The organism is Actinomadura sp. 21ATH, from assembly GCF_041951345.1.
GTDB lineage: Bacteria > Actinomycetota > Actinomycetes > Streptosporangiales > Streptosporangiaceae > Spirillospora.
In genome coordinates this window covers 111558-224383 of the sequence record NZ_JBGNUR010000012.1, presented here as the reverse complement: position 1 = coordinate 224383, position 112826 = coordinate 111558, and the positions used below count along the sequence as shown (strand labels likewise).

The following is a 112826-nucleotide window of genomic DNA, read 5'->3' as shown; positions in this document are numbered from 1 at the left end:
CCGCCTCCGGCACCGGCTCCGCGATCACCACGGGCCGCGGCACGACCAGCCGCGTCTGCCGCCGCCGGCCCCGCAGCGTCACCGGCTTGCCGACGTCCCACTCCACGGCCTCGTCCCGATGGGCCAGCTCGTGCACCGTCCCCGACGCGAGCACCCGGCCCGGCGCCACCTTCGCCAGATCGCTCAGCCGCGCCGCCTCGTTCACCGGATCGCCGATCACCGTGTACTCGAACCGCTGCTCGGCCCCGATGTAGCCGGCCACCACGGGCCCCGCCGAGACGCCGATACCCGCGTCCAGCTGAGGCACCTCCGTACGCAGCCGCACGGCCAGCTCCCGCGCCGCCCCCAGCGCGCCGCCCGCCGCGTCCTCGATCTCCGTCGGCGCCCCGAAGATCGCCAGCGCCGCGTCCCCCTCGAACTTGTTGATCCAGCCCCCGTGCGCCGCCACGACATCGACGACCACGCCGAAGAACATGTTGAGCAGCTCGACGACCTCGCCCGGCGGGTGCGTCTCGGCCAGCCGCGTCGACCCCGTCAGATCGACGAACAGCACCGCCACCTCGCGCGTCTCCCCGCCGAGCTCGATGTCCCCCCGCTCGAGCGCCAGCCCCGCGACCTCCTCCCCCACGTGCCGCCCGAACAGGTCCCGCAGCCGCTCGTGCTCCCGCAGCCCGGCCACCATGTGGTTGAACCCCACCTGGAGCTGCCCCACCTCGCTGGCGTCGTACACCGGCACCCCGGTGCCCAGATCGCCGCGCTCCACCCGGGCCATCCCCAGCCGTACCGATTTGATCGGATCCGCGATGGCCTGCGTGGCGATGTACGTCACGTACATCCCCACGCTCAGGGCGGCGCCCCCGAGCCCCAGGATCGTGATCGCCAGCTGCGTCGTGTCGATGTCCGGCGCCGCCAGCGCCGCGATGGCCACGCAGATCAGCCCCAGCACCGGGATCGCCGTCCCCAGCGCCCAGGCCAGCATCACCCGCGTCGTGACCCCCGGCAGCCGGATCCGCCCCGGCTGCTCGCTGGCCAACACCAGCGCGGCCGCCGGCCGCAGCAGCCGCTCGGACAGCAGGTAGACGATCGTGCACGTGGTCATGGCCCCCAGCAGGCAGGTCAGCCCCGTCTTGACCGCCAGCCGCGCGCTGAACAGCGTCACGTCCAGCACGGCCCACCCGACCGCCCCGACGACCCACAGCGCCCCGACGAGAAGCGTCAGCCTCAACGGCCCCAGCAGCACGGCCCGCCGCTGCGCCCCGTCCGGCACCCCGCCCTCCCGCACCAGCCGCACCACGGGCCGCCACAGATACAGCCCCGCGAGCAGCGCGAACGGCCCCGCGACCAGCGGATAGCTGAAGAACGCGACCGTGTTGACGAGCCTGACCCGTTCCACATCGGCCAGCGGCGGATCCGGCACCACGAAGATCGCGAACAGCAGCACCACCAGCGCGCCGCCGAGGTTCGCGACCCCCACCACCACGAGCAGCACCCAGCGAACCCGCAGCTCCAGCATCGTCCGCGGCACCAACTGAAGACCGCGCCCCACCGCCCTGCCGGTCACATCCGCCTCCAGACGCCACGGATAAGCCTCACCGTACTATGGGCCCGCCGGCCTCCCCGTTAACGAGTTGGCGCTGCCCTCGGCCATCGCGTATGCTTCCGGACGTCGCCAAGAAACGGGCCAGCCCGGTCAAGGCCACACCTCCGGAGCCACTAGGCTCGGAACAGCAAGGTCCTGTGGAGCAGTTAGGAGTGCTCGCCACCCTGTCAAGGTGGAGGCCGCGGGTTCAAATCCCGTCAGGACCGCCAGACGTGCGGATGCGCGTCATGGGCAGGTAGCTCAGTCGGTACGAGCGTCCGCCTGAAAAGCGGAAGGTCGGCGGTTCGACCCCGCCCCTGCCCACACCTTCTGAACAGCCAAAAGGCCCGGACCGAATACGGTTCCGGGCCTTTTTGACGGCAACGTCCTCAGCCGAGCGCGTGCGAAATATGCGCGTAGATCGCCATCATGGATCACCTATGAAAGTGGGTAGGTCACACCTCTGACCGAACTTTCCTAGAAACCCACGAACCTAAGTTGTGCCGCTATGCTGGCGACATGGGAAGACATGGGCCCGCTGATCGCCGCAAGGTTTATGTGCGCATCGCCGACGAGTTGCGGCAGGACATCGCCTCAGGCCGGTACGCGGTAGGGGAGACGCTCCCGTCCATAGCCAAGCTCCGTGAGCGGTTCGGCGCGGCCGGCGCGACGATCGAGCGTGCGCTAGCCGTCCTCCGCGAGGAGGGGATCATCACGAGCAGGCAGGGCATACCCAGCGTGGTCACGGGCGCGCCCGAACATGATGAAGCCGGAGACGCCCCTCCCGAGCCTTCCGAGGAGTTCACACTCCTGTGGAACCAGCTCCAGGAGATCAGAGAGCATCTCCGGCAACAGAAAGCCAAGCTCGACGAGCTCGACGAGCGGACACGGGACCTGTGAGCCGAGCCGCGTTTGTAGCTGCCCGACTCCCCTCACGAGCTACCGCACGCGTCGTCATGCCCACACCCCCAACGCAGGCGGGTTTCTAGCCCTCTCCGGACAGCTCAGGCTCAACGACGATCGCCGTGAGGTCGTCCGCCGATATTAGCCAGAGGTTATATTGGCTCTGTGGCCTGGGATGTCATCCTCCTCGAACCGGTCGAGAGCTGGTTCCTCAAATGTGCGAGTCCGACCTGGACACCGCAGCGTTGATCGAGCAAGCCATCGACAGGCCGGCCGAGGTCGGGCCGACTCTGGGACGCCCACTCGTCGACACCCTGGAACACAGCGAACTGCGCAACCTTAAGGAACTACGGCCTGGAAGCCGTGGCCGGTCGGAGATTCGCATCGCTATGTCGAGTACCGGGCCGCGAAGGACAAGGAGGCCGGACGATGAGTACTGGACGTCGCTGGCAGGATGTCAGGGCCGAAGCGCACCGCCGCAACCCCGAACTGGCCGATCCCGAGCGCCAGGCCAGGGCACGCGCCGAACTGGACGCCTACGTCGCCGGCCACCACCTCAAGGAACTTCGCAAGGCCGTCGGAAAGACACAGGCCGAGGTCGCTCAGGTTCTCGGCGTCTCACAGTCCCGTGTCTCGCAGATCGAGAACGGCGACATCGAAGCCATGGAGCTGGAAACGCTCCGGGCCTACGCCACCGCGCTCGGCGGCCACGTCGACATCACCGTCAGCGTCGGCCCCCACTCGATCAAGGTCACCTGACGCCCTAGACACGGCGGCCCTGATGGCAGCAGCGCCCTGTCGTGGCGCGCTCTTCGGCAGCTCACGGTCGTGTGAAGGTGGCTGGGGTGCGCGGGTCAGTCGTCGAGGTCGAAGCCGGTGGCCTCGGCGGTCGTGAGCAGGGATCGCATGCGGTCTTCGTCGTTGGCGACGGCGCTCATCAGGGTCCCTAGTTCTTGGAGGGCGGGACGGTCGTCGCCGTACGCGCAGAACATGCCGCCCTCCGGGTCGTACGAGAAGCGTCCTTCGAGATCGCCCGCCTCCGTGCTCACGAGGTAGCGCGCGACGCCTTCCCAGAAGTAGCCGTTCGGCTCGTGGTCGAGTTGCTCGACGAGGTCGTCGACCCGCGTCGTCCCGGCGTTCAGTAGCAGCGAGAACGCTCCGGGCCTGGTCTCGATCAGCCGCAACGGAGTCATCGGCGGATGATGGCACTTTGGACGCGGAAGGGGCAACCCTCAGAGGCCATGCCGGCGCGGAGAGGGTGCCTGTGCCGAGGGGAACGCATGGCGGGTCTCGCGGGGCAGCTTCCAGTGCTCATCGGTGTGGTGGTGGGTGCGGCGTCGACGTATCTGGCCACCGCGGCGACCGAGAGGCTGCGCTGGAGGCGTCGGACGCAGGTGCGTTGGGACGAGCAGCGCGCCATCGCTTACACCGAGTACGGGCATGCGGTCAGCCGCTGCGTGGCTGTCGCGCGCAGGCGTGGTGTCGGCCATTTTCCGCATCCGCTGACGTTCGATGAGGGCAGGGCCGAGCTGTCGATCGCGGAAGGTGAAGGCGAGGTTCGGTGGGAGTCGATTCTGAGGCCGGTCGGCGGCGTCGGCGGTTGTTGGAGGCGGCTCGGCGGGGCCTTGGTGTGAAGGGGGCGTTGCCGGATGTTGGAGGGAAGGGCTTTGAGGGTGGTGTCAAGCGGTGGGGAAGGTGGCCTTTGCGGATAGGCCGCCGTCTGGGCGGGGGGTCGCGGTGAAGGTGCCGCCGTGGGCCAGGGCGATCGCGTGGACGATGGAGAGGCCGAGGCCGTGGTGGCCGTCGTCGCGGGCGGAACGGTCCAGGCGCTGGAACGGTCCGAGCAGCCGGGCCACCTGCTCGGGCGGGACGACCGGGCCGGTGTTGCTCACGCTGATCGTGGCTTGGCCGTCCCGCGATCCGGTGCGCACGTCGACGCTTCCGCCGGGGACGTTGTAACGGATCGCGTTGTCGAGGAGGTTGGCCACGAGGCGTTCGACCAGGGCGGGGTCGCCTTCCAGGGCGGCGGGGTCGAGTCGCCGGTTCACGCGCGGGCCGTCCTGCGGCTGGGTGGCGAGGACCTGTTCGGTGAGTGCGGCGAGGTCGACGGGGACGCGGGCGTCCAGCCCTCGTTCGCTGGTGGCGAGGGTGAGCAGGGACTCCAGCAGCCGCGCCTGCTGGTCGCTGATCCGCAGGATGCGTTCGAAGGTCGCGCGGAACGTCTCGATGGTCGGCCGGCGGTCGGTGAGCGTCTCCTCCAGCAGCGCGTGTTCGAGGGTGAGCGGGGTGCGGAGTTCGTGCGCGGCGTTGGCGACGAAGCGTTTCTGCGAGTCGAGCGCGGCCTCCAGGCGGCCGAGCAGGCCGTCCACGGTGTCGGCGAGGTCCTTGAGCTCGTCGCGGGGGCCGGCGAGGGCCAGGCGCTCGTGGACGTTCCGCGCCGAGATGCGCTGCACGGTCGCCGTCATCGTGCGCAGCGGCCGCAGCACCCGGCCCGCGATGAACCAGCCGAGCGCCAGCGAGACCACCAGCATGATCGCCAGTGCGATGCCGGCCTGGACGAGGAACCCCTGGACCAGCGCGTCCTGCCGCTCTCTCAGGGCGCGGATCGGGGCGGCCGTGTCGGGGGGCGAGCCGGGCAGCCGGTACCGGCACTCCTCCGGCTTCATGCCGACGCACGGCACCAGGACCTTAAAGATCGTGTTCCGCCGGACGAGCAGGAACGTGATCGCCAGCAGGACCGCGCCGGAGGCGGTGAACAGCGTCCCGTACAGCAGCGTGAGGCGCGTCCGGACCGTCCGGGGCCTCATATCCGGTAACCGCTCTGCGGAACGGTCTCGATCACGGGCGGGGCGCCCAGCTTGGCCCGCAGGCGGTTGATCGTCGCCTTGACCGTGGTGGTGAACGGGTCCGCCGCCTCGTCCCAGACGCGTTCCAGCAGTTCCTCCGCGGAGACGACGCGTCCTTCGGCGGCGAGGAGGTACTCCAGGACGGCCAGTTCCTTCGGGCTGAGCGCCAGGCGGAGCCCGGCGCGGGTGACGACGCGCTGCGCCGGGTCGAGCCGCAGGTCGCCGTGCTCCAGGATCGGGGGCAGCGCGGGCTGCGCCCGGCGTCCGAGGGCGCGGATCCGGGCGACCAGTTCGGCGTACGCGAAGGGTTTCGGCAGGTAGTCGTCGGCTCCGAGGCTGAGCCCTTCGACCCGGTCGGCGACCGTTCCGGAGGCGGTGAGCATCAGGACGCGGGTCCGGCGGTGCGGGCGGGCCGCCAGCGCGCGGCAGACGTCATCGCCGTGCACCACGGGGAGGTCGCGGTCCAGTACGAGCACGTCGTAGTCGGTCAGCGCGGTGCGGTCCAGCGCGGCCCGGCCGTCGAGGGCGACGTCCACGGCCATCCCCTCCCGGTTCAGGACCCGGGCCACGGACCGCGCCAGCTCGGCATGGTCTTCGGCCACCAGCACTCTCATCACCGGTCACCATGCCCGTTTCGCGGTCACAGCCGCGTCACAGCGGTCAGGACGCCGTCGCGACCGAGACGAGGACCAGGGCCAGGACCGCGGCGCACACGACGCCCGTCACCGCGAACGCGATCCGGTAGGGATGCCGCTCGGCCTGTGGCAGGAGGCCCGGGTACGACTCGGCGAACTCGCCGGGCGTCACCGGGCCGTCGAAGACGCGGCACGGCACGCCGAGCGCGTCCACCAGGCGGTCGAGGTCCTCGCGCGTGTAGCCGGCCCCGGAGATCCTGATGACCAGGTCGCGGCGCGGGCCGAGGAGGAACAGGCTCTCGCCGGCCGCCCCGCGCGGCGCGGTGATCGTCGCGCGGACCGCTTCCGCGACGTGCGCGCGCGGCCGGCGCCGCCGGACGAACAGCCACTTCACGACGATCTCGCGCGGCGACAGGATGATCCGGGCGCCGAGGAGGCCGCCGACCGCCAGGAGGATCATGAGGGCGAACGCGGCGGCGACGACGGGGGCGAACACCGTCGGGGCGTCGCCGATCAGGATCGCGGCGACGATGGCGGTGCCGGCGACCGCCAGGGCGACGAGAACGAACACCCCTTTCCGGACGTCCGGCCGCAACACGAGTTCTTCCCTCTGAACACCCCGCATGCGGACATCGCCCCCTCCTCCTGCTTTCGACCAGGATGCCGTGCCGACCGCGGTGCTCGCGCCTCGGGGGTGGCCAGGCGGGGTCAGTCGTCGGGGGCCAGGTGGGCCGGGAAGCCGCCGGTGGCGATCGGGCCCCAGCGCCGAGGGGTCACGCGGATGAGGGACTTGCCCTGCTTGACCATCGCGGCGCGGTACTCGTCCCAGTCGGGGTGCTCGCCCGCGATGTTGCGGAAGTACTCGACGAGCGGTTCGACGGCCTCGGGGACGTCCAGCACCTCGGCGGTCCCGTCGATCTGCACCCATGGGCCGTTCCACTCGTCGGACAGGACGATGACGCTGACCCGCGGGTCGCGGCGCGCGTTGCGGGTCTTGGCGCGCTCCGGGTACGTGGCGATCACCAGCCGGCCGGAGTCGTCGACCCCGCAGGTCAGCGGGGAGCCCTGCGGACCGCCGTCGGCGCGGGTGGTCAGCAGGACGGCGCGGTGCCGGGGCCGTACGAATTCGAGCAGCCCGGCCAGGTCCACTTCGGTGTTCGTCGCGATCGATGCCATGGTCACCCAGCGTAGGTCCGCGGGATCGCGGCGGCATCGGCAGGTCGCGGGCGGCGCCGCCGGACCGGCCGGCGGCGCCGCCCTGGACGGTCAGCCGTTGATCTGCGACCACAGGTCGCACTCGTGGTCTTGGGCGAAGGTGGTGATGGGCCGGATGGCGCCCGGCGCGAGGTCCTGGACCTGCGGGAACCGCTGCCAGGCCGGCGCGCCGCCGCCGTTGGGGTCTCCGGTACGGGCGAACTCGGCCCAGTACGCGAGCATCCGGGCGGACAGGGCGTTCTGCTCCGGGGTGCCCGTGACGTTCCCGAAGATGTAGCGGATCTCGGAGCCGTGCGGGGCGCCCAGCGGGAAGCTCAGCGGGAGCCCCAGGTAGTCCATGGCGTGGGGGTCGTTGAATTCGTAGCCGTACGTTCTGGTGTGCCGCGCCAGGAGTGTGCTGGACGCGTACGAGAGGCACGCGAACTGGGCGTCGGTGTAGATCGCCCCCAGTGCCTCGGCGGGTGAGCCGTGGTCGGAGAGCGGGTAGCGGGCCAGGATCCGGTCGGCGTCGGCCGGGAAGGCGCGCCGTACGGCGGCGGGGTACTCCTCGGCGGTGAGCCTGCGGCCGGCCAGGTCGTACATGGTCGCCACGGTGAGGCGGCCCTCGTCGCGGGTGCTGCCCTGGATGACCGGGATGCGCGGGAAGTCGCCGGTCCGGAACGCGTCCATGACCTGGCCGCGGAGGACGACGCCGTCCTGGATCGGGGCCCAGGCGGCGCGGCCCGCGGTCCCGGCGAGGACCTGGTCGGCGGGCTTGGCGCGCAGGCAGGCCGTGTCGGCGCAGCCCAGGGCGGTCGCGACGCGTTCACCGGTGGTCTCGGCGGTCTCGCGGGTCGCGCTCGGGAACGCGCATCCGGATTGGGCGATGGCGCGGTGGAACAGGCCCCGCGCGGTGGGCGAGATGAGGTTCTGGCAGACGCTGCCGCCGCCGGCGGACTCGCCGAAGACGGTGACGTTGCCCGGGTTGCCGCCGAACGCGGCGATGTTGTGCCGCACCCAGCGCAGCGCGGCCTGCTGGTCGAGCAGGCCGTAGTTCCCGGACGTGCGGGACTCGGCGGTGAGGCCCGGGTGCGCCAGGAAGCCGAACGCGCCCAGCCGGTAGTTCAGGCTGACGACCACGACGTCGCCGCGCTCGGCGAGGGCGCCGCCGTCGTAGAACGTCCCGGAGCCGATGGTGTAGCCGCCGCCGTGGATCCAGACCATGACGGGTCGCGGCTTCGTGGGCCGTTTGGAGGGGACGTGCACGTTCAGGTACAGGCAGTCCTCGCTGGGCGTGCCGGGACCGGCGAGGTCGCCCCATGGGGTCTTCGACCCTGTCTGCATGCAGGGGTTGCCCGGTTTGGTGCCGTCCCGGACACCTCTCCAGGGGGCGGACGGTACGGGCGCCTTCCAGCGGCGTTCGCCGGTCGGTGGCGCGGCATAGGGGATGCCTAGGAAGGCGGAGCCGTTCTCACCGGAGACGCCGCGCACCGCGCCGTCCCTGGTGTACGCGATGGGTGTCGTGTCGGCCTGGGCGGTGGCGGGGGCGGTGGAGAGCGAGAGTCCGGTCAGGAGAGCGGCCAGGGTGGCGAGTGTTCTGCGTCGGGCCATACGGGGGAGCTCCTCTCTGGTGCGTGCCAGGGGCCGCCGCGTGGGGCGGCCCCTGGTAGTGCGTCAGCTCAGGTTCTTCTGCAGGACGTCCCAGTCGGTGTTGCACAGGCCGCAGTTCGGCCCGACGAACTGGGCCTTGGCCGCGGCGTCGCCCTTGAGCTGCCACTTGATCCAGGCCGAGCCGACGCGGCCGAACTCGCCGCCGTTGGGCTGGTCGTACGTGGCGAAGTGGCCGACGTCGAGGTTGCCCATGGAGGCGGGCAGGCCGGACGGGAGGCGCCGCCAGTCGTCCATGGCGTTCTCGTACGCGATGTCGGACGGGCCGCCGATGAAGTAGCCGACGGGGGCGCGGAGCCGCGACAGCATCGGCTTGTCGGCGGCGCTCAGGAGACCGCTGTTGAAGATGCCGGTGGTGGTGACGCGGCGGTCGGTGCTGGAGACCTCGTACGCCTCGATGCCGCCGCAGGACTGGCCCATCACCGCGACCTTGGTGGTGTCGATCTTGCCGCGGTACTTACTGCCGGCGCGGTTGTTCTCGGCGATCGCCCAGTCGATGGAGTCGACGAGCATGTCCGAGTCGGTCTGGCCGAAGCCGCCCGGCCGCCCGTTCGCGATGACCAGGAAGCCGTGCGAGGCGAACTCCTTGAGGATGTTCTCGAACCAGGTGCCGTCGGCCCGGCAGGCGCCGTTGCCCCAGGCGACGATCGGCAGCCTGACGTCGGCGGGGATGGTGTTCGGCCGGTAGATCGTGTGGTTGCGGAGCCGGAGGCTGGTCTCGTAGTCGGCGGGGTACGGGCCCGAGCCGCCCGGTGCCGCGTGGGCGGGCGCGACCGGGACGTGCAGCAGCGCGCCGGCCAGCCCGAAGACGATGCTCGCCTTGGCCAGCCGCCGGATGAACCGTTTGGGGTTCACGATGCGATCTCCTCGTGTAGGGGCGGGGAAGGAGGGCTCCCGCCGGGGCGTCGGCAGGTGTGTCGCCGATCGAAGCGGAACACTTTGCGAGGCGCGCGCACGTTGAACTGTCGCAAGTCGAGAGGAGCGCATCAATGCCTCGGAGCGAGGAGTGGGTGGCGTACCAACGCGGGCACAGGGCCCGCAGGGACGCGTCACAGCCGCCCACCGGCGACACCGAAACGCGACGGCCGGAGGTCCGAACGCTCACTCATCTGCGGCTTTTCGGTGATCCGGATGGCACCGGGCGGCTCTAGACTCGGGCGGTGTGACGGAAACGCGCACCGATCCGGAGGTCCGGCTCCCGCGGACGCAGAGCGGCGCCCAGCCGCAGCACCTGCTCCTCACGCTGCTGGGGGACTACTGGTACGAGCTGCACGACCACCTCCCGTCGGCGGCGCTCGTCGCGCTGCTCGGGGAGTTCGGCATCTCGCCCGCCGCCGCGCGGGCGGCGCTCAACCGGCTGGCGCGCCGGGGCGTGCTGGAGTCGTCCAGGACGGGCCGGCGGACCGGCTACGGCCTGTCGCGCCGCCTTCCCGCCGAGGTGCGGCTCGGCCACGCGTCGCGGAACGCGATCCTGTTCGGGGACGCCGCGCCGCCGTGGGACGGGCGGTGGCGCATGGTCGTCTTCTCGATGCCCGAGGACCGCCGGAACGCCCGGCGCGCGGTCCGCGCACGGCTGCGCTGGCTCGGCTTCGCGCCGCTGTTCGACGGGGTCTGGGTGTCGCCCCACGAGCGGGAGGAGGAGGCCGGGCGGTTCCTCGCCGAGCTGGGGATCGAGAGCTACGCCGTCATGACCGCCCAGGTCCCGCCGGGCGTCCCGCAGGGCGTCACCCCGGTGGACGCGTGGGACCTGGAACGCATCCGGTCGGCGTACGACGCGTTCATCACCGGTTGGGAGCCGCTCCTCGGCCGCGTACGGGACGGGGCCGTCGGCACGGCGGAGGCCCTCCCGGCCCGCACCGGGCTGATGTACGACTGGATCAGCTTCCCCGGCGTCGACCCGAGGCTGCCCGAGGAACTCCTCCCGGCCGGCTGGCCCCGCCGCCGCGCCCACGAGGTCTTCGCCGAGCTGTACGACTCGCTCGGCCCGCTCGCCGAGACCCGCGTCCGCCAGATCATCGCCCGCCACTCCCCTGAGCTGGCCCCCCTCGTCCGCCACCACACCCACAAGGGCCCCTGACCCGCCTGGCCATCCCGCGCGGCTTGACGAGTGCGGCGCCCGCCCGGGCCGCGGCGCCCGCCCGGGCCGTCAGGCCGGTCGTCTGACCAACCCGGGCAGGCCACGCGGCTTGACGAGTGCGACGTCCACCCAGGCCGGGCTGGGCGGACGGCTTCGCTTACGGGGTCGGTTCCTGGTGGGAGTCCGGCGGCGGCGGCCGGCGGTCGGGGACGTCGCGGGACTTCCACAGGGTGTTCAGGGCGGTGGCGGTCTCGTCGTCGGCGGGCAGGAACGCCTCCAGGCGCAGTTCGGCGACGGTGACGTCCACGGCGGTGCCGAACCGGGTCAGGGTGCTCAGGAGGCGCAGCTCGCCGTACGGGGACGCCAGCCGCAGCGGGACGGCGAAGCCCAGGTGGCCGGGGCCGGGGGCGGCGCGTTCGGGCAGGAGGGGTTCGAGTTCCGCGATCAGGTCCTGGAGCCGGTCGGTCGGGTTGCGGGCGGCCTCCAGGCGGAGGGCGTCGATGACGTGCCATGCCCATTCGTCCAGGTTGCGGATGCGCGGGGCCATGTCGCGCAGGAAGAGGCGGGCGACGTTGCCGGCGGGCAGGTCGCCGATCAGGAGGTCGAACGCGGCGTTGGACGCAACCCGGTCGGCGTGCCGGTCGATGATGACGGCCGGGTACGGGTTGTGCCCTCGCAGGACGTTCTCCAGCGCGGTACGGATCGCGTGGAGTTCATCGAGACCGGTCTCCGCATAGGCGGGGGCGTATCCGGCGGCGAGCAGGAGGGAGTTCCGTTCGCGCAGGGGGATCTCCAGGGATTCGGCGAGCCTCACGACCATCGCCCGTCCCGGCACGGAGCGGCCGCTCTCGATGAAGCTGACGTGCCGCTGGGTCGTGCCGGCGCGGAGGGCCAGTTCGAGCTGGCTGACGCGGCGCCGGCCGCGCCATTCACGCAGGGCCCCCGCGAACGCTTCTGTCGTCACGCGGACAGGTCTAACGCAGCGCGCGTGCCTCCGGCGATTCCTTGGAGGGAATTGTCCGCCCCTGCCCGGCGTCGCGAGGATCCCGCTCATGCAGACCAAGGAGATCGCGGAACGGTACGTGGCGGTGTGGAACGAGCCGGACGCGGAGGCGCGCAGGAAAAAGATCGCCGAGGTGTGGGCGGAGGACGGCGTGCAGCTGCTCTACCCGCCGCAGGAGGTACGGGAGGCCGCGGAACGGCTCGGCACGGCGGCGTCCCTGGAGGCGCGCGGGCACGCGGCGCTGGAGGAACGGGTGGCGCGGTCGTACGAGGAGTTCGTCGCCCCCGGCGGGTTCGCGTTCCGGGCCGGGGACGACGCGCAGCGGCTCGGTGACGTGGTGAAGTTCAGCTGGCACATGGTGAACGGCGCGGGCGAGCCGGCCGGCGGCGGCCTGGAGGTGGTCGTCCTGGACGCGGACGGCCGCATCCGCGAGGACTACCAGTTCATCTGACGGCGCGGCACCTGGCGGCGCGTCGCTTGAACGGCGCGGCGCCTGGCGGCGCGGAGCGGGCGCCCGGCCTGGTCGAGCGCCCGCAGGCGCCCCGCTCCGAGCGCGTTCCCCACCGGCGGGCCGCTAGGGACGGGGGTCGAAGAGGCTGCCGGGCCGTTCGCGGCCGGCGGGCGGCGGCGGCGCCTGGTCGTCGGGGCGCGGGGCGGGGCGGCGGAGGTCCTCGTCGCGCGGGTTGACGGCGATGATGGCGAGCAGCAGCATCGCGACCAGGCTGATCCCGACGATCAGCGGGCCGATCAGGTCGGCGACGCGGGCGCCGTCCACGCCGGCCATGTCCGGGTCGGGGTGCACGTCGACGGCGAGCATGCCCGTGTAGTGCATGCCGCTGACCGCGATGCCCATGATCAGTGAGGCGCCCACGGTCGCCCACATCCCGCGCACCCGGACGGCGAACCAGAGCGCCGCGGTCGCGGCCGCCACCGCGATCAGCACGGACGCGGCGACGGTCAGCGGCGCGTACCCGATGTGGCCGGACATGTTCATCGCCGCCATGCCGAGGTAGTGCATGGCGGCGACGCCGAGCCCGGCGAACACGCCGCCGGCCAGCAGCGCGCTCGTCCGGAAGCCGCCGTACCCGACGAGGAACAGCCCGGCGCCGACGACCAGGACGGCGACCAGGGCGCTGAGCAGCGTGAGCGCCACGTCGTAGCGGATCTCCATGCCGGAGACCCGGAAGCCCAGCATGGCGATGAAGTGCATCACCCAGATGCCGGTGCCGCCGATGGCCAGCGCGGCGACCCCCAGCCACTGCGCCCGCGACGACCCGGACGCGGTGCGGGCCCGGGCCATGCACAGCAGGCCGAGCAGCGCGCCGACGCACGACATCGCGTAGGCGAGTACGGGCGTCAGCGCCCCGTGCGAGAAATGATCAACCTGCCCCACGTCGTTCCCCCGTGTTTTCCCAGCGTGCGCGCGCACCACGGTGAGCGATGGTGCGGGATAACACATCTGACTACAGTTGTGGCATTGGTGCACTTTTTTGCCCGGATCCGGCCAGATTCTCCCGTCCAATGGAAAGGTGGGCGCCCGGATGGACCTGCGTGACGTGGTGATCCGCCTGGGCACGGCGGCGGACGCCGTACCGGCGGCGCGGCTGGTGTCCCTGGCCGACGTCGAGCGGCGCGGGGTCTCGCCCGAGGACGCGCGGGAGCGGGAACGGGCGCCCGCGCGGCTCACGGACGCCGCCACGTTCTTCTACGTCGGCGAGGCCGGCGGGGCAGGCGGCGACCTCGTCAGCGTCGCGGCGGGGATGGCCGGGCGTGCCGACGGCGGCGCGGGCGCGCCGATCCCCGGCCTGTGCCACATCACCATGGTCGCCGTGCGTCCGGGGTACTGGGGGCGCGGGCTCGGCAAGCAGGTGCTGAGGGCGGTCGTCACGGAGGCGCGCCGGCGCGGCTACGAGCGGGCGCAGCTGTTCACGCAGGCCGCCAATCACCGGGCGCGCGCCCTCTACGAGCGGCAGGGGTTCGTGCTCACCGGCCGGTCGGGCGTCGACGCGGTCGGGGACGAACTCGTCCACTACCTCCTCTCACCAGTGCGAGAGGACCAGGGCCTGCACGCCTAGCGTCACCGCGGCCTGGGCGGCGAGCCAGCCGCGGGCCGGCGGCGCGTGCCGGGCCGCGGCCAGGACGATCCACGCGGCGTACGGGATCCAGATGCGCTCGACCTCGCCCCTGGTCACGCCCGACAGGTCGAGCGCGGCGACGCCGACCAGCGCGGCCCCTACCAGCCAGCCCGTCGGGCGGTCGCGGGAGAGCGTTCCCGGCAGGGCGTGCGCGGTCGCCGGACCTACCAGCAGCGCCAGGACGGCGATGTTGGCGAACGCGAAGTACGCGTAGGAGCGCCGCGCCGAGCCGCGGCTGACGGCGTACGTCTCGTGGGTCGCCGCGACGCCGTCGAACCACCAGAACCCGCCGAGCGTGAAGGCCAGGGGGACGACGGCGGCGCAGCACAGGAGGACGGCGAGGAATCGGCGGCCGGGCCGGGTGAGCGCGACGACCGCCAGCGGGATCGCGAAGAGCGGCAGGAGCCCGTAGCTGAGGTACGGCAGCGCGCCGAGCAGCAGCCCTGCCGCCGCGGCGGCGGGGAGGCTGCCGCGCCTGGCCGTGAGCGCCGCCGCCCACGCCCCGACGCCCAGGAACAGGGCGTCCATGGAGGTGGCGATCCAGAGCGTGAGCGGCGCCAGTACCAGGAACGGCAGCGCGCGGCGCGCGGCCTCCTCGTCCGCGACGGAACGCACGGTCAGCGCGATGGCGACCACGGAGGACGTGCCGAGGGCGATGATGAGCGCGGCGGACCAGCCCGTACCGCGCAGCCCCGTTTCCTCCAGCGCCCACAGGACGAGCGTCGGCAGCGGCGGGTGCCCCCGTACATGGGTGGTGTAGCCGTGCAGTTCCTCGGTGAACGTGCGCAGCCACCCGAGAGGGTCGGCCCGTACGGCGTCCAGCCCGGCCGGGTATTCGGTGGGCGCGTCCAGGGGCCGCGGTAGGGAGTCGAGGCCGTCGCTCAGGGCGAGCACGACCGTCCAGAGAGTCGCGGCGCCCCACGACGCCAGCAGGAGCGGGCGCCAGCGCAGCCGCCGCGCGGCGCGGGGCAGTAGCGCCACGGCGGCGGCGGCCACGCAGGCGGCCGGAAGGATCTGCCAGGTCAGCACCCGGAACCGGGCGTGCAGCGGAGGAAGCTCGTCCTCGGTGGCCAGCCCGGCGCGGCGAAGCGCATCGCCGATGAGGAACGCCGCCCCCACCAGGAGCACCCAGACGGCCACTGCGGCTCGCCCCTTGTGGCGCGACCAGACCGATCGTCCGTGCTCACTCATCGGAGGACTTGCGCGGGCGGCGCAGGAGGCGCCGCAGGCGGCGGGCGAGGAGGGGGGAGAAGGTCAGCGCCGCGGTCACCGCCAGGACCAGCACGAGGTTGCGGCCGTACGGGAGAGGGAGCAGGGACGGGTTGTCGGCGCGTCTCCCCAGGCCGAGGACGAGCGGGAGCGCCACCAGCGTCACCGTCCCGCCGATCAGGAGCGCGGCCTGGACGCGGCGCCGGTACGCGGCGGGCAGGCGAGCGGTGAGGGCGCCCGCCAGGAGGACCGGCGGGACCAGCACGGCGTCGTGGACGATCGCCGCGCCGCCCAGCCACAGGGCCCACCCGGCGGGGTCGGAGCCGGTGGACGTGAGGATCCCCCACAGGCCCAGCGCGATGAGTGCGCCGCCCGCGGTGTAGGCCGTGAGGCGGGCCTTCATGCGATCACCAGGCGGTGGACCCATTTCGTCTGCTGGACGCCGGGGCGGTTCGGGGCGATGAGGCGGCACGGGTGGCCGTGGTCGAGGTCGAGGGGCGAGCCGTTCAGCCCGAGGGCCAGCAGGGTGAGGTGGTCGTGCCAGTGGGGCGGGGCGACCCAGGACGTCCGGTAGAGGCCGCCGCGTTCCATCGACTCGACCCGTACGCGGGCGCCCTCGGGGGCGCCGGCCGCCCGGAGGATGTCGCGGAGGCGCACGCCCTCCCAGGTGGCGTTCGCGCTCCAGCCCTCCACGCAGGCGATGGGGAGGCGTTCCGAGTGGAGCGGGAAGCGAGTGTGGAGGTCTTGCAGGGAGAGGGAGAGTTCCGCCTCCCCTCCTAGGACGTGCAGGCGCCAGGACGGGGCGACCCTGGTGATGCCCGCGGCCTGGGCCGTCTTGTTCACGGGGAGGGCCTGCGGTCCTACTCCTGGACGGCGCGGGGCCAGGACGGCGAGGCGGGCCAGAGGGGAGAAGGTCTCTCCGACGGTGGTGACCGTGACCGCTCCCCCTGCGGCGGCGACGGTCAGCAGGAAACGGCGCCTGCCGACGCCGTCCTCCGGGCGGGTCATGACCGTACGGCGGACCTTGGCCCATTCGTTGGCGATGTGGATGACCAGGGCGCCGATCAGGATGTAGGCCGTCCAGTAGTGGGCCGTGGGGAAGAAGAACGGGAACGGGTACCAGTAGGCGATGTTGAACAGCCCGGTGGCGAGCTGGAACAGGGACGCGCCCACGAGCACGAGGATGAGCGCCCGTTCGATCGCGTGCCCTGCGGAACGCACCGGCGGCCATCGCAGGAGCTTGGGGTAGACCGTCCACAGCTTGGCCAGGAGCAGGGGGACGGTCGCCAGGCCGCCGATGACGTGCAGCCCCTGGGTGACGCGGTAGAAGCCGACCGGACGGGACGGCCACTGCCACCAGTCCGGGGGATGCTGCATGAAGTGGCTGATGAGGCCGGTGACGAAGGCCGTGCCGAAGGAGAGGCCCAGCGCGATGCCGAGCCAGGCCGCGACGCGCTCGTCGTGCAGGGGGCTCGTGAAGCGGCCCGTCAGGGACTCAGGGCGACGAACCACCGGTCCGCCTCCTCCCAGATCTCGGTGACGGCGGCGCCGCAGCGGGCGGCGAGGCCGGCCATGTCGTCCGCGGACACCCGCGCCCAGGGGAACCACTCCCCGACGGCCTGCCCGGTACGGAGCCGGAGGCGTTCGGCGTACGAGCGCGTCCCCGGCCCCGTCACCTCGGCCAGGACGCGGCCGCCGGGCGCGAGCAGGCCGAGGACGCGGCGCAGCAGCGCGGCCGGGTCGCCGCCGATGCCGATGTTGCCGTCGGCGAGCAGGACGGTCGTCCAGATCCCGGCGCCGGGCACCGCGTCGAACACGTCGCGGCGCAGCGCCGGGCCGCCCGCGGCGACGGTGAGCGCGACCGCGTACGGCGCGACGTCGATGCCGAGGGCAAGCCGCCCGCGCTCGGTCAGCGCGACGGTGAGCCGGCCGGGACCGGAGCCGACGTCCAGCGTGGGGCCGCCGCAGCGGTCGAGCAGGGCGGAGTCGCCGGGCCGCAGCGCCAGCCACTCCTCCACCGGCAGCGGGCGGCGGCGGCCCGCGCCGTCCTCGACCTCAACGCCGCCGCGGCCCTCCAGGGCCCGCTCGTACAGGTCCCCGATCACGGCGCGGCCCCGGCGAGGACGGCGGCGGCGAAACGGCCGTGCGGGGCGAGCGCGGCGACCTCGGCCGCGTCGGCGGCGGTGTCGACGTCGGTCAGCCGCGGCAGCGTCGCCACGCCGAGCCCGGCGGCGCGCAGCCTGGCGAGCTGGATCCGGCCGGTGTCGGGGCGCGACATCGGCACGCCGCGCAGCAGGCCCGCGTCGGGGCGGGCGAGTCCGAGCAGCCAGAACCCGCCGTCGGCCGCCGGGCCGAAGACCGCGTCCGCCGTCCGCAGCGCGTGCCCGGCCCGTTCCAGGAGGGCGGGCGTGACCTGCGGGGTGTCCATGCCGATCAGCACGATCGGGCGGCCGCCGTACGCGTCGTCGAAGGCGTGCGCGAGGCGCTCGTCGAGGCCGCCGCCGCGCTGCGGGACCAGCCGCAGGCCGGGCGGCAGCCAGGACCCCGGCCGCCCCTGAAGGGCCAGGGTCCGGGCGCCGGCCGGGGTGGCGGCGACGGTGGCGAGGGTGTCGGCGAGGGCGGCCTCGGCCAGCCGGGCGGCCTCCGCGGCCGTGTAGTGCGGCATGAGGCGGGTCTTCACCCGGCCGGGGACGGGCTCCTTGGCGATCACGAGCAGGTCGGCGTTCACGGCGCGACCTCGGCGAGGACGCGGCGCATGTCGCGGACGGCACGGACGGTCCCGCCGACCGTTCCGGTGACCTTGGAACGGCCCACCCGGGGCCGGTACGCGACGTCCAGCTCGGTGATCCGCCAGCCGGCCGCGGCGGCCTTCAGCACCATTTCGAGGGGGTAGCCGAAGCGGCGGTCGGCCAGCCCCAGCGCGAGGAGGCCGTCCCGGCGCGCCGCCCGCATGGGGCCCAGGTCGTGCAGGACGGTGCGGGCCCGCCGGTTGAGCGAGCGCGCCAGTACGGAGTTGCCGACGCGGGCGTGCAGGGGCCAGGCGCCGCGGCCGTGCGGGCGGCGCCGCCCCAGCACGAGCGACGGCCCCTCTCCCAGCGCGTCGGCCAGGCGCGGCAGCTCGCCCGGGTCCAGGGAGGCGTCCGCGTCCATCACGCACACGATGTCGGCCGTGGCCGCCAGCAGCCCCGCATGGCAGGCGGCACCGAAACCGCGTTGCGGTGCCTGCACGACGTGCGCGCCGTAAGCGGACGCGACCGCCGCCGAGTCATCAGTGGACCCGTTGTCCACGACGATCGGGCGAAATCCATCGGGCATGCGTGCCAGCACCCACGGCAGCGCCTCCTCCTCGTTGAGGCAGGGCAGGATGACGTCAACCATCGGTCCCCGCCCCCACCGACGCGGTGGCGAACCCTGCCATCCCCTCCGCGAACGGCACTTCGGCCACGAAACCGAGCTCGTCCCGCGCGCGCTTGGGGCTCGCCACGATGTGCCGTACGTCGCCCAACCGGAACCCGCCGGTCACCTGCGGCGCGGGCCCGCCGTAGACGCCCGCCAGCGCTTCGGCCATGTCCGCGATGGAACGCGGCTCGCCGCTGGCGACGTTGTACGCCCGGAACCCGCCGCCGGCGCCCGCGTCCGGCAGGCGTTCCAGCGCCAGGACGTTCGCGCGCGCCACGTCGCGCACGTGCACGAAGTCGCGCCGCTGGCGCCCGTCCTCGTAGACGAGAGGCGCCTCGCCCCGCTCCAGGCGCGACCGGAACAGCGCGGCCACCCCCGCATAGGGCGTGTCCAGCGGCATCCGCGGCCCGTACACGTTGTGGTACCGCAGCGCCGCGACCGTCCCGCCGGTCATGCGCGCCCAGGACGCGGCGAGGTGCTCCTGCGCCAGCTTCGTGTCGGCGTACACGTTCCGCGGATCGGGAGCCGTCTCCTCCTGGACGGCACCGGGCTCCAGCGGCGCGCCGCACGCGGGGCAGCCGGGCTCGTACCGGCCGGCCAGCAGGTCGCCCTCCGCACGAGGCCCGGGCCGGACGGTGCCGTGCGCGCGGCACGTGTAGGCGCCCTCCCCGTACACCACCATCGAGGACGCCAGGACGAGCCGGCCGACGCGCGCCCGCGCCATCTCGGCCAGCAGCACCGCCGTGCCCTGGACGTTCGCGCTCGCGTAGGCGGGCAGGTCGAAGACGTCCACGCCGAGCCCGACCATCGCGGCCTGGTGGCAGACCGCGTCCACGCCGCGCAGCCCGCGCGCCACGGCGGCGGCGTCCCGCACGTCCCCGATCTCGCCGGTTCCCCCGGTTCCTCCGGTTCTCCCGGTTCCCCCGTCCGGGCGCAGATCGAGGCCGCGCACCTCGTGGCCGGCGGCCGCCAGGGCCTCGGCGATGTGCGAGCCGATGAATCCGGCCGAACCTGTGAGCAGCACTCGCATGCGACCGAACGTAGGCGCCGGGACGCCGCCCGGCCGCGCCCCGAGGGGTTCCGTACGGACCTCGTAAGATTTGCCGATGCCCGCCGTTCCCGCCGTCCCCGGCCTTCCGGACGCGTCGTACGACCACGACGGCCAGCTCACCAAGCGCGAGGTGCGCGCGATCACGCTGGCCCGCCTCGCGCCCGTTCCCGGGGAGCTGCTGTGGGACGTCGGCGCGGGCGCCGGCAGCGTCGCGATCGAGTGGATGCGCGCCCATCCGGAGTGCCGCGCGGTCGCGGTCGAGGACCGTCCCGAGCGCGCCCGGCGCATCACCGCGAACGCCGCCGCCCTCGGCGTCCCCGCCCTGGCCGTCGTGACCGGCCCGGCCCCGGCGGTGCTCGCCACCCTGGAGGGCCCGCCGGACGCGGTCTTCGTCGGCGGCGGCCTCACCGCCCCCGGCATGATCGCCACCTGCTGGGACGCGCTGCGCCCCGGCGGCCGGCTCGTCGCGAACACGGTCACGGTCGAGGGCGAGCGCACCGTCCTGGAGGCGCACGGCCGCCTGGGCGGCGACCTGGCCCGGATCGCCGTGGACCGGGCCGCGCCGCTGGGCGCCCTGACCACCTGGCGCCCGCAGATCCCCGTCCTCCAGTGGACGGCGACCAAGCCCGCCTGAAGGTCGACTCGTGGCGTGTCTCGCCTCCGGCGGGGCCGCCGGAGGCGAGACACGCCACGAGTCAACCCTTCAGGCGCGGCCCACTATCGTGCCGGCTCGGTCTATCACGACCACGTCGACGTTCACGGGGGCGCCGCGTAGGACGTCCACGGCCACGGCTCGGGCTCGTTCGGCTACCAGGTCGCCCAGTGGCAGGCCGGCGGCGGCGCAGACGCGCAGCGCCTCCAGTGCCGTGTTCGCGGTGCGGACCCGCGCGGCCGTCTCGGGATCGGCCGCGGCGACCAGGTCCGCCAGCAGGGCGAAGTCGACCTGGGAGCGTTTCGAGTGCAGGTCCAGATGGCCGGCCGCCAGCTTGGCGATCTTCCCGATGCCGCCCGCGATGGTGAGCCGCGGCACCGGATGGCGCCGCACGTACTTCAGCACCGCGCCCGCGAAGTCGCCCATGTCCAGCAGCGCGTCCTCCGGGAGCCCGTGCAGCTCGGCGACGGCCTTCTCGGACGTGCTGCCGGTCGCGCCCGCGACGTGCGTGCGCCCGGCGGCGCGGGCCACGTCCACGCCGCGCCGGATGCTGTCGATCCAGGCCGAGCAGGAGTACGGGACGACGACGCCGGTGGTGCCGAGGATCGACAGGCCGCCGAGGATGCCGAGCCGCGGGTTCCAGGTGTGCCGGGCCAGCTCCGCGCCGCCGTCCACGGAGATCTCCACGATCGCGTCGGCGTCCCCGAGCACCTCGCGCATCATCCGGCGGGGCACCGGGTTGATCGCCGGTTCGCCGACGTCCAGCGGGAGGCCGGGCTTGGTGACCGTGCCGACGCCCGGCCCGGCGCGGAAGACGACGCCCGTGCCCGGGGCGCCGAACCGGACGGTCGCGCGGACGAGGGCGCCGTGCGTGACGTCCGGGTCGTCGCCGGCGTCCTTGACGATCCCGGCCGTCGCGGCGCCGTCCGACAGCTCCTCCACGGCGAGCGCGAACGCGGGCGTCTGCCCCTTCGGCAGGGTGATCTCGACCGGATCGGGGAACTCGCCGGTCAGCAGCGCGCCGTACGCCGCCTTGGTCGCGGCGGTCGCGCACGCGCCGGTCGTCCAGCCGTACCGAAGAGAGCTCACGGCCCTACCTTGCACCCACCGCGCGTCCCGGCGGTGACCGGCCTACGCTGCTGCCGTGCGCGTCCTCCTGCTCAGCGGCACCGCCGAGGGGCGGCGGCTGGCCGCGGCGCTGGCCGGGCGGCCCGGGTTCGAGGCCGTCAGCTCGCTCGCCGGCCGTGTCGCGGCCCCGGCGGACCGTCCCGGTACGACCCGGATCGGCGGCTTCGGCGGCGCGGACGGGCTCGCCGGCTGGCTGGCGGCGGAACGGATCGGCGCGGTGGTCGACGCCACGCACCCGTTCGCCGCGCGGATCACCGGGTCGGCGGTGACCGCGGCGCGGCGGGCGGGCGTGCCGCTGCTGCTGCTCAGGCGCCCCGGCTGGACGGAGGGCCCGGGGGACGACTGGCGTCGCGTCCCGTCCCTGGAGGCGGCGGCCGGCGCCCTCCCCGGCGAACGGATCTTCCTGACGATCGGGCGCCAGGACCTCGCGGCGTTCGCCCGGGACGCGCGGCGCTGGTTCCTGGTCCGCGCGGTCGACCCGCCGGGGCCGCCGCTGCCGCCGCGCGGGCGGGTGGTGCTGGGGCGCGGGCCGTTCACCGTGGAGGGCGAGACGGCGCTGATGCGCGAGCACGCGATCGACGCCCTCGTCACCAAGGACGCCGGCGGCACGGCGACCGCGGCCAAGCTCACCGCGGCGCGCGGCCTGGGGCTCCCGGTGGTGATGGTCGATCGTCCTCCCGCGCCGGCCGGCGTACCGGCCGTGGGCACGGTGGAGGCGGCGCTCTCCTGGCTCGACCGGCTCGACCGGCTCGACCGGCCCGGAACGATCCATAAATAACGCCCTATTCACAGCAATGCGGGTAAGTCCGAATGGCCTAGCGAAACCGCCGCAAAGTGTGTATGACTTACGTCACCCTCCATCCTCTCCACCCTCTCCACCGACTCACCGACTCACCGAAATGAGGACGGCCGTGAGCGGACCTCATCAGGCCGGCGGCCCCTTCGGCCGGCCCGGCCGGGGGAAGGCGGCGGTGCTCGTACCGCTCGCGGGCGCGAGCGCGCTCACCGTCCTGCTCGGGATCGGCGTGTACGCGTTCGCGTCGTCCGGCGGCACCTGCTCGGGCGACAAGGTCATCACGCTGGACGTCGCCGTGGCGCCGGCCGTCGAGCCCGCGGTGAGCGGAGCGGCCGGGCGCTTCAACGCCGACCGCAACCCGGTGAGCCTGGGCACGGGCGCCGCGACTCCCGAGGCCGGGCTCCAGCAGCGGATCGGGCGGGGCGGCGCGCGGTGCGCCAAGGCCGTGGTGCGCAAGGCCGACCCGGCCGCGATGGCGGCGCTGCTGGGCGGGCAGAGCGCCGGCCGGACCGACCGGGTGCCGGACGTGTGGATCCCCGACTCCTCGTCGTGGATCGCGATGGCGGGCCGCGGCCGGCAGCCCGTCAAGATCGAGACGACCCGCACCTCGGTGGCGCGCAGCCCGATCGTGGTGGCGCTGCCCCGAACGCTGGCCACCTCGCTCAAGGAACGCGGCATCACCGCCGCGCCGTCCTGGGACAACCTGCTCCAGGCCGCCGGCGGCACGGCGGGCGGCGCGGTGACCAAGAACCAGATGATCCCGCCCGGCACCGTACGGCTGCTGACGCCCGACCCGGCCCGCGACGCCACCGGGATGAACGCGCTGATCGTCACCAGCATCCTGCTGGCGAACGACCCCAACAAGGAGTCCATCTTCACCGGGATCGTCCGCACCGTCCGGGAGAGCGTCCAGCCGACCGTGCAGGCACAGTTCGCCCGGTTCCGCCCGCAGAAGTCGGGCAAGCGGCCGATCGCGCTGGCCTCCGAGCAGGCGGTGTGGGCGTTCAACCGCACCGGCCCGGCCGAGCCGGCGGTCGCGCTGTACCCGCAGGAGGGCTCGCTCTCCCTCGACCATCCGGTCGCCATCACCACCACCGACACGGCCCGGCGGAACGCGGCGCGGATGCTGGAGACCGCGCTCGCCGCCGAGGAGACCCGCACCGCCGTACGCGGGCTGGGTTTCCGCACGCCGGACGGGAAGGCGCCGGACTCGTTCGGCACGGCGACCGGCGTGAGCCCGCAGCGCCCGCGCGAGCTGCCCGCGCCCAGGCCCGCCGCGGTGCGGGAGGTCATGCAGGCGTGGTCGCGGCTGTCGCTCGGCATCAGGATGCTCACGCTGGTCGACATCTCCGGCACGATGGTCGAGCCGATCGCCCCCGGCACGACCCGGCTGCAGGCGACCGCGCGGACCGCGCAGGGCGGGCTCAGCATGATGGCGAACGACACCGAGCTGGGCGTGTGGGAGTTCTCCACCAAGCTGCGCGGGAACCAGGACTGGCGGGAGCTGGTCTCGGTCGGCCCGCTCGGCGAGCGGATCGGCTCCGCGACGCGCCGGCAGCTCGTCCTGTCCACGCTCGGCGCGCTGAAGCCGAAGGTCACCGGCGACACCGGGCTGTACGAGACGCTGACCGCCGCGTACCGGGAGATGACCCGGACCTACAAGCCGGAGTTCGGCAACACCGTGCTGCTCTTCACCGACGGCAAGGGCAACGACGACCCGGGCGGGCCGTCGCTGCGCGCGACGCTGGCGGAGCTGCGCGATATCGGCGACCCGCGGCGGCCGGTACAGGTGATCATGATCGGGGTCGGCCGGAACGTGGACACCCGCGAGCTGAAGCGCATCGCGGAGGTCACCCCCGGCGGGGTGTACGTCGCCGAGAGCCCCGACCAGATCGTCAAGATCTTCCTCCAGGCGCTGTCGAACCGCATCGGCGGCTGACCCTTCTCCTGGTGATCCTCCCATCGCTCGCCGTAACGGGCGATTACACCGATGTGCGGGCGCGCGGCGCGTTTCACCATTGCCGACGTCGATAACCGCGGAGGCGGTGCCGTACCCCCGACGATCCGACGGCGCGGCCTCCCATCCCGAACAGGAGTGCGTCGGCATGCAGTCCCGCAGCATCACCCCCGGCGAAGCCCCGTCCCTCAGACCGGGCTCGTACGCCCACCGCCGCCGCCGCGGCGGCCGGATCGCGGCCAAGGCGGTCCTCGCTCTCGCCTTGGCCGGCGGCACCCTGGCCGCCGTCCCCGCCACCGCGCAGGCCGCTCCCGCGGCCCCGGCGGTGCGCGCCGCCAACCCGTACGAGCGCGGCCCGGCCCCGACCGAGGCCAGCATCGAGGCGGCGCGCGGCCCGTTCGCGACCGCCCAGACGAGCGTGTCCTCGCTGAGCGTCACCGGCTTCGGCGGCGGAACGATCTACTACCCGACCAGCACCAGCGAGGGGACGTTCGGCGCGGTCGCGGTCGCGCCGGGCTTCACCGCCGACCAGTCGAGCATGGCCTGGTACGGTCCGCGGCTGGCCTCGCAGGGCTTCGTGATCTTCACGATCGACACCAACAGCCGGTACGACCAGCCCGCCAGCCGCGGCGACCAGCTGGCCGCCGCGCTCGACTACCTGACCCAGCGCAGCTCGGTGCGCAGCCGGATCGACGCGACCCGGCTCGGCGTGATGGGCCACTCGATGGGCGGCGGCGGTTCGCTGGAGGTCTCCAACGACCGGCCGAACCTCCAGGCATCGATCCCGCTCACCCCGTGGAACCTGACGAAGAGCTGGTCCCGGATCCAGGTCCCGACCATGATCATCGGCGCCCAGAACGACTCGGTCGCGTCGGTGACCTCGCACTCCGAGCCGTTCTACAACAGCATCCCGGCGAGCGCGGAGAAGGCGTACCTGGAGCTGGCCGGCGCCAGCCACTTCGCGCCCAACACCTCCAACACCACGATCGCGAAGTACAGCATCTCGTGGCTCAAGCGCTTCATCGACAACGACACCCGCTACGAGCAGTTCATCTGCCCGCCGCCCACCGGTGAGCGGGAGATCTCCGAGTACCGCAACACCTGCCCCAGCTCGTAGCCGCACGGAACGACCCGAAGGCGGCCGCGCGACGCGCGGCCGCCTTCGGCCTTTCCGGACGGTCCGGGCGAGCCGTGGATCAGCCGTCGAGGCCGGGGCCCGGAGTGGAGTCCAGCAGCCGGACGGCGCTCAGCGCCAGCACGACCTCGGCCAGGTCGTTCGGCCGGGCCAGCTGGCGGCCGGTGAGCTGCTCGACGCGGCGCAGCCGGTTGAGCACCGTGTTGTGGTGGCAGTACAGCTTCGCGGCGGCGCGGGCGGCCGAGCCGTCGCACGCCAGCCAGGTGGTGAGCGTCGACAGCAGGACGTCGCGGTACGCGGGGTCGATCTCGTACAGCGGGCCCAGCACGGTACGGCCCAGCCGGCCGGCCAGCCGGGGCTGGGAGACCACCAGCGCGCTCGGCAGCCGGCGGTCGAGCAGCGCGATCTCGGGCTCGGCGGACCAGCAGGTGCGCAGCGCCAGCTCGGCCAGCCAGCGGGCGGTGCCCAGCTCGGCGAGCGTGAAGACGACCGGGCTGACGCCGGCGTGCGCGCGCACGTGCGGGCGCAGCGTCTCTATCAGCTCGTCCAGGCTCGCGCCGCCCAGCGCCACCAGGGCGACCTGCGTGTCGGCGCGCATCCGCCAGATGAAGCGGATCGCGCCGGCCGTGGACCCCGACGCGGCGCCGGTGCCGTCGCCGAGCGGGCCGCCCGCGCCGCCGGGCCGGTCGGGCATCTCGGACTGGCCGAGGACCACGACCGCGTACCGGCCCTGCTCGGGCAGCCCGAGCACCTCGCCGGCGGTGGCCAGCAGGCCGCCGTCGACGCCGTGCCCTTCCAGCAGCGCGTCCACGACCGCCTGCACCCGCTCCTCGCTGCGGCGCAGCAGGTCGTACTCGGTGCGGTGGTACGCGGCCGCGGCCGTGCTGGACTGCTCGTCGATGGTGTACCAGGTGCGGGTGGCGTGCCGGACGAGCGTCGGCACGTGCGCGGGCTCGTCCTGGCTGACCGCCTCCACGACGGCCTCCCAGAACACCATGCCCGCCAGCCGGTACGAGCGCAGCAGCTGGTCGAGGGGCTGGCCCTGCTCGGCGCGGCGGCGGCCGAGCCGTTCCGCCCACTCCAGGTCGGTCCGGCCGCGGCCGGGGTCCAGGATGGCCTCCATGCCGTGGCCCAGCCCGACATGGCAGACCTGCCACAGGTCGTCGCGCAGGCCGGACGGGCGCTCCCAGTCCTCGCCGCGCAGGATCTCGGCCACCAGCCGGTCGGCCAGGTCGGGGAGCCGGTCGGACAGCCGCGCGACCGCCTTGCGCAGGATCGCGGCTCCGGACCGGTCCGGCGACGACGTCGTGATCGCCACACGCACCTCCTCCCCTCGGGGTGGCGCCATGGTGCCATCGGGGTGCGGCGCCTGACCAGACGCGTACCGCTCACAACGCGCGGATTGTGGTCCCTCACAATCCGCGGGGCCGCACGTTGCGTCGCCTCCCTCAATTAGAACGTCGCTCTAGACCGGCCTTCCGGCCGCGTGCTGATGTTTGGCTCCCCCGACTGCCCAGAGGGGCCAAAGGAGGCAAAAGGTGCGCGTTCAGCGACGCGGGCGCGGAAGGGCTCTCGCATGAGCCCCCCGGCACTGACCGTGACCGATCTGACGGTCGACTACGGCCCGGTGCGGGCCCTGCGCGAGGTCTCCCTCACGGTGCCCGAGGCCGGCTTCGCCGCCGTTCTCGGCAGCAACGGGGCCGGCAAGTCCACGCTGCTGCGCGCCGTCTCCGGCGTGCTCCCGTATCACGGCGGAACGGTACGGTCCGGCGCGGTCACCGCGGCCGGCACGGCCCTGCACGGCCGCCGCGCGGACCAGATCGTCCGGCAGGGCGTCGTCCAGGTCCCCGAGGGCCGCGAGGTGTTCGCCCGGATGTCGGTCGCCGACAACCTGCGCGCGGGCGCGCTCGGCGCCCGCGACCGCAGGTCCGTCGCCGCCGCCCGGGAGCGGGTGCTGCGGCTGTTCCCGGTGCTGGCCGAGCGGGAGAAGCAGCGCGCCGGGCTGCTGTCGGGCGGGGAGCAGCAGATGCTCGCGATCGGCCGCGCGCTGATGGCCGAGCCGCGCCTGCTCCTCCTGGACGAGCCGTCCCTCGGCCTCGCCCCCATCATGATCGGCCGGATCGCCGAGACGATCCGCGCGATCAACGGCGAGGGCATCGCGGTGCTCCTCATCGAGCAGAACGCGACGCTCGCGCTCCAGCTGGCCTCGTACGCCTACGTGCTGGAGGTCGGCGCCGTCGCGCTGGAGGGGCCGGCCGCCGAGCTGGCCGCGTCCGCCGAGATCAGGGACCGCTACCTGGGCGTCTCCCAGGAGGCCACCGAGGACGAGATCGCGGCGGCCGGGCCGGCGCGCACGCTCGCGAGGTGGTCCGGATGACCGACGCCGTCCGGACGGACGTCCGGTCCAACGGTCGGCGGGCCGGCGGCGAGACCGCCGAGCAGGCCGTCCCGGAGCTCACCGTCAGCGGCCTCACCGTGAAGTTCGCGGGGCTGACCGCGCTCGACTCGGTCGACTTCACCGTCGCGCCCGGCAGCCTGCACGCGCTGATCGGTCCCAACGGGGCGGGCAAGTCCACCTGCTTCAACGTGCTGTCGGGCGTGTACCGGGCCACAACGGGCAGCGTCCGGCTCGGCGGCGCCGAGCTGACCGCGCTCAGCCCGCACCGGATCGCCGCGCTCGGCGTCGCCCGCACGTTCCAGAACATCGCGCTGTCGCCGCGGCTCAGCACCGCCGACAACCTCATGCTCGGCCGGCACCGGCTCACCCGTACCGGGTTCGTGTCGGCCGGCCTGCGGCTGCCCGCCGGGCGCCGCGAGGAGCGCCGGCACCGGGAGCGGGTCCGGGAGATCGCCGAGTTCGTCGGGATCGAGGCGTACCTGGCCACCCCGGCCGGCCTCCTCCCGTACGGCGTGCAGAAGCGGGTCGAGCTGGCCCGCGCGCTGTGCCTGGAGCCCCGGCTGCTGCTCCTGGACGAGCCCGTCGCCGGGATGAACGGCGGCGAGCGGCGCCAGATGGCCGCGCTGCTCCGCCAGGTCAGGACCGGCCTCGGGCTGTCGATCCTGCTGGTCGAGCACGACATGGACATGGTCGCGCGGCTGGCCGACGAGGTCACCGTCCTCGACTTCGGCAAGCGCATCGCCACCGGCCCGCCCGCCGAGATCCAGCGCGACCCCGAGGTCATCCGCGCCTACCTCGGCACCAGCGCCGCCGACCAGCCCGCCCCGGCCGAGGCCGAGGCCGGCGACGACGAGAAGAACGAGGGGAGGGACCGGTGACCGCGTTCGCAGAGGTCCTGGTGAACGGGCTGTCCAGCGGGGCGGTCTACGCGCTCATCGCGCTGGGCTTCGTGATCATCTTCAAGGCCACCGAGGTCATCAACTTCGCGCACCCGTCGCTGCTGCTGGCCGGCGGGTACGTGATCGCGGAGCTGCACGACGACATCGGCTTCCCGGCCGCGGTGCTGGCCGGGATCGCCACCACCGCCGTGCTCGCCGCGCTGGTGGAGGTGCTCATCCTGCGCCGGCTCAAGGCGAGCGCGGCGGGCGGGCACTCCACGCTCAGCATCGTCACGATCGGCGTCGACATCATCCTCACCGTCGAGCTGACCCGGCGGATCGGCACCAAGGTGATGCCGCTCGGCGACCCGTGGGGCGACCGCGTGGTGGAGATCGGCGGCGTCACGATCGCGCAGACCCGCATCGCGGCGATCATCGTCGCGGTCGTCGCGATCACCGCGTTCCTGCTGGCGTTCAAGTACACCTCGTGGGGCGTGGCGATGCGGGCCACCGCCGAACGGCGCGAGACGGCGGCGCTGATGGGCGTGCGGCTCGGCCGGGTCTCCGCGGGCGCGTGGGCGGTGGCCGGGGCGTTCGCCGCGCTCGCCGCGCTGTTCCTGTGCGTGTTCCCGACGCCGGGGCTGGACCGTACGACGTCGTTCGCCGCGCTGAAGGCGCTGCCGGCGGCGGTCATCGGCGGGGTCGACTCGACCACCGGCGCCCTGGTCGGCGGGCTGCTGATCGGGATCACGGAGTCGGCGGTGGTCGGCTACCAGAACGACTTCTCCATCCTCGGCGGCGGTTTCGCCGAGGTCGCCCCGTACCTGCTGATGACCGTGGTGCTGCTGGCCCGGCCGGCGGGGCTGTTCGGGACGCGGGAGGCCGCCCGTGTCTGACAAGCGCCTGTTCGGTCGGATCCGCCTTCCCGCCGCCCTGCTCGGCGCCGGGCTCGCCGGGCTGATCGTCCTCCCCTTCTACGCGGGCTCGTTCTGGCTCCAGGCCGGGCTGTTCGCGATGTCCGCCGCCGTCGGCGCGATCGGCCTGAACGTGCTGACCGGCGCGGCCGGGCAGCTGTCCATCGGGCACGCGTTCTTCCTCGCGATCGGCGCGTACTCCTACGTCTGGCTGGCCGCCGAGCCGGAGACGGTGTCCGGCCACCACCTGACCGGCATGGGGCTGCCCACCGCGCTCGCCGCGCTCGTCGCGGTCGCCGTCGCCGGGATCGCCGGCGGGATCTGCGCGCCGCTGGCCGGGCGGCTCAAGGGCGCCTCGCTGGGCGTCGCCACGCTCGCGCTGGTCTTCATCGGCCAGCACGTGCTGTTCCGCGCGGAGCCGGTCACCGGCGGTGTGAACGGGCGGTCGGTGCCGCCGCTGGAGCTGTTCGGCCTCCGGTTCACCGACACGCCCGAGCAGCTGATGATCCTCGGCATCCCGTTCGGCGGGCTGGAGAAGCTCTGGTACCTGGGCCTGGCGGTGCTGGTCGCGGCCGCCTGGTTCGCCCGCGGCGTGCTGCGCTCGCGGCCCGGCCGCGCGCTCAACACCCTGCGCGACCACGAGATCGCGGCCGGTGCGCTCGGCGTGCCGGTCAGCCGCTACCGGGCGGGCGCGTTCGTGCTCTCGTCCATGTACGCGGGGCTGGCCGGGGTGCTGCTCGCCCTGGTCTTCCAGCGCACCGTGCCCGACTACTTCGGGCTCGCGCTGGCGCTGGACTACCTCGCGATGATCGTCATCGGCGGGCTGGGATCGGTCGGCGGCGCCGTGCTCGGCGCGGTGTTCGTCTCCATCCTGCCGCCGCTGCTGACCCGCTACGGCGGCAGCCTGCCGATGGTGGCCGAGCCGGGCGCCGCGTCCGGCCTGGCGCCCGCCGAGGCGGCCCGGCTGGTGTACGGCGCCGTGTTCGTCGCCGTGCTGCTGTTCCTGCCCCGCGGCCTGCTCGGCCTGTTCACCCGCTCCCACCGGGTCCGCCGTACCCGCCGTACCGCCGCCGCGCCCGGTCGCGGCGGCGCCAAGAGCCCCGCCATCGTCCAGGAACCTGAGGAGCAGAAGGCATGAACGCACCGATGTACCGGCGCCGGGCCACCGCCGTCGCCGCCGCGGCCCTGTCGCTGACCGTCGCCGCCGGCGCCGCCGGATGCAGCGGCAAGTCCGCCGGCGGCGGCGACTCCGGCGGCGTGAAGACCGGCCCCGGCGTCACCAAGGACAAGATCACCGTGGCGGCGCTGACCGACATGACCGGCCCGTACGCGGCGCTCGGCAAGGGCGTCACCCAGGCCCAGAAGCTCTACTACGACCAGCTCAACGCGGCCGGCGGCGTCTGCGGCCGCAAGGTCGAGCTGCTCGTCCGCGACCACGGCTACGACGTCCAGAAGGCGCTGGCGGCCTACAGCGAGATCGGCCCGCGCTCGGCCGCGATCCCACAGGTCATCGGTTCGCCGGTGACGATGGCGCTGAAGCAGCGGCTGGAGAACGACCACATGCTGACCATCCCGCAGGCGTGGTCGCACACCCTGCTCGGCAGCAAGTACATCCAGATGTCCGGCACCACCTACGACGTCGACATCCTCAACGGCGTCGACTACCTGACCCGCACGCAGGGGCTCAAGAAGGGCGACAAGGTCGGCCACCTGTTCCTGGAGGGCGACTACGGCCAGAGCGCGCTCGCCGGCGCCAAGTACGCGGCCGGCAAGCTCGGGCTCAGCCTGGTCGAGCAGCAGGTCAAGGCCACCGACGCCGACATGACCGCGCAGGTCGGCGCGTTCAAGAAGGCGGGCGTCAAGGCGATCCTGGTCAGCGTCAGCCCCAAGCAGGCCGCCTCGCTGGTCGGCGTGGCCGCCGCGGCGAAGCTGGACGTGCCGTTCGCGGCCAGCAACTCCGCGTTCGCGCAGCAGCTGCTGGCCACGCCGGTCGCCCCGGCGCTGCAGAAGGACTACTACGTCATCACGGCCGCGCCGCCGTTCAGCGCCGACACCCCGGCGATGAAGAAGCTCGCGGGCGAGTACCAGATGGCGTACAAGGGCCAGCCGCTCGACTCCTCGGTCTACTCCGGCTACACCACCGCCGCGATCGTCGGCGAGGCGCTCAAGAAGGCGTGCGCGAACAAGGACCTGAGCCGGGACGGCATCGTCAACGCGCACCGTTCCAGCAAGGCGTTCGAGCTGGGCTTCGGCGGCGCGCCGATGGACTTCAGCCAGTGGACGAAGCCCGCCGCCCGGGCCAGCTACGTCGTCAAGCCCGACAAGGGCTCGGTCGGCGGCACCAAGCTGGTGGAGGAGGCCAAGGAGTCCGAGCTGGTCAAGGGATACTCCGCCCCGGCCGGCGGCTGACCCGATGACCTGGCTCAACGGCCTCACGGCCCTGGTGACCGGCGCCGCCCGGGGGATCGGCGCGGCGGCCGCGCTGCGGCTGGCCGCCGACGGGGCGTCGGTCGCCGTGCTGGATCTCGACGAGGGCGGCTGCGCCGCGACGGTCGCCCTCGTCGAGAGCCGGGGCGGCCGCGCGGTCCCGGTGACGGCCGACGTCACCGACGCGGGCCAGGTCGGCAAGGCGGTGGCCGCGGTGGTGGACGAGTTCGGGACGCTGGAGATCCTCGTCAACAACGCCGGGGTCACCCGCGACAACCTGCTGCAGAAGATGACCGAGAGCGACTGGGAGGACGTCATGGCCGTGCACCTGCGCGGCATGTTCCTCACCGTGCGGGCGGTCCAGCGGCAGATGACCGAGCAGCGGTACGGCAAGATCGTCAACCTGTCCGCCGTCACCGCGCTGGGCAACCGGGGCCAGGCCAACTACGCGGCGGCGAGCGCCGGTGTGCAGGGCCTGACCCGGAGCCTGGCGATCGAGCTGGGCCCGTTCGGCATCAACGTCAACGCCGTCGCGCCGGGCTTCATCGCCACCGAGCTGACCGCGCGCTCGGCGCGGCGGCTCGGCGTCCCGCACGAGCACCTCCAGGAACGGGTGGCCGAGGAGACCCCGCTCCAGCGCGTGGGGCGTCCCGAGGACGTCGCCGCGGCCATCGCGTTCCTCGCCAGCGACCAGGCATCGTTCATCACCGGCCAGACCATCTATCTCGACGGCGGCCTCCGCCTGTGATACGGCGGGGCAACCGGCTCGACAGCGACTGTCAAAGGGGGATCGGGGGATCCGGGGGTTCGTGCGCCCGCTCGACGCGAACGGAGAGTGTGTGACGTGGTTACCGGCGCTTCGACCATGACGACGGCTCTGACCCGCCCCGTGCCCGCCCTCGGCACCGCCGGCCTCCCCGAGGCTCCCCCCGGCGGCGCCGCCCCGGCCGTCCTGTACGGCCGGGACCGCGAGCTGGCCCGGCTCGCCGAACTCCTCGACGCCGCCCGTACCGGCCGCGGCGGCGCACTGGCCGTCGTCGGCGGCCTCGGCACGGGCAAGAGCGCCCTGCTGGCGGCCGCCGCCCACCGGTCGGGCGAGGGCTTCCGCGTCCTGCGGGCGCGCGGCGTGCAGCAGGAGCGCAACGTCCCGCACGCGGGGCTGCACCGCCTGCTGCGCCCGCTCGCGAACGTGATCGACCGGCTCCCGCGCGGCCAGGCGGCGGCTCTCGCGCCCGTCACCGGCGGCGGCGGTACCAAGGTCCCGCCGCTCGTCCTGTACGCGGCGGTCTGCTCCCTCCTGTCGGAGGCCGCCGCCGAACGTCCCGTCCTGTGCTGGATCGACGACGCGCACCGGCTGGACCGGGTGTCGCTGGAGACGCTGACGTTCGCCGCACGGCGCGTCTCCGACATTCCGGTCGCGATGCTGTTCGCCACCCGGAAGGCGCATCCCGACTCCGGCGTCCGCGCCTGCCTGGCCGACCTCCCGCGGCTCCCGCTCGGCCCGCTGGACGAGGCCGACTCCGTCCGCGTCCTGGAGAGCCTCGCCCCCGGCAACGTCGACGAGGAACTCGCCACCGAGGTGGCGGAACTCGCCGGCGGCAACCCGCTGGCCCTCGCCGAGTTCGCCGCCGCGTTCACCCCCGAGCAGCTCGCCGGGAACGCCCCGCCGCCGCGCGCGCTGCCCGCCCGCAGCGTGCTGCGCGCCCACTACCGCCGCCGCTACCTGCGGCTCACGTCCGGCGCGCGGCGGCTGGTGCTGCTGGCCGCCGCCGACGACCGGCTGGACGTCGGCACGCTCGCCCGCGCCGCGTCCGAGGACGGCATCGACCCGCGCGAGCTCGAATGGGCGCGCGCCTCCGGGCTGATCCGGACCGACGGGGAGCGGCTGGAGATGCCCGGCCCGGCGGCCCGGTCCAGCGTGTACGCCGACGCGTCACCGGCCGAGCGGCGCGCCGTCCACGAGCTGCTCGCCCGCGTCCTGGACCGCGGCTGGCACGCGCCGCGCCGCTGCTGGCACCGCGCCGCGGCCGCCGACGGCCCGGACGAGGCGCTCGCCGCCGAACTGGCGGCGTCGGCGGAGTTCCTCCAGAGCGTCAGCCGGCACGGCGAGGCGGCCCGGTCGTGGCAGCGGTCCGCCGCCCTCACCGCCGACCCCGGGACCCGCGCCGACCGGTACATCGCCGCCGCCTCGGCGTCCTGGAAGGCGGGCCGGATCCGGCGCGCCCGCGCGATGCTGCGGCACGTCCGCCCGTGCACGTCCGACCCGGTGCGGCTCGGCCGCGCCGCGCTCCTCCAGGGCGAGATCGAGATGGTCGCCGGGCTGCCGGTCATGGCGCTGTGGATCCTCCAGGAGGCCGCCGGCCACCTCGCGGACGCCGACCCGCCGCAGGCCCTCATCGCGCTGCTCCACGCGGCCGCCGCCGCCGACACCACAGGCGACCGGCACTGCCACCGCGACCTCGTCCGGCGCGCGATCGCGCTCGCCGAGCGTTCCTCGCCGGCCGCGTCGCCGATCGTGGAGTTCGTCCACTGCTACTTCGCGGGGATGCGCGCGGCCGCGCTGCGCGAGCCCGAAGAGGCGTACCGGCGGCTGCGCCGCGTCCTGGAACTCGCCGGCGAGGTCCCCGACGGATCGGTCAAGTCCTGGGCCGCCACCGCCGCGATGGTGCTCGGCGACGACCGGCGCGCCCGCGACCTGGCCGCCCGCGCCGTCGCCGGAACGCGCGACCGGGAGGGCGCCGTGATGGAGCCCCGCGCGCTCGGCGTCCTCGCGCACTGCGAGGTCCTCCTCGGCCGCTACCCCGCCGCCGAGTCCACCGCCCGCGAAGGGCTCCGGCTGGCGCGCGCCGCCGGGCAGCGCAACCAGGTGATCGAGCAGCGCGCCCTGCTGGCTCTCCTCGCGGCGTTCCGCGGCGACCGGGACACCGCGCTCGGCCACCTGGACGGCCTCGCCGAAGAAGGCGGGCAGCGCGAGCTCGTCCGCGCCACCTCCCTGGAGACCTGGGCGATGGCCTGCCTCGACCTCGCCGACGACCGCCCGGCCGACGCCGCCGCACGGCTGCGCCACCCCGTCGGCGCCGCCAGCGGCCACCCCATGCTGCGGCTCCTGGCCATCCCCCACTTCGTCGAGGCCGCCGTACGCGCCGGACGCCCGGAGGACGCGCACCGCGCGTTCGCGGCCTTCGAACGCTGGGCGAGCCTGGCCCGCGGCCCCGGCCGCCCCGCGCTCGCCGAACGCTGCCGCGCCCTCCTCGCCGAGGACGACGAGGCCGCCGCCGGACACTACGAGGCCGCGCTGCGCCTGCACGAGGACGGCGACTCCGCCCTGGAGCTGGCCCGTACCGCCCTCCTGTACGGCCACCGCCTCCGCCGCGGCCGCCGCCCCCGCGACGCCCGCGCCCACCTCCGCAACGCCGCGCAGATCTTCCAGCGCTCCGGCGCCGCCACCTGGGCCGCCCGCGCCCGCGCCGAACTCCGCGCCGCCGGCGAGACCCTGGACGCCCCCGGCCGCCCCGAGGAGTCCGGCCCCCTCGCCGAACTCACCGCCCAGCAACTCCAGATCGCCCGCCTCGTCGCCGGCGGCGCCACCAACCGCGAGATCGCCGCCCAGCTCGTCATCAGCCCGAGAACGGTCGACGGCCACCTCCGCAACATCTTCGCCCGCCTCGGAATCCGCTCCCGAATCGAACTGGCGCACTTGTTCATCGCGTAACCCTTGGCGTCAGGCGCGATCAGACGCTCGCTCGCGCTCGCGTCCGCCTTCGGACGCGAGCGCCACGCTCGGGGTCCGGCCGAACTCGGCAGGACGGCTAGGGCGGCCGTTCAGGTTCCGCGGTGCGCGGCTATCGTCCCCAGCATGGGGCGGGTCGGGCTGGAGATCATTGGGCTCTGCCGGGAGCGGTTCGGGGTGGCGCCGCGGGACTTCGGGCGGCGGGACGTTCGGCGGTTGGGGGCGCCCCTGTGGTTGCGGGCGGCGCCGCGTGATCCGTTGCACGAGGTTCTGCGCAGCCAGGAGATGCTGCTCGCCTCGGGGCGGGTCGTGTGGGGGTGCGTGGTGCAGGCGGACGCGTCCCTGTTCCGGCCGGGGCGGGGGGATCGGGCCGCGCTGGTGATCTACAGTCCGGACCCGGCGTTCGACGAGATGCCGGAGGAGCTGCAGGAGGTCGCGTCGCGGCTGTTCGCGCTCAAACGGCCGCCGGAGCCCGCCGATCCGGGGCTGCGGGAGTTCGCGCGGCTGCTGAACGGGTCCGGGACGGCCGCGCGCCCGTCGCGGACGCCGGTGCCGCGGCCGCTGGTCGGGAGCCTCCCGGTCTACGCGACGACCGTGCTGGTGGGGCGGCGGCACGTGCCGGGGCGGTATCTGGCCGCCGGGACGTTCCCGCTGATCGTCCATCCGGACACCGAGAGCACGATGATCCTGCCGGGGCCGTTCTGGCCGCCCGCGCTGCTGGCCCTCTGGGAGCGCGCGGCGGCCGGGGGGTGAGGATCCTCCACCGGACGTTTCGCCCGCTCATCGGGTGCGGAGGGGCCGGTGGGCGATCGGATCTCGGATGTTTACCGTTCCACACCGCCTGGACGGCAGGCCCCGGGTACCGTGGGTTCCGCCACCGGAGCCGTGTCCCGTCGCCCCGCCACGGGAGCCCGCACCGGGGGCACCTGCTACTCACTTCCCAAAAGATCAGTTGCACGATGCGTTGCCTCATCACTCCCTGTAGATGAATGATGACGGTGCGCGCTTCCGATCTCTCAGAGTGGTGATCCTGTGACGTTGGGCAAGACAGGTGCGGACATGGACGCGCCGTCATGACGGCCGCCATGGAACGACTCGGCGATCAGCTGACGCTGACCGGCGACCGCTTGGAAGGGCGCGCGGCTCGCCGTGCCGTCCGGGAGCGCGCGGCCAAGGTCGTCGGGGACGGCGACGTCCTGGACGACATCGAGCTGATGACCTCAGAGGCCATCGCCAACGCGCTGCTGCACGGTTCGGGACCGATCAGCGTCACGGTCGTGACCGACGGCCGCCGGGTGCGGGTCGAGGTCCGCGACGGCGGTCCCGCCGCGCGGTGCGATCCGGCCCGGCGCGGCATCGACCACGGCCGCGGGCTGAGCGTGATCGACTCGCTGGCGGCGGAGTGGGCGCTGGAGCGGTCGTGCGGCGAGACCCGGCTGTGGTTCGTCGTGGACCGTCCCGGCGCGGCACCGCCGGAGCATCCGCCGCCGTGACGGGTCAGGCGGGGTCCCCCTGGCCTTCGGGGGCGAGCGAGCCGCGCACCACCTTGCCGGTGGCGTTGCGCGGCAGCTCGCGGACGAAGTGCACGTCGCGCGGCACCGCGTAGCGGGCGAGGCGGGCGCGCACGTGCTCCCGCACCGCGTCGGCGTCGAGCGCCGCTCCGGGCCGCGGCACGACGTACGCGACCAGCCGCTGCCCGAAGTCCTCGTCGGGCGCCCCGACCACCGCGACCTCGCGCACCTGCGGCAGCCGGGCCAGCACCTCCTCGACCGCGCTCGGGAACACGTTCTCGCCGCCGGAGACGATCATGTCGTCGTCCCGGCCGCGCACCGTCAGCCGGCCGTGCTCGTCCAGGGTGCCGAGGTCGCCGAGGCTCATCAGGCCGTCCCGCGTCTCCTTGGTGCCGCCGCCGGTGTAGCCGGCGAACGGCAGCTCGTTGGCGGCGAAGATCCGCCCGGTGCCGCCCGGCGGCACCGGCTCGCCGCGCTCGTCCAGGATCGCCACCCGCGTCCCGGGCGGTGGCGTGCCCGCCGTGCCGGGGCTGGCGCGCAGGTCGGCGGGGGTGGCGATGGTGACCCAGCTGGCCTCGGTGGAGCCGTACAGGTTGTAGAGGATGTCGCCGAACGCGTCCATGTACGCGGTCGCCAGCTCGCCGGGCAGCGCGGACCCGCTGACCGCCGTGATCCGCAGCGCCGAGGTGTCGTGCGCGGCCCGCGTTTCCGGCGGGAGCTCCATGATGCGCTGGAGCATCACCGGGACCGCGACCAGCGCCGTCGCGCCGGTGGCCGCGGCGGCCCGCAGCGTCGACTCGGGGTCGAATCGACGCCGCAGGACGACCGTCGCGCGCAGCGAGATCGCCGTCTGGAGCATCGCGTACCCCCAGGTGTGGAAGAGCGGCGCCTCGATCAGCATCCGCTCGTGCACCCGGTACGGGATCCGCGACAGGATCGACGCCAGCGGCGTCATGCCGGGGCGGGAGTGCCGGTGGGCGCCCTTGGGCGGGCCGGTCGTCCCCGAGCTGAGCATGATCGTACGGCCGGGCCGGGCGGGCGGGGCGATGCCGCCGGCGGGCGCCGCGCCGATCAGTTCGTCCAGGCCGCGGCCGGGGCCGTGGGCGGTGAACACCCGCACCCTGTCCGGGACGGCGTCCAGAAGGTCGGCGAACTCCGGGTCCGCGACCAGCACCTCCGCCTGCTGCTCCTCCAGTACGGCGAGCAGCTGCGCCGTGCTCATCCCGGTGTTGAGGAGGACGAGGTCGGCGCCCCGCTTGCTGCACGCGACGAGCGTCTCCAGCATGCCCCGGTGGTTGCGGCAGAGGACGGCGACGCGGGACGACGCCTCGCCGAGGGCCGCGAGCGCGGCGGCGAGCCGGTCGGTACGGGCGTCCAGCTCGGCGTAGGTCAGCTCGCCGTCGTCGTCGGCGACCGCGATCCGGCCGGGGTCGCGCAGCGCCGCCGACGTGAACGTGCCGCCGAGCAGGGTGCCCCAGCGGCGCAGCGCGTTCAGCTGCCGCGCCACGCGGTGCGGCGGGCCCGGCCGCAGCAGCCCGCTGCGCGCCATCATCGCCGCGATCCGGCCGGCCGCGCGCGCCCGCCGTCCGATGCCCGCCTTGCCGGTGCCCGCCGTGCCGTCGTGCGCTGTGCTCATGTGCCGCCCTCGCTGGAGATGAGCTCCCGGCTTCCGGCGCGCTCCGCGCGGTCCGTCCACGGCACGGCCATGGCGGATCGTCCTCGCGGGGCGGGCGGACTCTGCGGGGCTCGTTACGGGATTCGACCGTAGGCGCGGGTGTACGGCCGGTACTCCTTCGCCAGGGCCTGTATTCGGGCGCGCCGTTATCAACGTTCTGACAACTTCGCCGGAGAGAGCGCCGGGGGAGTCGGCGGCGGCGGACCCACTCAATCTCGCTCAGTCGCGGCGGGCGCGCTTATCACGTGAGGCCATAGATCAACTCGCCTCGCGTGCTGGAGACTGCACCGACGTCCCCGCGTCCGGACCCGACCGTCCATCGCAGCGAGGTGAACGCATGTCACGTCAGGCCCGCCGGCCGAGCCGCAGCGCGAGGAACGGCGGGGGGCCGCCGCGCAGGCGGTCCCTGCGCGGCGGGGCGCTCGCCGCGGTCATGGTCGCCTCGCTCGGCGCCACCGCGACCGGAACGGCGCAGGCCCGCACGTACGCGCTCAAGGCGGCCGACACCGGGGCGCGGATCACCAAGACGACGAAGCTGAGCGCGCGCCAGGTGGACGTCACCATCGACTCGCCCTCGCTCGGCAAGTCGGTCAAGACACGCATCCTGCTGCCGGCGAACTGGAGCGCGGGCGCGACCACGACGTGGCCCGTCCTGTACGCGTACCACGGCGGCCAGGACGACTACACGTCGTGGACGCGCAACACCGACATCGAGGCGTGGGCGGCCCAGTACAACGTCATCGTCGTCATGCCGGAGGCGTCGAACGGCTCGTACGCGGACTGGTTCAACTACGGCAAGGGCGGCACGCCCAAGTGGGAGACGTTCCACACCACCGAGGTCCGCCAGCTGATGGAGCGGAACTACCGCGCGGGGGCGCTGCGGGCCGCGATCGGGAACTCGTCGGGCGCGCAGGGGGCGTTCTCGTACGCCGCCCGCCACAGGGGGATGTTCAAGCACGTGGCGTCGCTGAGCGGGCTGCTGTCGATGCGCTCGCCCGGGATCCCGGCGCTGCTGATGTTCACCAACGCCGGGAACGGCCAGGACCCGTTCGCGATCTGGGGCATCCCGTGGGTCGACGACGCCAACTGGAAGTCGTACGACCCGGCCGCGCAGGCGGAGAAGCTGCGCGGCACCAAGCTGTTCTTCTCGTCGGGGACGACCGGGAAGCCCGGCCCGGGGGACCCGAACGTGGCGCCGTGGGACATCGGCCTGCTGAGCGAGATCGCCATCGGCGCCAACAACATCGAGTTCCGGAAGACCCTGGACCGGCTGGGCGTCCCGTACACCGCCAGCATCTACAAGGACGGGCGGCACAACTGGCCGGCCTGGACCCGCGAGGCGAAGTCCGTGTGGCCGGCCCTCATGGCGTCCATCAGCGCCCGGCGGCTGTGACCTCGGCGGTCTCGGCGGCCGCCCTGGCGGTCTCGGCCTTCTCGCCGTTCTCGGCGGGCAGGTCGAGGGCGTCCCGCAGGGTGACCGGCTTGAGCGCCGCCGCCGCGATGATCCCGACGACCGCGATGGCGGCCGAGATCAGGAAGATGTGCCCGGTGGCGTCGCCGTAGGCGCCGCGCACGATCTCCTGGATCGGGCCGGGCAGGGCCGCGATGTCGAGGTCGCCGCCGGCGTTCCCGCCGCCCTTGATGCCCGTCTTCGCCAGCCCGTCGGCGATGTTGCCGGCGACGTGGTTGGCCAGGACGGCGCCGAGCACCGAGACGCCGATCGTCCCGCCGAGGGAGCGGAAGAACGTGACGGCGCCGCTGGCCGCGCCGACCTCGCGCAGCGGGACGGAGTTCTGGACGACCAGGACCAGGTTCTGCATGGAGGCGCCGACCCCGACGCCGACCAGCAGCATCCCGGCCGACAGGTACCAGATCGGGGTGTCGCCGTCGACGAACCCGAGCACCGCGAAGCCCGCGGTCAGCACGAGCGTGCCGAACACGATGTACGGCTTGACCTTGGCCGTCTTGGTGGTGAGCCGCCCGATCACGGTGGACGACACCAGCACGCCGGCCATCATCGGGATGGTGAGCAGGCCGGCCTTGGTCGGGCTGTAGCCGCGGCCGATCTGGAAGTACTGGCCGAGGAACACGGCGCCGCCGAACATCGCCATGCCGACCGCGAGGCTGGCCACGATCGCCAGCGCGGTGTTGCGGCGGGCGATGATGTCCAGCGGGACGACCGGCTCGGCGACCCGTGCCTCGACCAGCACGGCCACGGCCAGGACCGCGAGCCCGCCGCCGGCCATCGCCGCGGTCTGCCAGGACAGCCAGGCGAACGACTCGCCGACGAAGGTGATCCAGAGCAGCAGCACGCTGACGCCGCCGGCGATGAGCACCGCGCCCAGGTAGTCGATCTTGACCTCGGCGCGCCTGACGTGCGCCAGGTTCAGCGTCTTCTGCAGCAGGGCGAACGCGACGACCGCGAACGGCACGCCGATGAAGAAGCACCAGCGCCAGCCGAGCCACGCGGTGTCGACGATCAGCCCGCCGAGCAGCGGGCCGCCGACGGTGGCGACCGCCATGACGGCGCCGAGGATGCCGTAGTAGCGGCCCCGGTCGCGCGGGCTGATCATGCTGGCCATCACGATCTGGACGAGGATCTGCAGCGCGCCCATGCCCAGGCCCTGGAACGCGCGGGCGGCGATCAGCTGCGGGGTGTTCTGCGCGAAGCCGGAGAGCAGCGAGGCCACCGTGAAGATCACGATGGACAGCTGGAGCAGCTTCTTCTTGTCGTACAGGTCGGCCAGCTTGCCCCAGATCGGGGTGCTCGCGGTGGAGACCAGCAGCGTCGCGGTGACGACCCAGGTGTACTGCGACTGGCTGCCCTTGAGCGCGCCGATGATCTGCGGCAGCGCGGTGGACACCACGGTCCCGCTCAGCATCGCGACGAACAGCACGAGCAGCAGGCCGCTGAGGGCCTCCAGTGTCTGCCGCTGCGTCATGGGTTCGGACTGCACGCTCAAGTAGGGCCTCCATGGGGGGTGCAAGTAGGGGAAGCGAGTAGGGGGGAGCGAGGTGACACGGGTAGAAGGCCGCGCGGGGACATATTATTCCCAGTGGGAAAGTTTGCCCACTGGGAATGATCCTCACCGATAGGTTGGCCTCATGAGCACCCCTGGCGGCCTGCGCGAACGCAAGAAGGAGGCGACGCGCACCGCGCTGCACGAGGCCGCGGTACGGCTCACCGTCGAACGCGGCCTGGACGACGTCACCGTCGAGGAGATCGCCGACGCCGCCGGCGTCTCCCGCCGCACGTTCTCCAACTACTTCGCCGGCAAGGAGGACGCCCTCCTCTACGGCGACGAGCAGCGCCTGGAGAAGCTGCTGGAGACGTTCGAGGCCGGCCCGCCCGGCGACTCCGCGTGGACCGCGCTGCGCGGCGCGCTGCACGTCCTCTACGAGGGCCAGGACGAGCCCGACCCGCAGTGGGCCGTCAAGGCCCGGCTCGCCAAGCGGCACCCGTCCGTGCTGGGCCGGCAGCTCGCCCACTTCGCCGCGTTCGAGCGCCGCCTCGCCGCCGCCGTCGCCGCCCGCGACGGCCTGCCCGAGACGAGCGTGCGGGCGCGCGCGATGGCGGCCGCGTTCCTGACCGCGCTGCGGGTCGGCTCCCTGTTGTGGACCGACCAGCAGTCGGGGCGCCCCCTGCGCGCCCTCGTCGACGAGGCCCTCGACGAGATGGCCGCCCCGTTCTCCTAGGCGTCCGCGCCTTCCACGAGCTCCACCAGGAAGTCCAGGTCACCGCGCTTCTCGGCGATCGAGCGCAGCCAGCCCAGCGCCCCGGAGAGGCCGGCCGGCCGCGCCCCGGCGTCCAGGAGCGCCCGCACGGCCGCGGCGGGCGCGGACCAGGCCGCCGCCAGCAGCGGCGTGCGTCCCAGCGCGTCCCGCGCCTCCAGGTCCACGCCCGCCGCCAGCAGCCTCGGCAGCAGCTCCTCGTGGTGGACCGAGTCCAGGCAGTGCAGCAGCGTGCGGCCGTTCCCGTCCCGCGTGTGCGGGTCGTGCCCGGCGTCGAGCATCCTGAGAACGCCCTCGGTGTCGCCGTAGGCCACCCTTCGGAACAGCTCCCGCCGCTGCTCTCTAAGGCCGCGCGGCAGGAACCCCCGGCCGTCCCACGTCTCCCGCACGGCGAAGCACCCGGCGGCCCGGCCCCCGAGCGCTTTCAGGGCGCTCTCGCGGCGCCGCTCCTCCTCGGAATGCGAGTGGACGCGCAGGCGCCCGTGCCGCATCGACACCTCGTGCCACTCCCCCCGGCACCGCACCCGCGCCACCCCGGGCGCCGCGACGCCCGCCGTCACGGTCTCGCCGTCCCAGCCCGGGAACAGGGCCGCGCTCACCAGCGGATGCAGCTCCCCGATCCCGAGCCGTCCCGCCCTGACCAGGTCCAGATCCGGAGGCCGCTGCCAGAACACGTCGGGGAGCCCACGCACGTTCTTGGGAGTACGGCCCGCCGGAACGAACTCGGCGCGCAGCCCGGCCCCCTGCCCCGGCACCTCGACGATCAGCCGCGCCAGGCCGAGCGGGCCGTAGGAGCGCCCGTACCGGAACAGCGTGTGGGCGAGCACGAACCGGCGCTCCGCCCCCTTCGCCACCAGCCGCCGCAGCTCCGCCTCGATCCGGTGCAACGCGATCGGCATCAGGCGCAGGAGCTCGATCTGCTGCTCCGCGCCGACCTCGTCCGACTCGGCGAGCCGCAGCTCGATCCCGGCCGCCTCGAACGCCGCCGCGACCTCGCCGCGCTCGTGCAGGAGCGAGATCCGCTCGGCCCGCGCCACCGGATCCGCCTCCGGCCCGGCTCCCGGCCGGGCTCGCGGCGTCCCGTCCGCCTCGAAGAACGGCGCCCGCTCCCGCCCGCCGCCGCGGACCAGCAGCTCGCCCGCCCACCGCACGTCCCAGAGATGCCGCGGCAGCATCCACTTCCGCCGCCGTCCCGCCCGGCCGAACCGCAGGCACACCTGCTCGACCGCGCCCTTCCGCGCGCTCTCCAGGTGGAGCACCGGCGACGCGGGAACCCCCGTCCCGAACGACGACACCCGCGGATTCTCCGGCCGGTCGGCGCGGTACCCGCTCAGCGCGAACGCCGGCCCGTCCTCGTTCGCGAGGTGCCAGCGCAGCAGGTCGGGCGCCAGATGCCGCAGGTCGTCCGCGAGCGCCTCCGCCACGTCCGCGCCGTACTCGTCCCGCACGCCGTCCAGGTCGAACGCGACCCCGACCCCGGCCGCCGCGCACGCCCCGCGCCAGTCCCCGGCCAGCCGCCGCGCCGTGGCCCGCTCGATCGTCCACCCCGGCACCTCGAACCGCCGGATCGTCTCCCACTCCCCCGCCACCTGCCGGGTGAACGCCCCGAACACGGAAGCCCCCGTCCGCACCGCCGTCACTTCTCGCTGAGAGGGACTCCCCGGTGCTCGGCACCGACGACGACCGCCTTGCCCGCCTCGTCATGGCCGGTGACCACGCGGCGCACGCTCATCTTCTCTCCTGACCGCTGGGGACATGCGGGAGCAAGTCTGGCATCCGAGGCGGGCCGCCGGGTCAGTGGAGCAGGGCCGCCAGGCGGTGGGCGGCCTCCACGACCAGGGCGCCCAGCTCCTCGACGTCGGGGGCCTCGAAGAGGGAGAGGCCGATGACGGTCTGGGTGCGGGCGCCGGGGACGACGGCGGAGACCCCGGTGACGGCGGCGGCGATCTCGCCGTGGGAGACGGCGTAGCCGCGGCGGCGCGCGGCGGCGATCTCCTCGCGCTCGCCCGGCACGGGCGGCGCCGCGGCCAGCATCGCCAGGCCGGCGGAGCCGCGGCCTATCGGGTCGATCTGGCCGGGCCGGAACGCGACGTGCATGCGGGCGCGGCGGGGCTCGACGACCATCAGCATCCGGGCGCGGTCCTCGTCCTCGCGGACGACGAGGTGCGCGGTCGCCTGCCGCTGGTCGGCCAGCTCCTCCAGCACGGGGCGGGCGAGGGTGCGCAGGTCCTGCTCGACGGGTTCGGCGAGGCGGACGAGCCCGGCGCCGAGCGAGATCCGCTTGAAGCGGTCGCGGCGGCAGAGTTCGTGCGCCTCCAGGGTGCGGACGACGCTCCTGCGCATCCACCGGCTTTACGGGGCGCGGAGCCATCTGATCGACGAGGGCCGCCTGTTCTTCCCGATCGGCTGCCTGGTGGTCTGCGCCGTGATGCTGCTCTTCCTGAAGGTGCCGCGGGACCGTCCCGGGCTCGCCGTCACCCAGCCCGGAAAGTAGTACAGGTATGAACGATCTCGCCGGGCGGCACTAGAGTGAGGACCATGGCCGAGGAGCGGAACGGCGCCGGAACGCCGCCGGAGCACGCGGTGGACTTCTGGTCGTTCGTCGAGCTGGCGGGCCACCGGCTGTCGGAGGAGTTCGGGTTCCCGCACCGCGAGGCCACCCGGACCCTGCTCACGCTGAACCGCGCCTCCATGATCGTCACGTACGACCTGGAGGCCGCGGTGCACCGGCCGCGCGGCCTGTCCTGGGCGGGCTTCCGGCTGCTGTTCGTGACCTGGCTGGCGGGCCCGCTGGAGTCGCGGCGGGCCGCCGCGCTGGCCGGGATGAGCCGGGCGGCGGTGTCCAACCTGGCCAAGTCGCTGGTGGCCGACGGCCTGCTCGAACGGTCGCCCGGCGAGAACGACGGCCGGTCCGTGCTGCTGTCGCTGTCCGAGCACGGCCGCGCCACGATGCTGGAGGTGTTCCGCGCGCAGAACGAGCGCGAGCACCAGTGGACCGAGGTCCTCACCGAGACCGAGCAGGAGATCCTGGTCATGCTGCTCGGCAAGCTCATCGCGCACCGCGACCAGTTCGACGTCCGCGAGCGCCGCTGACGGGCCTCCCGGCCCTTTCCCGCCCGCTTCTTTCCCTCCACGGGGTTGAACGCGGCGCATCGCGGGCGGAAGATAGTAAATGCATTTACTACTTTGAGGAGGCAGCCATGGCGTACTACCGCCGGGTCGGCGACGTCCCCCCGAAGCGCCACACCCAGCACCGGGACGAGGGCGGCACGCTCTACTTCGAGGAGCTGATGGGCGAGGAGGGCTTCTCCTCCGACTCCTCGCTCCTCTACCACCGGGGCCTGCCGTCGGCGATCGTCGACTCGGCGGTGTGGGAGATCCCGGACGCCGCCACCACCCCGAACCATCCGCTCAAGCCGCGGCACCTGAAGCTGCACGCGCTGTTCCCCAAGGAGAGCTGGGGCGAGACCGACGTGGTCACCGGCCGCCGGCTCGTCCTCGGCAACGCCGACGTGCGGCTCTCGTACGCCGTGTCCAGCGTCCCCTCGCCGCTCTACCGGAACGCGACCGGCGACGAGGTCGTGTACGTCGAGTCCGGCCAGGCCGTCGTCGAGACCGTCTTCGGGGCGCTCCAGGCGAAGCAGGGCGACTACGTCGTGCTGCCGACCTCGACCACGCACCGCTGGATCCCCGAGGGCGACGAGCCGCTGCGCGCGTACGTCATCGAGGCGACCGGGCACGTCCACCCGCCCAAGCGCTACCTGTCGCGGTTCGGGCAGTTCCTGGAGCACGCCCCGTACTGCGAGCGCGACCTGCACGGCCCCGGCGAGCCGCTCACCGCCACCGGCACCGACGTCGAGGTCCTCGTCAAGCACCGCACCTCGCGCGGGCTCGCCGGCACCCGGATGGTGTACGCCGAGCACCCGTTCGACGTGGTCGGCTGGGACGGCTGCCTGTACCCGTTCACGTTCAGCGTGCACGACTTCGAGCCGATCACCGGCCGGGTGCACCAGCCGCCGCCCGTCCACCAGGTGTTCGAGGGCCACAACTTCGTGGTCTGCAACTTCGTGCCGCGCAAGGTGGACTACCACCCGCTGTCGATCCCGGTGCCGTACTACCACTCGAACGTGGACTCCGACGAGATCATGTTCTACTGCGGCGGCGACTACGAGGCCCGCAAGGGCTCCGGCATCGGCCAGGGGTCGATCTCGGTGCATCCCGGCGGGCACTCGCACGGCCCGCAGCCCGGCGCGTACGAGCGCAGCATCGGCGTCGAGTCCTTCGACGAGCTGGCCGTCATGGTCGACACGTTCCGCCCGCTGGAGCTGGGTGAGGGAGGTGTGGCCTGCGAGGATCCCGCGTACGCGTGGACGTGGGCCGGCCGGCGGGCAGGAGGTACGGCGTGACCGTCCTGCCCCCGATCGTGCGCGGGCTCTGCGACGACGCGGCGATCTTCCCGCCCGGGAACCTGCCGCTCGCGGAGGCCGTACCGGCGCACTTCCGCCACAAGGCGTCCCCGCACGCCGGCCTGGTCGGCTCGTTCGTCGTGGCCGCCCCGGCGCTCGCGGACCTCGGCCCGCTGCTGCCGGACGGGCCGCGGCTCGACCTCGTGGTCACCGTCCCGGCGGGTCCCGCGCACCTGGCCGGGGCGCTGGCGGAGGCGGCCGCCCTGCCGGTACGGCTCGCCGGCGTCGAGGTCGCCGTGCCGGACGGGATGCCACCGGCCGAGCTGTTCGCCGTCCTCGGCAAGACGGAGACGGAGACGGAGGCCGGCGTGCCCGTGTTCGTGGAGGTGCCGCGCGACGAGCGCCGCGCGGACGTCATCGCCGCGCTCCCGGACTCGCCGTACCGGGCCAAGTTCCGCACCGGCGGCGTCAAGGCGCACCTCTACCCGGACGAGGCGGAACTGGCGGGCGCGGTCGCCGCCGTCGTCGAGGCGGGCGTCCCGTTCAAGGCCACCGCCGGGCTGCACCACGCGGTCCGCAACACCGACCCGGAGACCGGCTTCGAGCAGCACGGGTTCCTCAACCTGCTGCTCGCCGTCGACGCCGCGCTCGGCGGCGCGTCGCGCGCCGACCTCGCGGCGCTCCTCGCCCGCCGCGACGGCACCGGCCTGGCCGCCGCCGTCGCCGGCCTGGACGAGGCGCGCGCCGCGGCCGTCCGCGCCCGCTTCCTGTCGTTCGGCACGTGCAGCGTCACCGACCCCCTGACCGACCTCGAGAACCTCGGCCTCGCGGCCGGGGAGGGAGACGACCCCGCATGACCTCGATCCGCATCCCCGAAGGCTCCCCGTTCGGGCTCGCCAACCTGCCGTACGGCGTCTTCTCCACCGCCGGCACGGCCCCGCGCGTCGGCGTCCGCGCCGGCGACTCCGTCGTGGACCTGGCGGCCGCGCTCGGCGACGAGGTCTTCGCGCGGCCCGCGCTCAACGCCTTCATGGCGCAGGGGTACGACCGGTGGGTCGAGGTGCGCCGCCGCGTCACCGAACTCGTGTCCGGGGACGTGCCGGACGAGGCGGTCCACCCGGCCGGCGCGGTGACGATGCACCTGCCGTTCGAGGTCGCCGACTACGTGGACTTCTACGCCTCCGAGCACCACGCGTCCAACCTGGGGCGGCTGTTCCGGCCGGACTCGGAGCCGCTGATGCCGAACTGGAAGCACCTGCCGGTCGGCTACCACGGCCGCGCCGGGACGGTCGTGCTCTCCGGCACGGAGATCGCCCGCCCGTACGGGCAGCGCAAGGCCCCCGCCGACGCGGCGCCGTCGTACGGGCCGTCCCGGCGGCTGGACATCGAGGCCGAGCTGGGCTTCGTCGTCGGCGCCGGGTCCCCGCTCGGCACGCCGGTCGGCTGCGGCGACTTCGCGAAGCACGTCTTCGGCTGCGTGCTCGTGAACGACTGGTCGGCGCGCGACATCCAGGCGTGGGAGTACGTGCCGCTCGGCCCGTTCCTCGGGAAGAGCTTCGCCACGTCGATCTCGGCGTGGGTCGTCCCGCTGCTCGCGCTGGAGGAGGCGCGCGTCCCGACGCCGCCGCAGGACCCGGAGCCGCTGCCGTACCTCCGCGAGGAAACCCCCTGGGGGTTGGACGTGGACCTGGCCGTGGAGTGGAACGGCGAGACCGTGTCGCGTCCTCCGTACCGGACCATGTACTGGTCGCCCGCGCAGATGCTCGCGCACATGACGGTGAACGGCGCCTCGGCCCGGACCGGCGACCTGTTCGCGTCCGGCACGATCTCGGGGTCGGAGCCCGGCCAGCGGGGCGCGTTCATCGAGCTGACCTGGGGCGGGAAGGAGCCGGTCAAGGTGAACGGGCAGCAGCGCGCGTTCCTGGAGGACGGCGACGAGGTGACGATCACCGCCACCGCGCCCGGCCCGGACGGCACCCGGATCGGCTTCGGCGAGGTGCGCGGCCGGGTCGTCGGCCGAACGCGCGGGTAACCGTTCGATTCCAAATCGCAACCTCGGTCACATAGGACACACCCAGCTAAGGGGGTATTTTTTCAACATCCACAATTAATGACCTTGAATCGGTCGTGAGCGTGCTCGGGGTGGCGCTGGTGCGGAGGAACGGGATTCGGTTCGGAGCGTCGCTGCTGGCGGGTGTCCTGGCACTCACCGCGTGCAGCGACACGAGCAAGGAGGGGACCACCGCCGCCGGCGACACCAAGGTCCCCGCGGCCAAGGTGACGATCACCCCGGCCCAGGGCACCGAGAAGGCCCGCCCCGACCAGGGCGTGGTCGTGAAGGCGGCGGGCGGCTCGCTCGAGTCGGTGAACGTCCAGCTCAAGGGCAAGCCGGTGCCCGGCGACTTCAACGCCCAGAAGACCGAGTGGCGGTCCCGCTGGACGCTGCGCCCGTCCTCCTCGTACACGGTGAACGCCACCGCCAAGAACTCCGTCGGCACGACCTCGCAGGCCGCCAGCACGTTCCGGACCCTGAAGCCGGAGGCGACGATCGCCGCCTCGGTGGACTGGATCCTGGAGGGCAACAAGGGCAAGCAGTACGGCATCGGGATGCCGATCATCCTCGACTTCGACCGTGCCGTGCACAACAAGGCGCAGGTCGAGAAGGCCCTGGAGGTCAAGGCCGAGAAGCCGGTCGAGGGCGCCTGGCGGTGGATGGGCGACCAGAAGGTGATCTACCGGCCCAAGACGTACTGGCAGCCGCACCAGAAGGTCACGCTGAACGCGCGGCTGGCCGGGGTCCGCGCCGCCAAGGGCGTGTACGGCATGCGGAACCTGTCCCGCACCTTCGAGATCGGCGAGTCCCGGATCGCCAAGATCAACATGAAGAAGCACAAGATGGTGGTGACCATCGACGGGAAGAAGGCGCGGACCGTCGCGATCAGCGGCGGCAACGCGAGCACCCGCGAGTACACCACCACCAGCGGCGTCCACATGACGATGGAGAAGGGCAACCCGGTCCGGATGATCTCGCCGGGGCGCAAGAAGGGCGACCCGGGCTACTACGACGAGATGATCGGGTACGCGGTCCGGATCTCCAACAGCGGCGAGTACCTGCACCAGACGTCCGGCCAGGAGTGGTGCCTGGGCGAGCAGAACTGCAGCCACGGCTGCGTCCGCCAGCCCGCCGACGACGCGCAGTGGTTCTACCGGAACGCGCAGCCGGGCGACATCGTCGACATCAAGGGCACGACCCGCGAGGTCGAGTGGAACAACGGCTGGTCCTTCTGGCAGCTCTCCTGGGAGAAGTGGAAGAAGGGCAGCGCCCTTCAGTAGGCGACGCCTGCGGCCCCTGCCGGTATCGTCCGGCGGGGGCCTTCGCGTATCCGCAGGTCATGCCGCGCCACTCGATCCGATAGGCGACTATCGGTTTGATAGCATCGGACCGTGCCCAGCGAACCTCCCCGCCCCCTGCGCGCCGACGCCGCGCGCAACTCCGAGAAGATCCTGCGGGCGGCGCGGGAGCTCTACGCCGAGCGCGGCTCCGACGTCCCGCTGGAGGAGATCGCGCGCCGCGCCGGAGTCGGCATCGCGACCCTCTACCGGCGCTTCCCGGACAAGGCGGTCCTCGTGCGGACCGCGCTCGAGCAGGGCTTCACCCAGGAGGTCCTCCCCGTACTCGAAGAGGCCCTGGAGGACGAGGACCCGCGGCGCGGCCTGGCCCGGGTGCTGGAGAGCACGATGTCCCTGACGGCCCGCGACTACAACATGCTGGCCGCCGCCCGGGACTTCGGCTCCCTGACCGCCGACGCCGGCACCCGCTTCATCGAGGCGCTCGCCCCGCTGGTCGAGCGCGGCCAGCGGGCCGGCGTCATCCGGGACGACCTCGTCCTCGACGACGTCCGCCGGATCATGGCCATGCTGCTCAGCGTGCTCTGGACGATGGACCCCGAGGAGGGCGGCTGGCGGCGCTACGTCGTGCTCGTCCTCGACGCCCTGTCCCCCGAAGGCGCGAGCCCGCTGCCCCCGGCCGTTCCCCTGCGCAAGCGAAGGCCCGGCGGCTGACACTCGCGCCGCCGGGCCTCTCCGCGTACCGCGGGCTACCCGTCGCCGTGGGCGAGATCGATGTCGTGGCCGTCCACGCCGCCTCCGGGCACCGACAGCGTGGTCGCCTTCGGCGGGTAGCCGGTCGCGATGACCGTGTACGCCCCGGTGTCCAGATCGGAGAACGCGTAGGCGCCGTCCGGGCCGGTCGTCGTGGTCGCGACCGCGTTGCCGGCGGCGTCCACCAGCGTCACCCGCGCACCGCTCAGCACGGCGCCCGCCCCGCGGACCGTGCCCCGCACGTGCGCCCCCGGCCGGAGCTCCACCTCGATCCGGGTCACCCCGGCCGCGCCGATCTCGACGGGCGCCGCGTGCGGCCGGTGCCGGGGCGAGTTGACCGCGACGGTCATCGTCCCGGGCACCAGGCCGGTGACGGCGAACTCGCCCAGCGCGTCGGTCCGCGCGGTGGCCAGCACGTCGCCGCGCACGTCCGTCACGATGACCACGGCACCGGGCACCGGCGCGCCGCCGTCCGCCGAACGCACCGCGCCGGTGAGGCCGCTGGTGCCGCTGAGCAGCACGTCGTACGCGACCGGCGCGCCGTTGACCACGATCGAGCTGGCCTGCGGCTGGTGGCCGTCCGCCGAGGCGATCAGCACGTACGATCCTGCGCCCGGCGCGTGCAGGCCGTACGAACCGTCGGCGTGCGCGACCGCGCGGCCCACCTGGCGGCCTTCGAGCGAGATCAGCGTCACCGCGGCCCCGGCCACGGGGACGTCCTCCGCGGCGCGGACCCGGCCGGTGATCGGGATCCCGCCGGCCGCGGGGGCGTCGCCCGTCCCGCCGCCGCGCGCGGCCGCCGGCTCGGCCTCCGCCGCGTCCGCGCCGACCAGGACCCGCTCCATGACGGGCTCCTCGGCCGGGACGGCGGCGGCCTCGGCCACCGCCGCCGCGGCGGGACGCCGGTTCGGGATGAGGGCCGCGATCAGGAAGGCCAGCACGGCCGCGCCCGACCCGGCCGCCATGACGACCTTGAAGCCGTCCTCGGAGGGCACCGTCACCCCGCCAAGGCCGATGGTCATCTCCGCCAGGATGACGCCGATGACGGCGCTGGCGGTCGAGGTCCCCAGGGACCGCATCAGGGTGTTGAGGCTGTTGGCCGCGGCCGACTCGGACGGCGGCACCGCACCCATGATCAGCGCGGGCATCGCCCCGTAGGTGAAGCCGATCCCGGCCCCGATCACGCAGGAGACCAGCACGAAGTGCCAGACCTCCGACATCAGCACGATGTTCAGGCCGTACCCCGCGGCCACGATCAGGGACCCGACCATCAGGGTCACCTTCGGCCCGGCGGCCTTGGACACCGCGGCCGAGAGCGGCGCCAGCGCCATCATCACCAGCCCGGACGGCGCCATCACCAGCCCGGCGGCCAGCAGCGACCGGCCCAGGCCGTACCCGGTCGCCTCGGGCATCTGCAGCACCTGCGGGATGACCAGCGACTGCGCGAACATCCCGAACCCGATCGCGATGGACGCGAGGTTGGTGACCAGCACCTGGCGGCGCGCGGTGGTGCGCAGGTCCACCAGCGGCTCCTTGACGCGCAACTCGAAGGCGCCCCACGCGAGCAGGACCACGGCGGCCGCCGCGAACAGGCCGAGGGGCGTGCCGCTCGTCCAGCCCCAGTCGCCGCCCTTGGAGATCGCCAGCAGCAGGCAGATCAGCCCGGCCGACAGCCCTATGGCCCCCACCAGGTCGAACCGGCCGCCGGACCGCACCTTGGACTCCGGGACGAACGCCAGCACGAGCAGCAGCGCGACGACGCCGATGCCCGCCGAGACCCAGAACAGCGCGTGCCAGTCGTAGTTGTCCGCGATGAGCGCGGCGGCGGGCAGGCCGAGGGCGCCGCCGACGCCGAGCGAGGCGCTCATCAGCGCGATGGCGGAGGCGAGCCGTTCGGCCGGCAGCTCGTCGCGCATGATGCTGATGCCCAGCGGGATCACGCCGGCCGACAGCCCTTGCAGCGCCCGTCCGACGATCATCGGCACCAGCGTGTCGCTGAACCCGGCGACGACCGAGCCGATCACCATCATCAGCACGCTGATCAGCAGCATCCTGCGCTTGCCGTACATGTCGCCCAGCCGGCCGCTCACCGGGGTCGCGACCGCGGCCGCGAGCAGCGTGGCGGTGACCGCCCAGGCGGCGTCCGCCGCGGAGGCCCCGAGCAGCTTCGGCAGCTCGGGGACGATCGGGATCACCAGCGTCTGCATCAGCGAGACGCCGATCCCGCCGAACGCGAGGATCGCCACGACGGCGTTCACCCGTACCGGCGGGGACACCCCCGTCTCGGCGGACCGGGGCATTGCGTGGGACATAGGACGAGCCTCCATGAGGGCGTGTCGTTGCGTGCGGAAGGCCGCTGAGGCCGCCGGGGGCTCGGCGTCCCCCCGGCGGCATACAAGTGATATCCATCTATCACTTATTCCTCACGGAGGTTACCACGACCGATAGTTTCCTATCGCTTCACGCTCGGTGGAGTGACCAACGGCACAGCGTCAGCCGTCCTGCTCGGCTCCATGCGGCGCAGAGTGCGTTCGAGCATGGCCCGGACCGCGGCGCCGTCCGGGCCACCGGCCTCGACGGCCTCCGCCGCGGCGTCACGTCCCCGGTCGCGACCACGCCTTGTCGACTCGTGGCGTGTCCCTCTCCCAGGTGGGCCGTGGAAGGCGGACACGCCACGAGTCAACGCACTAGGCCGCGTTGGGGGCCGTGAGCGCCGCGTGGTAGTGGCGGATCCGCCAGGTCTCGTCCTGTAGGTGCAGGTTCAGCGACAGGCGCACGTGCGAGATGCCGGTGGGGCCGCCGAACGTGACGTCCGCGAAGGCCGCGACCGAGCCGCCGGGCGAACGTTCGGCGCGCAGCACCCGCGCGTCGGCCGTCGTCCCCTCAGGGACGCGCTCGTAGTAGCCGCGGATCTCGTCCGGGCCGGCCAGCGGGGCGGGTCCGAGCCCCTGGAAGAGCGCGTTGGCGGTGAACATCGCGGCGAGGTCGGCGGCGCGGTGCTCGTTGAACGCCTTCGTCCAGGCCGCCAGGAGTTCGGTGACGACGTCGTGGGCGCTCTGGTCGGTGTGCAGGACCTCCCGTTCGGGACGCTCGTGCAGCCGCCAGTAGCGCTCGGCGATGTCGTCGGGGTCGAACGCCGTGCCGGGCGCGACGACGCCGTCCACGGTGACGGTCGCGGCGTGCACGCCCGAGGGCCCGTACCGCTGGTCGAGCAGCGTCACCAGCGCCCGGACGGCGGCCTTGCCGAGGGACAGGGTCGCGTACGACGCCTTCGCCACGGGCATCCCGCCCGTGACGATGAACGTGCCGCCGCCCTGCGCGGCCATCCGCGGCATCAGGTGGGTGGCCGCCGCGGCGGCTCCCGCCACGTTGACCGCGTAGGTGCCGAGAAGCTCCTGGACGGGCAGTTCGTCCAGCGTGTCGGCGCGGACGACGGCCGAGTTGTATACGGCGACGTCCGGGACCCCCATCTCCGCGATCACGCGGTCGAGGGCGCCGCGCAGCGCCTCCTCGTCAGAGCTGTCGGCCCTCGCGGTGTACACCGGCACCCCGCCGATCGTGGCCGCGACGGACTTCAGCGTCGCGTCGGTACGCGCGACGAGCGCGACGGGGAAGCCCGCGCGGGCGAACCTGCGGGCGACCGCCTGGCCGATCCCCGGCCCGGCCCCGATGATCAATGCTCCGGACATGTCCGATCCTTCCACCGGTCAGTGACAATGGGACGGTAAGGCGTCACATCCATGTGAAGGTCAAGCCCAGGAGGGCCGGTGCGGATCGGGGACCTCGCCGCTGCGACCGGAGTCAGCCGGCGGCTGCTGCGCTACTACGAGGAGCAGGGCCTGCTGCGGCCGCGGCGCCTGCCCAACGGCTACCGCGAGTACTCGGCGGTCGACGTCGCCGCGGTCCGGCACATCCGGCGGCTGCTCGCCGCCGGGCTTCCCACCGCGGTCATCGTCCGGTTCCTGCACTGCGTGCGCGACGAGATGCCGCTCGCGTCCTGCCCCGAGATGGTCACCAACCTGCGCCGGGAGCGGGAGCGGATCGCCGAGGAGATCGGCCGCCTGGAGACGTCCCGGCACCTCCTGGACGCGATGCTGGACGACGCCGGCTGATGCGCCCCGAGCCCCGCCAGGCGTCGGCGGGCGATCCTCCCCCGCGTTCACTGCGCGCATCGGCCGGGCCGGCGGGCGGGAGACCATGATGCCGTCGCGAGACACAGCCGCCTCCTCGTGATCTGGCTCACGGGCTGTCACACGGGGCTCCAAGGCGGTGTCTTGATGCCGAGGCCGAGACGGAGGAGGCATCATGAGCGAGAACATCGAGGTGGTCGTGGTCGGCGGCGGGTACGCCGGAGTCATGGCGGCCAACCGGCTGACGCAGCGCGCCGACCTGAACGTGACGCTGATCAACTCGCGTCCGGACTTCGTCGAGCGGATCCGCCTGCACCAGCTGGTGGGCGGCTCCGACGACGCGGTGGTCGGCTACCGCGAGGTGCTGGCCGAGGGCGTACGGCTCCTGGTCGGCACCGTGACGCGGATCGACGCGGCCGGGCGCGGCCTCGAACTGGAGGACGGCGGCACCCTCGGCTACGACTACCTCGTCTACGCGGTGGGCAGCGGCAGCACGGATCCCGGAGTGCCCGGGGCGGCCGAGTTCGCGTACCCGATCGCGAGCCTGGAGGAGGCGCAGCGGCTGCGGACCATGCTGGACGGCACCCCCGCGAAGGCACCGGTGACGGTCGTCGGCGCCGGCCCGCTCGGCATCGAGACGGCCGCCGAGCTGGCGGAGGCGGGCCGTACCGTGACGCTCGCCTGTGGCGGCCTCCTCGGCCCGTACCTGCACCCGCGGGGGCGGCGCTCGGTGGCCAAGGTGCTGGCCAGGCTCGGGGTGACCGTGCTGGACGGCCCCGGCTCGGCGGCGGTGGAGGTGACGCGCGGTGCCGTACGGCTGGAGGACGGCCGCGAGCTGCCCAGCGAGGTGACGATCTGGACCACCGGCTTCGGCGTGCCGGACCTGGCCGCGCGCAGCGGGCTGCGCACCGACGCCGTCGGCCGCCTGCTCACCGACGGGACGCTGACCAGCGTGGACGACGAGCGCATCGTCGCGACCGGGGACGCGGCCGCCCCGGCGGGCCTGCCGTTGCGGATGAGCTGCCAGGCCGCGCTCCCGCTGGGCTCGCACGCCGCCGACACGGTGCTCGGCCGGATCGCGGGCGAGCGCCCGGCGGAGTTCGACAGGGGGATCGCCGCCATGTGCGTCAGCCTGGGCCGCCGGGCGGCCGTCTTCCAGGTCGCCCACCGGAACGACACGGCGACGGCGCTGCACGTGGGCGGCCGGCTCGGCGCGAAGCTCAAGGAGGCGGCGTGCAAGAGTCCCATCAAGCAGCTGGCGGGTGAGGCGCGCAAGCCCGGCTCGCACAGCTGGATGGTCAAGGACGCGGAGCGCGTGCGGTTCGCGCGTTCCGGGGCGCCCGCGGCCCGCTGATCGCGAAGGAGTCAGAGCCATGAGCGACAACGCCGAGGCGGCGACCGAGACCTTCCTGGCCCACCGCAACCTGCTGTTCACCGTCGCGTACGAGATGCTCGGGTCGGCGGCCGACGCCGAGGACGTCCTCCAGGAGACGTGGCTGCGGTGGGTCAGGGTCGACACGGAGCAGGTGCGGGACGAGCGCGCCTACCTGGTCCGGATCGCCACCCGGCAGGCGCTCAACCGGCTGCGCACCATGAAGCGCCGCCGGGAGTCCTACGTCGGCCCGTGGCTGCCCGAACCGCTGCTCACCGCGCCGGACGTGGCCGACGACGTCGAGCTCGCCGAGAGCATGTCGATGGCGCTCCTGCTGGTGATGGAGACGCTGGCGCCGACCGAGCGCGCGGTCTTCGTGCTGCGCGAGGCGTTCGGCTTCGAGTACGACGAGATCGCGGCCGCGGTCGGCAAGAGCCCCGCGGCCGTCCGCCAGATCGCCCATCGCGCCCGCCGGCACGTGGAGGCGCGCCGCCCCCGCCAGGCCGTCTCGCCCGGCCAGGCGCGGGCGGCGCTGGAGTCGCTCCGGCACGCCGTCGAGACGGGGAATCCGCAGGAGCTCCTGGACGTCCTCGCGCCCGATGTCGTCCTGGTCAGCGACGGCGGCGGCGTCAAGCAGGCGGCGCGGCACCCGATCGTCGGCGCCGAGAGGATCGTCCGCTATTTCTTCGGCGGCATCGGCAGGTACGGCCCCGGCCTCACCACCGAGCCCACCGTCGTCAACGGCACTCCCGCGCTCCTCGTCCTCATGGACGGCGAGGTCGACGGCGTCATGGCGGTCAGCGTCCACGACGCCCGCATCACCGGCCTCTACTACGTCCGCAACCCGGACAAGCTGACCCACCTGGAGTCGGAGACCCCGCTCACCCGCCGCTGAGCGCCATATGACGCCACTTTGGGCAAAGTGACGCCACCTCTGCTTGACGTGACGTCACTATGGCGTCATAGTGATGGCATGGATTTGATGCCGTACGTGGAGAAGCTCCGGCGCGAGCTCGCCGTGGCCGCCGAGGCGGGCGGACCGGAGGCGCGGGCGCTGGCCGAGCGGCTCACCGGCGCCCTGGAATCGGCCGCCAGGCTGTCCCTGCTGGAGGCGCTGTCGGCCGCGGCCGACGAGATCACCAGCGAGCTCGCCCCGGGCTCGGTCGACGTGCGGCTGCGCGGCGGCGACCCGGCGTTCGTGGTGACGCCGCCGCCCGCACCGCCGGCCGAGTGGCGCGCGGACGACCGCGCGGCGGAGACCGTTCCGGAGGCCGCGCCGCCCGCCGGGCCTCCCCCCGCCGACGAGGGCGGCACCGCGCGGATGACGCTGCGGCTGCCCGAGCACCTCAAGGTGCGCGCGGAGGAGGCCGCCGGCCGCCAGGGGATCTCGGTCAACGCCTGGCTGGTCCGCGCCGTCTCCGCCGCGCTCGAACCCGGCGCCGCGAGCGCCCCCGCGGGCCCGCCGCGGCAGGTGCGGAGCGGCCGCGGCTACACCGGCTGGGTGCGCTAGCCCTTCCGGCTCCATCACGTACTCCATCGCCCGGCCCCGAGGCCGGGATGTTCCACCGGACCCATGAGGAGGGCTCCGCCATGCCCGTTTTCGACACCCCCGAGCCGATCACCGCCGACATCGACATGTTCGTCGGCCAGGTCCGCGTCCACGCGAGCCACCGCGCCGACACGGTGGTGGAGGTGCGCCCCAGCGACCCGGAGTCCGAGGCGTGCGTGCAGGACGCCGAGCGCACGGTCGTCGAGTTCTCCGCCGGCCGGCTGCTGGTCAGGGCGCCCCGGCCCAAGGGCCTCGGCCACCTGCGGTCCTGGCGCGGCTCCATCGAGGTGACCGTCGAGTTGCCGGCCGGGTCCGGCCTGGAGGCCGCGGTCTCCGCGGGCGGCATGGCGGGCTTCGTCGCCACCGGCGTGCTCGGCCGGACCGTCGTGCACAGCCCGAACGGCGACGTGCGCCTGGAGGAGGCCGGGCCGCTGGAGGCCAGGACGTCCACCGGCGAGATCACCGTGGACCGGGTGACCGGCGCCGTGGACGTGACCGGCTCCGTCGGGGCGATCCGGATCGGCGCCGTCGACGGTTCCGGCACGGTGAAGAACTCCACCGGTGAGATCTTCCTCGGCACCGCGGCCGGCGAGCTCCAGGTCAGGACCGGTGTCGGCGGGATCACCGTGGACCGCGTCCTCGGCGCCCTCACCGCCAGGTCCGCGCACGGCCGCATCCGGATCGGCGCGGCGGTGAGCGGCACCGTCCGCGTGGAGGGCGGCCACGGCAAGGTCGACGTCGGCATCGCCGAGGGCACGGCCGCCTGGCTGGACCTGCACACCAAGAACGGCGTGGTGCGCAACACCCTGGACGCCGCCGAGCCCCCCGAGGCCGGCGACACGGTGGTGGAGGTGCACGCGCACACCAACTGGGGCCACATCGACGTCCACCGCTCCTGACACCCCCGGACACCAGCGAGGAGACCCTCATGACCGACGCGATCACGGCCGACGGACTCGTCAAGAGATACGGCGAGGTGAAGGCCCTGGACGGGCTGAGCTTCTCCGTGCCGGAGGGCACGGTACTGGCCCTGCTCGGCCCGAACGGCGCGGGCAAGACCACCACGGTGCGGGTGCTGACCACCCTGCTGGCACCCGACGGCGGCCGCGCCACCGTCGCCGGCTGCGACGTCGTCCGGGACGCCCGGCGGCTGCGCTCGTACATCGGGCTGTCGGGCCAGTACGCCGCCGTCGACGAGCACCTCACCGGCGCCGAGAACCTGGAGATGGTCGGGCGGCTCTACCACCTGGGCGCCAAGCGCAGCAAGGCGCGCGCCCGCGAGCTGCTCGAACGCTTCGACCTCACCGGCGCCGCCGACCGCCCGGTGAAGGGCTACTCCGGCGGCATGCGGCGCCGGATCGACCTCGCCGGCGCGCTGGTCGCCGACCCGCCGGTGCTGTTCCTGGACGAGCCCACCACCGGCCTGGACCCCCGCGCCCGCACCGCGCTGTGGGACACCATCGCCGAACTCGTCGCGGGCGGCAGCACGCTGCTGCTCACCACCCAGTACATGGAGGAGGCCGACCGGCTCGCCGACCAGATCATGGTGGTGGACCACGGCCGCGCCATCGCCCGCGGCACCGCCGACGAGCTCAAGGACCAGGTCGGCGGCAACCGCATCGAGGTGACCGTGACCGACGCCGCCGAGCTGGAGACCGCCCGGGAGGCCCTCGCCTGGGTCGCGGTCGGCGCGATGCGGATTGCGCCGGAGTCGCTGCGGATCACCGTCCCGGTGACCGACGGCCCCGAGTCGCTCCGCCAGAGCCTCGGCCGGCTGGCCCAGGAGGGCGTCCGGGTACGGGACGCCGGACTGCGGCGGCCCACCCTCGACGACGTCTACCTCACCCTGACCGGGCGCCCGGCGCCCGGCGCCGACGAGCCGGTCCAGGAGGCCGCCCGATGAACGCGCTCACCATGCCCGCCGCCGATGGCTGGACCATCGCCAAGCGCAACGCCCTGAAGATCAGGCGGTCGCCGGACCTGCTCGGCGCCGCCGTCATGTTCCCGATCGTGTTCGTGCTGATGTTCGCCTACGTCTTCGGCAGCGTCATCGACATCCCGGGGGTGCCGTACAAGGAGTTCCTGCTTCCCGGCATCTTCGTCCAGGCCGTGCTGATCAGCGCGCAGACCACCGGCTACACGCTGACGCTGGACCTGCAGAAGGGGATCTTCGACCGGTTCCGCTCGCTGCCCATGGCGCCGTCCGGGGTGCTGATCGGCCAGACCGTCAGCGACCTGCTGATGAACGTCGCCAGCCTGGTCGTCATGGCGTCGGTCGGGGTCGCCGTCGGCTGGCGGACGCATTCGTCGCCGCAGGAGGTCGTCCTCGGGTTCGCGCTGCTGCTGCTGTTCGCGTACGCGTTCTCCTGGTTCACCGCGACCGTGGCGCTGGCCCTGCGCACGCCGGAGAGCTTCAACAACATCGCGACCATGGTGTCGTTCCCGCTGATGTTCGTCTCCAACGCCTTCCTCGACACCTCCGAGCTGCCCGCCCCGCTGCGCGTCGTCGCCGAGTGGAACCCCGTCTCGACGTTCACGCAGGCGGCGCGCGAGCTGTTCGGCAACACCAGCACCGCGATGAAGGCGTCGGACGCCTGGCCCATGCAGCACGCCGTCCCGGCGTCGCTGATCTGGATCGCCGTGATCCTGGTCGTGTTCGTCCCGCTGGCGACCCGCCTCTACAAGAAGGCCGTCAGCGCCTGACATCGGCGCTAACGCCCGAGGACCTGCTCGCGGAGGATGTCGGCATGACCGCAGTGCTGGGCCAGCTCCCGCAGCACGTGGAGGTAGACGAAGCGCAGCGGGAGCGGGCCGCGGCGGTTGCCCGGCAGCTCGTCGTCCAGCGACAGGCCCGCCGTGGCCCGGCGGGACGCCTCGCAGGCCCGCCGGTACTCCTCCTGGACGGACGCGACCGTGTCCCCCTCGCCGAGATCGAAGGACTCGTCCGGAGTGTCGGGGATGCCGATCTCGGCGCGGGACCGGCGCGTGACCGCCTCGTCGAACCAGACCTTCTCGATGAACGTCCCGTGCTTCACCAGGCCGAGGAGGGTGGTCTTGGACGGCACCAGCGAGCGCCGCGCCTGCTCCTCGGTCAGCCCGTCCAGGCAGCCGTGCAGCCGCGCCCGGTGCTCGTCGAGGAACGTCTCGAACTGCGCGCGCAAGGGCGCGTTGAAGGTGCCCGGCTCCATCGCCGACCCGCCGGCCGACGCGGGCGGCACGGCCGGCGCGGGCGCCCCGCCCTCAGCGCGGTGGTGACGGGAGGTCTCGGTCACCGGCTCACCCTAACGCGGGGCGGGCGGCCCGCCGGGGCGGGGTTCGGGGCGGGCCTTCGCCGCCGTGAGGGTCAGCTCGGCCGGGACGTGCGGGAGCACGTTGCGGAAGTAGTCGCGGGCCGCCGTGCGGGTGCCGACGTCCCGGCCCGACTCCTCGGACAGGAACCAGCGGTGCTCCAGGACCTCGTGGAAGATCTCCACCTCGTCCAGGCGGTCGCGGAGGGCGGGCGGGACGGCCCGCACGATCGGCTCGTACACCTCGGCCAGCCACCGGTTCGCCGCGACCACCTCGGGCACGGGACGGCCGGACTCGCGCTCCAGGTGGCCGCGGTAGCCGGCGATGTCGTTCAGGAGGCGGCGGGCCTGGTTCTCCTGCGCGACCAGGCCCGTGCGGCTCAGCAGGAGGCGGCGGTGGTGGCCCGGCTCGGCCACCCGGGTGCGGACGCGCAGGCGGGACTCGCCGGGGCCGCCGGCGTCCAGCAGCTCGACCTCGTCGACGTCGAAGCCGAGCTCGTTGATGCGGCGCAGCCGCTCGCCGATGCGGTAGCGCTGGTCGTCCGGGTGCAGCAGCTCCTCGCGGGTCAGCTCGTCCCACAGCGCCTCGTACCGGCGCACGGTCTCGTCGGCGATGTCGATCGGGTCGATCTCCGCGGGAAGGGTGCCGGCGGCGCGCAGGTCGAACGCCTCGCCCGCGATGCGCTCCCTGGCGAGGTTCACGTCGTAGCTCCGCTGGCCCTCCGACAGCGACGGGTGCAGCTCGGCGGTCTCGGCGTCCACCAGGTACGCGGCGAACGCCCCCGCGTCCATCCGGAACAGGACGTTCGACAGGGAGCAGTCGCCCCACATGAAGCCCGCCAGGTGGAGCCGGACGAGGAGTTCGACGAGCGCGTCCAGGAGGCGGTCGGTGGGGTGGCCGCCGCGCGGGTTGGCGAACAGGTTGCGGTAGGAGCTGGAGAACTCCAGGAAGCGGGTCACCAGGATCGCGTCGAGCGGCCCGCCCGCGGTGTCGGTCCGGTCGATCGCGATGCCGACCACCTCCACCGCGGGCACCTTCAGGTCGCGCAGGGCGCGCAGCAGGCGGTACTCCCGGCGCGCGAGCCTCCCGTCCAGCTCCTTGAGGGCGTAGACCTGGCCCTCCTCGGCGACGAACCGGACGACATGGCGGGAGAGCCCGCGCTGCCGGATCTCCACCAGCCGGTCGTCGGCCCACTCCTCCAGCGGCTCGTTCCACGGGAGGGTCAGCAGGCCGCCGGCCGCGTCCGCCGGCGGGGTGAAGACGAAGTGCATCGCTCCTAGTCGCCGCCCTTGGCCGCGGCGGCCGGCTCGTCGGTGCGCTGCGCCCGGCGCTGCGCCTCGCGGGCCTGGTCGGCGCGGCGGCCGAGCGCGGCCACCCGCTCCTCGTCCCGGGTGAGGTTGTCGCCGGTCGCCGGATCGAAGATGTGCATCTTGGCGGTGTCGATCCAGAGGTCGGCCTCGTCGCCCGCGTTGATCAGGCTGGCCGCGTCCAGGGACACCACCGCCTGGGTGCGCATCTGGTCGCTGTCCAGCTCCTTGGACAGCTCGCGGAGCTGCGCGCTCAGGTCGGCGGGCGCCTCGTACGGTACGTACGCGTACTGCTCGTTGCCCAGCCATTCGGTGACGTCCACCTTGGCCCGGACGACCTTGCCGCGCGCCCGCTTCTCGTCCGAGATCAGTTCGGCGTCCTCGAAGTCCTCGGGGCGGACGCCGACGAGCACCACGTCGCGGTCGCCGACGGCGGCGGCCTCCCGCTCGTCCATCTCGAAGCGGCCGAGCGGCGTCTCCAGGTGCCCCTCGGTGACCGTCGCCGGGAGGAAGTTCATCGACGGGGAGCCGATGAAGCCCGCGACGAACAGGTTGGTCGGCTGCTCGTACAGCTCGCGCGGGCTGCCGACCTGCTGGAGGACGCCCTTGCGCAGCACGGCGACGCGGTCGCCGAGCGTCATCGCCTCGGTCTGGTCGTGCGTGACGTAGACGGTGGTGACGCCGAGGCGGCGCTGGAGGCGGGAGATCTCGGTGCGCATCTGCCCGCGCAGCTTGGCGTCCAGGTTGGACAGCGGCTCGTCGAACAGGAAAGCGTCCGCCTGGCGGACGATCGCGCGCCCCATCGCGACCCGCTGCCGCTGCCCGCCGGACAGGTTGGCGGGCTTGCGCTCCAGGTGCTCGGTGAGCTCCAGCAGCTCGGCGGTCTCGGTCACCCGCTTGCGGACCTCCTCGTCGGACGTCTTGGCGAGGCGGAGCGGGAACGCGATGTTCTCGTACACGGTGAGGTGCGGGTAGAGCGCGTAGTTCTGGAAGACCATCGACAGGTTGCGCTCGCGCGGCGCGACCCGGTTGACGACCCTGTCGCCGATGCGCATCTCGCCGGAGGTGATGTCCTCCAGCCCCACGATCATGCGCAGCAGGGTGGACTTCCCGCAGCCGGACGGGCCGACCAGGATCATGAACTCGCCGTCCTGGACGTCCAGGCTGACGTCGTTCACGGCCGGGAACCCGTCGCCGTACTGCTTGACGATGTTCTGCATGGAAATGGCGGCCATGGAAGGGCTCCCTATTCCTATCCCTTGACGGCGCCGGACGTCAGCCCGGCAACGATGCGGCGCTGGAACAGCAGGACGATGATCACGACCGGGACCGTGACCACGACCGCGGCGGCGGACACCGCGGTGGTCGGCGCCTCGAACTGCGACTCGCCGGTGAAGAACGCCAGCGCCGCCGGCACCGGCCGGGCGCTGTCGCTGGAGGTGAGCGAGATGCCGAAGACGAAGTCGTTCCAGCAGAAGAAGAAGGTGAGGATCGCCGCGGTGAACACCCCGGGCGCCGCCAGCGGGACGATCACCTTCCGGAACGCCTGCCAGGACGTGGCGCCGTCCACCTGCGCGGCCTGCTCCATCTCCCACGGGATCTCGCGGAAGAACGCCGACAGCGTCCAGATCGCGAGCGGCAGCGCGAACGAGATGTACGGGATGATCAGCCCCGGCCAGGTGTCGTAGAGGCCGATGTCGCGCCACAGGTTGAACAGCGGGCCGACCAGCGACACCACCGGGAACATCGCGATGGCGAGCGCGAACGACAGGATGATCTTCTTGCCGGGGAACTCCAGCCGGGCGATCGCGTACGCCACCAGCGTCGCGAACACCACCCCGATGAACGTCGCGATCAGCGAGATCCCGATCGAGTTGATCAGCGCGGAGGTGAACAGGTCGATTGAGAAGACCGTCCGGTAGTTCTCGAACGTCCAGTCCTTGGGGAAGAACCCGGGCTGGTTGCCGATCTCGCCGGGCTGCTTGAACGACAGCATCACGATCCAGAAGATCGGGAAGATCGACCAGATCAGGATCACGACCGCGCCGATGATCCACAGGACCTTGGAACGCGTCGACTCCATCACCGATCACCCCGCACCTGCGACAGGTCCACCCGGAACCCCCTGATGTAGATCACCGCGATCAGCAGCACGGACAGGAACAGCAGCACGCCGACGGCGTTGCCCAGCCCGATCGAGGTCCGGGTGATGGTCTGCTGGTAGGTGAGGAACGACAGCGTCTGCGTGTCGTTCTGGCCGCGCGTCATGACGAAGACGTTGTCGAAGATCCGCCACGCGTCGAGCGTGCGGAACAGCATCGCGACCATGATGGCCGCCTTCATGTTCGGGATCGTGACCCGCCACAGCCGCTGCCAGGCGGTGGCGCCGTCCACGGTGGCCGCCTCGCCGAGGTCGCGCGGAACCTGCGCCAGGCCGGCCAGCAGCAGCAGCGACACGAACGGCGTGGTCTTCCAGATCTCGGACAGGATGATCACGAACAGCGAGGACCAGCGGCCCCCGAACCAGTCGTAGTCGCCGAGCCCGAACCACTGGTTCACGAACCCCGACGTCAGGTCGAACGCGAACAGCCAAGCGAACGCCGAGATGACGGTCACGATGCCGTACGGCATCAGGATCGCGGTGCGCAGCGTGCGCCGGGCGAACAGCGCCCGGTGCATCACCAGCGCCAGCGCGAACCCGATGACCAGCTCCACCGCGACGGTGACGGCCGTGATGAAGAACGTGGTGAGGACGTTCTGCCAGAACAGCGGGTCGCTCAGCGCGGTGACGTAGTTGGCGAACCAGACGAACTCGCGGTCCTCCGGGCTGGTGAGGCGGTAGCTGAACAGCGACAGGTACAGCGCGTTGAACAGCGGGTACGCCGTCACCAGCAGCATCACGATCACGGCCGGCGCGGCCAGCATCAGCCCGAGCCTGCGCTCGGACCTGCCGCGGTCGGAGATCTCCGGCCGCTTCTTCCCGTTCCTGGAGGCGGCCGGAGCCGTATCCACTGCGGTCATGCGGAGCCTCCGGTCACAGCAGGGCCTGGTCGCGCAGGACCTGGCGGATGAACGTGGCGGACTCGCCCGGCGTGGTCTGCGGGTTCACTGAGCCGGGCGGGTGCCAGCGGCTCTGCACCGCGCCGGACACGTCGGTGTAGTACGGGGTGATCGGCCGGGGAGCGGCCGAGTTGATCGAGTCCCGGATGAGGCCGGCCATCGGGAACTCCTTGCGGACCTCCGGATCGTCGTACACCGAGGCGCGGGCGGCCGGGTTACCGGAGTCGATCATGTACTTCTTCATGTTGTCGGCGGACGTGATGCATCTGACCGCCTCGACCGCGAACGTGTCCTTGTGCTCGCCGTAGTTGCCGATGCCGAGCTCGATGCCGCCGAACGGGGGCTTGCTCTCCTGCCCGGCGACCGCCCGGGGGTAGCGGGCCCAGTCCATGTCGCCGGGGATGCTCTTGTCGATCACGCCGTCCTTGGCGTCGCCGTTCTGCGCCCGCCAGATGTAGCCCCAGTTGACCATGAAGCCGCCGCGCGGGCCGTTGAGCAGGTTGCGCGCCGCCTCCTCGTCGTCGGTCGACATGGTGGGGCCCGCGGCCTTCGAGCCGGCGAGCTTGGCGATGATGGCGGCGGCCTGCCGGCCGGCCGGGGAGTCGATCTCGATGGCCGCGTCGTCGCCGCGCTCGGCGGCGCTGATGATCCGGCCGCCGGCCGACTCGATGAGGGCGTTGATCCACACCATGTAGCCCTCGTACCGGTTGGCCTGGACGCCGACCGTGACCCCGGCCCGCGCCGCGGCGTCGATCAGCTTGTCCCAGGTGAAATCGGCGGCCTTGGGGTCGATTCCGGCCTTCTGCGCGGCCGACTTCCGGTACCAGAGGATCTGCGTGTTGGCCCAGAACGGGGCCGCGTACAGCTTGCCCTCCCAGGTGGAGTTCTCCACCGCGGGCGGGAAAACGCCCTCGGTGAACTGCGCCTTCTCGCTTTCCTCGAACGGCCGCAGGAATCCGGCGTTGGCGGCCTCGGCCACGAACACCGGGTCCAGGCTCATGATGTCGATCCCGGAATCCTTGGCGGCCAGCCGCCGGATGAGCTGCTCGCGCTGCTGCGTCGCGTCGTTCGGCAGCACCGAGGTGGCGATCCGGTACTTCCCGCCCGCGGCCTTGGTGCAGGCTTCCGCCAGCCGCGCCTGCCCGCCGTTGTCGGGATTGATGTACCAGCTGAGAGTGGGCGGCCCGCTCTCGCCGCCGCACGCGGACAATCCCGACGCCAGGAGCGCCAGCGCGATCGTCGCGCGCGCGCCCCTGCCCGAACCCCGGCTTCCCCCATACCGGGTCCGGGTCCTCGTTCGTTCGACCATCGGACCTCCAGAAGCTCCCACCACGTGCGGGCACTTCGCCGGGCCGCATTGCGTGGCGAGACCGTCACCTACTCAAACACCCGACCCAGGAGCTGTCGAGAGTGTTGATCAAGTACCCGGGGGATGGTGATCAAAACGCAACGCACCGGCAACGTACGACACAAGGGAAACTGCCGGACATTAACCACAGAACGGTCAGGAGAATCCGGAGGAATAATGACATTTCCGGGAGAAGGCGTGGAGACCCGCGGACCCCGACCGACCCGCGCGTCCCCACGCCTTCGTCTGTGGTGGTACGCGGCTCAGTAGCCGCCGTACCCGCCGCCCCCGTCCGGCGCCGTGGTGATCTTCTCGCCGCGCGCCGACACGAGCCACCAGACGTCCTGCACGCCCTGGCCCGCGGTGTCGCCGGGCTCGCGGTCCTTCGCGAAGTAGTACATCGGCCGGCCGTCGATCGTCAGCTGGCAGGCCGGGTCGCCCGCGCGCTCGATGAAGCCGACCAGATCGCGGTCGACGCCCTCGACCTTGACCTTCTTCCAGTTCGTGAACTTCACCGGCGGCCACGCCTTCTTGCAGTCGCCGAAGCAGTTGGTCTTCCTCACCCGGTCCTTGTCGAACCGGTACATCACGCGGCCCTTGCCGTCGGTCACGATCGGCCCGTACCGCGGGTCCTGGCGGACCTTCACGACCGTCCAGCCGGCCCAACGGCCGCCCTCGTCCCCGTCCTGGCCGTTCGCCGGGGCCCGGTCCGGCACCTCGGCCTTCTTCCCGTCGGGCGCCGAGGCGTACCAGGTGCCGCCCACGCCCTGGCCCTTCGCGTCGCCGGGCTCACGGTCCTTCGCGTACCGGTACAGCGGCCAGCCGCCGAGCGTGACCTGCCACGCCCCGTCCGGGCGGCGCACCTTGCCGACCAGGTTCTGGTCCACGCCCTTCACCTCGACCTCGCCCTGCCCGGTCATCACCGGCGGCCACGCGTCGGCGCAGGCGTCCTCGCAGGTGGACGCCGGCGGACGGGCGGTGTCCTTGTCGAACCGGTAGAGCGTCCGCCCCTCGCGGTCGGTGACGACCCGCCCGAGCCGGTCCACCTCGGCGACCTCCAGCGACGCCGGCCGCACCGCCGGCGGCTCCTCCCCGGCGTCCGCGGACGGGTCGGCCGCCGGGGACTGCCGCGCGCCCGCGCCGGCGTTCTGGCCCACCGGCTCCTGCCCGCAGGCGGTCAGCGTCGTCGCGCCGGCCACCACGGCGACCACGGGTACCGCCCACCGCGGGAATTCCATGTCTGCCCTCCATGTCGATCGAGGCGGAGCAGCCGCACCGCTCTACCGGATCGAGGAGCAGTACGCGGGCGGGGCGCGGTGAGGTTCAACTCGTGTTCCCGCGGAAACCCAGAAGCGCTCGGAACCGTCCAAACTGGTACTGCCGCCGCCTCCGGGGACCTCCCCGGGACCCGCGGGCGGCACCCGGCCTACCCGTGGAGCACGACGTGACCGAGAGGCAGTTCGAGCAGGCGACCGCCGCACCGCCCATCGACCTCAGCAAGCCCGCCCCCCTCGACCTCGCCAAGCCCGCGCCGCCCGCACCCGCGGCGGCGCCCGCCGCGCCGCCCGCCGCGCCGCCCGCCGGGCGGCCGATGGCGACGCAGGTGGGGCCCGCCTGGATCGTCGTCCCCGCGCGCGTCATCGCCGTCATCTTCGTGCTCCCGTTCCGGCTCGCGTACGACCTGCTGAAAACCCTGTTCAGCGCCTTGGGGCGCGTCCCCCGATGGCTCGGCCGCGGCCTGCGCGCCGCGTACCTGGCGGTGCTGCACCCGATCCTGCGCCCCATCGGCCTGGGACTGGCCTGGCTGTGGACGCACACGGTGTACGCGCCGCTCCGCTGGCTGGTGATGACGCTCATCGTCGGCGGGCTGCGGCTGCTCGGCAGGGGCACGGGCCGCGCGGCCCGCTGGCTCTACACCGCGATCCTCGCGCCGATCGGCCGCGTCCTGGCGGCCGGCTTCGACCTCCTCGTCGCCCGTCCCGCGAAGGCGCTCTGGCGCGGCGCCCTGTGGCTGCTGAACGTCCTGGTCGTCATCCCGGCCGTCGCCGTGTGGGGCGTCCTCGCCTGGATCGGGAAGGCGATCGGCACGGGCATCGCGTTCCTGGTCGGCTACCTGGTCGTGGTCCCGGCCGTCGCCCTCTGGCGGTACGTGCTGAAGCCGCCGCTGCTGGGCCTGGCCTGGCTGGCGCGCGTCACCGGCACCGGCATCGCCGCCGGCTGGGCGATCTTCGCCGGGGCGGTGGTGTGGGCCTGGCGGATGCTCGGCCGCCTGTTCGCCGTGCTGGGCCGCGCACTGTTCGTGATCCCGGCCGTGGCCCTGTACCGCTACGTCCTGCGCCCCATCGGCCACGGCGTCGCCCGGACGTGGCGGGTGCTCGTGGTGGCCCCGTGCCGCGCGGTCAAGAACGCGGTGCTCCTCCCCGCCGGGCGCGCCGTCCGCTCCGTCTGGCGGTCCGCGGCGGCCTGGACGCGCGCGAACGTGACGGGCCCGATCGGGCAGGCCGTCCGGGACGTGCGGATGTCCGTCCGGCGCGCGTTCCGCGGCTGAGGAACGCGAGAGAGCCGCCGCGCCCGGGCGGGCACGGCGGCTCTCCGTACTATCTCTATGCCTCGGAGTCGCGCTGCGCGTTGCGCTCGCGCATCTTCCTCAGCAGTTCCTTCTTCGCGGCGGCGGCGTCGCCGGAGGGCCTGCCGCCCTCGGAACCGCCGCGGAGGGCCTTGCGCGAGAGGTTCCTGCGCTGGCCCCCGACACCGAGCATGCCGTTCCTGCTCTTGGCCATGTGTACTTCTCTCCCTGTGCGTCGAGCGTGCGTTCACACGTGTCCGGCACAGGGACCGTCCGGATCCCTGCTACCGGTGGGAGCCGGCCCGGGGGCGACGGATGCGCTGAGGGGCGGCCCGCCGGAGGACGGCGGGCTGGTAGATCAACATGGCGCCAGGCTAGGTCGCGCGGCCCCGCGACCTCAACCGGTTTCCCGGGCTGAGAGAATCGGACCCGATGTACAGACTCCTGTTCTCCACGGTCATCTCCAGGGTTCCGGCCGAGGCCGTGCACCATCTCACGCTGCGCGGGCTGCGGCTCGTCCAGGCGGTGCCGGGTGCCCCGGCGCTGCTGCGGCGGGCGCTGGCACCGCGGGATCCGGCGCTGGCCGTACGGGCGCTGGGCCTGGAGTTCCCCGGCCCGCTCGGGCTCGCCGCGGGGTTCGACAAGGACGCGGTGGCGTACGAGGCGCTGGGCGGGTTCGGCTTCGGCCACGTCGAGATCGGCACCGTGACCGGGCGGGCGCAGCCGGGCAACCCGCGCCCGCGGCTGTTCCGGCTCCCCCGAGACCGGGCGATCATCAACCGGATGGGCTTCAACAACGAGGGCTCGGCCGCCGCCGCGCGCCGCCTCCGCTCCAGGAGGCCCGGGACGATCGTCGGGGTCAACATCGGCAAGACCAAGGCCGTGCCGGAGGAGGACGCCGCCGCCGACTACGTCGCGAGCGCCGAGCGCCTCGCCCCCCACGCCGACTACCTCGTGGTGAACGTCAGCTCCCCCAACACGCCCGGCCTGCGGAACCTCCAGGCCGTCGAGCACCTGCGCCCGCTGCTCGCCGCGGTACGGGAGGCCGCCGACCGGGCGGCGCCGCGCCGCGTCCCGCTGCTCGTCAAGATCGCTCCCGATCTCGCGGACGACGATGTGGACGCCGTCGCCGACCTGGCCCTCGAACTGGGTCTGGACGGCATCATCGCGACCAACACCACGATCGCCCGCGAGGGCCTGGCGAGCGACCCGGAGCTGGTCAAGGAGACCGGCGGGCTGTCCGGCGCACCGGTCAAGGCCCGCTCGCTGGAGGTCCTGCGCCGGCTGCGGGCCCGTACCGGCGACCGGCTGGTGCTGATCTCGGTGGGCGGGGTGGAGAGCGCCGACGACGTCTGGGAGCGGATCCGGGCCGGCGCCACGCTCGTCCAGGCGTACACCGCCATGATCTACGGCGGCCCGCTCTGGGCCGCCCGGACCCAGCGCGAGCTGGCCCGCCGCCTGCGCGGCAGCGCCTTCCGCACCCTCGACGACGCCCGCGGCTGACCCGCCCGAGACGTCGACTCGTGGCGTGTTCCCTTACAGCGCGCCCGCTGGAGAGAAACACGCCACGACTCAACGCGGCGGGGGGAGCCTGAAGAAGCCGTCGGCGATCAGCTCGGGGAGGACGGCCTCCGCGTGCGCGCGGACCTCCTGCGGATCCTGGCCGATCAGCTGGGCGATGGCGTCCAGGAGGGGGTCCAGCGGGAGCTCGCCGTCGCAGACCCCGGCCAGCGCCGCCTCGATCGTGCCGACGCCGGCCGCGCGGCGCAGCCGGTTCTCCTGGCGGAGGACGATCCGCTCGGGGTCCTCGGCGCCCGGCGGGCCGATCTGCTCCTGGACGATCCCGTCCGCCGCCCGCACCGGCTTTCCACAACCTGTGGAAAACTCCTGCGCGCCCGCGAACCCGTCCAGGACCTCCTCCACATAGGCGCCGACGGGCTCCTCGACCGCGTGCCGCAACTCCTCCACCCGCATCGCGGGCGGCCGGCCCGCCGGCTTCCGCAGCGCGATCCAGCCGAAGCCGATCCCGGTCACCTCGTGCCGCTCGAAATGGTCCAGCCACGCGCCGTACCGCTCCCGGTACTCCGGCGTGCCCGCCTCCACCGAGTCCCGCAGCCACAGCTCGGCGTACTCCGCCGGATCCTGCACGTCCCGCCGGACGACCCACGCGTCGCAGCCCGACCGCTCGATCCATTCCCCGACGCGCTCCTCCCACGGAACGCCCCTGACCTGCAGCCAGTTGGCCAGGAAGCGGCAGTGGCCGCCCTCGTTCAGCAGCGCCGGCGCCTCCGTCACCAGCCGCCGGCAGAACTCGTCGCCGGGCATCCCCGACTCCCGGTAGACGTACCGCTTCCCGGGCGGAGCCACGACGAACGGCGGGTTGGAGACGATCAGGTCGAACCGGCGCCCGGCGACCGGCTCCAGGAGCGAGCCCTCCACGAGATCGACGTTCTCCACGCCCGAGAGGCCGGCGCTCAGCGCGGCCAGTTCCAGCGCGCGCGGGTTGACGTCGGTCGCCGTGACGCGCCCCGCCCGGCCCGCCAGGTGCAGCGCCTGCACTCCACAGCCCGTGCCGATGTCGAGCGCGTTGTCCACAGGGCTGTGGACGGCGAGCCGGGCCAGATTGGCGGACGCGCCGCCCGCCCCGACCACGTGATCGGGCCGGACCGTGCCGCCGCTTCCCGGCCGCACCTTCAGATCGGAGACCGCGTACCCCGCGCCCTCGACCGGCTCCACGCGCAGCCGCGCCCGGACCTCGCCGCCCGACGACTCCGCCAGCCCGGCCGTGACGAGATCGTCCAGGAACCCGCCGGCCGGCGCCGGCACGGGCACCTGCAACCAGAACAGCCGGACGAGCGCCTCCAGCGGCGACCCGCCCCCGGTCGCCCGCAGGGCCGGAACGATCTCGTCCCGGGCCAGCGCCCCGCCCGCCACCGGGCCGAGCAGCGCCCGGACACCGTCGATCGTGTACTCGGCGCGTTCCAAGGCGGCCCCGAGCCGCCGCAGGTGATCAGACACCTGCCCCATCCTGCCGGGTCAGGACCGGAAGTAGACCTCGAACCCCTGCACCAGCGACGTGGCGATGCGCTGCCGGAACCCGGCGTCCTTCATCTTCGCCGCGTCCGCCGCGTTGCGCATGTTGCCGCACTCGATGAAGACCTTCGGCACCCTGGACAGGTTGAGCCCGCCGAGATCGTTCCGCGGGTCCAGGGCGTCCTTGCCGCGGTAGTTGGAGTACGCGACGCCCGTCCCCTCGTGGTACGCGTCACGCAGCGCGCGCCCGAGGCGCTGCGAATCCGGGACCATCCCGGAGTTGTAGCCCTTGACCGCGATCGGCTGGATGATGTGGAACCCGTGCGACGACGCCGGCGCGCCATCGGCGTGCACCGACAGTGCCGCGTCCGCCTTGACCCGGTTGCCCAGCGCGGCCCGCTCCGTGATGCACGGCCCCCACCCGGTGTCGTTGCTCCGGGTCAGATGCACCTCGGCGCCCTTCGCCTTGAGCAGCTTCGCCAGCCGCTTGGACACGTCCCAGGTGAAGGCGTGCTCGTTGTAGCCGTCGTTCGTCGCGGTCCCGGTCGTGTCGCAGGCCTTGCTGCCGTTCCCGATCCGCACCTGCTTGTTGATCTTCGACGCGTTCTCGCCGTTCCCGCCGTTGTGCCCGGGGTCGATCACGATGACCTTCCCCTGGAGCGACGCGTCCCGCTTCACCGCCCCCTGCGGCGCGGTCGACTCCGAGGTCGGCGGCGGTACGCTCGCCCCCTCGGCCGGCGGCGACCCCCCGTCGCCGCCGCACGCGGTCAGGGCCCCCAGGCAGAGGGCCAGAGCCGCGGCCGAGTGGATTCGCATGGGCCGTCCCCCTGTGATGCCTCCGTTATAGACCCTGCCAGTCTGCACACCGGCCCGCGTACGTCAAACGGGAACGGCTCAACTCCGGCCCAGCAGCGCGGCCAGCGCCCGCGCCTCCTCCGCGTCCAGGCCCAGCACCACGCGCGGCCGCCCCCACGGATGATCGATCGAATGGGCCACGTAACTCGCGACCGGCTCCGGCGGCCGCTCGTCCAGCCCCCGCGCGTGGCGCCACTCCGCCCACGCCCGTTCCAGCTCGCCGGCCGCGCGCTGGGCGCACGACACCAACTCCGGATCACGCACGACTCGCCCCCCTCGGCGTAGGACTCCGCCGGAACCGTGCACCCATTAACCCGCCGCCCGCGCCCGGCGACCCGCGGAATTCGCCAGCCTTGGCCATCCCCTTACCTGCGGCCGACCTTCCCGGGCCGCCGGGCGCCCGGCTCAGTGCGCGACCGGCTGCGGCACCGGCCCGGTCGTGGACCGGACGACCAGGTGCGGAACGACCAGGTTCTGCCGCGCCACCCGGGCCGGATCGTCGATCCGCGCCGTCAGCAGCTCCGCGGCCACGCGCCCCATGTCCCGGCGCGGCTGGTCGACGCTCGTCAGCGAGATGTGCCGGATCGCCGCCAGATGCGTGTTGTCGTACCCGACGATCGAGACCTGCTCCGGCACCGGCAGCGCCAGCTCGTCGGCCGCCGACAGCGCCCCCGTGGCGACCAGGTCGTTCGGCGCGAAGATCGCCGTCGGCCGGTCCTCCGCCGACAGCAGCGCCCGCGCGGCCCGGTAGCCGCCCTCCTCGGTGAAGTCCCCCGGCTCCACCCTGATCTCCCCCGCCAGCCCGTGCCGCCGCATCGCCTTCTCGTACCCGGCCCGCCGGTAGCGTGCCGTGGTCGAGCGAGCCCCCTCGATATGGGCGATGCGCCGGTGCCCGAGCTGGACGAGATGGTCGACGGCCAGGCTCGCGCCCAGCTCGTCGTCGTCGACCACGATGTCCACCCCGACGACGTCGCGTTCCCCGACGACGACGACCGGCACGCTCGCGGCCGCGTCCTTCAGCGAGTCCGGCACCACGCTCAGCAGCACCAGGCCGTCCACCCGCATCTCCAGGAACGCCTCGACGGCCTCCGCCTCGAACAGCGGGTCCCACCGCCCGCTGCCGACCAGCATCCGCAGCCCCTGGCCGTGCAGCGTCTCCTGCAGCCCGTCGAGGAACTCGGCGAAGAACGGGTTGTGCAGGTCGGCCACGATCGCGCCGATCAGCCGCGTCCGGCCCTCGACCAGGCTCCGGGCCACCGCGTTCGGCCGGTAACCCAGTTCCCTGGCCGCCTGCAGCACCGCCTGCCGGCGCCGTTCGCTGACATGCGGGGAGCCGCGCATGACCAGCGAGACCAGGGATTTGGACACGCCCGCCCGTTCCGCGACGTTCCGGATCGTGGGCTTGGGCACGGTCAGTGACCGGGGGTCGCGCGGGGGACTACTACCTTCACGAGCTGACATGGCACTCCGTCCAGGGGGGCCTGCAGGACCTGCCGCCTCGGCGCTCCGGGCCCGCCGCACGGGCCGGGCACGCCTCCCCCCGCTCGGGGGGAGATGCCATGATGCCCCGCCTCCGCCCCGGCGCGTCGCAACAGCGAGTAACGGGCAGCCGTCAATGGCAGTTCGGGCATGTGGTGTGCTGGATCACAGCTCCGAAAGAGCACGACATATCACCCAGCGCATCCGTCCGCGCACGCGGCGGATCCACTCCAGCCCTCGGATACGCTTCCCGGGTGGGAGATCGGGCAATGAGCAAGCCGGGGAACGGGCAGCGCACCCGCCGCCGGCTCAGCGTCGACGAGCGTCGCGACGAGCTGATCGAGGCCGCGCTGCAACTCTTCAGCACCCAGCCCCCCGAGGACGTCTCCATCGACGACGTCGCCGCGGCCGCCGGCGCCTCCCGCGCCCTCGTCTACCACTACTTCGGCGGCAAGTACGAGCTCTACCTCGCCGCCCTGAGCAGCGCCGCCAAGCAGCTCTCGGACCTCCTGGAGATCCCGCCGGAGGGCAAGCCGCTGGAGCGACTCCAGTCCTCCCTCGAACGCTACTTCGACTTCGTCGAGAGCCACGCGGCCGGCTACACGGCCCTCCTCCGCGGCGGCCCCGCGGACCGTTCAGGCGAAGTGGGCGAGATCGTCGACGGCATCCGCCGCCTCCTCCTGGGCCGCATCCTGCACGCCCTGAACATCGAGACGCCCGAACCCGTCCTGCGCATCACCCTGCGCTCCTGGATGGCCTCGGTCGAGACCGCCGGCCTCGACTGGCTGGAGCACCGCGATGTCACCCGCCAGGAACTGGAACGTCTCCTGGTCGACCAGCTGATCGTCCTCCTGCACGTGGCGGGCCGCCACGACCCCACCACGGGCGCCCTCTTCGACGACCTCACCCGCCAGGAGTTCGCCGACCCAAGCCCGCCCGATCCTGACCGGCCATCCATGACCACCTCCTGAGGTGGCCTGCTGAGGTGGTGCGGACCTCAAGCGTTGCGATCGCGTCCGAAGGCAGATGCGAGGGCAAGCGAGCATCTGATCGTCGAGCGAGCCCCTGGGCGAGTCGAGACGATGCAGCGATCGCCGCAATGCCCGCCGAAGGAGGGCCTCCAAGGCCCGACGCCAAGGGCAATGCAAAAGATAGGTCCGGGACCGCGATTCTCGGATGATCGTGGTCCCGGATCCATCGTCCGGGAGAGCTCTGGACCGTGGTCCAGGGCCTCCCGGCCTCCCCCCTCTTGAAGCCCGGTGTACGGGCGGCGGGTGCCCTGCGGCGCCCGCCGGCCGGAGTGTGCTACTCCGACCGCTGCTGCGGGATTCCCGCGAGCAGCGCCCGCACCTCGGCTTCGCGGTAGCGCCGGTGTCCCCCCAGCGTGCGGATGGACGTCAGCTTTCCAGCCTTCGCCCACCGCGTGACGGTCTTGGGGTCGACGCGGAACATCGTCGCCACCTCTGCCGGCGTCAGCAGGGGCTCGGCCTCTGGCGTACGTGCTGACATGTGTGCGGCCTCTCCTCCGTGGACCGATGACAGCGATCCTGCGATTGATCTTCGCGCGGTCACTGATGTCCCCTATGGCCCGAAAGAGCCACTATGACATCACAACGTGTAACCTTGCCACCACTCAACGCGACAAGCAAGTTCCTAGGCGATAGTTGCGTGAGAACTTCCCCCACCGATCGCCCGGACCGTGCGCATCATGGCCACTGGGTCACGCTGCGTGATTCTAGCGACACGTATAGTCGTATCGCGCAGGGATTCGGGAAATTTGTTCAGTACGTCCAAGCGAACAGGCTGTCACCTGGGGCTCGGCGGGCTCAGTTCGCCGCCTGGAGAGCCCGTACCGGACGCCATCGCGTCTCCAGCCGCTGGTGCATCGCGGCCCAGAGCTCGGTCTGGCCGCGGGCCAGCGCGGCGAGCGCGACCCCGATCTCGGCGACCGACTCGTCGGCGCACAGCGACCGGTCGTCCAGGAGGTGGACGAGGCCGCCGTAGTCGAGCTCGACCAGGCCCCCCGGATGGAAGGCGGCCAGCCACCGGTCCAGCGCCGCGAGCGCGCCCGCGCCGAGCCGCGCCCCGTCACCGGGGGCGGCCTCCACGGCCGGCAGCGCGGCGGCGATCCGGCCGCGCGCCTCGCGCATGGAGGTGAGGTAGATGAGCGTGCGGGTGGCGGACGCGGTCGCCGGGCCGCCGCCCTGGCCGCCGTCGGCGGGCGGCGTCCCGAGCGTGAGGCTCCGCTCGGCCGCGGTGAACGGCACGAACCACGGCAGTGGCACGTGCCAATTGCTGGACCGGATGTGCGGGTGCAGGGTGCGCCCGGCCAGCCGCCACCGGTCGAACGCCCGCTCCGCCTCCGCCACGACCTGCGGCGGTACGTGCCAGCCGGCCAGCAGGGCCGGCGTCTCCTCGCGGAACCGCGCGAGCGCGAGCCACGACCGCAGCCGGATGTCCCACGGCGCGACGTAGATCATGTCCTGGGCGAGCCGTACGTACGCGTCACCGCTCTCCCGCTCGGGGGCGACGATTGGCGGCGCCGCCACGAGCCGCCGCCGCGCGTCCCGGTGCTCGGCCTCCAGCGCGTGCTCGCGGGCGGGGCGCCGCCGCGACTCGGCATAGGCCGTCCACAGCGTCCGGGCGGGTTCGGGGAAGGCGGTCACCGGTTCGTATACCCGTAGGTACGCGGTGTACGGAAGCACCCCCGCATGGTGACATGCCCCCCGCCGGTACGCCGCCACCGAGACCGCTGTGTTACCTCGTCACGCGGGTGACGCCCCTCACCCTTAGGCTGATCTCAAGACGGAGAGGAGGGCACCACCGTGCCTAATGTCTTCGGGTCGCCCCACAAGGGCACAGACCCCACCGCGTCCCGCTTCGGGACGCACGAGCAGGTCGTCTTCTGCCAGGACGAGGCCAGCGGCCTGCGCGCGATCATCGCGATCCACTCGACGGCGCTCGGCCCCGCGCTGGGCGGCACCCGCTTCTACCCGTACGGGTCGGAGGACGAGGCCCTGACCGACGTGCTCAACCTGTCGCGGGGGATGGCGTACAAGAACGCCCTGGCCGGGCTGGACCACGGCGGCGGCAAGGCGGTCATCATCGGGGATCCCGCGACCGCCAAGTCCGAGGAGCTGCTGCGGGCGTACGGGCGGTTCGTGCAGTCGCTGAACGGCCGCTACTACACGGCGTGCGACGTCGGAACGTACAGCGAGGACATGGACGTCGTGGCGCGCGAGTCGCGCTTCGTGACCGGCCGGACGCTGGCGCACGGCGGCGCCGGCGACTCCTCGATCCTGACGGCGTACGGCGTGTTCCAGGGCATGCGGGCCGCGGCGGAGACGCTCTGGGACGGCCCGACGCTGCGCGGCCGCCGGGTGGGCGTCGAGGGCGTCGGCAAGGTCGGCCACCGGCTCGTCGAGCACCTGCGCGAGGACGGCGCCGACGTGGTGATCTGCGACGTGAACGAGGCGGCCGTGGAACGCGTCCGCACCCGCCACCCGGACGTGGAGGTCGTCGCGGACAAGGAGGCCCTCATCCGGGCGGGCCTGGACGTGTACGCCCCGTGCGCCCTCGGCGGTTCCCTCGACGACGCCTCCGTCCCGGTCCTGACGGCGCGCATGGTGTGCGGCGCCGCCAACAACCAGCTGGCCCATCCGGGCATCGAGAAGCAGCTCGCCGACCGCGGCGTGCTCTACGCCCCCGACTACGTGGTCAACTCGGGCGGGGTGATCCAGGTCGCCGACGAGATCGAGGGCTTCGACTTCGACCGGGCGAAGTCCCGGGCGAGCGGGATCTTCGAGACCACCCGGCGGATCTTCGCGCTGGCCGCCGAGGAGGGCGTCCCGCCGGCCGTGGCGGCCGACCGGCTCGCCGAGCGGCGGATGTCCGCCATCGGCCGCTTGAAGGGCATCCTGCTCTGATCGTCCGGGGCGGGCGGGGCCCCGCGCGGTCCCGCCCGCCCCGTCCGCCTGACACGCCCGGTTCACAGTTCGATGACCGAAGTCGGGCGACTCGCGGGCACCCGATACACTGGGCTTCTCCGCAAACGAGCGTGCCGCCACGTACCGACGATGTACCGAGCCGGGCGCAAAACGGGTACGGTTGTATCCGTGACTGACGCATGGCTCATCAGGCATCGGTTCGTGTGGTACACGCGCGCGTTGATGGGCCCACGAAAGCCCTGACCATCGAGGGGGTCGAGCCAATGGGTCGCGGCCGAGCCAAGGCCAAGCAGGTAAAGGTTGCCCGACAGCTCAAGTACAACGGCGGCAACACGGACCTCGACCGCCTGAAGAGCGAGCTGGGAGTCTCCGACCCCGCCGGCGATGACTACGACGCTTACGACGAGCTCGCCGAGAAGTACGCCGACTACGCCGACGAGGACGCCGAAGACCGCAAGGACGGCACCTCCGGCCCCTGAACGTGACGCGGGCCGCACGGCCCGCCGGGCATCGCTCCGCGTTCCCCTCCCCGCCCGGGAGGTTCTCGCGGGGCGATGCCTTTTTGGCATGCGGCCGCGTGCGGCACGCGGCTACGGGTTGGCCAGCGCCTCCCGCACGCCCGGCTCCGGATCGCCCAGATGGGTCGGCGCCGGCCGCGTCGTCAGGTTGCCCATCGCCTTGAGCATGGCCAGCGGCTCCCGGACGTACCCGGCCGCCGTGGCCCCCATCTGGGACGGGCTGGCGTCCCCGACGCCCCAGGCGTCCAGCCCGGCCGCCCGGCACAGGGCGACGGCCCGCGGCAGGTGGAACTCCTGGGTGATGACGGTGAGGCGCGTCACGCCGAAGATCTTCCCGGCCCGGACGCAGGAGTCCCACGTGTCCAGCCCGGCGAAGTCGCGGACGACCCGTTCCGCGGGCACGCCCTTGGCGGCGAGGTAGTCCCGCATGACGGTCGGCTCGTCGTAGTCGACGACGCGGTTGTCCCCCGACACCAGCACGACCTTGATCTTGCCCCGCCGGTACAGCTCCACCGCCAGGTCCAGGCGCCGCGCCAGGAACAGCGACGGCTGCCCCTCCCGGATCCCGGCCCCCAGCACCAGCGCCACCGGCGTGGCGGGAACGTCCCGCACGCTCTTCCTGTACGCCGCCGTGTCCGCGTACGCCCACCCCGTGGGCAGCACGACCCCGTACGCCAGCAGCCCGACCAGCACGCTGAGCGGCCCGATCCACCGCCGCGGCATCCGCCAGGAAAGGATCACGAATGATGTGACGCCCGCAGACCGCACGGAGTTCCGAGCCCCCGAGCCGACCTGCCGAGGTGGTGCGGACCACAAGCGTTGCGATCGCGTCCGAAGGCAGATGCGAGCGCGAGCGAGCATCTGATCGCGCAGCGAGCCCCTAGGCGAGCCGGAGCGATGCGGCGATCGCCGCGAAGCCCGCCGAAGGAAGGCCGTCCACGGCCTGACGCCAAGGGCTATGCAATGAACACGGCGCCGGTGCCGGGGGTGATCTCGCCGAGGATCCAGGAGGGGACGTCGCGGGCGTTCAGGAGGCGGAGGGCGGCGTCCGCGGTGTCGGCGGAGACGATCGCGGCCATGCCGACGCCCATGTTGAACGTCCTGTCCATGTCGGCGGCCTGGACGTTCCCGGCGCGCCGCAGGATCTCGAAGATCGGCGGGACCGTCCAGGACGAGCGCCGGAGGGCGGCGTCGGCCGTGGCGGGCAGGGAGCGGGCCAGGTTGGCCGCGAGGCCGCCGCCGGTGATGTGGGCGAACGCGCGGACGGCGGCGCCCTCGATGAGGGCCAGGCAGTCCTTCGCGTAGATCCGGGTCGGGGTGAGGAGCTCCTCGCCCAGCGTGCCGGCCAGCTCGGCGGGCCGCGCCTCCAGGGTCAGGTCGGTGGTGGCGAGGATGTGCCTGACCAGGGAGTAGCCGTTGGAGTGGATGCCGGAGGACGCCATCGCGATCACGGCGTCGCCCGGCCGGACGCGCTCGGGCCCGAGCAGCGCGTCGGCCTCCACGACGCCCGTCCCGGCGCCGGCGAGGTCGAACTCGTCGGGCTCCAGGAGACCGGGGTGCTCGGCCGTCTCGCCGCCGACCAGGGCGCAGCCGGCGAGGGCGCAGGCGTCGGCGACGCCGCCGACGATGTCGGCGATCCGTTCCGGCACGACCTTGCCGCAGGCGATGTAGTCGGTCATGAACAGCGGCTCGGCGCCGCAGACCGCGAGATCGTCGATCACCATGCCGACCAGGTCGTGGCCGATGGTGTCGTACACGCCCAGCCGGCGGGCCAGGTCGACCTTGGTGCCGACGCCGTCGGTGGAGGTCGCCAGCAGGGGGCGCTTGTAGCGCAGCAGCGCGGAGACGTCGAAGAGGCCCGCGAAGCCGCTGGCGTCGTCGACCACCTCGGGGCGGCGGGACCGGGCGACCCGGGACTTCATCAGGTCGACGGCGCGCTCGCCCGCGGCGATGTCGACACCGGCGGCCTCGTAGGACGCGCTCATGCGGAGGTCTCCAGGAGGTGCTTGCCGCGGGCGCCCTCGTCCACGGGGATCGGGTAGACCCCGTCGAAGCAGGCCCGGCACAGGTCGTTCTTGGGGATGCGGGACGCGGCGATGAGCTCGTCCAGGGAGATGAAGCCGAGGGAGTCGGCGCCCAGGGAGTCGCGGATGCCCTCGACGGACAGGTTCCCGGCGATCAGCTCGGCGCGGCTGGCGAAGTCGATGCCGTAGAAGCAGGGCCAGGCGACCGGCGGGCTGGAGATCCGCACGTGCACCTCGGCGGCCCCGGCGTCGCGGAGCATGGCCACGATCGCGCGCTGGGTGTTGCCGCGGACGATCGAGTCGTCCACGACGACCAGCCGTTTGCCCTCGATCGCCTCGCGCAGCGGGTTGAGCTTGAGCCGGATGCCCAGCTGGCGGATGGTCTGGGAGGGCTGTATGAACGTGCGGCCGACGTAGGAGTTCTTAACCAGGCCCTGGCCGTACGGGATGCCGGACGCCTCGGCGTAGCCGATCGCGGCCGGGGTCCCCGACTCGGGCGTGGGGATGACCATGTCGGCCTCGACCGGATGCTCGGCGGCGAGCCGGCGGCCGACCTCGACCCGGGTGGCCTGGACGCTGCGGCCGGAGATCGTGGTGTCGGGGCGGGCCAGGTAGACGTACTCGAACAGGCAGCCCTTGGGCCGGGCCTCGGCGAACCGCTCGGAGCGCACGCCGGAGCCGTCGCACGCGATCATCTCGCCGGGCTCGATCTCCCGGACGAACCGGGCGCCGACGATGTCGAGCGCCGCCGTCTCGGACGCCACGACCCAGCCGACGTCCTCGAAGCTGCCGAGGACCAGGGGCCGGACGCCCTCGGGGTCGCGGGCGGCGTACAGGGTGCCCTCGTCCATGAAGACCAGGGAGTACGCGCCGCGGGTGACCGGGAGGATCTCGCGGGCCGCGGCCATCGGGTCGCCGCCGCCGTGGGTGGCGAGCAGCGCCGTGAGGACCTCGGTGTCGGTGGTCGCGGTCAGCACCCCCGGGTCGAGCCGGTCGGCCAGCTCGGGGGTGTTGATCAGGTTGCCGTTGTGCGCCAGCGCGAGCCCGCCCGGATCGGTGGAGCGGAACGTCGGCTGGGCGTTCTCCCAGGTCGGGGAGCCGGTCGTGGAGTAGCGGCAGTGGCCCACGGCCAGGTGGCCGCGCAGCGTGTTGAGGACGGACTCGTCGAAGACCTGGGAGACGAGGCCCATGTCCTTGAAGACGACGATCCGGGACCCGTCGCTGACGGCGATGCCGGCGGACTCCTGCCCGCGGTGCTGCAGCGCGTACAGGCCGTAGTAGGTGAGCTTGCTCACTTCGGCACGGGACGCCTCGCTGGGCGGCACCCAAACGCCGAAGACCCCGCAAGCGTCCTTGGGGGAGCGGTCCGAGGGGTCGAGGTCGTGGCTCAGAAGTCCATCACCGAGAGGCACACCCGTCAGTGTATGCACGTTAATCGTGTGCGCGAGCTGCGGGCTCGTCTTGCGGCCTATGCCTGGGCCAGGGCGTGGATGGTGGCTTCGTCCAGGGCCGAGGCATAGACCCGGAAGTCATCAAGAAGGCCGGTGAAGCCCGGCTTGCCCGGCTCGCTGCCCAGGTAGATGGGGCCGGAGAGCGGCACGACGGCGTGCTCCAGCGGGACGGCCACATCCAGCTGGCCGTCGATGTACAGGAACATGCCGTCGGTGTTGACCACGAACGCCACGTGGGCCCACTCGTCCAGCGGGAGGGAGCGGCGGCTGTCGACGTAGTCCGGGCCCTTGATCGTGAAGAGCTGGGTGCGGACGCGGGTGGCGTCCGGGTAGAGCCACATGCCGGCGCTGCGGGCGTCGTGCTCGCCGGCCGGCTTGGCGAACAGGCCGCGCCACTCGCCGTCGGGGGCGGCGGTCACGTTGACATGGAAGGCCAGCGCGAAGCCGAAGACCTGGCTCAGGACGAGCTGCGGCACCGCCGGGACGACGGCGTGCCCGCCGCCGTCGAAGGAGAGCGCCTCGCCGTCCCGGCCGGGGACGATCCGCACGGACTCGTCCAGCGTCGCGGCGGGGCCGCCCTGGACGTCCGCGACCTCGCGGCCGTCGACGGTCTCGATGTCGAAGGTCCAGTGCGCGATGAGCATGGCGCCGCCCTCTGTGCCGTGCCCCGACCCGTCAGGAGATGTCCGGAAGGACTGCTCTCCACGCTGGCAGCGTCCGGGCGCGCGGGCAAGGGGGGTCGGGCAGCAAGAGCCCCGAATCGGACGGCGCGTACAACAGGGGTCAGGACGGCGGCACCGGCAGGTGCGCGGACAGGTCCGCCCGCGGGCCGCTCGCTCTGACCCGGCCGGCCTTCATCGCCTCGTCCCAGGTCAGGCGACCGGTGGCGAGAACGATCCAGGTGTCTGCGTCCATCTCCACCACGTTCGGCGGGGTGCCCCGGGTATGGTGCGGGCCGTCGATGCACTGGACGGCCGCGTACGGAGGCACCCGGACCTCCACGGAGCGCCCGGGGGCCAGCTCGGCGAGCCGGTCCAGCAGGTGCCGGACGGCGCCCCGCAGGATGGGGCGGGCCGGCGCGGCGCCCGCGTCGTACGCGGCCAGGGCGGTCTCCAGCGCCGAGCGGCGCAGCTCGTCCGGTTCGTCGGCGCCCGCGTACGGAGGCAGGCCGAGTACGCTGCGCTGTTCGTCCAGCGCGGCACGGGTGAGAGGTGTTCGCGGCACGGCTCGACGCTACCCGGCCCGGCGCCGCCCGGTCCCGGCCGCTGGCACGGGGACCCTCGGGCCGGTGGGAGGATGACCGCGCCGGTGCACGGTCTGCACGGTATGTCGGGAATCCGGGAGACCGGCCGGGGAACGGTTCCCCGGCGGGAGAGTCACGGAGGTTGTGTAGATGGCCGAGGCGCTGCCCCTGCAGCCCGGTGATCCGCGACGGCTCGGCGAGTACGAGATCACCGGCCGGCTCGGCGTCGGCGAGCACGGCGCCGTCTTCCGCGGCCGCGACCGGTCCGGCCGGACCGTCGCGGTCAAGGTGCTGCACCTTCGGGTGAGCGGCGAGCCGGCGGCGCGGTCCCGGTTCGTCGACGCGTTCGCCGCGGCGCGGAAGGTGTCCGGGTTCTGCACGGCCGGGGTCCTGGACGCCGATGTCGAGGGCGACCGCCCGTACGTCGTCAGCGAGTGGGTCGACGGCCCCTCGCTGCTGCAGCTGGTCGCCGACGAGGGCCCGCGCGGCACGGCGGTCGTCGAGCGGCTCGCGGTCGGCACGGCGGTCGCGCTGGCCGCCGCCCACCGGGCCGGGGCGGTCCACCACGACCTGGAGCCCGGGGACGTCCTGCTCGGCCGGAACGGTCCGCAGGTGAGCGACTTCGGCCTCACCCAGGCGCTGGACGCGGTCAACGCCGCGCCGACCGGCCGGATCGGGGACGACCCCTCGTACAAGGCGCCGGAGCAGCTCAGCGGGGTCGACATCGGCCCGGCGGCGGACGTGTTCGGCTGGGCCGCGGTGCTGCTGTTCGCGGCGAACGGGCGGCCGCCGTTCGGCGAGGGCTCGCCGTCGGAGGTCATGCAGCGGATCATGTACGACGATCCGGACATCACGGCGCTGCCGTTCTACCTGCGCGGGATCGTCGCGGACGCGCTCTCCAAGGAGCCCGCCAAGCGGCCCACCGCGGCCGAGCTGCTCGGCCGGCTCCTGGACGGCGCGGGCCCGCTCGCCGACCGGATGCCGGAGTCGCTGGTCGCCGAGGGCCGCGCGCTCGCCGGTTCCTCGGCGGCCGCCGCACCCGCCGCGGCCGCCCCGGCGCCGCCGCTCCCGCCCCGGCCCGAGCCTCTGCCCGAGCCCGCCCCCGCCGCGCCGTCCGTGGCCGCGGCCGAGCCGGTGCCGGCCGCGTCGCCGCCCGCGAGCTTCGGGGCGCCCGCCTCCCCGGCGGTCCTCGGACCGCGGAACGAGTGGCCGCCGCAGGAGCCGTCCGACCTCACCCGGGTCGACACGCCGCGCGTCGAGGACACCGCGTTCGACCACGATCCGGCCACCCAGGCGATGCCGCCGCTGGCCGCCGCTCCCCTGCCGGACCCGGCGGACCGTACCGAGCCGACGCCGCACCTGATCCCGGGGATGGGCGGGCGGGGCGAGCCGGACAGGGAGGACGAGCGCTCCTCCACCGCGATCCTTTCGCTGCCCCCCGCGGGCGGCGAGAGCGGCTTCGCCGGGCTGCTGGCGCGGCTGCCGCGGCCCGGCAACCACCTGCTCGGGGTGGCGCTGTCGCTCACCATCGGGGTGCTGGTCGGCGTCGCGATCATCGGCCTGGTGCTCCTGCCGCAGATGCGCGGGGACGACGACGGCGCGCCCGCCGGGAAGGCCGACGGGATCGACGACACGCCGGTCACGGCCGTTCCCGAGGCGTTCGCCGGGACGTGGAAGGGCACGCTGGTCAACAGCGGGCGGGGCGCCTCGTTCCCGGTCGAGGTGACGTTCGAGAAGGGCACGAAGGCGGGGCGCGCGGTGTACCCGCGGAACGGCTGCACCGGAACGCTCGCGTTCGCCCGCGGGACCAACCGCCAGCTGCACATGTCGCTGACCATCGCCAAGCCCTGCACCGCCGGTGACGTGCTGGTGAGCCGGCAGCCGGACGGGTCGCTGCAGTACGCGTGGTCGGCGCCGGGCAGCGCCGAGGTGGGCTACCAGGGCAAGCTCAGCCGCGACTGAGGCGCGGCCGGGACACGCGTCCCTTAGTGACCTCAACCGGTCGGCGTAGCCGAAATGCCGGATTTAACGGCCATATCCAGCAGAGATCCAATAAAGTACCTCCGCCCGGGGTCGCCTCGACCCCGGCCGCGGGCGCCGTGCGCGGTCCCCGCGTGAGAGAAGGAGAGCTCTTGCGGACTTTCCCCCGAAGGGTGCTCATCATCGGCGCGGTCGCCTCGGCCGGTACCGCCGCCACCCTGCCCGCCTTCGCCGCAACCCCCCAGGCGCCGCCCGTCCCGGTGGTCGCGGCGCAGGGCACCCCGGCCCCCGGCCGGTACATCGTCACCGTGAAGCCGGGTTCGTCCCCGGCCGGCCCGGCCGCCCGGGTCAAGGCCGCGAAGGTGCAGCGGTACGACCGCGTCCTGAACGGCTTCGCCGCCAAGCTGGACCCGTCCCAGCTGGACCGGCTGCGCCGCGACCCCGCGGTGGCCGCGATCGAGCAGGACCAGCTCGTCCGGGCGTCGGCCACGCAGAAGAACCCGGTGTGGGGCCTGGACCGGATCGACCAGCGCAAGAAGACGCTGTCGAAGACGTACACGTACAAGTCGACCGGTACGGGCGTCAACGCGTACGTCATCGACTCCGGCCTCGCCCACACCCACCCCCAGTTCGGCGGCCGCGCCTCGATGGTGTGGGTCGGCCCCGAGTTCAACGGCGACGGCTGGGACCGCAACGGCCACGGGACGCACGTGGCCGGGACGATCGGCTCCGCGACGTACGGCGTGGCCAAGAACGTCAGGCTGCGCGGCCTGCGCGTGCTGGACGCCGACGGCTACGGGTACGTGTCGACGATCGTCGCCGCCATCGAGTGGCTGCAGAAGAACGCGGCCAAGCCCGCCGTCGCGAACCTGTCGATCGGCGGCGGCAAGTCCGCGGCGATGAACGCGGCGTTGGAGAAGCTGTCCCGGTCCGGCGTCTTCACCACGGTCGCGGCCGGCAACGAGGGCCAGGACGCCTGCAAGACGTCCCCGGCCAGCGCGGGCTGGGTCATGGCGGTCGGCGCGACGACGGTCCACGACAACCGGGCCACCTGGTCGAACTACGGCAAGTGCCTCGACATCCTGGCGCCGGGCTACGGGATCACCTCGACCTGGCCGGGCGGCGGCAAGGCCACGGTGAGCGGCACGTCGATGGCGGCGCCGCACGTCGCCGGGGTCGCGGCCCTGTACCTGGCCGGGAAGAAGACCGCCACTTTCCCGCAGGTGCAGAAATGGCTGAACGACAACTCGACAAAGGGACAAATCGGTCGACTTGGGAGCGGAACGCCCAACCGGCTCCTCTACAAGTCGGGTCTGTGAGTCGCGTCACGTAAGATGGCCCGGCTCCCAGCGGGGGGCCGGGCCCGGTGGGCGGATGAACCATTCCACTGTTCGCACCGTTTAATCTTGGCGAGGATCCGGATGGTTCCGAACAGTTCGTTATTGTTCGGTCGGTGACTCGCCCTGACCCCCGGGGCGGGCCGGCCGGACCGGCCTAATCCCGGCGCGTCCCCCCGCCCGGGAACCGGGGACCCATACGCCGGCGGGTCCGGGCTTCGCGCCCGGCCGCCGGCCGGGGTGAATTCACCGCCCGCCCCCAGCGGACGGTGATAGGGCTGCTCCCGGCCCGAACCCGTCAGCTAACCCGGTAGGCGATCGAGGAGAGGAGAGGACGTGGAGACCCCCAACTCCACCCGCCGGTGGCACGCTCGGCTGCGGCGCCCCGCCTTGGCACTCGCGGCGCTCGCCGGTGCCCTGCCGCTGACCGCGGGCACCGTGCCCGCGGCCCATGCCGACCCCGGCGACTCCGGACGCATCAGCAAGTACAACAGGCAGATCGCGCAACTGGAGAAGGCGTACGGCGGCGACCTGGCCAAGCTGAAGGACGCCCAGTACGGCGTCAAGAAGGCCCAGGAGAAGGCCAGGGACCTCCAGGCCGACCTCCAGGTCGCCCGCGGCCTGGTGGCCCAGCTCGCGGCCAACCAGTACATGAGCGGCGGCGCCGACCCCAGCGTCACCGTGCTGGCCGCCGACGACCCGTCCAACGCGCTCAGCAACATGAGCCTGGCGAGCCACGTCGCGCTGAACCAGTCCAACAAGGTCCAGCAGATCCAGAAACTGGTGAACGAGCAGGAGAAGGCCCGCAAGGAGTACGAGGCCAAGATCAAGGGCCTGCAGAAGGAGATCAGGGACCTCCTCGGCCAGAAGACCAAGATCCAGGCACTGGTCAAGAAGTACAAGCCCGAGTCCCCGAGCGTGGGCATGGGCGGCGTCACGCCCCGGATGCTCAAGGTCAAGAACACCCTGGACATCGAGTTCGGCCCGTTCCCGACCATCGGCTGCGTCCGCAGCACCGGCGACCCGCAGGACCACGGCACCGGCCACGCCTGCGACTTCATGGTGAGCACCGGCGGCTCCTCACCGTCCGCCAGCGGCCGCTCCCAGGGCGACCGCACCGCCAACTACGCGGTCGCCAACGCCAACCGGCTCGGCATCAAGTACGTCATCTGGCGCCAGCGCATCTACGACATGCGCAGCCCCGGCTGGCGCATGATGGAGAACCGCGGCGGCATCACGGCCAACCACTACGACCACGTCCACATTTCGGTCTTCTAGCCGCGGACCACGAAATCTCCTGAGAGGCCGAATCGGGGGCGCACACGCCCCCGATCTCTTTCCACCCAACATCTCAGCGCACGAACGTCCCTGAGGCGGAAGCCCCGCGTTCGTAGGCGCCGCCGATCAGTCGACCGGGGACTGCTTCGGACGCCGGTTCGGGCCAGGTTCCCAGACGGGGTACCGCTCCCCTTCGGGGGTCGTCAGAACGAAGATCGAGTTGACCTGCCCCAGTTCCGCGTTCGGACGGCAGCCGAGCTCGTGAGCGTAATCCTCCAAGCTCTCTCGGGGGCCGAGCCGCCTCCATCGTTGCAACAAGCGATCGATGATCTCCGGGTCGGTTGAGACGACCCATGGCCTCAGGTCCGCGTCCACCTTGGTCTCCCTCGTGTTCCGTTCTCTCGCGTGTCCGGCACGATCGAGAAAAGTCTCGCGGAAAATCCTGGCGGGGGTGTCGGATCGGGGGTTCCTCGTTCGTAGCGGAGGTGAGAGCGACGAACTCAGCGGGAAGGGATCTGCGACATGAGACTGACGACCGTCACGCACGTCTCCGTCGATGGTGTGATGCAGGGGCTCGGAGGGGCCGAGGAGGACCGCGGGGACGGGTTCGAGCGCGGCGGCTGGGCGCTGCCGCTGTTCGACCACGAAGGTGAGGCGTACCTCGGCCAGGTGTTCCAGCGCGCCGGCGCGTTCCTGTTCGGGCGGCGGACGTACGACATCTTCGCCGCCTCCTGGGGGACCGGCACGTGGGGGTCGAACGAGGGCGACAACCCGATCTCGACGGCGCTGAACGGGCGGCCCAAGTACGTGGCGTCGAACACCATCACCGAGCCGCGGTGGGCGGACACGACCGTCATCTCCGGTGACGTCGCCGACGCGGTCCGGAAGCTGAAGGCCGAGCCCGGGGGTGAGCTGCAGGTGCACGGCAGCGGCAGCCTGGTCCGCTCGCTGTTCGGCGCCCGGCTGGTCGACGAGATCATCCTGCTCACCTATCCCGTGGTCATCGGCCAGGGAACGCGGCTGTTCCCCGCCACCGGCCCGGACATGGCGCTCGAACCGGTCGAGTCGCGAGCGACCGCGAACGGCGTGACGATCCAGGTCTACCGGCCCGGCGGGCGCCCCCAGTACGCTCCCTAGGCTGCGCGGTGCTCGCCACAGGAGAGGGTCTCGGATGCGGTACCTGGTTTCCGTGATCGACGACAGGACCGGCTCCGCCACCCCGGCCGAGATGGACGCCATCCACGCGTACAACGACCGGCTGGTGGCGGGAGGCCACTGGGTGTTCGCCGGCGGGCTCGCGTCGCCGGGATCCGCCACCGTGATCGACAACCGGGGTGAGGAGCCGATGTTCAGCGACGGGCCCTTCCTGGAGTCGAAGGAGTTCCTGGCGGGCTTCTGGATCATCGAGGCTCCCGACCTGGACGTGGCGCTCAGGCTCGCCGCCGAGGGGTCGAAGCACTGCAACCGGAGGGTCGAGGTACGGCCGTTCCTGGGCGACTGAGCGTGGGGGACGTCCAGGAGGCGATCACCCGCGCCCACCGCGCTGAGTGGGCACGGGTGGTCGCCTCGCTGACCAAGCGCTTCGGTGACCTCGACATCGCCGAGGAGGCGGCGGCCGAGGCGTTCGCGACCGCCGTCGAGCGGTGGCCGGCCGGCGGCGTACCGCCCAATCCGGGCGCCTGGCTGACCACCACCGCCAACCGCAAGGCCATCGACCGGATCCGGCGCGAGAGCAAGCGCGGCGACAAGCAGCAGGAGGCGCGGATGGTCCACGGCGACGGCCCGCCCGAGCCTCCCGGCGCGATCGACGACGAGCGGCTCCGGATGATCTTCACCTGCTGCCATCCGGCCCTCGCGATGCGGACCCGCGTGGCGCTGACGCTGCGCATGGTCGGCGGGCTGACCGTACCGGAGATCGCCCGTGCCTTCCTGATGCAGGAGGCCGCCACGGGGCAGCGGATCACCCGCGCGAAGGCCAAGATCAAGGCGGCGCGCATCCCCTACCGTGTGCCGGCCGCGGCGGACCTCCCGGCGCGCGTCTCCGGCGTGCTCGCCGTCCTCTACCTCATCTTCAACGAGGGCTACCTGGCGACCGGCCCGGACACCGATCCCGTACTCCCCGGCCTGACCGCCGAGGCGATCCGGCTGACCCGCCTGGTCCGCACCCTCATGCCCGAGGACGGCGAGGTGGCCGGGCTGCTGGCGCTGATGCTCCTCACCGAGGCCCGCCGCGCCGCCCGGGTCTCGGCGGACGGCGAGCTGGTCCCCCTCGGCGAGCAGGACCGCGGAACCTGGGACGCGGCGCTGATCGAGGAGGGGCACCGGCTGGTGCGCGAGCGCCTGGCCTCCGGGGAGGCGCCGGGCCGCTACCAGATCCTCGCGGCGATCAACGCGGTGCACACCTCCGCCCGCGACGTGCGCGGCACCGACTGGGCGCAGGTCGTCGCCCTCTACGACCAGCTCGCCCGGCTCGACCCGTCCCCGATCGTCGCCCTCAACCGGGCCATCGCGGTCGCCGAGCTCGACGGCCCGGAGGCGGCGCTGGCGGCCGTCGACCGCCTTGAGGAGAGGCTGGCGGGGTATCACGCCTACCACGCCGCCCGCGCCGACCTCCTGCGCCGGCTGGGCCGCGTCCGGGAGTCGCGCACGGCCTACGGCAGGGCCATCGAGCTGGCGGGCAACACCGCCGAGGCCGCCTACCTGACCCGCCGCCGCGACCGGCTGGACTAGCGCCGCACTGCCCGTTCCCGAACCGGCCTGGCACGAGCGACGCGAAGCGCCCGGCCCCCGCGTGCGGGACCGGGCGCTTCGGGCGTCTTCTAGCCCGCCGCGTAGCTCGGGACGGTGCGCTCGTGCGCGTCCCGCAGCTCGACCAGCGGGATCGAGAACAGCTCCTGCGTCTCGCCGTCGGCGCCGACGGACGACACGTCGAGGGAGTCGCCGCCGATGATCCCCAGCTGCGACACCGGTACGCCGTTCGCCTCGCACAGCTGCGCGACGCGCTGCTCGGCGCCGGGACGGATCGCCACCACGGCGCGGGCGACCGACTCGCTGAACAGCGACACGAACGCGTCCCCGCGCAGGGTGATCTTCGCGCCGAGCCCGCCGCGCAGGCAGGACTCCACCAGGGCCTGGGAGAGCCCGCCGTCGGACAGGTCGTGCGCGGCCGTCAGCAGCCCCTCGCGGGCGGCGGTCACCAGGACGGACGCCAGCGCGCGCTCGGCGGCCAGGTCGACCAGCGGCGGCAGCCCGCCCAGGTGGTCGTAGACCACGTGCGCCCACTCCGAGCCGCCGAACTCCTCGCGCGTCTCACCGAGGAGCGCCAGGGTCGCGCCGTCCGAGGTGAACGACATGTTCACGTGCCGCCGGACGTCGTCGTGGACGCCCAGCACGCCGATGACCGGCGTCGGGTTGATCGGCGTGGTGCCGGTCTGGTTGTAGAAGCTGACGTTTCCGCCGGTGACCGGGACGCCGAGGTACTGGCAGGCGTCCGCCAGCCCCTCCACGGCCTGCGCGAACTGCCACATCACCCCCGGGTCCTCCGGGGACCCGAAGTTGAGGCAGTTGGTCACCGCGAGCGGGCGGGCGCCGGTGGCGGCCACGTTGCGGAACGCCTCCGACAGCGCGAGCTGGGCGCCCGAGTACGGGTCCAGGCGCGTGTAGCGGCCGTTGCCGTCCAGGGACAGCGCCAGGCCCAGGCCCGACTCGTCGTCGATCCGCACGACGCCCGCGTCCTCGGGCATCGCCATCACGGTGTTGCCCATGACGTACCGGTCGTACTGCGAGGTCACCCACGTCTTGCTCGCCAGGTTCGGCGAACCCGCCAGCCACAGGACCGTGCGGCGGATCTCGTCGGCGCTGGACGGCCGCGTCAGCCGTCCCGGCGTGTCGGCCTGCAGCCGGCCCAGGTCCGCCGGCGGCTCGTACGGCCGCTGGTACACCGGGCCCTCGTCGGCGGCCGTCGTCGGCGGGATGTCCACGATCGTCTCGCCGCGCCAGGTCATCACCAGGCGGCCGGTGTCGGTGACCGCGCCGATCGTCGTCGCCGGGATCTCCCACTTGGCGCAGATCTCCAGGAACCGGTCGACCTTGCCCGGCTCGACCACGGCCATCATGCGCTCCTGCGACTCGCTCATGAGGATCTCCTCAGGGCGCAGCGTCGCGTCGCGCAGCGGGACCGAGTCCAGCTCCACGTGCATGCCGCCGGTGCCGGCCGCGGCCAGCTCGGTCGTCGCGCAGGACACCCCGGCCGCGCCGAGGTCCTGGATGCCGACCACGAGGTCCTCGCGGAACAGCTCCAGGCAGCACTCGATCAGCAGCTTCTCCATGAACGGGTCGCCGACCTGCACGCTCGGCCGCTTGGCCTGCGACTCCTCGTCGAACGTCGCCGACGCCAGGACGGAGGCGCCGCCGATCCCGTCCGGGCCCGTACCGGCCCCGAACAGGATGACCCGGTTGCCCGGGCCCGGGGCGATCGCGCGCTTGATGTCCTCGTGCTTCATCACGCCGACGCACAGGGCGTTCACGAGGGGGTTCTGCGCGTAGCAGGCGTCGAAGACGGTCTCGCCGCCGATGTTGGGCAGGCCCAGCGAGTTGCCGTACCCGCCCACGCCCGCGACCACGCCCGGCAGCACCCGCTGGGTGTCCGGCGCGTCCGCCGGGCCGAAGCGCAGCGAGTCCATCACCGCGACCGGCCGCGCGCCCATCGACATGATGTCGCGCACGATCCCGCCGACCCCGGTCGCCGCGCCCTGGTAGGGCTCCACGTACGACGGGTGGTTGTGCGACTCCACCTTGAAGGTGACCGCCCAGCCCTGGCCCACGTCCACGACCCCGGCGTTCTCGCCCATGCCGACCAGCAGCGCGTCGGTCTGCGGCGCCTTGTCGCCGAACTGGCGCAGGTGCACCTTCGAGCTCTTGTACGAGCAGTGCTCGCTCCACATCACCGAGTAGATCGCCAGCTCGGCGGACGTGGGGCGGCGGCCGAGGATGTCGCGTACCCGGTGGTACTCCTCGTCCTTCATGCCCAGCTCGGCGTACGGCAGCGACCGGTCCGGCGTCGCCGCCGCGACCGCGACCGTGTCGGTGCCCGGCTCGGCCTCGGGCCGCGGCTCCGGCGCAACCGGCTCCGGCGCGCCCCACTGCTCGGCGGGCTCGTCGCCCGCGGTGGCGTCGGCGGGCTTGCCGAGCCGCTGCAGGATCTCCGCGGCCGTCACCGGCGCGGGCACCTCCGCGGGCACGAACGGCTCGTTCGCCGTCTCCTGGGTCGGCCCGCCCGCATCGGCCTCCCCCTCCGGCACCTCGAAGTGCTCGCCGGACACGGCGGCCTGCGGCCCGGTGTTACCGGGCACGCCGTACTGCGGCGCCGGCTCGGGCTGAACGGCCGGCTGCGGGCCCGTGTCGCCGGACACGGCCGGCTGCGGCCCGGTGTTGCCCGTCGGGGCGCCGTACTGCGGCTCCGCCTCAGGCTGGACGGCCGGCTGCGGGCCCGTGTTGCTCGGGGCTCCGTACTGCGGCGCCGGCTCGGGCTGAACGGCGGGCTGGGGGCCGGTGCTACCAGGCATGCCGTACTGCGGGCCAGCCTCGGGCTGCACGGCGGGCTGCGGCCCGGTGTTGCTCGGGGCTCCGTACTGCGGCGCCGGCTCAGGCTGAACGGCGGGCTGCGGGCCCGTGTTACCGGGAACGGCCGGCTGCGGGCCCGTGTTGCCCGGCGACCCGTACTGCGGGCCCGGCTCAGGCTGCACGGCGGGCTGCGGGCCGGTGTTGCCCGGGGCGGCGTACTGCGGGCCCGGCTCGGGCTGGACGGCGGGCTGCGGGCCCGTGTTACCGGTGCGGGCGGCCTCGCGCTCGCCTTCCTCGCGGACGGCCTCGTACGCCTGGGTGACCGAGGGGTCGACCGGCTGCAGCTCGGGGTCGTCGGCGTCGGACTTCAGCTCGACGAGCCACTCCAGGCTCGGCTCGTCGGGCGAACCGGGCGCGGGGGCGTCCGGGGTGCCGGGAGGGGTGGGCGGCTGCTCGCTCATGCGTTGACCAGTCTCTTGACGATCGAGGTGAAGAAGCCGAGCCCGTCGGTGGACGGACCGGTGAGGGACTCCACGGCGTGCTCGGGGTGGGGCATGAGACCGACCACGTTGCCGGCCTCGTTGCAGATGCCCGCGATGTCGTTGAGGGACCCGTTGGGGTTCAGGTCGAGGTAGCGGGCGACGATGCGGCCGCTCTCCTCCAGCTCCTCCAGGGTCTCCTTGTCAGCGGCGAAGCGGCCGTCCGCGTTCTTGATCGGGATGACCAGCTCCTGGCCCTCGCTGTAGTCGGCGGTCCAGGCCGTCCCGGCGTTGTCGACGCGGAGCCGCTGGTCGCGGCACACGAAGTGCAGGCCGGCGTTGGGCAGCAGGGCGCCGGGCAGCAGGTGCGACTCGCAGAGGACCTGGAACCCGTTGCAGATGCCGAGCACCGGCAGGCCCGCCTGGGCGGCGGCGACCAGCTCGGTCATCAGCGGCGCGAACCGGGCGATCGCCCCGGCGCGCAGGTAGTCCCCGTAGGAGAACCCTCCGGGGAGCACGACGGCGTCCACGCCCTGAAGGTCGTGGTCGGCGTGCCAGAGGGCGACGGGCTCGGCCCCCGCGAGCCGTACGGCTCGGGCGGCGTCACGATCGTCGAGGGAACCTGGGAAGGTGATGACCCCAACCCGGGCAGCGTCCATCTCTTCTGTTCCTCCGAAATGAGGGCGGCCGGGGCTGGGCGGCTCTCTTCGCCGAACAGCGATGCCGATCACCGGTGCGCGGTGCGTACCCCGCGCGCGGGTCCCAATCTACCCGGCGCTGTGCATGAGCCTGCCGTCGAGGCGCCTGATGAGGGCCTCGTCGCGCCAGGTCAGGCGCTTGTGGAGGTGGACGACGGTGCCGTGTTCGGGGGCGGAGTCGATGCTCAGGTCGTCCACCAGCGCCCGCATGATCCTAATACCGCGGCCTGATTCGGCCAAATCGTCCCGTTCTGTGAGCGGTGGCGCTTTACGCAGGCCGCGCCCGCCGTCCTCGATCCGCAGCCGGCAGCCGCCGTCGTCGACACTCCCGGTGACCTCGAAATCACCGGACGCGCGCGCGTGCAGGATCACATTCGTGCACGCCTCCGAAGCGGCGACGAGGATATCCCCGACGCAGTCCTCGGAAACGCCCAGTGCGCGCAGCGCGTCCCCCAGCACGCGCCGGATCACCGGGATGCTCAACGCCTCGCGCGGCAGTTCGAGCGAGAACTTCATGTCCACCGGTCACCTCGTGTCATGCCCCGCGGCCGAGGCCGCGGTCCCCCGAGCGCGCTGCGCGTCTCGACGTCGCTAAGGTTTCCCCGGCGGTATCTTGCGTAATCGTTGGACCGTCGGCTCTTTCGGTGAAATCTCGGTTGCCGGCAAGCCGCTTTACCCTGCACGGCCGGGACGGCCACCAACGGCCGCCGGGCGAATCGGACGTTCCAGAAAAGGATCCGAATCGATTGGAACGCGGCAAGATCGATGGGCTCGGCCCGCAATTGCGGCCATTCGCCTCAGAGGCGGCGCGAACCTCAGAGAACGTGCACCTCGAAGTTCTCGATCACCGGATTGGCCAGCAGCGTCTCGGCGATCTTGCGGACCCGCTCCAGGGCCTCGTCGTCGGCCGGGCCGTCCAGCTCGACCTCGAAGCGCTTCCCCTGCCGGACGGCGGCGACGCCTTCGAAGCCCATCTGCGGCAGCTTGCGGGCGATGGCCTGCCCCTGCGGGTCGAGGATCTCCGGCTTGAGCATGACGTCGACGACCACGCGAGCCACGACCGCCCCCTTAGTGATCTGCGGTTTCCTTACCGTCAGAAGCGTACGGCACCATGGCCTGAGCGAGACCACCCGTACCCCGGAGTCGTTCGATGAACATCGATGAGCTGTCACCACCGGAGCGCCGCCTGTGGGAGGCGTTCCCGCGCGGTGAGTCCGTCGACCTCTCCAGCGGCGACCCCGTCCTGAACGATCCGTCCACCGCCGACCGCTGGGGCCCGGAGCGGATGATCCGCGCCGAGGTGCTGGTCGCGCTCCTGGCCGGCGCGGTGGAGCCGGAGTCGGGGCACATCGCCGCCGTGCGGCTGACCGGGGCGCGGATCCTCGGCGCGCTCAACCTGGGGCATGCGCAGGTGGCGGTGCCGCTGGCGCTGACGGGGTGCAGCTTCGACCACGCGCCGCACTTCTACTGGGCGGGCATGAACAGCGTCCACCTGATGCGGTGCCGGCTGCCCGGCCTGATCGCGTCCGGGACGCGGGTAGACGGCCATCTCTGGCTGGAGGGCAGCCAGGTGACGGGCGGGCTGCTGCTGGACGGGGCGCACATCGCCGGCATCCTCAACATGTCGGGCGTCCAGCTGCTCAATCCGGGCGGGGACGCGCTGCTCGCCGACCGGCTCACCGTGGACGCCAACGTGTACTGCGACCAGGGCTTCCTGGCCAACGGCGAGGTGCGGCTGCCCGGCGCCCGGGTCGGCGGCCAGCTGATCTTCCGCAAGGCGCGGCTGCACAACCCGTCGGGCGCCGCGCTGTACGCGAGCCGGCTCGACGTGGCGGCGAACGTGTTCTGCGACGGCGGCTTCTCGGCGCAGGGCTCGATCCGGCTGCGCGGCGCGCGGGTCGGCGGCTACCTGTCGTTCGTCGGCGCGGAGCTGTCCAACCCCGAGGGCATCGCGCTCAACGCCGACGATCTCGCGGTGGAGACCGACGTCTACTGCTCGGACGGGTTCAACGCCGCCGGCACGGTCAGCTTCGCCGGCGCGCGGGTCACCGGCCAGCTCAGCTTCCGCGGCGCCCGCCTGAACAACGCCTCCGGCACGGCCCTGAGCCTCCAGCGCCTCCAGGCGGAGGAGCTGCTGCTGCGCCCGGCCGAGCGGATGGCGGGCGTCGCCGACCTCTCGTACGCCCGGATCAACCTGCTCCGCGACGATCGCGAGACGTGGCCGGAGCGCCTCCAGCTGGACGGCCTCCAGTACGAGACGCTCGAACCGCCGCTGGCGGCCCGCGAGCGGCTGGGCTGGATCCGCCGCGACACCGACGGCTACCAGCCGCAGCCGTACGAGCGGCTCGCGCAGACCTACCGCTCGCTCGGCCTGGACGCGGACGGCCGCTCGGTGCTGCTGGCCAAGGCCCGCGACCGGCGCAAGACGCAGGGCGTTCCCCGCAAGATCATCGGCTGGCTGCAGGACGGGCTGGTCGGCTACGGCTACCGCCCGTTCCGTGCGGCGAGCTGGCTGATGGGGCTGCTCGCGTTCGGCACGATCGTGTTCTCCCTGAAGAAGCCGGGCATCCTCAACGAGGACGACCACCCGCATTTCAACGCGTTCTTCTACACCCTCGACCTGCTGCTGCCGATCGGCGACCTGGGCCAGGAGCGCGTGTTCGCGCCGCAGGGCGTCTACCAGTGGATCGCCAATCTGATCGTCATCGCCGGCTTCATCCTCGGCCTGACGGTGGCCGCCGGGGCGACCCGTTCGCTGTCCCGCGAGTGACGGTTCCGGGAGTCCCGCGCTTCACAGCGGCCCCGGTGGGCTGAGCGGATCCGGGTTGGGTAGGGATCGGGTACCTGGGGGCTTGCGCTACCAGGTGTGATGTCTGCCACGATGGCATTAGCGGCTTTCGTCCCTTTACCAGGGGAGAGCGGAGGCCACTGAGGCCGGCCGGCGAGCGGCGATCCCGCGATCCGGCCCCGAACGAGGAGTGTCATCGATGACGATCGACTCCGTCCGCGGCGCGCCAGCCATCCCGGGGCACGCCGAACCCGAGCTGATCCAGCTGCTCACGCCCGAGGGCGAGCGGATCGAGCATCCGGACTACCCGCTGGACCTCTCCCCCGAGGAGATCCGCGGGCTCTACCGGGACCTGGTCATCGTCCGCCGGTTCGATCTGGAGGCGGTCGCCCTCACCAGGCAGGGCGAGCTCGGAATCTGGGCCTCCCTGCTGGGTCAGGAGGCCGCGCAGATCGGCTCCGGGCGGGCGCTGGGCGAGCACGACATGGTCTTCCCGACGTACCGCGAGCACGGCGTGGCGTGGTGCCGCGAGGTCGAGCCGCTGCGGCTGCTCGGGCTGTTCCGCGGCGTGAACCACGGCGGCTGGGACCCGGCCGAGCACGGCTTCCACCTCTACACGATCGTGATCGGCAGCCAGACGCTGCACGCGACGGGCTACGCGATGGGGATCCAGCGCGACGGGGTGCTCGGCACGCCGTCCGCGGGCGCGACCATCGCCTACTTCGGCGACGGGGCGACGTCGCAGGGGGACGTGAACGAGTCCTTCGTGTTCGCGTCCGTGTTCAACGCGCCGGTCGTGTTCTTCTGCCAGAACAACCAGTGGGCTATCTCCGAGCCCCTGGAGAAGCAGACGCGCATCCCCCTCTACAAGCGCGCCCAGGGGTACGGCTTCCCCGGCCTGCGCGTGGACGGCAACGACGTCTTCGCCTGCCTGGCCGTGACGCGGAAGGCCCTGGAGAACGCCCGTACGGGGCAGGGCCCCACGCTCGTCGAGGCGTACACGTACCGGATGGGCGCCCACACCACCACCGACGACCCCACGCGCTACCGCCTCAAGGCCGAGGAGGAGGCGTGGAAGCTCAAGGACCCGATCGAGCGGGTCAAGGCCCACCTCGTCCGCGGCGACATGGCCGACCCCGCGTTCTTCGAGAAGGTCGAGCAGGAGGCCAAGGAGTACGCGGCCGAGCTGCGCCGGCAGTGCCTGGCGCTGCCGGACCCGGGACCGCTGGACATCTTCGACCACGTGTACGCGGAGCCGCATCCGCTGATGACCGAGGAGCAGGAGCAGTTCGCCGCCTATCTGGCGTCCTTCGAGGGGGAGGAAGAGCGGTCATGACCGAGACGATGGCGTCCGGTACCGCGCGTACCGCGCGTACCGGGGAGACCGAGACCCTCACGCTGGCCAGGGCGCTGAACCAGGGCATGCGCAGGGCCATGGAGGACGACCCCAAGGTCCTGATCATGGGCGAGGACGTCGGCAAGCTCGGCGGCGTCTTCCGGGTGACCGACGGGCTGCAGAAGGACTTCGGCGAGGAACGGGTGATCGACACCCCGCTCGCCGAGTCGGGCATCGTCGGCACCGCGATCGGGCTGGCCCTGCGCGGCTACCGGCCGGTCGTCGAGATCCAGTTCGACGGGTTCGTGTTCCCGGCGGCCGACCAGATCATCACCCAGCTGGCGAAGATGCACCTGCGGTCGCTCGGGAAGCTCTCGCTGCCGGTCGTCGTCCGCATCCCGTGCGGCGGCGGCATCGGGGCCGTGGAGCACCACAGCGAGTCGCCGGAGAACTACTTCGTCCACACGGCGGGGCTGCGGGTGGTGGCCTGCTCCAACCCGGCCGACGCGTACACGATGATCCAGCAGTCGATCGCCTCGCCCGACCCGGTGATCTTCTTCGAGCCGAAGCGCCGCTACTGGGAAAAGGCGCCCGTCGAGCTGGACGCGCCCGGCGCCCCGCTGCACGAGGCGCGGGTGGTCCGGCCCGGCGGCGACGCGACGCTGCTGGCGTACGGGCCGGCGGTCAAGACGTGCCTGGAGGCCGCCGCGGCGGCCGAGGCCGACGAGGGCCGCTCGCTGGAGGTCATCGACCTCCGCTCACTCAACCCCCTCGACATCGGCACGGTCGTGGAGTCGGTGAACCGCACCGGGCGCTGCGTGGTCGTCCACGAGGCGCCGGTGTTCGGCGGCTACGGCGGCGAGCTGGCCGCCCGGGTGACCGAGAAGTGCTTCTACCGGCTGGAGTCGCCGGTGCTGCGCGTCGGCGGCTTCTCGACGCCGTACCCGCCGTCCCGGCTGGAGGACCACTACCTGCCCGACCTCGACCGCATCCTGGGCGCGGTCGACCGTACGTTCGCGTGGTGACCATGAAGCAGTTCAAGCTGCCCGACGTGGGCGAGGGGCTGACCGAGGCCGAGATCGTCAAGTGGCACGTGGCGCCGGGCGACGCGGTCGAGGTCAACCAGACGATCGTGGAGATCGAGACCGCCAAGGCCATCGTGGAGCTGCCGTGCCCGTACGAGGGCGTGGTGGCCGAGCTGCTGGTGTCCGAGGGCGAGACGGTGGACGTCGGCGTGCCGATCATCTCGGTGGACGACGGCACGGCACCGGCCGCCGCCTCGGACTCGGGCGCGGGCGCGGTCTCGGAACGGGCCGAGGCGCTCAAGGAGGACCTCGTCCCGGCCGCCGAGGAGCCGGGGACCGTGACGCCGGACGCGCCCAAGCGGCAGCCGGTGCTCGTCGGCTACGGCGTGAAGGAGGGGGCGACCAAGCGGCGCCCGCGCAGGCCCGCCAACGGCAGCGCGGCCGCGCCTCCCGCCGCTCCCGCCGCTCCCGCACCGGCCGCGGCGCCCGTTCCGGCGCCCCGTCCACAGCCTGTGGACAACCCGCTGCCGCTGGCCAAGCCGCCCGTACGGAAGCTGGCCAAGGACCTCGGCGTGGACCTCACGTCGATCACCGGCAGCGGCCCGCACGGCTCGATCACCCGGGACGACGTCCACGCCGCCGGCCGGTCCGCCGCCCCCGCCGCCGCTCCTGCCGTGCCGCAGGAGGACGAGGAGAGGATCCCCGTCAAGGGCGTCCGCAAGGCCACCGCCGCGGCGATGGTGAACTCCGCGTTCACCGCCCCGCACGTCACCGAGTTCCTCCAGGTGGACGTGACGGAGACGGTCGAGGCGGTACGGCGGCTGCGCGGGTTCCCCGAGTTCGCCGAGGTCAAGGTGTCGCCGCTGCTGCTGGTCGCCAAGGCGCTGATCACGGCGGCCGGCCGGCACCCGATGGTCAACGCCCGCTGGGAGGAGACCCCGTCCGGCGCCGAGATCGTGGTCGGCCGGCGGATCAACCTCGGCATCGCGGCGGCGACCGACCGGGGCCTGATCGTCCCGAACGTGAAGGACGCGCAGGACCTGTCGCTGCCCGCGCTCGCCACGGCGCTGAACGAGCTGGCGGCGACCGCGCGGGCGGGCAAGGCGAGCCCGGCCGACCTCTCCGGCGGCACGATCACGATCACCAATGTGGGCGTGTTCGGGGTGGACACCGGCACCCCGATCATCACGCCCGGCGAGTCGGCGATCCTGGCGCTCGGCCAGATCCGCGACATGCCGTGGGTGCACGAGGGCGAGCTGGCGATCCGCAAGGTCACCACGCTGGCGCTGTCGTTCGACCACCGGGTGATCGACGGTGAGCTGGGCTCCAGGGTGCTGCGCGACGTGGGCGACATGCTGGCCGACCCGCTGCGCATCCTCGCCTGGAACTGATCCGCGGGAGGGCCCCGCACGGCCCGTACGCCCCGTACGGCCGCGCGGTCACGGTACGCCGTGGCCGCGCGGCCGGCGGTGACGATGGTCACAATCGCCCGTCATGCGATCTTTCGCGGCGTTCGCGGGGTCTCAGTCAGTAAGGCACCGTAACCCGACGCCCGCAGGAGGCCGCGTGACCGCCGTCGCACCCGACCGCCCCGCCACCACCGTGACCGGCCGGGCCGAGCTCGTCCCCGTACCGGAGCCCGAGAAGAGGCCGCGGTCCGGGGCCGTCCGGCTGGCGCGCAAGATCGGCGTCACCATCGCGGGCCTCGCGCTGATCGTCGCGGGCATCGTCATGCTGGTGATCCCCGGACCCGGCGTGGTCGCGATCCTGGCCGGGATCGGGCTGCTGGGCACCGAGTTCCCCGCCGCCCGCCGGGTGAGCGAGCGGCTGAACGGGTACCTCCGCGCCGCATGGCGCAAGATCCGGCGCCGCAAGGACGCGTAGGGCACTGGGAGCGCCGGGGGCATCGGCGGCGCCGCGGGCGCCGCCCGATCGCCCGTCAGGGCTGGTTGTCGCCGTTGTAGAGGCGGTCGTTGTCGTGCCCTCCCGCGTTCCGGCTCTGCATCCGGGACATCATCAGCAGCTGGAGGGCGAACGACGCCCCGCCGACGATGATGAGGATGACCCCGATGACGTGGATGTCCACCGGATCGGTCATCGCGTCCTCCGCGATCGCGAACTTGAGGATCAGCCCGAGGGTGATCGTGAAAATGCTGACGCCGACACCCATGCGATGACCTCCGCCGGACGAACCATGGTCGTGTTCTTTAACTATCCGCCAGGGTCGTTCGCCACACGTGGCCCGAGGGACCGGTGGTTCAGGAGACCGGAACCGCGTCGATTTTTCCGAACGGCCCCGCGTCGAAGACGACGCTCGTGACGTTCCCCGGCGGGGCCGGTAGGTAGACGAAGCCGCGGGCGGGCGCGTTCACCGCCGTGCGGAACGTGCCGCGCCCGGGGTCGACGTACGTGGCGCTGTTGGCGGCGGGCGGCCCGACCCGTACGGCGCGGTAGACGTCCGTACCGCCCTTGACCCGCACGGAGAACGCGGTGAACGCGCCGCCGAGGTAGTCCTCGTGCGGGTAGACGGCGTCCGGCGGGATCGTCCCGGGACCCTGGTTCACGATGTCGAAGACCGCGACGAGGTACGCGCCGTCGCGGTAGAAGGGCTTCACGTCGATCCGCCGCTTCGCGCCCGCGAAGCTCGCGGAACGGCTGGCGACGGTGGCGCCGTCCTCGGCGCGGAACTCCGCCGGGCGGCCGGATGCGGCCGCGGGTGAGGCGGGCGCCGCCGGTGACGCCGTCCCCGTCCCGGTGGCCGGCTGCCGCACGTTGTAGGCGATCTCCACGCGCCGGTTGCGGGACCGGGCCGCGGCGTCGCCCGTCCCGCCCTCCTTGGCGATCAGCTCGGCCTCGCCGCGTCCCTGGGCGGTGTAGGTGTACGAGCCGCCGAGCCGGGCCTTCAGCTCCTTCTCGACGGTCTTGGCGCGGTCCCCGGACAGCTTGAGGTTCGCGGCGTCCGCGCCCTCGCTGTCGGTGTGGCCGCTGATCGTGATCGGCCCCCTGGCCGGGTCGGCCTTCTGCCTGAGCTCCTGCGCGGCCTGGTCGAGCAGCTCCTTGGCGCGTCCCGACGGCTTGGCCGTGCCCTTGTCGAAGAGCGCGTCGGCCCGCAGGTTGACCTTCACGTCCGTGTTGCCGGCGATCACGTCCCTGGTGGCGCCCTCGGTGACGTCGTACAGGTCGACCGGGTTCCCGGGCGTCGCCGCGGTCCCCGCGGCGGCCGCCGTGCCGGTCACGGGGACGCCGGTGAACTCCCCGGCGGTGCCGTTCACGAGCACGGTCAGCTTCTGCGCCGTCGCCGGCAGGGCCGGGAACCCGGCCGCCAGCTCCCGCGTGACGCCCGGCGCGAACTGCTCGACCGCCGGACTCGGCACGGGCGGCGTGGGCGTGGGCGTCCCGGACGGCGACGGCGACGGGGACGGGGTCCGGGACGAGCCCGCCGAGGACGTCGCCGACGGTGTGGAGGACGGGCTCGACGACGTGGAGCCGGACGATGTCGGCGCGGCGTGCGCGACCCTCTCGGCGCGCGCGGTCAGCGGCGCCCCCGGCGACCCGGGCGTGGTGGCGCCCGGCACCGCGGGCGTCGTCGGCGCCCCGGGCGCCCCTGGAGCCCCGGGCACGCCGGGCGTCGCGGGCGCCCCCGGCACCGGCGGCGCCGGGGACGTGCTCGCGGCGATCGGCCGGTAGAGCCTGCGGCCCACGGGATCGAGCAGGCTCACCGCGAACGGCACGGACTTCGCGGCGGTGTCCAGCGACGTGACGGCGTACCGCAGCACGGTCTGGGCGCCGCGCCGTTCGAGCGCCCTGATCTCGACGCGGGCGTGCAGGCCGTCCGCCCCGCCGTACCAGCCCTCCCTGGCCAGGCCGCCGGCGGCGGCGTTCGCGCCGGCGGCGCCCGCCCGGGGCGGGTCCACCTTGCGCGGTGAATCGTCCGCCGTGCATCCGGCGGCCGCCGTCAGGACGGCGAGGACGACCAGGAGTCTGCGAGCCGGCATGGGGGTCAGCGTATAGATCCGGCGCCGCCGCGGCACTAGTGCGAGCCCCGTACGAAACGGGACGCCCCCGGCACCGCACGGGCGCCGGGGGCGTTCCTGTTCCAGTCCGCGGGAAGCGGTACCGGGGGCTGTGAGGGCGACTCAGAAAGCCGACTCGGGCAGCTCCATCACGTCGAGCGTGGTGTTCTCGGCGATGGCGCGCTCGGCGGCCAGGCGGGGCAGCACGGTGGCGCAGAAGAACTGCGCCGCGGCGACCTTGCCGGTGTAGAAGTCGCGGTCGGCGGGCGAGACGTCGGCGCCGTCCAGCTTGGCCAGGGCGACCTCGGCCTGGCGGCACAGCAGCCAGGCGACGATCAGGTCGCCGAGGGCGAGCAGGAAGCGGCTGCCGTTCAGGCCGACCTTGTAGATCTCCTTCGGCGCCTCCATGGAGCCGAGCGCCCACCCGATCATCGGGTTCAGGATGCCCTGGACGTCCTCCAGGCCCTGGGAGAGGAGCGCGCGCTCGTTCTTGAGGCGGCCGTTGCCGGCCTCGCTCCCGGCGAACGCCTTGATCTCGCCGGCGAGGTGCTGGAGCGCCGCGCCGTTGTCGCGCAGGATCTTGCGGAAGAACAGGTCCTGGCCCTGGATCGCGGTGGTGCCCTCGTACAGGGTGTCGATCTTGGAGTCCCGGATGTACTGCTCGATCGGGTACTCCTGGAGGAAGCCGGAGCCGCCCAGCGTCTGCAGCGACTCGGCGCCCAGCAGCGCGTAGGCGCGCTCCGAGCCGAAGCCCTTGACGACCGGCAGCAGCAGGTCGTTCAGCTTCTCGGCCAGCTCGTCCTTGCGGCCCTCGTGCTCGGCGACCTGCACGGCGTCCTGGTACGAGGCGGTCAGCAGGACCAGCGCCCGCATGCCCTCGGCGTACGCCTTCTGGGTCATCAGGCTGCGCCGCACGTCCGGGTGGTGGGTGATGGTGACCCGGGGCGCGGTCTTGTCGGTCATCTGCGTCATGTCGGCGCCCTGGACGCGCTCCTTGGCGTACTCCAGCGCGTTCAGGTAGCCGGTGGACAGGGTGGCGATGGCCTTGGTGCCGACCATCATCCGGGCGTACTCGATCACCAGGAACATCTGCTTGATGCCCTCGTGCACGTCGCCGACCAGGTAGCCGACGGCGGGGTGCTTCTCGCCGAAGGTGAGCTCGCAGGTCGTGGAGACCTTCAGGCCCATCTTCTTCTCGACGTTGGTGACGTAGGCGCCGTTGCGCTCGCCCAGCTCACCGGTCTCCAGGTCGACCATGTACTTCGGCACGAGGAACATCGACAGGCCCTTGGTGCCGGGGCCTGCGCCCTCGGGGCGGGCGAGCACCAGGTGGAAGATGTTCTCGGACATGTCGTGCTCGGCCGAGGTGATGAAGCGCTTGACGCCCTCGATGTGCCACGTTCCGTCGGGCTGCTGGACGGCCTTGGCCCGGCCGGCGCCGACGTCGGAGCCGGCGTCCGGCTCGGTCAGCACCATCGTGGCGCCCCACTGCCGCTCCAGCGCCAGCTCGGCGAACCGCTTCTGGTCCTCGGTCCCGATCTGCCACAGGATCTGGGCGAAGCCGGGGCCCGAGGAGAACATGTAGACGGCCGGGTTGGAGCCCAGCACCTGCTCGGCCAGCGCCCAGGTCAGGCTGCGGGGGGCGCCGGTGCCGCCGAAGGCCGGGGCGAGGTCGACGCGGTACCACTCGGCGTCCATCCACGCCTGGTACGACTTCTTGAAGCTCTCCGGCATGGCGACGGTGCCGGTCGCGGGGTCGAACACCGGCGGGTTGCGGTCGGCGTCCGCGAACGACTCGGCCAGCGGGCCCTCGGCGAGGCGGTTCACCTCGGCGAGCATGTCCCGCGCGGTCTCCTCGTCAAGCTCGGCGTACGGACCGGTGCCGAGCAGCTCCTGGCGGCCGAAGACCTCGAAGAGGTTGAACTCCAGGTCCCGGAGGTTGCTCTTGTAGTGCCCCATGAACACTCCGTCTGGTTCCGGCGGCGCTCGTGGGCCCCGCATCTACTGGTCGGTAACTCGACATCATGCTACCCGCTGGTAACCACGCACAACCCACAACCGTACGGGAGATTTAAGACACGGCTTGGCTATTCGCCCTTACCTCGCCGCCCCCGGCCAACACCGGTCCATATCCGCGCCAAGGAAGAGGACAGGACGGCGCGCTGGCGGAGGCGGGGCGAGCGGATCGGGGCGGTGATCCGATAGGTGAAGGGCATGGATTCGACGGGGATGCCGAGCCTCACCGTGCTCGGCACCGGGTACCTGGGGGCGACGCACGCGACCTGCATGGCCGTGCTCGGCGCCGAGGTCATGGGCGTGGACGTGGACGAGCGCAGGATCGCAAGGCTGGCCGCGGGCGAGCTGCCGTTCTTCGAACCCGGCCTGCCCGAACTGCTGGCCAAGGCGCTGGACTCGGGACGGCTGCGGTTCACGACGTCCTACGAGGAGGCGGGCGCGTTCGGCGACGTGCACTTCGTGTGCGTCGGCACGCCGCAGCGGCCCGGCTCCGACGCCTGCGACCTCTCGTACGTGGACGCGGCCGTGCGCTCCCTCGCGCCGCACCTGGAACGGCGCGCGCTCGTGGTCGGCAAGTCGACCGTCCCGGTCGGGACGGCGGCGCGGCTGGCCCCGGTGCTGCGCGAGCTGGCACCCGCCGGCACGGACGTGGAACTGGCCTGGAACCCGGAGTTCCTGCGCGAGGGCCACGCCGTGGACGACACGACCCGGCCCGACCGGCTGGTGTTCGGCGTCGCCTCGGACTGGGCGGAGGAACGGCTGCGCGCCGCGTTCCGGCCGCTGCTGGAGCAGGGCGTCCCGGTGGTCACCACCGATCCCGCCACCGCCGAGCTGGCCAAGGTGGCGGCGAACGCGTACCTGGCCACCAAGATCTCGTTCATCAACGCGATGGCCGAGGTCTGCGAGGCCGCCGGCGCGGACGTGGCGGACCTCGCGGCCGCGCTGGCGCCGGACGCGCGGATCGGCGGCGCGTGCCTGCGGCCCGGGCTCGGCTTCGGCGGCGGCTGCCTGCCCAAGGACATCCGCGCGTTCGCGCACCGCGCCGAGGAGATCGGCGCCGGCCGGGCGGTGGCGTTCCTGCGCGAGGTCGACGCGATCAACCGGCGGCGCCGGGCCCGCACCGTCGACCTGGTCCGCGAGCTGCTGGACGGGCGGGTCTGCGGGGCGCGGATCGCGGCGTGGGGCGCGGCGTTCAAGCCCAACTCCGACGACGTGCGCGACGCGCCCGCGCTCGACGTCGCCCGCACGCTGCACGGCCTGGGCGCCCACGTGCGGGTCTTCGACCCGGCCGCGCTGGACAACGCCCGCCGCGCGTTCCCCGAGCTGCGGTACGGGCGCAGCGCGCTGGACGCGGCGCGCGACGCGGACGTGGTGGTGCTGCTCACCGAGTGGGCGGACTTCCGCGCGGTCGAGCCGGACGCGCTGGCCGGGGTGGTCGCGCACCGGCGGATCGTGGACGGCCGGCACGCGCTGGACGCGGCGCGCTGGCGGGCCGCCGGCTGGGAGTACCGCGCCCTGGGGCGGGCCTGAGCGGGGACGGGCCTGAGCAGGGACGGCCTGGGCGGGGACGGGGAATGCCCGCCCCGGAACCCCTTGTTAGTCTGGTGATGAGGGCCCGTGAAGGCCCTCCCGGACGAGGTGCGCGCCGTACCCGGCAGGCGAAGACGGTGCGCGGTCACGACACCGCACGCACGCCGCCTCTCCGGGAGGAAAGATCATGGCCTGGTTCCTCGTCGTCGCCGCCGGTCTCTTCGAGGTCGCGATGGCCCTGTGCCTCAAGCAGAGCAAGGGCTTCTCCGAGCCGCTGCCCGCGGTCGGCTTCCTCGCGTTCGCGATCATCAGTTTCGGGCTGCTCACCGTCGCGCTGAAGGACCTGGAGGTCGGCACCGCGTACGCCGTCTGGGTCGGCATCGGCGCGGTCGGCACCGCCGCGCTCGGCATGCTGTGGATGGGCGACCAGGTCACGCCGCTCAAGCTCGGCGCGCTCGCGCTGATCATCATCGGCGTCGTCGGGCTCAACCTCGCCGGCGGCGGCGCGCACTGACGGCCGCACTGACGTGGCCGTTCTCGGCCATCTCCTGGTGGATCTTCACGTGGAACGTAATCTCCCGAAACAACGTCTATGGGGCGAGGACGACGAAAGAGGCGTCCGAAACACGGGAGGAACCCTTGGTCTTCAAGAAGCTCATGCAGGCGGCCGGCGTCGGGGGCCCGCAGGTGGAGACGGTCCTGCACAGCTCGAGCGTCAAGCCCGGCGGAACCGTCACCGGTGAGGTGACGCTCATCGGAGGCAAGCACGACTCCGACATCAAGGGCGTGTACCTGGCGCTGAAGACGCGGGTCGAGGTCGAGTCCGGGGACAGCGAGCACCGGACCGACCTGGAGTACGCCAAGATGCCGATCGCGGGCTCGTTCGAGCTCGACGACGACGCGCGCTACAGCATCCCGTTCGAGATGCCGATCCCGTGGGAGGCGCCGATCACGCACTTCTACGGCCGGCCGCTGATCGGCACCACCGTCGGCGTCGCGACCGAGCTGGAGGTGGCGCGGGCGGTGGACGCGACCGACCTCGACCCGATCCAGGTCCACCCGCTGCCCGCCCAGGAGCGCCTCCTCACGGCCTTCGCCAACCTCGGCTTCCGCTACCACAGCGCCGACTGCGAGAAGGGCCGCATCTGGGGCGTGAAGCAGCAGCTGCCCTTCTACCAGGAGATCGAGTTCTACCCGCCGCCGCAGTACAGCCGCGGCATCAAGGAGCTCGAGGTCACGTTCGTGGCCGGGCCGTCCTCGATGGAGGTCGTGCTGGAGCTCGACAAGCGCGGCGGCGCGTTCACCGAGGGGCACGACTCGTTCAGCCGCTTCGTGGTCGACTACGCCACCGTCGAGCAGACCGACTGGGAGAAGCAGCTCGACGGCTTCCTGCAGCAGGCGGGCAAGCGCAAGGGCTTCTTCTAACCGCGGCCTGAGACGCGGCGGCCAAGGCCCGGGGGGACGCCCCCGGGCCTTGATCATTCATAGGGTGACCACGTAGAAAGAGGGTCCGTGGCAGAACCCCCGGGGCTGAGTGACGCGGAACGACGGCTGTGGCGGGCCTTTCCCACCGGAACGGTGGTGGCGCTGGGCGACGAGGCGCCCGCCGGGCCGGACCCGGACCGCATCGTCCGGGCGGAGGTGATCTCCCAGCTGCTGCTGGGGGCGTGCGAGCCGCGCAGCGGCTTCGTCCCCGCGGTCCGGCTCAGCGGCGCGTACGTCATCGGGCCGCTCGACCTGTCGGGCGGCACCGTCGAGTACGAGCTGCGGCTGACCCACTGCCGGCTCGCCGAGGCGCCCGACCTCTCCAACGCGCAGGCCCGCCAGCTGCGGCTGTCGAACTGCCGCATGCCGGGCTTCGACGGCGGCGGGCTGCGCGCCGACGGCTACCTCAGCCTGTCCGGCTCGGAGATCGGCGGGCCGGTACGGCTGCCGCGCGCCCAGCTCACGGGCGGCCTCCGGATGAACGGCACGAAGGTGTCCACCACCGAGCCGGCCGACTGGGCGCTGTTCGCCGGCGGGATGGTGGTCGAGGTCGGGTTCTTCGCCCGCGAGTGCGAGATCACCGGCGGGATCCGGCTGGTCGGCGCCCGGCTGAACGGCGGGCTGTGGATGGAGGACGCCGTCCTCGCCAACCCCGGCCGGCTCGCCGTCGACGCGCAGAACATGGTCGTCGAGGACGCCGCCGAGTTCAGCCGCGCCACGATCACCGGCACCGTGCGGCTGCGCAGCGCACGGATCAACGGGCTGCTGTCGTTCACCCGGTCCCGGCTCGACTCGGGCACGGCCGGCCGGATGGCGCTGCACGCCAGCCACATGCAGTGCGACGAGCTGCTGCTGTGGCCCGCCGAGAAGATCAAGGGAACGGTCGCGCTGTCGTACTCCCGGATCAACCTGATCATGGACCATCCGGACATCTGGCCGGACGAGCTGTGGCTGAACGGGCTGACGTACGAGACCCTGCGCGGCGGCCGGTTCAAGGACCGGCTGAGCTGGATCTCCCGCGACAAGGAGTTCCACACCCAGCCGTACGAGCAGCTCAGCGCCTGGTACCACGGCATCGGCCACGACGACCTGGCGCGCAAGGTGCAGCTGGCCAAGATGCGCGTGCGGCGCCGCAACGTCCACCCGGTAGGCCGCGCCTGGAACGTGCTGCTCGACTGGACGGTCGGGTACGGCTACCGGCCGTGGCTGGCGTTCGCGTGGTTCGGCGTCCTGGTCGGGATCGGGACGCTCGTCTTCTCCGCCCATCCCCCCAGGTCCATCAAGCCGGGCGACGAACGGCCGGACTTCCACGCGTTCGTGTACACGCTCGACCTGCTCATCCCGATCGACACGTTCGGGCAGCAGCAGGCGTACGACCCGCAGGGCTGGTCGCGGTGGGTCGCGTACGCGCTGGTCGCCACCGGCTGGATCCTGGCCACCGCGCTCATCGCCGGGGTCACCCGCGTGCTGCGCCCCAACTGATGGCGCGCGGCCCCTCGCGGAAGAGGAGAATGGGGCGCCATGGGCATGTATCTGATCACGGGGGCGACCGGCGGCATCGGCGCGGCGACCGCGGGCCTGCTCGCCGAGCGCGGGCACGACCTCCTCCTCGCGGGCCGTTCGGCGGAACGGCTCAACGACGTGAACCGGCGGATCACCTCGGGCGCGCACGCCGCCACCCAGCTGATCGTCCGGGACCGCAACGGGGACCCGGGGGCGGTCCGCACGAGTTCCCCTCGCGGCACCACCCGCGCCGTCACGCTCGACCTGACCGAGCCCCGCCGGCTGGAGGCGGCGCTCGCCGAGGCCGGGCTGCCGGACCGGCTGGACGGCGTGGTCCACAGCGCCGGGATGGTGGACCTCGGCGCGGTGGCCGAGCAGGACGTCGACCACTGGATCGACCAGCTCATGATCAACCTGGTGTCGGCGGCGGAGCTGACCCGCATCCTCCTCCCGGCGCTGCGCGCCGCGGGAGGGCACCTCGTCTTCGTCAACTCCACCGCGGGCCTGCGCGCCAACCCGAAGTGGTCGGCGTACGCGGCGAGCAAGTACGGCCTGCGCGCCCTCGCCGACTCCCTCCGCGCGGAGGAGCCGTCCCTGCGCGTGACGACGGTCTACCCGGGCCGTACCGCCACGGAGATGCAGCGGAAGGTGCACGCGCAGGAGGGCCGCGCGTACGACGCCGCGAAGTTCACCGACCCGGCCACGGTCGCCCGCGTGATCGTCAACGCGCTGGAGACCCCGGCGGACGCGGTCGTGGCGGACGTCACCATCCGGCCGCGCTGAGCCCGCGGGCTCAGGCTTCCACGGCGCGGCGGTCGGGCCCGCGCCGCAGCACCCAGGACCCGAGCACCCCGCCGATCAGCCCGAACAGGTGCCCCTGCCAGGAGATGGACGGGTCGCTGGGCAGCACTCCGAAGATCATGGTGCCGTACAGCAGCACCACCCCGGCCGCGATGGCCAGGTCGAGCAGCCGCCGCTCGAACAGCCCCCGGCCGAGCAGGTAGCCGAAGAAGCCGAAGATCAGGATGCTGGAGCCGAGCGTGTTCGCCGAGCTGAGGAACCACACTCCCAGCCCGCCCACCACGATGATGATGAGGCTGGCGACCAGGAACTTGGCGATCCCCCGTACGGCGGCCAGGAAGCCGAGGATCACGAACGGCACGGTGTTGCCGATCAGGTGCCCGAACCCGCCGTGCATGAACGGCGCGGTGAAGACGTCGGTCAGGTCGCTCACGTCGTGCGGCCGGATCCCGTAGTCGTCGAGGGCTCCGCCCATCACGTAGTCGGCGATCTCCAGCACCCACATCCCGGCGGTGACCACTCCGACGATGATGGCCGCCGTGACCGCCCGCGCCCCGTGCGTGGCGAGCCCTTCGGAACGATGCTGGGAACGGTTCTGCCCGGGTACCTGTGGATAGCCCATATCTCGCCCGCCGTTGGTTCGTCGATCCCGTCCCGTCATTATCCGCAACGATTGACGAGATCGC

The 112826-nt window shown here is 72.9% G+C and carries 108 protein-coding genes, 2 tRNA genes, 1 pseudogene and 2 riboswitches (1 of these 113 only partly in view); of the genes and pseudogenes, 58 read left to right on the top strand and 53 right to left on the bottom strand.

The window, feature by feature from the left end:
• A protein-coding gene (locus ACA361_RS29750) for an adenylate/guanylate cyclase domain-containing protein (protein WP_375017381.1) crosses the window boundary here: on the bottom strand, positions 1-1513 show its 5' portion. It extends 98 nt beyond the left edge of the window; 1513 of the gene's 1611 nt are visible here — the first part of the coding sequence; the start codon lies at positions 1511-1513; its stop codon lies off the left edge, out of view.
• Between the two features lie 218 nt (positions 1514-1731).
• Between ACA361_RS29750 and ACA361_RS29745 the strand changes: the two genes are divergently transcribed.
• From ACA361_RS29745 to ACA361_RS29730, 4 genes are all read left to right on the top strand, one after another.
• Positions 1732-1809, top strand: a tRNA-Asp gene (locus tag ACA361_RS29745).
• Positions 1810-1829: 20 nt separating this feature from the next.
• Positions 1830-1903, top strand: a tRNA-Phe gene (locus ACA361_RS29740).
• Positions 1904-2137: 234 nt separating this feature from the next.
• Positions 2138-2479, top strand: a complete 342-nt coding sequence (locus ACA361_RS29735) for a winged helix-turn-helix domain-containing protein (protein ID WP_375017379.1) — start codon at positions 2138-2140, stop codon at positions 2477-2479.
• A 432-nt stretch (positions 2480-2911) separates the two neighbouring features.
• On the top strand, positions 2912-3241 hold the full coding sequence (locus ACA361_RS29730; protein WP_375017377.1) for a helix-turn-helix domain-containing protein: 330 nt from the start codon (positions 2912-2914) through the stop codon (positions 3239-3241).
• 95 nt (positions 3242-3336) lie between these two features.
• On the opposite strand, the gene ACA361_RS29725 is transcribed toward ACA361_RS29730, so the two are convergent.
• Positions 3337-3675 carry an Imm51 family immunity protein gene (locus ACA361_RS29725; protein WP_375017375.1) on the bottom strand — a complete coding sequence of 113 codons (339 nt, stop codon included), beginning with the start codon at positions 3673-3675 and terminating at the stop codon, positions 3337-3339.
• Between the two features lie 87 nt (positions 3676-3762).
• Between ACA361_RS29725 and ACA361_RS29720 the strand changes: the two genes are divergently transcribed.
• Positions 3763-4116: a hypothetical protein gene (locus ACA361_RS29720; RefSeq protein ID WP_375017373.1), complete on the top strand. Its 354-nt coding sequence runs from the start codon at positions 3763-3765 to the stop codon at positions 4114-4116.
• Between the two features lie 45 nt (positions 4117-4161).
• Here the strand turns inward: ACA361_RS29720 and ACA361_RS29715 are convergent, their stop codons facing one another.
• The 6 genes from ACA361_RS29715 to ACA361_RS29690 all read right to left on the bottom strand — a co-directional run bounded on the left by ACA361_RS29715 (position 4162) and on the right by ACA361_RS29690 (position 9680).
• On the bottom strand, positions 4162-5289 hold the full coding sequence (locus tag ACA361_RS29715) for a sensor histidine kinase (protein WP_375017371.1): 1128 nt from the start codon (positions 5287-5289) through the stop codon (positions 4162-4164).
• Positions 5286-5942, bottom strand: coding sequence for a response regulator transcription factor (locus ACA361_RS29710; protein ID WP_375017369.1), 657 nt, complete (start codon positions 5940-5942; stop codon positions 5286-5288). Before ACA361_RS29710 ends, ACA361_RS29715 begins: the two co-directional genes overlap by 4 nt.
• Positions 5943-5988: 46 nt before the next feature.
• The gene (locus tag ACA361_RS29705) at positions 5989-6561 is read right to left on the bottom strand and encodes a hypothetical protein (RefSeq protein ID WP_375017367.1); all 573 of its coding nucleotides are present in this window, start codon (positions 6559-6561) and stop codon (positions 5989-5991) included.
• A gap of 110 nt (positions 6562-6671) precedes the next feature.
• Positions 6672-7139: a PPOX class F420-dependent oxidoreductase gene (locus ACA361_RS29700; RefSeq protein ID WP_375017365.1), complete on the bottom strand. Its 468-nt coding sequence runs from the start codon at positions 7137-7139 to the stop codon at positions 6672-6674.
• 90 nt (positions 7140-7229) lie between these two features.
• Positions 7230-8768 (bottom strand): carboxylesterase/lipase family protein, encoded by a 1539-nt coding sequence (locus ACA361_RS29695; protein ID WP_375017363.1) that lies wholly within the window; start codon positions 8766-8768, stop codon positions 7230-7232.
• Positions 8769-8831: 63 nt separating this feature from the next.
• Positions 8832-9680, bottom strand: coding sequence for an alpha/beta hydrolase (locus tag ACA361_RS29690; RefSeq protein ID WP_375017361.1), 849 nt, complete (start codon positions 9678-9680; stop codon positions 8832-8834).
• 307 nt (positions 9681-9987) lie between these two features.
• Between ACA361_RS29690 and ACA361_RS29685 the strand changes: the two genes are divergently transcribed.
• Entirely contained in the window at positions 9988-10902 is a 915-nt protein-coding gene (locus ACA361_RS29685) for a PaaX family transcriptional regulator C-terminal domain-containing protein (protein WP_375017360.1), read from the top strand.
• Between the two features lie 157 nt (positions 10903-11059).
• Here ACA361_RS29685 and ACA361_RS29680 read toward each other — a convergent pair whose 3' ends face one another.
• Positions 11060-11866, bottom strand: a complete 807-nt coding sequence (locus ACA361_RS29680) for a helix-turn-helix domain-containing protein (protein ID WP_375017358.1) — start codon at positions 11864-11866, stop codon at positions 11060-11062.
• An 88-nt stretch (positions 11867-11954) separates the two neighbouring features.
• On the opposite strand from ACA361_RS29680, the gene ACA361_RS29675 reads away from it, so the two are divergent.
• Positions 11955-12356 carry a hypothetical protein gene (locus ACA361_RS29675; protein WP_375017356.1) on the top strand — a complete coding sequence of 134 codons (402 nt, stop codon included), beginning with the start codon at positions 11955-11957 and terminating at the stop codon, positions 12354-12356.
• Positions 12357-12479: 123 nt separating this feature from the next.
• On the opposite strand, the gene ACA361_RS29670 is transcribed toward ACA361_RS29675, so the two are convergent.
• Positions 12480-13298, bottom strand: coding sequence for an MHYT domain-containing protein (locus ACA361_RS29670; protein ID WP_375017354.1), 819 nt, complete (start codon positions 13296-13298; stop codon positions 12480-12482).
• Between the two features lie 148 nt (positions 13299-13446).
• Here ACA361_RS29670 and ACA361_RS29665 point away from each other — a divergent pair, with 148 nt between their 5' ends.
• Positions 13447-13980, top strand: a complete 534-nt coding sequence (locus ACA361_RS29665) for a GNAT family N-acetyltransferase (RefSeq protein WP_375017352.1) — start codon at positions 13447-13449, stop codon at positions 13978-13980.
• On the opposite strand, the gene ACA361_RS29660 is transcribed toward ACA361_RS29665, so the two are convergent.
• From ACA361_RS29660 to ACA361_RS29630, 7 genes are read right to left on the bottom strand one after another with little or no spacing between them, the layout of a single operon-like run.
• Positions 13945-15180, bottom strand: coding sequence for a hypothetical protein (locus ACA361_RS29660; protein ID WP_375017350.1), 1236 nt, complete (start codon positions 15178-15180; stop codon positions 13945-13947). The genes ACA361_RS29665 and ACA361_RS29660 overlap by 36 nt on opposite strands.
• A 43-nt stretch (positions 15181-15223) precedes the next feature.
• Entirely contained in the window at positions 15224-15652 is a 429-nt protein-coding gene (locus ACA361_RS29655; RefSeq protein WP_375017348.1) for a hypothetical protein, read from the bottom strand.
• Positions 15649-16761, bottom strand: a complete 1113-nt coding sequence (locus tag ACA361_RS29650) for a molybdopterin-dependent oxidoreductase (RefSeq protein ID WP_375017346.1) — start codon at positions 16759-16761, stop codon at positions 15649-15651. Before ACA361_RS29650 ends, ACA361_RS29655 begins: the two co-directional genes overlap by 4 nt.
• Complete coding sequence (locus tag ACA361_RS29645) at positions 16737-17354, bottom strand: SAM-dependent methyltransferase (RefSeq protein WP_375017344.1); 618 nt, start codon at positions 17352-17354, stop codon at positions 16737-16739. Before ACA361_RS29645 ends, ACA361_RS29650 begins: the two co-directional genes overlap by 25 nt.
• Entirely contained in the window at positions 17351-17977 is a 627-nt protein-coding gene (locus tag ACA361_RS29640) for a TIGR04282 family arsenosugar biosynthesis glycosyltransferase (RefSeq protein WP_375017342.1), read from the bottom strand. Before ACA361_RS29640 ends, ACA361_RS29645 begins: the two co-directional genes overlap by 4 nt.
• A complete protein-coding gene (locus ACA361_RS29635; protein WP_375017340.1) occupies positions 17974-18627 on the bottom strand; it encodes a glycosyltransferase family 2 protein in 654 nt (217 codons plus the stop codon). The genes ACA361_RS29640 and ACA361_RS29635 overlap by 4 nt, the downstream gene beginning before the upstream one ends.
• Positions 18620-19678, bottom strand: a complete 1059-nt coding sequence (locus tag ACA361_RS29630; protein ID WP_375017338.1) for an NAD-dependent epimerase/dehydratase family protein — start codon at positions 19676-19678, stop codon at positions 18620-18622. Before ACA361_RS29630 ends, ACA361_RS29635 begins: the two co-directional genes overlap by 8 nt.
• Positions 19679-19754: 76 nt before the next feature.
• Between ACA361_RS29630 and cbiT the strand changes: the two genes are divergently transcribed.
• A complete protein-coding gene (gene cbiT, locus ACA361_RS29625) occupies positions 19755-20333 on the top strand; it encodes a precorrin-6Y C5,15-methyltransferase (decarboxylating) subunit CbiT (RefSeq protein WP_375017336.1) in 579 nt (192 codons plus the stop codon).
• Positions 20334-20402: 69 nt separating this feature from the next.
• Here the strand turns inward: cbiT and ACA361_RS29620 are convergent, their stop codons facing one another.
• Positions 20403-21440, bottom strand: a complete 1038-nt coding sequence (locus ACA361_RS29620; RefSeq protein ID WP_375017334.1) for a cobalt-precorrin-5B (C(1))-methyltransferase — start codon at positions 21438-21440, stop codon at positions 20403-20405.
• 55 nt (positions 21441-21495) lie between these two features.
• Here ACA361_RS29620 and ACA361_RS29615 point away from each other — a divergent pair, with 55 nt between their 5' ends.
• From ACA361_RS29615 to ACA361_RS29605, 3 genes are all read left to right on the top strand, one after another.
• A complete protein-coding gene (locus tag ACA361_RS29615; RefSeq protein ID WP_375017332.1) occupies positions 21496-22257 on the top strand; it encodes a cobalt-precorrin-6A reductase in 762 nt (253 codons plus the stop codon).
• A 133-nt stretch (positions 22258-22390) separates the two neighbouring features.
• Positions 22391-24214, top strand: a complete 1824-nt coding sequence (locus tag ACA361_RS29610; protein WP_375017330.1) for a substrate-binding domain-containing protein — start codon at positions 22391-22393, stop codon at positions 24212-24214.
• A 166-nt stretch (positions 24215-24380) separates the two neighbouring features.
• Entirely contained in the window at positions 24381-25349 is a 969-nt protein-coding gene (locus ACA361_RS29605; RefSeq protein WP_375017329.1) for an alpha/beta hydrolase, read from the top strand.
• Positions 25350-25428: 79 nt separating this feature from the next.
• On the opposite strand, the gene ACA361_RS29600 is transcribed toward ACA361_RS29605, so the two are convergent.
• Positions 25429-26685: a PucR family transcriptional regulator gene (locus ACA361_RS29600; protein ID WP_375017327.1), complete on the bottom strand. Its 1257-nt coding sequence runs from the start codon at positions 26683-26685 to the stop codon at positions 25429-25431.
• Between the two features lie 258 nt (positions 26686-26943).
• Here ACA361_RS29600 and ACA361_RS29595 point away from each other — a divergent pair, with 258 nt between their 5' ends.
• The 9 genes from ACA361_RS29595 to ACA361_RS29555 all read left to right on the top strand — a co-directional run bounded on the left by ACA361_RS29595 (position 26944) and on the right by ACA361_RS29555 (position 37207).
• Complete coding sequence (locus ACA361_RS29595) at positions 26944-27744, top strand: ABC transporter ATP-binding protein (protein WP_375017325.1); 801 nt, start codon at positions 26944-26946, stop codon at positions 27742-27744.
• Complete coding sequence (locus ACA361_RS29590) at positions 27741-28643, top strand: ABC transporter ATP-binding protein (RefSeq protein WP_375017323.1); 903 nt, start codon at positions 27741-27743, stop codon at positions 28641-28643. The genes ACA361_RS29595 and ACA361_RS29590 overlap by 4 nt, the downstream gene beginning before the upstream one ends.
• Entirely contained in the window at positions 28640-29539 is a 900-nt protein-coding gene (locus ACA361_RS29585) for a branched-chain amino acid ABC transporter permease (protein WP_375017321.1), read from the top strand. The genes ACA361_RS29590 and ACA361_RS29585 overlap by 4 nt, the downstream gene beginning before the upstream one ends.
• A complete protein-coding gene (locus ACA361_RS29580) occupies positions 29532-30695 on the top strand; it encodes a branched-chain amino acid ABC transporter permease (protein ID WP_375017319.1) in 1164 nt (387 codons plus the stop codon). The genes ACA361_RS29585 and ACA361_RS29580 overlap by 8 nt, the downstream gene beginning before the upstream one ends.
• The gene (locus ACA361_RS29575; protein WP_375017317.1) at positions 30692-31966 is read left to right on the top strand and encodes an ABC transporter substrate-binding protein; all 1275 of its coding nucleotides are present in this window, start codon (positions 30692-30694) and stop codon (positions 31964-31966) included. Before ACA361_RS29580 ends, ACA361_RS29575 begins: the two co-directional genes overlap by 4 nt.
• Positions 31967-31970: 4 nt before the next feature.
• Complete coding sequence (fabG, locus tag ACA361_RS29570; RefSeq protein WP_375017315.1) at positions 31971-32732, top strand: 3-oxoacyl-ACP reductase FabG; 762 nt, start codon at positions 31971-31973, stop codon at positions 32730-32732.
• Positions 32733-32849: 117 nt separating this feature from the next.
• Complete coding sequence (locus ACA361_RS29565) at positions 32850-35696, top strand: AAA family ATPase (protein WP_375017313.1); 2847 nt, start codon at positions 32850-32852, stop codon at positions 35694-35696.
• Positions 35697-35972: 276 nt separating this feature from the next.
• Positions 35973-36467, top strand: coding sequence for a hypothetical protein (locus ACA361_RS29560; RefSeq protein WP_375017311.1), 495 nt, complete (start codon positions 35973-35975; stop codon positions 36465-36467).
• A 320-nt stretch (positions 36468-36787) separates the two neighbouring features.
• On the top strand, positions 36788-37207 hold the full coding sequence (locus ACA361_RS29555) for an ATP-binding protein (RefSeq protein ID WP_375017309.1): 420 nt from the start codon (positions 36788-36790) through the stop codon (positions 37205-37207).
• 4 nt (positions 37208-37211) lie between these two features.
• Here ACA361_RS29555 and ACA361_RS29550 read toward each other — a convergent pair whose 3' ends face one another.
• Positions 37212-38861: an AMP-binding protein gene (locus ACA361_RS29550; protein ID WP_375017307.1), complete on the bottom strand. Its 1650-nt coding sequence runs from the start codon at positions 38859-38861 to the stop codon at positions 37212-37214.
• 376 nt (positions 38862-39237) lie between these two features.
• Here ACA361_RS29550 and ACA361_RS29545 point away from each other — a divergent pair, with 376 nt between their 5' ends.
• Positions 39238-40293 (top strand): alpha/beta hydrolase, encoded by a 1056-nt coding sequence (locus ACA361_RS29545; protein ID WP_375017305.1) that lies wholly within the window; start codon positions 39238-39240, stop codon positions 40291-40293.
• Here ACA361_RS29545 and ACA361_RS29540 read toward each other — a convergent pair.
• The gene (locus ACA361_RS29540; protein WP_375017450.1) at positions 40274-41842 is read right to left on the bottom strand and encodes an MDR family MFS transporter; all 1569 of its coding nucleotides are present in this window, start codon (positions 41840-41842) and stop codon (positions 40274-40276) included. The genes ACA361_RS29545 and ACA361_RS29540 overlap by 20 nt on opposite strands.
• 163 nt (positions 41843-42005) lie before the next feature.
• On the opposite strand from ACA361_RS29540, the gene ACA361_RS29535 reads away from it, so the two are divergent.
• Positions 42006-42596, top strand: a complete 591-nt coding sequence (locus tag ACA361_RS29535) for a TetR/AcrR family transcriptional regulator (RefSeq protein WP_375017303.1) — start codon at positions 42006-42008, stop codon at positions 42594-42596.
• On the opposite strand, the gene ACA361_RS29530 is transcribed toward ACA361_RS29535, so the two are convergent.
• Both ACA361_RS29530 and ACA361_RS29525 read right to left on the bottom strand, forming a co-directional pair.
• Positions 42593-44263 (bottom strand): ankyrin repeat domain-containing protein, encoded by a 1671-nt coding sequence (locus ACA361_RS29530; RefSeq protein WP_375017301.1) that lies wholly within the window; start codon positions 44261-44263, stop codon positions 42593-42595. The two genes, ACA361_RS29535 and ACA361_RS29530, sit on opposite strands and share 4 nt — an antisense overlap.
• A gap of 163 nt (positions 44264-44426) precedes the next feature.
• Positions 44427-44975, bottom strand: coding sequence for an IclR family transcriptional regulator (locus ACA361_RS29525; protein ID WP_375017299.1), 549 nt, complete (start codon positions 44973-44975; stop codon positions 44427-44429).
• Here ACA361_RS29525 and ACA361_RS29520 point away from each other — a divergent pair.
• From ACA361_RS29520 to ACA361_RS29490, 7 genes are all read left to right on the top strand, one after another.
• The gene (locus ACA361_RS29520) at positions 44953-45126 is read left to right on the top strand and encodes a hypothetical protein (RefSeq protein WP_375017297.1); all 174 of its coding nucleotides are present in this window, start codon (positions 44953-44955) and stop codon (positions 45124-45126) included. The genes ACA361_RS29525 and ACA361_RS29520 overlap by 23 nt on opposite strands.
• Positions 45127-45170: 44 nt before the next feature.
• Positions 45171-45725 carry a MarR family winged helix-turn-helix transcriptional regulator gene (locus ACA361_RS29515; protein WP_375017295.1) on the top strand — a complete coding sequence of 185 codons (555 nt, stop codon included), beginning with the start codon at positions 45171-45173 and terminating at the stop codon, positions 45723-45725.
• Positions 45726-45832: 107 nt separating this feature from the next.
• Entirely contained in the window at positions 45833-47038 is a 1206-nt protein-coding gene (locus ACA361_RS29510) for a homogentisate 1,2-dioxygenase (RefSeq protein ID WP_375017293.1), read from the top strand.
• The gene (locus ACA361_RS29505) at positions 47035-47895 is read left to right on the top strand and encodes a hypothetical protein (RefSeq protein WP_375017291.1); all 861 of its coding nucleotides are present in this window, start codon (positions 47035-47037) and stop codon (positions 47893-47895) included. The genes ACA361_RS29510 and ACA361_RS29505 overlap by 4 nt, the downstream gene beginning before the upstream one ends.
• Positions 47892-49070, top strand: coding sequence for a fumarylacetoacetase (fahA, locus tag ACA361_RS29500; RefSeq protein ID WP_375017289.1), 1179 nt, complete (start codon positions 47892-47894; stop codon positions 49068-49070). Before ACA361_RS29505 ends, fahA begins: the two co-directional genes overlap by 4 nt.
• Positions 49071-49165: 95 nt before the next feature.
• On the top strand, positions 49166-50371 hold the full coding sequence (locus tag ACA361_RS29495) for an Ig-like domain-containing protein (RefSeq protein WP_375017287.1): 1206 nt from the start codon (positions 49166-49168) through the stop codon (positions 50369-50371).
• Positions 50372-50482: 111 nt separating this feature from the next.
• Positions 50483-51100: a TetR/AcrR family transcriptional regulator gene (locus ACA361_RS29490; protein ID WP_375017285.1), complete on the top strand. Its 618-nt coding sequence runs from the start codon at positions 50483-50485 to the stop codon at positions 51098-51100.
• Between the two features lie 35 nt (positions 51101-51135).
• Here ACA361_RS29490 and ACA361_RS29485 read toward each other — a convergent pair whose 3' ends face one another.
• The 3 genes and pseudogenes from ACA361_RS29485 to ACA361_RS29475 form a co-directional block, all read right to left on the bottom strand.
• Positions 51136-51984 carry a collagen binding domain-containing protein gene (locus ACA361_RS29485; RefSeq protein WP_375017448.1) on the bottom strand — a complete coding sequence of 283 codons (849 nt, stop codon included), beginning with the start codon at positions 51982-51984 and terminating at the stop codon, positions 51136-51138.
• A 45-nt stretch (positions 51985-52029) separates the two neighbouring features.
• Positions 52030-53439: pseudogene (locus ACA361_RS29480) on the bottom strand (MFS transporter); the annotation flags it as partial.
• Between the two features lie 387 nt (positions 53440-53826).
• Positions 53827-54828 carry an SDR family NAD(P)-dependent oxidoreductase gene (locus tag ACA361_RS29475; protein ID WP_375017283.1) on the bottom strand — a complete coding sequence of 334 codons (1002 nt, stop codon included), beginning with the start codon at positions 54826-54828 and terminating at the stop codon, positions 53827-53829.
• A gap of 78 nt (positions 54829-54906) precedes the next feature.
• Between ACA361_RS29475 and ACA361_RS29470 the strand changes: the two genes are divergently transcribed.
• The 7 genes from ACA361_RS29470 (at position 54907) to ACA361_RS29440 (ending at position 60893) form a co-directional block, all read left to right on the top strand.
• The gene (locus ACA361_RS29470) at positions 54907-55251 is read left to right on the top strand and encodes a MerR family transcriptional regulator (RefSeq protein ID WP_375017281.1); all 345 of its coding nucleotides are present in this window, start codon (positions 54907-54909) and stop codon (positions 55249-55251) included.
• Between the two features lie 193 nt (positions 55252-55444).
• A complete protein-coding gene (locus tag ACA361_RS29465; protein ID WP_375017279.1) occupies positions 55445-56623 on the top strand; it encodes an NAD(P)/FAD-dependent oxidoreductase in 1179 nt (392 codons plus the stop codon).
• Positions 56624-56642: 19 nt separating this feature from the next.
• Positions 56643-57536 (top strand): RNA polymerase sigma-70 factor, encoded by an 894-nt coding sequence (locus ACA361_RS29460; RefSeq protein WP_375017277.1) that lies wholly within the window; start codon positions 56643-56645, stop codon positions 57534-57536.
• Between the two features lie 78 nt (positions 57537-57614).
• The gene (locus tag ACA361_RS29455) at positions 57615-58151 is read left to right on the top strand and encodes a toxin-antitoxin system HicB family antitoxin (RefSeq protein WP_375017275.1); all 537 of its coding nucleotides are present in this window, start codon (positions 57615-57617) and stop codon (positions 58149-58151) included.
• Positions 58152-58231: 80 nt separating this feature from the next.
• Positions 58232-59089: a DUF4097 domain-containing protein gene (locus tag ACA361_RS29450; RefSeq protein ID WP_375017274.1), complete on the top strand. Its 858-nt coding sequence runs from the start codon at positions 58232-58234 to the stop codon at positions 59087-59089.
• Between the two features lie 29 nt (positions 59090-59118).
• A complete protein-coding gene (locus ACA361_RS29445; RefSeq protein WP_375017272.1) occupies positions 59119-60093 on the top strand; it encodes an ATP-binding cassette domain-containing protein in 975 nt (324 codons plus the stop codon).
• Positions 60090-60893 (top strand): ABC transporter permease, encoded by an 804-nt coding sequence (locus tag ACA361_RS29440; RefSeq protein WP_375017270.1) that lies wholly within the window; start codon positions 60090-60092, stop codon positions 60891-60893. The genes ACA361_RS29445 and ACA361_RS29440 overlap by 4 nt, the downstream gene beginning before the upstream one ends.
• An 8-nt stretch (positions 60894-60901) precedes the next feature.
• On the opposite strand, the gene ACA361_RS29435 is transcribed toward ACA361_RS29440, so the two are convergent.
• The 7 genes from ACA361_RS29435 to ACA361_RS29405 all read right to left on the bottom strand — a co-directional run bounded on the left by ACA361_RS29435 (position 60902) and on the right by ACA361_RS29405 (position 68431).
• Positions 60902-61462, bottom strand: a complete 561-nt coding sequence (locus ACA361_RS29435; protein ID WP_375017268.1) for a DinB family protein — start codon at positions 61460-61462, stop codon at positions 60902-60904.
• 9 nt (positions 61463-61471) lie between these two features.
• Positions 61472-62749: a DUF4032 domain-containing protein gene (locus ACA361_RS29430; RefSeq protein ID WP_375017266.1), complete on the bottom strand. Its 1278-nt coding sequence runs from the start codon at positions 62747-62749 to the stop codon at positions 61472-61474.
• A 5-nt stretch (positions 62750-62754) separates the two neighbouring features.
• On the bottom strand, positions 62755-64020 hold the full coding sequence (locus tag ACA361_RS29425) for an ABC transporter ATP-binding protein (RefSeq protein ID WP_375017264.1): 1266 nt from the start codon (positions 64018-64020) through the stop codon (positions 62755-62757).
• Positions 64021-64037: 17 nt separating this feature from the next.
• Positions 64038-64868, bottom strand: a complete 831-nt coding sequence (locus ACA361_RS29420; RefSeq protein ID WP_375017262.1) for a carbohydrate ABC transporter permease — start codon at positions 64866-64868, stop codon at positions 64038-64040.
• Entirely contained in the window at positions 64868-65806 is a 939-nt protein-coding gene (locus ACA361_RS29415) for a carbohydrate ABC transporter permease (RefSeq protein ID WP_375017260.1), read from the bottom strand. The genes ACA361_RS29420 and ACA361_RS29415 overlap by 1 nt, the downstream gene beginning before the upstream one ends.
• Positions 65807-65819: 13 nt before the next feature.
• On the bottom strand, positions 65820-67154 hold the full coding sequence (locus ACA361_RS29410) for an extracellular solute-binding protein (protein ID WP_375017258.1): 1335 nt from the start codon (positions 67152-67154) through the stop codon (positions 65820-65822).
• Between the two features lie 302 nt (positions 67155-67456).
• Positions 67457-68431 (bottom strand): SCO0930 family lipoprotein, encoded by a 975-nt coding sequence (locus tag ACA361_RS29405; protein WP_375017256.1) that lies wholly within the window; start codon positions 68429-68431, stop codon positions 67457-67459.
• A 206-nt stretch (positions 68432-68637) separates the two neighbouring features.
• Between ACA361_RS29405 and ACA361_RS29400 the strand changes: the two genes are divergently transcribed.
• Positions 68638-69741 (top strand): hypothetical protein, encoded by a 1104-nt coding sequence (locus ACA361_RS29400; protein ID WP_375017255.1) that lies wholly within the window; start codon positions 68638-68640, stop codon positions 69739-69741.
• 55 nt (positions 69742-69796) lie between these two features.
• Here the strand turns inward: ACA361_RS29400 and ACA361_RS29395 are convergent, their stop codons facing one another.
• The gene (locus ACA361_RS29395; protein WP_375017253.1) at positions 69797-69973 is read right to left on the bottom strand and encodes a DUF6243 family protein; all 177 of its coding nucleotides are present in this window, start codon (positions 69971-69973) and stop codon (positions 69797-69799) included.
• A gap of 218 nt (positions 69974-70191) precedes the next feature.
• Between ACA361_RS29395 and ACA361_RS29390 the strand changes: the two genes are divergently transcribed.
• Complete coding sequence (locus tag ACA361_RS29390) at positions 70192-71262, top strand: quinone-dependent dihydroorotate dehydrogenase (RefSeq protein WP_375017252.1); 1071 nt, start codon at positions 70192-70194, stop codon at positions 71260-71262.
• A 69-nt stretch (positions 71263-71331) separates the two neighbouring features.
• On the opposite strand, the gene ACA361_RS29385 is transcribed toward ACA361_RS29390, so the two are convergent.
• From ACA361_RS29385 to ACA361_RS29370, 4 genes are all read right to left on the bottom strand, one after another.
• Complete coding sequence (locus ACA361_RS29385; RefSeq protein WP_375017251.1) at positions 71332-72786, bottom strand: methyltransferase; 1455 nt, start codon at positions 72784-72786, stop codon at positions 71332-71334.
• 9 nt (positions 72787-72795) lie between these two features.
• On the bottom strand, positions 72796-73608 hold the full coding sequence (locus ACA361_RS29380) for an N-acetylmuramoyl-L-alanine amidase (RefSeq protein WP_375017249.1): 813 nt from the start codon (positions 73606-73608) through the stop codon (positions 72796-72798).
• Positions 73609-73686: 78 nt separating this feature from the next.
• The gene (locus ACA361_RS29375) at positions 73687-73911 is read right to left on the bottom strand and encodes a hypothetical protein (RefSeq protein WP_375017247.1); all 225 of its coding nucleotides are present in this window, start codon (positions 73909-73911) and stop codon (positions 73687-73689) included.
• A 141-nt stretch (positions 73912-74052) separates the two neighbouring features.
• A complete protein-coding gene (locus ACA361_RS29370) occupies positions 74053-75108 on the bottom strand; it encodes a LacI family DNA-binding transcriptional regulator (protein WP_375017246.1) in 1056 nt (351 codons plus the stop codon).
• Between the two features lie 287 nt (positions 75109-75395).
• On the opposite strand from ACA361_RS29370, the gene ACA361_RS29365 reads away from it, so the two are divergent.
• Entirely contained in the window at positions 75396-76097 is a 702-nt protein-coding gene (locus tag ACA361_RS29365; RefSeq protein WP_375017244.1) for a TetR/AcrR family transcriptional regulator, read from the top strand.
• Positions 76098-76431: 334 nt separating this feature from the next.
• Here the strand turns inward: ACA361_RS29365 and bldC are convergent, their stop codons facing one another.
• Positions 76432-76635, bottom strand: a complete 204-nt coding sequence (gene bldC, locus ACA361_RS29360; protein ID WP_012850682.1) for a developmental transcriptional regulator BldC — start codon at positions 76633-76635, stop codon at positions 76432-76434.
• A gap of 317 nt (positions 76636-76952) precedes the next feature.
• Positions 76953-77831, bottom strand: coding sequence for a hypothetical protein (locus ACA361_RS29355; RefSeq protein WP_375017240.1), 879 nt, complete (start codon positions 77829-77831; stop codon positions 76953-76955).
• Positions 77832-77951: 120 nt separating this feature from the next.
• Between ACA361_RS29355 and ACA361_RS29350 the strand changes: the two genes are divergently transcribed.
• Together ACA361_RS29350 and ACA361_RS29345 are read left to right on the top strand one after the other, a co-directional pair.
• Positions 77952-79052: a Glu/Leu/Phe/Val dehydrogenase gene (locus ACA361_RS29350; protein ID WP_375017238.1), complete on the top strand. Its 1101-nt coding sequence runs from the start codon at positions 77952-77954 to the stop codon at positions 79050-79052.
• 284 nt (positions 79053-79336) lie between these two features.
• Entirely contained in the window at positions 79337-79552 is a 216-nt protein-coding gene (locus ACA361_RS29345; RefSeq protein WP_375017446.1) for a DUF3073 domain-containing protein, read from the top strand.
• Between the two features lie 111 nt (positions 79553-79663).
• On the opposite strand, the gene ACA361_RS29340 is transcribed toward ACA361_RS29345, so the two are convergent.
• From ACA361_RS29340 to ACA361_RS29320, 5 genes are all read right to left on the bottom strand, one after another.
• The gene (locus ACA361_RS29340) at positions 79664-80332 is read right to left on the bottom strand and encodes a vancomycin high temperature exclusion protein (protein ID WP_375017236.1); all 669 of its coding nucleotides are present in this window, start codon (positions 80330-80332) and stop codon (positions 79664-79666) included.
• A 215-nt stretch (positions 80333-80547) separates the two neighbouring features.
• Entirely contained in the window at positions 80548-81576 is a 1029-nt protein-coding gene (gene purM / locus ACA361_RS29335; RefSeq protein WP_375017234.1) for a phosphoribosylformylglycinamidine cyclo-ligase, read from the bottom strand.
• Positions 81573-83027 carry an amidophosphoribosyltransferase gene (gene purF / locus ACA361_RS29330; RefSeq protein WP_375017232.1) on the bottom strand — a complete coding sequence of 485 codons (1455 nt, stop codon included), beginning with the start codon at positions 83025-83027 and terminating at the stop codon, positions 81573-81575. Before purF ends, purM begins: the two co-directional genes overlap by 4 nt.
• 56 nt (positions 83028-83083) lie before the next feature.
• Complete coding sequence (locus ACA361_RS29325; protein ID WP_375017230.1) at positions 83084-83710, bottom strand: LamG domain-containing protein; 627 nt, start codon at positions 83708-83710, stop codon at positions 83084-83086.
• 139 nt (positions 83711-83849) lie between these two features.
• Positions 83850-84290, bottom strand: coding sequence for a sterol carrier family protein (locus ACA361_RS29320; RefSeq protein ID WP_375017228.1), 441 nt, complete (start codon positions 84288-84290; stop codon positions 83850-83852).
• 169 nt (positions 84291-84459) lie between these two features.
• Between ACA361_RS29320 and ACA361_RS29315 the strand changes: the two genes are divergently transcribed.
• From ACA361_RS29315 to ACA361_RS29290, 6 genes are all read left to right on the top strand, one after another.
• On the top strand, positions 84460-86271 hold the full coding sequence (locus ACA361_RS29315; protein WP_375017226.1) for a serine/threonine protein kinase: 1812 nt from the start codon (positions 84460-84462) through the stop codon (positions 86269-86271).
• 170 nt (positions 86272-86441) lie between these two features.
• Positions 86442-87608: a S8 family peptidase gene (locus ACA361_RS29310; RefSeq protein ID WP_375017224.1), complete on the top strand. Its 1167-nt coding sequence runs from the start codon at positions 86442-86444 to the stop codon at positions 87606-87608.
• A 172-nt stretch (positions 87609-87780) separates the two neighbouring features.
• A riboswitch (cyclic di-AMP (ydaO/yuaA leader) is annotated at positions 87781-87959 on the top strand.
• Between the two features lie 3 nt (positions 87960-87962).
• Positions 87963-88904, top strand: coding sequence for a coiled-coil domain-containing protein (locus tag ACA361_RS29305; RefSeq protein WP_375017222.1), 942 nt, complete (start codon positions 87963-87965; stop codon positions 88902-88904).
• A gap of 522 nt (positions 88905-89426) precedes the next feature.
• Entirely contained in the window at positions 89427-90041 is a 615-nt protein-coding gene (locus ACA361_RS29300; RefSeq protein ID WP_375017220.1) for a dihydrofolate reductase family protein, read from the top strand.
• A gap of 34 nt (positions 90042-90075) precedes the next feature.
• Entirely contained in the window at positions 90076-90405 is a 330-nt protein-coding gene (locus ACA361_RS29295) for a YciI family protein (protein WP_375017218.1), read from the top strand.
• A gap of 2 nt (positions 90406-90407) precedes the next feature.
• A complete protein-coding gene (locus tag ACA361_RS29290) occupies positions 90408-91634 on the top strand; it encodes an RNA polymerase sigma factor (protein ID WP_375017216.1) in 1227 nt (408 codons plus the stop codon).
• A gap of 89 nt (positions 91635-91723) precedes the next feature.
• Here the strand turns inward: ACA361_RS29290 and purL are convergent, their stop codons facing one another.
• The 4 genes from purL to purS form a co-directional block, all read right to left on the bottom strand.
• Positions 91724-93949 (bottom strand): phosphoribosylformylglycinamidine synthase subunit PurL, encoded by a 2226-nt coding sequence (purL, locus tag ACA361_RS29285; RefSeq protein ID WP_375017444.1) that lies wholly within the window; start codon positions 93947-93949, stop codon positions 91724-91726.
• 974 nt (positions 93950-94923) lie between these two features.
• Positions 94924-95604, bottom strand: a complete 681-nt coding sequence (gene purQ / locus ACA361_RS29280) for a phosphoribosylformylglycinamidine synthase subunit PurQ (protein WP_375017214.1) — start codon at positions 95602-95604, stop codon at positions 94924-94926.
• 108 nt (positions 95605-95712) lie between these two features.
• Positions 95713-96159, bottom strand: a complete 447-nt coding sequence (locus ACA361_RS29275; RefSeq protein ID WP_375017442.1) for an ATP-binding protein — start codon at positions 96157-96159, stop codon at positions 95713-95715.
• Positions 96160-96458: 299 nt separating this feature from the next.
• Positions 96459-96701: a phosphoribosylformylglycinamidine synthase subunit PurS gene (gene purS / locus ACA361_RS29270; protein ID WP_375017212.1), complete on the bottom strand. Its 243-nt coding sequence runs from the start codon at positions 96699-96701 to the stop codon at positions 96459-96461.
• Positions 96702-96793: 92 nt separating this feature from the next.
• On the opposite strand from purS, the gene ACA361_RS29265 reads away from it, so the two are divergent.
• The 5 genes from ACA361_RS29265 to ACA361_RS29245 all read left to right on the top strand — a co-directional run bounded on the left by ACA361_RS29265 (position 96794) and on the right by ACA361_RS29245 (position 102676).
• On the top strand, positions 96794-98413 hold the full coding sequence (locus ACA361_RS29265; protein ID WP_375017210.1) for a hypothetical protein: 1620 nt from the start codon (positions 96794-96796) through the stop codon (positions 98411-98413).
• 217 nt (positions 98414-98630) lie between these two features.
• Positions 98631-99767: a pyruvate dehydrogenase (acetyl-transferring) E1 component subunit alpha gene (pdhA, locus tag ACA361_RS29260; RefSeq protein ID WP_375017209.1), complete on the top strand. Its 1137-nt coding sequence runs from the start codon at positions 98631-98633 to the stop codon at positions 99765-99767.
• The gene (locus tag ACA361_RS29255; RefSeq protein WP_375017207.1) at positions 99764-100792 is read left to right on the top strand and encodes an alpha-ketoacid dehydrogenase subunit beta; all 1029 of its coding nucleotides are present in this window, start codon (positions 99764-99766) and stop codon (positions 100790-100792) included. The genes pdhA and ACA361_RS29255 overlap by 4 nt, the downstream gene beginning before the upstream one ends.
• Positions 100793-100794: 2 nt before the next feature.
• Entirely contained in the window at positions 100795-102183 is a 1389-nt protein-coding gene (locus tag ACA361_RS29250) for a dihydrolipoamide acetyltransferase family protein (RefSeq protein ID WP_375017440.1), read from the top strand.
• Between the two features lie 175 nt (positions 102184-102358).
• On the top strand, positions 102359-102676 hold the full coding sequence (locus ACA361_RS29245) for a PGPGW domain-containing protein (RefSeq protein ID WP_375017205.1): 318 nt from the start codon (positions 102359-102361) through the stop codon (positions 102674-102676).
• Between the two features lie 55 nt (positions 102677-102731).
• On the opposite strand, the gene ACA361_RS29240 is transcribed toward ACA361_RS29245, so the two are convergent.
• The 3 genes from ACA361_RS29240 to ACA361_RS29230 form a co-directional block, all read right to left on the bottom strand.
• Entirely contained in the window at positions 102732-102962 is a 231-nt protein-coding gene (locus tag ACA361_RS29240) for a DUF6458 family protein (protein ID WP_375017204.1), read from the bottom strand.
• 88 nt (positions 102963-103050) lie between these two features.
• Positions 103051-104787 (bottom strand): OmpA family protein, encoded by a 1737-nt coding sequence (locus tag ACA361_RS29235; RefSeq protein ID WP_375017202.1) that lies wholly within the window; start codon positions 104785-104787, stop codon positions 103051-103053.
• Positions 104788-104928: 141 nt separating this feature from the next.
• Complete coding sequence (locus ACA361_RS29230) at positions 104929-106764, bottom strand: acyl-CoA dehydrogenase (RefSeq protein WP_375017200.1); 1836 nt, start codon at positions 106762-106764, stop codon at positions 104929-104931.
• Positions 106765-107019: 255 nt separating this feature from the next.
• Here ACA361_RS29230 and ACA361_RS29225 point away from each other — a divergent pair, with 255 nt between their 5' ends.
• The 5 genes from ACA361_RS29225 to ACA361_RS29205 all read left to right on the top strand — a co-directional run bounded on the left by ACA361_RS29225 (position 107020) and on the right by ACA361_RS29205 (position 112122).
• Positions 107020-108351, top strand: coding sequence for a UDP-glucose dehydrogenase family protein (locus ACA361_RS29225; RefSeq protein WP_375017198.1), 1332 nt, complete (start codon positions 107020-107022; stop codon positions 108349-108351).
• A 76-nt stretch (positions 108352-108427) separates the two neighbouring features.
• Positions 108428-108495: riboswitch (guanidine-III (ykkC-III) riboswitch) on the top strand.
• 43 nt (positions 108496-108538) lie between these two features.
• Complete coding sequence (locus tag ACA361_RS29220; protein WP_375017197.1) at positions 108539-108865, top strand: DMT family transporter; 327 nt, start codon at positions 108539-108541, stop codon at positions 108863-108865.
• Between the two features lie 125 nt (positions 108866-108990).
• Positions 108991-109776 carry a sporulation protein gene (locus ACA361_RS29215; protein ID WP_375017195.1) on the top strand — a complete coding sequence of 262 codons (786 nt, stop codon included), beginning with the start codon at positions 108991-108993 and terminating at the stop codon, positions 109774-109776.
• Between the two features lie 87 nt (positions 109777-109863).
• A complete protein-coding gene (locus ACA361_RS29210) occupies positions 109864-111318 on the top strand; it encodes a hypothetical protein (RefSeq protein ID WP_375017193.1) in 1455 nt (484 codons plus the stop codon).
• Between the two features lie 39 nt (positions 111319-111357).
• Complete coding sequence (locus ACA361_RS29205; protein WP_375017191.1) at positions 111358-112122, top strand: SDR family oxidoreductase; 765 nt, start codon at positions 111358-111360, stop codon at positions 112120-112122.
• 10 nt (positions 112123-112132) lie between these two features.
• Here ACA361_RS29205 and ACA361_RS29200 read toward each other — a convergent pair whose 3' ends face one another.
• On the bottom strand, positions 112133-112660 hold the full coding sequence (locus tag ACA361_RS29200) for a rhomboid family intramembrane serine protease (RefSeq protein ID WP_375017189.1): 528 nt from the start codon (positions 112658-112660) through the stop codon (positions 112133-112135).
• Positions 112661-112826: the final 166 nt, after the last annotated feature.

Bases quoted from the DNA above. Each gene is read 5' to 3' on its own strand.
- ACA361_RS29665 (WP_375017352.1), top strand. From the start codon at position 13,447: ATGGACCTGCGTGACGTGGTGATCCGCCTGGGCACGGCGGCGGACGCC.
- ACA361_RS29440 (WP_375017270.1), top strand. From the start codon at position 60,090: ATGAACGCGCTCACCATGCCCGCCGCCGATGGCTGGACCATCGCCAAG.
- ACA361_RS29595 (WP_375017325.1), top strand. From the start codon at position 26,944: ATGAGCCCCCCGGCACTGACCGTGACCGATCTGACGGTCGACTACGGC.
- ACA361_RS29430 (WP_375017266.1), bottom strand. From the start codon at position 62,749: ATGCACTTCGTCTTCACCCCGCCGGCGGACGCGGCCGGCGGCCTGCTG.
- ACA361_RS29420 (WP_375017262.1), bottom strand. From the start codon at position 64,868: ATGGAGTCGACGCGTTCCAAGGTCCTGTGGATCATCGGCGCGGTCGTG.
- ACA361_RS29675 (WP_375017356.1), top strand. From the start codon at position 11,955: ATGCAGACCAAGGAGATCGCGGAACGGTACGTGGCGGTGTGGAACGAG.
- ACA361_RS29515 (WP_375017295.1), top strand. From the start codon at position 45,171: ATGGCCGAGGAGCGGAACGGCGCCGGAACGCCGCCGGAGCACGCGGTG.
- ACA361_RS29545 (WP_375017305.1), top strand. From the start codon at position 39,238: ATGTCACGTCAGGCCCGCCGGCCGAGCCGCAGCGCGAGGAACGGCGGG.
- ACA361_RS29605 (WP_375017329.1), top strand. From the start codon at position 24,381: ATGCAGTCCCGCAGCATCACCCCCGGCGAAGCCCCGTCCCTCAGACCG.
- ACA361_RS29315 (WP_375017226.1), top strand. From the start codon at position 84,460: ATGGCCGAGGCGCTGCCCCTGCAGCCCGGTGATCCGCGACGGCTCGGC.
- ACA361_RS29655 (WP_375017348.1), bottom strand. From the start codon at position 15,652: ATGAAGGCCCGCCTCACGGCCTACACCGCGGGCGGCGCACTCATCGCG.
- ACA361_RS29220 (WP_375017197.1), top strand. From the start codon at position 108,539: ATGGCCTGGTTCCTCGTCGTCGCCGCCGGTCTCTTCGAGGTCGCGATG.
- ACA361_RS29455 (WP_375017275.1), top strand. From the start codon at position 57,615: ATGGATTTGATGCCGTACGTGGAGAAGCTCCGGCGCGAGCTCGCCGTG.
- ACA361_RS29550 (WP_375017307.1), bottom strand. From the start codon at position 38,861: ATGAGCACAGCGCACGACGGCACGGCGGGCACCGGCAAGGCGGGCATC.
- ACA361_RS29255 (WP_375017207.1), top strand. From the start codon at position 99,764: ATGACCGAGACGATGGCGTCCGGTACCGCGCGTACCGCGCGTACCGGG.
- ACA361_RS29590 (WP_375017323.1), top strand. From the start codon at position 27,741: ATGACCGACGCCGTCCGGACGGACGTCCGGTCCAACGGTCGGCGGGCC.
- ACA361_RS29630 (WP_375017338.1), bottom strand. From the start codon at position 19,678: ATGCGAGTGCTGCTCACAGGTTCGGCCGGATTCATCGGCTCGCACATC.
- ACA361_RS29380 (WP_375017249.1), bottom strand. From the start codon at position 73,608: ATGCGAATCCACTCGGCCGCGGCTCTGGCCCTCTGCCTGGGGGCCCTG.
- ACA361_RS29325 (WP_375017230.1), bottom strand. From the start codon at position 83,710: ATGCTCATCGCGCACTGGACCTTCGACATCGAGACCGTCGACGGCCGC.
- bldC (WP_012850682.1), bottom strand. From the start codon at position 76,635: ATGTCAGCACGTACGCCAGAGGCCGAGCCCCTGCTGACGCCGGCAGAG.
- purM (WP_375017234.1), bottom strand. From the start codon at position 81,576: ATGAGCGCGTCCTACGAGGCCGCCGGTGTCGACATCGCCGCGGGCGAG.
- ACA361_RS29575 (WP_375017317.1), top strand. From the start codon at position 30,692: ATGAACGCACCGATGTACCGGCGCCGGGCCACCGCCGTCGCCGCCGCG.
- ACA361_RS29295 (WP_375017218.1), top strand. From the start codon at position 90,076: ATGCGGTACCTGGTTTCCGTGATCGACGACAGGACCGGCTCCGCCACC.
- ACA361_RS29425 (WP_375017264.1), bottom strand. From the start codon at position 64,020: ATGGCCGCCATTTCCATGCAGAACATCGTCAAGCAGTACGGCGACGGG.
- ACA361_RS29525 (WP_375017299.1), bottom strand. From the start codon at position 44,975: ATGCGCAGGAGCGTCGTCCGCACCCTGGAGGCGCACGAACTCTGCCGC.
- ACA361_RS29410 (WP_375017258.1), bottom strand. From the start codon at position 67,154: ATGGTCGAACGAACGAGGACCCGGACCCGGTATGGGGGAAGCCGGGGT.
- ACA361_RS29415 (WP_375017260.1), bottom strand. From the start codon at position 65,806: ATGACCGCAGTGGATACGGCTCCGGCCGCCTCCAGGAACGGGAAGAAG.
- ACA361_RS29205 (WP_375017191.1), top strand. From the start codon at position 111,358: ATGGGCATGTATCTGATCACGGGGGCGACCGGCGGCATCGGCGCGGCG.
- ACA361_RS29230 (WP_375017200.1), bottom strand. From the start codon at position 106,764: ATGGGGCACTACAAGAGCAACCTCCGGGACCTGGAGTTCAACCTCTTC.
- ACA361_RS29710 (WP_375017369.1), bottom strand. From the start codon at position 5,942: ATGAGAGTGCTGGTGGCCGAAGACCATGCCGAGCTGGCGCGGTCCGTG.
- ACA361_RS29450 (WP_375017274.1), top strand. From the start codon at position 58,232: ATGCCCGTTTTCGACACCCCCGAGCCGATCACCGCCGACATCGACATG.
- ACA361_RS29535 (WP_375017303.1), top strand. From the start codon at position 42,006: ATGAGCACCCCTGGCGGCCTGCGCGAACGCAAGAAGGAGGCGACGCGC.
- purQ (WP_375017214.1), bottom strand. From the start codon at position 95,604: ATGGACGCTGCCCGGGTTGGGGTCATCACCTTCCCAGGTTCCCTCGAC.
- ACA361_RS29250 (WP_375017440.1), top strand. From the start codon at position 100,795: ATGAAGCAGTTCAAGCTGCCCGACGTGGGCGAGGGGCTGACCGAGGCC.
- ACA361_RS29555 (WP_375017309.1), top strand. From the start codon at position 36,788: ATGACGGCCGCCATGGAACGACTCGGCGATCAGCTGACGCTGACCGGC.
- ACA361_RS29300 (WP_375017220.1), top strand. From the start codon at position 89,427: ATGAGACTGACGACCGTCACGCACGTCTCCGTCGATGGTGTGATGCAG.
- fahA (WP_375017289.1), top strand. From the start codon at position 47,892: ATGACCTCGATCCGCATCCCCGAAGGCTCCCCGTTCGGGCTCGCCAAC.
- ACA361_RS29240 (WP_375017204.1), bottom strand. From the start codon at position 102,962: ATGGGTGTCGGCGTCAGCATTTTCACGATCACCCTCGGGCTGATCCTC.
- cbiT (WP_375017336.1), top strand. From the start codon at position 19,755: ATGCCCGCCGTTCCCGCCGTCCCCGGCCTTCCGGACGCGTCGTACGAC.
- ACA361_RS29720 (WP_375017373.1), top strand. From the start codon at position 3,763: ATGGCGGGTCTCGCGGGGCAGCTTCCAGTGCTCATCGGTGTGGTGGTG.
- ACA361_RS29475 (WP_375017283.1), bottom strand. From the start codon at position 54,828: ATGTCCGGAGCATTGATCATCGGGGCCGGGCCGGGGATCGGCCAGGCG.
- ACA361_RS29730 (WP_375017377.1), top strand. From the start codon at position 2,912: ATGAGTACTGGACGTCGCTGGCAGGATGTCAGGGCCGAAGCGCACCGC.
- ACA361_RS29460 (WP_375017277.1), top strand. From the start codon at position 56,643: ATGAGCGACAACGCCGAGGCGGCGACCGAGACCTTCCTGGCCCACCGC.
- ACA361_RS29695 (WP_375017363.1), bottom strand. From the start codon at position 8,768: ATGGCCCGACGCAGAACACTCGCCACCCTGGCCGCTCTCCTGACCGGA.
- ACA361_RS29405 (WP_375017256.1), bottom strand. From the start codon at position 68,431: ATGGAATTCCCGCGGTGGGCGGTACCCGTGGTCGCCGTGGTGGCCGGC.
- ACA361_RS29385 (WP_375017251.1), bottom strand. From the start codon at position 72,786: ATGGGGCAGGTGTCTGATCACCTGCGGCGGCTCGGGGCCGCCTTGGAA.
- ACA361_RS29465 (WP_375017279.1), top strand. From the start codon at position 55,445: ATGAGCGAGAACATCGAGGTGGTCGTGGTCGGCGGCGGGTACGCCGGA.
- ACA361_RS29725 (WP_375017375.1), bottom strand. From the start codon at position 3,675: ATGACTCCGTTGCGGCTGATCGAGACCAGGCCCGGAGCGTTCTCGCTG.
- ACA361_RS29510 (WP_375017293.1), top strand. From the start codon at position 45,833: ATGGCGTACTACCGCCGGGTCGGCGACGTCCCCCCGAAGCGCCACACC.
- ACA361_RS29700 (WP_375017365.1), bottom strand. From the start codon at position 7,139: ATGGCATCGATCGCGACGAACACCGAAGTGGACCTGGCCGGGCTGCTC.
- ACA361_RS29540 (WP_375017450.1), bottom strand. From the start codon at position 41,842: ATGACGCAGCGGCAGACACTGGAGGCCCTCAGCGGCCTGCTGCTCGTG.
- ACA361_RS29365 (WP_375017244.1), top strand. From the start codon at position 75,396: ATGAGCAAGCCGGGGAACGGGCAGCGCACCCGCCGCCGGCTCAGCGTC.
- ACA361_RS29265 (WP_375017210.1), top strand. From the start codon at position 96,794: ATGAACATCGATGAGCTGTCACCACCGGAGCGCCGCCTGTGGGAGGCG.
- ACA361_RS29235 (WP_375017202.1), bottom strand. From the start codon at position 104,787: ATGCCGGCTCGCAGACTCCTGGTCGTCCTCGCCGTCCTGACGGCGGCC.
- ACA361_RS29565 (WP_375017313.1), top strand. From the start codon at position 32,850: ATGACGACGGCTCTGACCCGCCCCGTGCCCGCCCTCGGCACCGCCGGC.
- ACA361_RS29390 (WP_375017252.1), top strand. From the start codon at position 70,192: ATGTACAGACTCCTGTTCTCCACGGTCATCTCCAGGGTTCCGGCCGAG.
- ACA361_RS29225 (WP_375017198.1), top strand. From the start codon at position 107,020: ATGGATTCGACGGGGATGCCGAGCCTCACCGTGCTCGGCACCGGGTAC.
- ACA361_RS29275 (WP_375017442.1), bottom strand. From the start codon at position 96,159: ATGAAGTTCTCGCTCGAACTGCCGCGCGAGGCGTTGAGCATCCCGGTG.
- pdhA (WP_375017209.1), top strand. From the start codon at position 98,631: ATGACGATCGACTCCGTCCGCGGCGCGCCAGCCATCCCGGGGCACGCC.
- ACA361_RS29485 (WP_375017448.1), bottom strand. From the start codon at position 51,984: ATGGAGCGGGTCCTGGTCGGCGCGGACGCGGCGGAGGCCGAGCCGGCG.
- ACA361_RS29715 (WP_375017371.1), bottom strand. From the start codon at position 5,289: ATGAGGCCCCGGACGGTCCGGACGCGCCTCACGCTGCTGTACGGGACG.
- ACA361_RS29445 (WP_375017272.1), top strand. From the start codon at position 59,119: ATGACCGACGCGATCACGGCCGACGGACTCGTCAAGAGATACGGCGAG.
- ACA361_RS29635 (WP_375017340.1), bottom strand. From the start codon at position 18,627: ATGGTTGACGTCATCCTGCCCTGCCTCAACGAGGAGGAGGCGCTGCCG.
- ACA361_RS29395 (WP_375017253.1), bottom strand. From the start codon at position 69,973: ATGGCCAAGAGCAGGAACGGCATGCTCGGTGTCGGGGGCCAGCGCAGG.
- fabG (WP_375017315.1), top strand. From the start codon at position 31,971: ATGACCTGGCTCAACGGCCTCACGGCCCTGGTGACCGGCGCCGCCCGG.
- ACA361_RS29345 (WP_375017446.1), top strand. From the start codon at position 79,337: ATGGGTCGCGGCCGAGCCAAGGCCAAGCAGGTAAAGGTTGCCCGACAG.
- ACA361_RS29370 (WP_375017246.1), bottom strand. From the start codon at position 75,108: ATGTCAGCTCGTGAAGGTAGTAGTCCCCCGCGCGACCCCCGGTCACTG.